We start from the raw sequence: 115,343 nt of genomic DNA, 5'->3' as shown, positions 1-115,343 counted from the left end.
TGTTGGAAGGGCTGCGACTGTATAGGGGTTGTATAGTTTGGTTTGATAATCTGTTACACGAGTCGACAAAAACTTTAGAAAAGGGAGAAAAATAAATGGTAGCGAACAAATTCAAAAGCGGGTCCTTGTATCTCCTCCTCCTCTGTCTGCTAATGGCCGTAGTGGTTCCGGCGCCGCAGTCGGCTTCGGCGGATACGGGTTTGGGCGCCTTGGCTGCGGGAGACGAACCCGGGGCAGTCGCGGTGAATCCGGTGACGAACAAAATATATGTCGCCAATGCCGGCAGCAACAACGTGACGGTCATTGACGGCGCGACTAACGCGACAACGTCGGTAACGACGGGAAACGCACCTACCGCAATTGCGGTGAATGCCGCAACGAACAAAATTTATGTCGCCAATCGGGATAGCGGCAGCGTGACGGTCATTGACGGCGCGACCAACGCGACGGCGATGGTACCGACGGAAAACAGTCCGGTTGCAGTCGCGGTGAACCCGGTGACGAACAAAATTTATGTCGCCAATTGGGGGAGCGACAACGTGACGGTCATTGACGGAGCGACCAACGCGACGAAGACGGTATCTGTGGGAGCCGCTTCCGGTGTAATCGGCGTGAATCCGGTGACGAACAAAATCTATGTCGCCAATCAGATCCACGAGGTGGTGGTCATTAACGGCGTGGACGATACGGTGCTGACGACGCTAGAACCGTTTGGGCCGATCTTCACGGCTACCGTAATCGCGGTGAATCCGGTGACGAACACCATCTACTTAGACAATATGTACGTAGGCAGCGTGGCGGTCATTAACGGCGCGGACGATACCCTGACGACAACGGTAATGCTAGCACCCGGTGTTGACTCTCTATCCGCAATCTCGGTAAATCCGGTGACGAACCAAATTTATATTGCCGATAGGTACGGCAACAATGTGACGGTTATGGACGGCGCGAGCAATACGGTGACGAAGACGATCGGGGTGGGCAGTTACCCGACTGCGATTACCTTGAATTCAGCGACGAACAAAATCTATGTCGCCAACAGGGACAGCGATAACGTGACGGTCATTGACGGCGCGAGTAATACGGCGACTCAGACGTTAGCCGCAGGAGACGGACCTGGCGCAGTCGCGGCGAACCCGGTGACGAACAAAGTTTATGCCGCCAATGCGTACAGCGACAACGTGACGGTCATTGACGGAGCGAGCAACAAGATGACGCAGGTATCAGGGGGAGGAGACCTTGATGATGGCATTGCGGTGAACCCGGTGACGAACAAAATCTATGTCACTAATTCATACAATGAAATCGTGACCGTCATGGACGGCTCGACCAACACGATAACGACAGTACCGTTACCGACAGGAGGCGATCACAATGCAGTCGCGGTGAATGCGGTGACGAACAAAATCTATGTCGCCAATAAAGGGGACGGCAGCAGCAATGGTTCCATAACTGTTATTGACGGCGCGACCAACGCGACGGAGACATTCCCGGCAGGCATAAGTCCCAATGCCATTGCCGTGAATGCTGTGACGAACAAAATTTATGTCGCCAATCAGCAAAGCGACTCCGTGACGGTCATCGACGGTGCGAACAACACGACGATAGAGGTAGGGGTGGGCGATTTTCCCGTTGCGATCGCGGTGAATGCGGTGACGAACAAAATCTATGTCGCCAATAAAAATAACGACAAAGTGACGGTTATTGAAGGAGCGAGCAACACGACGACAGAGGTAGGGGTGGGCGACTTTCCCGTTGCGATCGCGGTGAATGCAGTGACGAACAAAATCTATGTCGCCAATCAGGGTAGCCATAATGTGACGGTCATTGACGGAGCGAGCAACGCGACGGAGCAGATTGCAGCAGATGCGGGTCCGACTGCAGTCGCGGTAAATCCGATGACGAACAAAATCTATGTCTCCACGCAGCCCGGCAACAAAGTGACGGTTATTAACGGCGCGACCAAAGCGACGACGTCAATAGCGGTCGAATTGTCTCCTGCTGCAATCGCGGTGAATCCGGTAGTCAACCGAATCTATGTCGGTAGTAACATAAGTAATGACGTAACGATCATCGACGGCACGACTAACACGACGACGAAGATATCGTCGGCAGGAATGAGCCGTGCGATCGCGGTGAATCCGGTAACGAACAAAGTCTATGTCTCCAATTTTAACAACAGCAAAGTATCGGTTGTCGATGCCGCCGGGCGTACGATGAATCCGGTGAGCGTGCACGTTGCACCGTTGCCAAGAGATATTTCTTACGGTTCGAGCGCAACGTTTTCTTTTCAAGTGTCGAACACGTACAACCCTTATCCATCCGTTGTGCAGAGCGTTTACTATCAACTCGATACAGCGGAAGGAACATGGGTTTCCGCAAATGCTGCCGGCAGCGATTGGACGGGAACCTTGAACTCGTTAACGCCCGGTGAACATGTGATTTATGCGTTAGCGTTGGAAGCCCAAGAGGGTGGAGTTCCGGCGGGAGTAGCGGCAGCTTATTCCTTCACCGTCGTGCCCGACAACGCGATCAACCCGCCGAGCGTGAGCTTCGACAAGTACGACGGATCGGCGTCGAACGCGGACGTGACGACGACGTTGGCGCTGCATTACAATACGCTTAACGGCATATCCAATGGCGGTTCGACACTGGTAGAAAACCAGGACTACACGGTAGCGGGCAATACGGTCACGATTGCAAAAGCGTACTTGGCGACACAGCCGGTGGGTCCGACGCCGACGACGCTGACGCTTGCGTTCAGCGCCGGATCGGCGCAGACGCTGACGATCGCGGTGAGCGATACGACGCCGACGACGTACTCCGTCGCGTACGACGGCAATAATTCCGACGGAGGCACGGCTCCGACGGAGACGAATAAGGCGTCTGGAGTGACCTTTGCGGCGAAATCGAACACGTTCACGAGAACAGGATACACGTTTACGGGATGGAATACGCAGACGGACGGCGGCGGAACGCCGTATGCAGAAGGCGCAACGGTGACGATGCCATCCGGCGCGTTAACGCTGTACGCACAGTGGACGGCGATCCCGACATACGCCGTCACGTACGACGGCAATGATTCCGACGGAGGCACGGCTCCGACGGAGACGAATAAGGCGTCGGGTGTCACCTTTGCGGCGAAAGCGAACACGTTCACGAGAACAGGCTACACGTTTGCGGGATGGAACACGCAGGCGGACGGCGGCGGAACGCCGTATGCAGAAGGCGCAACGGTGACGATGCCATCCGGCGCGTTAACGTTGTACGCACAGTGGACGGCAATCCCGACATACGCCGTCACGTACGACGGCAATGATTCCGACGGAGGTACGGCGCCGACGGAGACGAATAAGGCGTCTGGAATGTCCTTTGCGGCGAAAGCGAACACGTTCACGAGAACAGGCTACACGTTTGCGGAATGGAACACGCAGGCGGACGGCGGAGGAACGCCGTATGCAGAAGGCGCAACGGTGACGATGCCATCCAGTGCGTTAACGCTGTACGCGCAGTGGACGGCAATCCCGACATACGCCGTCACTTACGACGGCAATGATTCCGACGGAGGCACGGCTCCGACGGAGACGAATAAGGCGTCGGGAGCGACCTTTGCGGCGAAAGCGAACACGTTCACGAGAACAGGCTACACGTTTGCGGGATGGAACACGCAGGCGGACGGCGGCGGAACGCCGTATGCAGAAGGCGCAACGGTGACGATGCCATCCGGCGCGTTAACGCTGTACGCACAGTGGACGGCAATCCCGACGTACGCCGTCACGTACGACGGCAATGATTCCGACGGAGGTACGGCGCCGACGGAGACGAATAAGGCGTCGGGTGTCACCTTTGCGGCGAAAGCGAACACGTTCACGAGAACAGGCTACACGTTTGCGGAATGGAACACGCAGGCGGACGGCGGAGGAACGCCGTATGCAGAAGGCGCAACGGTGACGATGCCATCCAGCGCGTTAACGCTGTATGCGCAGTGGACGGCAATCCCGACATACGTCGTCACGTACGACGGCAATGATTCCGACGGAGGCACGGCTCCGACGGAGACGAATAAGGCGTCGGGTGTCACCTTTGCGGCGAAAGCGAACACGTTCACGAGAACAGGCTACACGTTTGCGGGATGGAATACGCAAGAGGACGGCGGCGGTACGGCGTATGCGGTAGGAGATACGGTGACGATGCCATCCGGCGCGTTAACGCTGTATGCGCAGTGGACGCAGGATACGTACGCGATTAGCCCGTTGACGAACGTGACGATGAACATACTGACAGCAGGTTATGCATCGGGAGCGCAGGAAACGAAAACAATGACCGTGACGCGGACGGGCACGGGCGACTTGACGAGCTTGGCGACGACGCTGAGCGGGGCTAATGCGATCAGCTTTACGATTACACAGCCAGCAGCGACGACGCTAAATAGCGGGACGCCGTCCACGACTTTTACGGTAAAACCAAACGACGGACTTGCCGCAGGAACCTATATGGCAACGGTAACGGTATCGGCGACCGGCATGACGCCGGTGACCTTTACGGTGACGCAGGTTGTCAACAGCGCCGGAGGCGGCAGTTCAACCTCTTCGGCTTCTCCGGATACGACGGCCGATTTGTTTATCGACAAGAACGGCGTACCGCGTAACCCGAATACGATCGATACGACGAAACCGTCCGTCACGCTGCAAGTGAATCCGAAAGACGGCGTAGCTTATGTCAGCATCCCGGCCAGCTTGTTAAGCAGATTTGCGGACAAGAACGCAACCTTTTTCATCGAAATACAGACGCCTTACGGCAGCTACCGAGTACCGGTCAATCTGGCTTCCCTCATTCCGGGGCTGCAGGATTTGCTTGCCGCTAACAAATTGAATGCCGAGGAGATCAGCTTCAAGATTACGCTGACCGACAAATCCGGTGACGCGGACATCCGGGCGGCATTCGGAAGCGGCTTGCCGAACGGTAAGGTTATAGGCGCCATTGTGGATTTCGGCATCGAGATCATCAGTACCAAGACAAAGCAACCGATCGGTACGGCGGACAAATTCAGCAAGGCAATGGTAAGAATGATTCCGATGCCTAAGGAAATGACCGAACTGCCGGAGCTTTGGGGCGCGTTCCGCTATAACGAAACGACGAAACAATTCGAGTTTGTCCCTGCGCGCAAGGTGCAAATCGACGGGATCTGGTATACGATGATAAGCTCCTCTTCGAATAGCGTGTACGTCGTGGCCGACAACGCGATCAGCTTTGCCGATATGCAGGAGCATTGGGGTAAACAGTATGTGGACAGGGCTGTTGCGAAAGGGCTTGTCGAGGGAGTCGGCGACGGGCGGTACGTTCCCGGACAAGCCGTGACAAGAGCAGAGTTCGCCGCTATGCTGGTCAGAGCTCTGGGACATGGCACATCGGTTGGCAGCACGGCAATCTATGACGATGTACAGCCCGGGGCGTGGTATTTCGGCGAAGTGGCTGCAGCCAAGGCGCTTGGACTGCTGGATTTTGCCGGCGGTAGCCGATTAAACCCGAATAAGCCGCTGACGCGCGAAGAAATGGCAAGTATGCTTGCGGCGGCGGTTCATCCGGAGAAGCTTACGATCACGGGGGAAGAAATTAGTCTGGACAAGTACAAGGACAGCGGCAGCGTGGACGCGGCCTATCTGGAGGATGTTCGCCTGATGGTCAAGCTTCGCATTATGGAAGGCGTGGGAGCCAATACGTTCAAACCAAAGGATACAACGACACGCGCAGAGGCGGCGGTCGTGTTTATCAGAACGCTGCAAGTCTTAGATATGATAGATTAATTTTCCTCGGCATATGCAACAAAAAAAACGCCCTGTCCCTGCAAGAGGACAAGGCGTTTTACTGTATGACCCGACTAGATCAAATCCGATTTTTGCAGCAAGCGTTTAACGATCAAGGCAACCTCGGCTCTGGTCATATATTCGTTCGGAGCCAGCTTTGTGTCGCTTTTTCCCGATACGATGCCAGACTGTATTGTGTCGGCGATGCCGCTCTGCGCCCAACCGGATGCTATTGCCGCATCTGCATACGGATTTAGAATCTTGTCGATCGATTGATTGGATAGCCTAGCTTTTAATCCAGTGATCGTCATCGCTTTAGCGATGATGACCATGGCTTCTTCGCGAGTAATCTTGGCATTCGGCTGGAAACTGCCGTCCTTCAAGCCGTTGACCAAACGATACGAATAAGCGGCACTAATCGCGCCGTTATACCAGTCGGAAGCTTTTACGTCCTTGAAAGGAGCGGCTTCGTTTTCCGGCTTAATTCCCAATCCGCGAACGAGAATAGCTACGAATTCGGCGCGAGTGATATCCGAATCCGGACTGAAAGAACCGTCCCCTTTGCCGTCGATGACCATGCGGGAACCCAAATCGTTGACTGCGTTTTTAGCCCAATGCTTAACAACATCGCTAAATTCTATTGGATGCCAAATGATCGAGTAGGCGCTATTGCTCAAACTATTCACTTTTGCATAATATTTGCCGTAAATAAAGACGATTTTGGTAGGGACGTGACGAACTGTTCCGTCCGCTTCGACAACAACGCCTGTCGTAATTTTCGTAGGATCAACGCCGTCCGGAATTGCAATCGTGCGTTCAACATAGGCGCTGAACTTGGATACGACAACCGTTTTACCTTCATGTATTGCCTTAATCGTAAATTCAATCGGCGGTACGACAAGGACGAAGCTTCCTTTATCTGCTGTATTCTCCACCGCTTTTACGGCATTGGCGGTCGGTTCGGCAATTTCGATCCGCACCCTGATATCTTTCAGGGGAATCGATCTACCAATCTGATCGGAAATAGAGCTAATGTTAATTTGTTGAACAGGGACTGTGTACGCCGTTTGATTCGTTTTAATTTCCAGGACCGCTTGCTTAGTTTCCATGTTTTGAATCATTTGACCATTCAGTTCGCCTACGACGACATCGGACTCGGCGGTGACCGGAATGATGACAGTCGCTCCCGGACCTTCCGTAGCGAGCTTGTCCTCCAACTTTTTCTGGTCGATGGTTACCGTAATTACGGATTGTCCATTAACTTTGGATGTCGTTGCAGTTCCCGCGCGCTCCGCTTTACCGTTAACGAGCACATCCACGCTGGTTGTCGTGGAACTTGAATTTTCGTTCGAAGTGTTGCTGCTGCCGGGTGGCGATGTCGGGACGGTTGCCGTGACAGCCGAGGTCAATCCGCTCTCCACGGCCGATCCCGTAGTCGTGCCGGTCTTAGCGATCGGCGTCACTTCGAAGCTAATGTGCTTTCCAAGATCTGCGGCACGTAAGGTATAGGAGGTCGACGATGCTCCCGAGATTGCAGTCTTGTTCGTCCCGAGCGCATCGTCGGATCGATACCACTTGAATGAGCTCGTACCTTCCGCATCCGAGTTCGCATCGCTATAGGTGTATCTTCCGGTTAAGGTTGAGCCAACCTGAGCCGTCCCCAAGATTCTTACATGGAGCGCTTTCGGTGCGACCTGTCCGATAGCAATGCCGGACGTGTCTCCAACATTATTAAGCGTCAGATTGGCTTGGATTCCGCCTCCATCTTTACCTATTAAAGTTCCTCCGTTGGGAAGCAAGGAACTTCCTAGGGTGATGTCATCGGTATCTAGGTCAGAAGCTTTCACCACGTATTTGAATGTCAGGACATTGCTACGTGTACCGCCTATGTAAATCGCCTCAACCGCGTTACTGCCGATCATAACTGGCAAAATAGGAGGTTTTGTATATGCCCGCACCACCTCCGAGAAATGAACCTTAAAGAGCAATTCACCGCCCTCATTATAAACCTTTGCCTCAGGCACTTCGACCGACGTGATCGTCGGAGCCGAAGCGTTTAGACTGATCTGGACAAACGGCTTACCGTCAATGCTCGCCTGACTGGCATTGCCTCCAATATCGACAATCGATCCGTTTGTGCTGTCAATCAGCCCTAATGCGTCTATAAAGACGTCTCTATCCGTATCTTGAACGGTATAGCGGAATACGAGATCGGTCGACTCTAAGCCCGACACATCGGACACATATACAGCCTGAACTACGGAACGGGTACCAGACATTAACGACAAACTCGGAGTACCCGTAACCTGCACGGGCTCCGTGAAGCGAAGCCTGTACTCGAAGCTTTCTCCCGTCACGTAGTTCCGATTGGTTGGAGTGAAAAAGAAATGCTGTACTTTGGGAAGGACGGCATCGACCCGCACGTCCGAAAGCGCAAGCTTGTAAACGGCGATAGGCATCGGAGTCGATACACTCGAGTCGTTTATACTTCCGCCTTGGATGGCGTTGCCGACCCTTACACCGTGAAGAGCTTCATCCCCGCTCTGAACAATATACCGGAATGTAACCTCGTTCCCGGATACGTCGGCAACCGTTGCTTGCCGTACTGTCGGTTCTTGTGTCGTTCCGAAAAACAAAGGAAGATAAGGCTCGCCGGTTACAGTCACATTCTGATTATAATGGAATACGAAATCCAAGATCTTGCCTTCATTATAATAGCCGTTAGTAGGAATGATCTCCGTTACGGGGGATGCTCCACCGGCATTTACTTGTACGCCGGTAAGAACTGTAACCATTCCATTCGGGAAAACCGGATTGATCGAATTATGCGCGGCATCCTCAATCACGCCTCCATACATCTTTACTTCATTGTCGATCGTAATCCCGTTGAAATCTTGAAGTCCGGCTTCGACGCTATATTGAAATACAATCTGATTAGGCCCATTTGATACATACTCTGCGCGTACTTCCGTTCCACCGATGTTGAGACTGAGATAGGGCTTACCATATAGGGTGTTAACGACAATATTCTCAGAGAATGATAAAGTGAAGGAGAGAGGTTCGGTTGCAACATACGTATTATCAAGGGGATAACTAACGGATAGAATACTCGGAACGACCGTATCTATTTTAATAGGGGTATTCAGTATCGATGCGCCGCTTGGACCAAAGCCGCTGCCGAGATCGGCGGCCTCTGCAGTAGAATTCGTGATGGAGGCGCCATTTAATTGAATGGGGCCTAAGACCTGAATGCCGTCCGCATCGTTATCGCCCGGTTGAATCCTGTAAGAAAACGACAAATACATCGAAGAGCCAGGCACAGACTTATAAAATGCTTGCCGCATCGTCCCGCCAACATCGAGCATTAAGCTAGGCGTTCCGCCCGTCACGTTCACATTCTCATTGAATACTACGGTGAATTCAAGCACTTCTCCGGCTTTATACGTTTTGACCAGAGGCAAGTTCAGACCTGTAGTCGTTGGTGATGCTGCTTTAACTTGATTCACCGCAAGCGATGTCGTAAAGAGTAAAAACACAAGTAGTGCTGCGGTCATCTTTTTCAGTGCCACGAGGGTGCCTCCTAATATTTCTCATAATTCTGTCTAGAATATATCATTATTCTTTAACAGTAAATAGAAATTTCGGATAAGGAAATCCTCCCGATAGGGTTCGGGCGCAAACAGAAGATCGTACCAAAGCTGCTTATGGAACATAAGAACGGGACGCTTCAATAGCATCACGTTAATCGTAACTATAGTTCTCCATCATTTTATTTATATGATACTCTTTCGACCGTACCTTTCGAATTGATCTTTAATGCTAGGAGCGATCAACGCCCGAATGGCGAATAGCCTCGGCTGATAGCTTGACAGAATCCTTTCAGATACCAGCTCGTTTCGCTGAAATGAAGTTGATCGGTTCGACGATTCTGTTTGTCGCAGTGCCATCTTTATCCATATATTCGAATGAAACCAATCTTCGATTGAGGATGGATTCTTGAAATGTTTTCAAAAGTTGAAGAATCTCGGACCGACCCGCCATAGTCGCCCTCTCTTTTTTACCACTTTATCTCCGAAAGGTGACAATAAGATGTCACCTTTTATAAATTATACTACAGGTATCACAAGAAGGAGGTAGTGCTTTATGCCAGCTATTGCTTATTTAAACTTTGACGGGATTACAGAACAAGCGATTGAATTTTATTCGAAGGCATTGAATGCAACCGAAGTAAAAAAAGTGAAATTTAAAGATTTTCCACAAGATCCGAACTATCTACTGCCGGAAAACGAGTTGAATATGATCATGGAGTCTTCCATCGAATTCGCGGGAGGGAAGATCATGATGTCGGATCTGCTGCCTTCCATGAAGAGCGTAACAGGCGAGCTGGTGAAAGGAAACAACGTATGGATTAGTTTAGTTATCGAAAATAAACAAAAATTGGAGCAATATTTTACTCATTTATCTGTTGGCGGCTACGTGATAATGCCATTATCCGAGACTCCTTGGTCTTCGTGCTTTGGCATGCTGGTGGATAAATTCGGGATATCCTGGAAATTTAATCGCGATGCTTATAAGTTTCTTGATGAAGTGATTTCCAACAAACTTTAAGTCATTCAAGCCCCGTAATTCTGGGGACTATTAGGTTGTTAGATCAAACAGGGGCGGCTATTCATAGTCGTCCTTTGTTGTACGCCTACCTTTCTCGCTATCCAAATAATAAGCTTTAGAAAATGAAGGCAAAATTGCCCCCGTAAAGGATAAGACTGCCTCGTAGGAACTTTATTGCAACACTCGTATGATTAGATAGTCCACAATATATGCGGAGTTTTGTTCTATGAAAGTTTTATAGGGTGTAAAGAAGGGATGAGAATACGTTATTTCCACGTCTGCGTTTCGCTCATTGAATGATGTTGAAAGCGCTAACATATTGTCGATTGTGGACGAATTCGCTTTTAAGAGATTGGACAAATGGAAGAGTAGAGGTGATGCGGAGGCGAGCATAAAGCGGGAAAGCGTTGTGAGGCCACATAGGAGGGGTTCTATAGAGTTATGGGATCTCTTCAAAACCAAAAAAAAGGATATATGGAGGAAATTTAAGAATGATAAAAAGACGGTTATTAGCATTTTTACTTGTGACAGCGATGCTACTTACTTTGTTTTCTCCACCTAGAATTGTCAGCGCGGCATGGGGGGATGACGTAAATCTTCTGACCGTAAATGCAGGTTCGGACGGTAACACGGCAACGTCAACCCTTGCTCCGGACGGACAGGTAGCGTGGAAGTTGAACACGGGAACCTCCAAGAACGGCGGTCCATGGGATAACCTCTTCACGCCGAGCCTGGTGCCTCCGCATAATGTACTAGCTTATAAAGACGGCTACTTCGCCTTCGAGATGTACGTTCCAAATGAAAGCTTTAAAGACATTCAAGGAAATAACTGGCTGGTCATCGTAAGCGACAGTAATCCTCATCCTACCGACAAGTTTAACAACGATTCTCGTCTCCAGCTTAATGTAAGCGGGGTCTCGACCGCGGCTGTCGGCACATGGGCGACGGTCTATACGAAGTTATCGTCGACAAGCACCGTGGCCGGGAATTTCAACGACGCCTGGCTAGACCAAGTAACCAGATTGGCCATGCATCTGCAATGGGGGACGAATGTCCCTAGCACCGACGTATTCATCAAAAACCCGCGTTTCCAGAAAAGCACGTTAGGCGTTCCGGGTTCTCCGTCAACGGTTCCCTCGCTTGACGTAGCAACGAAAACAGTAACCGCGAACGCGCCGGCTAGCGGGCAAGCCGTGGAATTCGCCATAAGCGAAGACGGGATCGCTCCTGGATCCGGTTGGGTGGATGGGATTAACAACGGTAACGTTTATACTCATCAATTTGCCACATTACCTTCAGCAGACACCTTCTATGTTTTCGCGCGCGCGAAAGCAAACGGCAGTTACAACTTCGTCGGCGCCTCATCAAGAATCACCGTAACGTCTATAGATGAACAAACTTTAGTAAGCCAGGCTGCGGCGTCTTTGACCTGGGATACGATCAAAGGCAATAATACTTCTGAAAACGATGTGAAATCGCAACTTAGTCTCCCGACGACAATAGGCACGACGAACGTAGCGTGGTCTTCGGACAATGCGGCCATAAGCAACACCGGAAGCGTAAATGGTCTATTGAATAGGGAAGTAGACAAAACCGTAGTCCTCACGGCGACAATAACCAAGGGGAGCGCAAGCGCTACGAAAACTTTTACTTTGACGGTGAAAGCCATGCCGGCGGAGGTCAACGCTCGGACTGCGGCGTATTTTCCTAATATAGAGGAGGGGACGATCAATACCGTTGCGCCGGATGGCAATAATGCGGTTAAGCTGGGCGCCGGAAAAATAGGCGCCGGCGCCGAACGAATTTGGAATGCCAATAGCGGTAATCAGAATCTATTAGCTTACGCGAATCAATATTTCGTGTTTGATATGTATGTGACTCATACGGACCTATTAAATTCCAGCGGTAATAACTGGATCGCGATTGCATCCGGCGGTAACAATCTGGACACCAATTCGCGTCTTAACCTTAATGTTAGTGATATCAGAAACGGACATGTCAATGAATGGATTACCGTATATGCGCAATTATCGACAGCCAATTCTCCGAATGGCTTCAATCCCGTTACCTTGGACACGGTACAGGAAATGAGACTGCAAATGCAATGGGCTTCCGTGCCTCAAGGCGACATCTATATTAAGAACGCTCGTTTCCAGGGTAACGCGGATTCGCCGAAACCAATTCCGGCAGCCGTTGAGACAAACGGAAACGTAACGTTATCGTCGGCAGCGCCGACGAACGGTCAGGCCGTGCAGTTCGCGATCAACGCGACCGGCAGCGCTCCTGAGGAAGGCGATTGGACGACGGGTACGCTCGATTCGGGCATTTATTCTATGCAAATTCCCAAACCCACAGGCAACACCTATTATACATTCGCACGCACGGCTCAAAATACGCAATATCCTTTCGCAGGAACGCATACAAGAGTTAAGGTCGTGCATCTTGACGACAATCAAGCCGTAGCGGACGCGGACGCACAGCTGACATGGGACACGATCAAAAACGCGAATGCGAACCAATCCGGAGTAAGAACGGCGTTGACTCTTCCGGCAACGGGCGCGAACGATACGGCGATCGCATGGTCGGCCGTACCTACAGGTATCTTGGATACCGCTACCGGCAGCGTTACTCGCGACCCTAACCAAGACAAAGCCGTAACCCTTACGGCGACAATAACGAAAGGGAATGCAACGCCTGTAACTAAAACCTTCAATTTGACGGTAGTCAAGACGGCCAACGAACTTGCCGGAGTGTTCATTGACTTCAACGATACGAACACGTTTGCTCCAATCGGAGATCCGGCGCAAAAACTCCAAGGCAACGGCATAGGTATCAGCCTGAGCGGAGACAACAGCGCTGTGGAAAGAGTCACTCAAAGCGGCGTAAACGCCGTGAAAGTGGGCGACTTTATTTACGTCATCGTAAACGAACCTAATCTTGTACCGGTAAACAAAGTCGAATTGGAAGTAAAATACTGGAGACCGAGCGCGGCCAGCGGGATTTCGTTGCACTATAACACCATCTATCCCGGCAATTTTAACGGGTATGACGCGTATCGGTCGGCGAGCCTTCCGGCGACGGGAAGCGGCAACTCTTGGGTCTCTTCAAAAGTCGTGCTAAACGGAGCTAATTTCGCGGTAGGCGCGCAAAATCAAGGCGCTCACTTCCGTTTCGCTACGGCCGGAACCATCATTCAGAGCATACGAATAACGGAAATTCCTCCGACGGATGCAGAAGCAGTACAACTTGCTTCGGATGCGCTGACTTGGGACGCGATCAAGGGCACGAATACCAGACAAGATCTGGTTGAAACGGATTTGACTCTTGCCGAGTCGGGTTCGGGGAATACGAACATTGCGTGGACATCTACCAATGAGGCGGTAATCAACAGCGACACCGGCGCGGTAGCGCGTCAAGCAGCCAATACAGCCGTAACCCTCACGGCAACAATAAGCAAAGGTACGGCAACGCCGGTCGTTAAAACCTTTACTATTGTCGTTCGCGGAACGGGGATCGGAACCGACGAGGATGCGGTTAATCAGATGTTGAACAAACTCACTTGGGATTTTATCAAAGGCGTGAATGCTTCCGAGGCGACTGTGACGACGAACTTAGTTCTTCCGTCGATGGGCGAGAATATGACGGATATCACATGGGCGACATCGGATGCTACACTCATTACCGCTGCAGGCTTGATCCCGACCAACCGTCCGGACGGCGGCGGTGCCGTAACGCTTACGGCAACGATAAAAAGAGGCACGGTGGCCGCTCCTGCCACCCGGACGAAAACCTTCGCGTTGACGGTTCCGGGCAGGTACGATTACGCCAAACACATGAGAACGGCAATCGATCAGGTATACGACGCGAAAGATTGGGCGATCTCCGACTTTAACGTGCTCGCTTTCGGCGCGAAAACAGATGCGATGGCAGCAGCGGAAGGCTTAGTTGATTTCGATAACAGAGAGGCTTTCCAAGCGGCGATCGACGCGGCTTATAACGACGGCGGCGGCGTAGTCTACGCTCCGGCGGGAACCTATGCGTTCCGTACGGAAACGACCGGCACGATCAGCGTGAAAAGCACGACGGGCAATACAACCTACGAATATAAACAAGTATTGAATTTGCGGGCGGGCGTACAGCTCCGCGGCGAATGGGATAACCCGGACGCGGCCGGTTATGACGGTAAGATCGACGGAACCGTTCTCGCTGTCTATGCCGGACATAACTCCGCCAATTACGACACATATGTGGACTCCGACGAGAGAGAAAATCAGACCGGCGGCAAAAAAGTAGCAAACGTGTCCGATCGCTTCATAGACATGGAACAAGGCACGGGCGTATCCAACCTTTCCGTATGGTATCCGAATCAGGATATTAATGCCGAAACCGTTGTTGAAAAGAGGAACGAAGACGGTCAGAAGACAGGGGAATTCGAGACGATTAACGGAATTCCGTATCCGTGGACGTTCTATCAGAGAACCGGAAACAGCGCAACGCTGGATAACGTGACTCTCGTAAACGCTTGGGGGGGATTCATCTCCCTGCCGAGCGAAATGCATTACGTGGTGAACAGCAAGATGACGGCTCTCTACAAGGGCATCGTGGTTCACACCTGCACGGACATCGGGCGGATCGAGAACGTGAACATGAACCCGAAATACTGGGCGAATTCCGGACTTGACGGCGCACCTACTCTATCGGCGGCGAGAGCTTACACCAGAGGGAACGCTACCGGATTTATGATGCACCGTTCGGATTGGGAGTACGTGTCCGGGTTAAACATTTCCGGGTATAAGACGGGGATGTGGATCGGAAGAGAACCGGGCGGCGACGAAGCTCCGAACGCTCAGTTCTACGGGGTGAAAATCGAAGACAGCCAAACGGGCGCCTATATCGACAACGTGAACGGCTTCGGTCTGCTGATCTCGAATTCGGAATTCGGCGGCGACAACGCGGTATACTTCAACGAACGTTTCGACACTTCCGTTCAATTCAACGGAGTTGCATTTAAGGGTCCGATTGTAAGCAACGCCAGAGGCGGAGTCATCTCCTTCGAGGATAGCACGTTCGACGAATATGACGATTACGCGCTGAGTTTCCTCAATCGGGGCAACGCATTAGTCAGTCAGAGCAATTTCAAGCAAGCGGACAAACATGCGCATCTCGGAATGAACTTCGGAACGTTCAAGTCGGTCAATTCCGGTTATAACCTTAACATCGAGAGCGCTAATCTTGCCGCTCACATCAATAACCTTGAACTTGACGTTAAGGCTGACGGAAACAACACCAAGGTGCAAGTCGTGAATGACGTCGAGTATCTGTTCGAACCCATTCCGAAAGACGTAAAAACGGATATCGACGTACATCCGAGACCGGCATCGAACGCGGTGCTTAGACTGGACTTCCCGCGTTCGTTAACCAACAACGCGCCGACCGTGGATATTTCCGCGAAATTGCAAGAAGCTCTGAACTACATTAGAACCAATCACGGCGGCGGCACGATCTACTTGCCGGGCGGAAGATATCGGCTGGATAATCCCGTTATCGTTCCCGAAGGCGTTGAGATCAGAGGAACCTGGGACGTGCAGCACCATACGCAAGGCGGCGGTACGGCGATCTTCACGACTTATGCCGGCGGCGCCCTGGGAGAAAACGGAGCTTCTCTTATTCAGCTTAAGGCCAACGCTGGTCTCAGAGGACTTAACCTTACGCAAGCGAATATAACCAGCGTCAACCTGAACAATCCCGAACAAACGCTAAAAACACCGTTTTTGGTGCAGGGACAAGGCGCAGGCGTCTATGCCATCAACTTAACGATCCCGATCGGGGATAAAGGCATCGACCTGGCTTCCTATCCGACCAACGGCCACTATGTGGATTACTTAGGCGGCACGCTCTTGAGAGCGGGCATCTGGGTTGGGGGAGGAGCGGAAGGCGGATTCATCCGCAATATGCAATTCAATCCGCATTACGCGTTAAGACTTCCGGGAGGTCAAGGCTATACGGCGCCTTCGGGCGATCTCTACGGATTCGTGCAAAGATACATGAGCGCGCTCAAATTCGCCGATGTGGAAGACCAGACGATTTTCAACAATTTCGTGTTCGGCTCGGTCTACGGCGTACACTTCCTGAAGAGAGACTTGGGGAACGGACAATTCGCCTACCCTGGCAAAATGACGATGATCGGTCACGGTTCCGACGGAACCACGTACGCTCTCTATGTGGAAGATGCGGACGAACACACCAAAATCATTGCTATCAACTCGGAATTGGTGAATACGAACATCCCGACGGAGCCGAACAGAGCGTATGTCAGAATGGGCGATGTCGCGAATACCGCGAAAATCCACCCCGACTCTGAACTTGCCCTGTACAACAGCGCGTTCTGGGGAAGCCCGACCGTGGCGGGAGCGATCGTCAATAACGGTATCGTTCGTTTACAGCAAGCCAACTTCACTCAACTGCCCGGCAACAATCCGGGGATAGACGTCCAAGGCGGCAAGGCGCACGTGTACACTTCTTTCTTCCAACCGTCCAAGGACGGTCAGAATAACAATGTGTATGCCATGTTGCGCGATACCGGCACATCGATCGAGCTTAGCAACAATTATTACGCGTCCGGTTTAAGGAACAGAGCTCCGGCCAACAACCCGTACGGAATATACGGCTCGGATTTATTGGCGGAACCGTTCGTATTTAACCTAACCGACAACGGAGATAAGCATCAAATCAGCTTTAAGTATAATGTCGGAGGGAGAACCTCCGCGCCCGGAACCTTGAGCGTTGTTTCCCCGGCGGCTTACGGCGCGGATTTTACTCCCGTCAAATTCAGCGCGCTGGCGGCAGGCGAATCCGTAACGGTAGATTTACCTTACTACGTTGCAGGCCTGATCACGTTCGAGCTTCGTCTCGAAGACGGAAATCAATACGCCTATACGACCAAATTCGATGCGGCTTACGCCGAGAAGGTAAGCACCGTCGGCTCGGAAAACCCGGCCAAGAGCGCCGCGACTCCGGCATTCGTAATGGATACAAGAGATTACGTAACGATGGGGACGTGGGACGGTCCGCAAGACCTCGGCGCGGAATCGCGCTTCGCATGGGACGACGCAAATCTATACGCATACATTGTCGTCAAGGATGACGTGCACTTCAGCAATCAGAGCGGGGGCAATATATGGAAAGAAGATAATTTGCAGTTAGGCATTGATTTGCGCAATCCCGTAACCGATAGCACGACGCGGAATGAATTCGGATTCACGCTCAACAACGATAACGAAACGGTCGTTTGGGCATGGACGCGTCCTACCGGCGCCAATGCACCGACTGCTCCGATCACGGACATCGTGGCCAATATTACAAGAGATGAAAATACGAAAACGACGGTTTACGATCTGAAAATTCCGTTTAATACCGTCTCTAACAATCCTGCATCGGGGCTCGCGAACGGAATCATCGGAGTATCGGTCATGCTGAATGAATCCGACGGTCCGAGTGAATCCGACGGCACCCGGACCACATTCGAAGTGGTTAGCGGACACTTAAAGAATTCGAGTTTGTTTACGGATCTGCATCTGTTAAGCGCAGGCGGATACAAGGAAAAGCTTGAAGCATCGGCAAGGGCTGCCGTGACAAAGGCTCTCGCGTCCGAATCGGCCGCCGATGTCGCTATGGCTCGCAACTTCGTCGCTATTCTGGCAGACGGAGCGGTTAAGACGGAACTTCTTAACGCAATCAATGCAATCGTCGTGTCGTATACCGTCACGTTCAAGGATTGGAACGGAACGGTCCTGAAGACGGAATCGGTGAATCAGGGCGAGGATGCAACCGCGCCGACGCAGCCGTCGCGGGCCGGGTATACGTTCGCGGGCTGGAGCGTCGCCTTCTCGAACGTACAGTCGGATTTGACCGTCGTGGCCGAGTATACCGCCGTGCCGGGAAATTCAAGCCCTTCAGGGTCCGGTTCGGTACCGCCATCTGCTAAGGTTAATGTAGACAGCAACGGAAACGTAATCGTAAGCTCGACGCCAACGCTGAATAACTCGTCCAAAATTGCCGAAACGCTCCTGTCCCAAAACGAGATTGAAAATGCATTCGGACGGGCTACAGGCGAGTCGAAACGGATTAAGGTGAGTTTATCCGGCATTGAGAACGCGAAAGGTTACGCGTTAGGGCTTCCGACCTCGTGGTTCAAGGTAGACTCGGATAGGTCGGTCGTTATCGAAACGCCTTTCGGCTCGGCTGTCGTGTCGAGCGCGATGTTTACCGCGGCTCAATTGCATGGCGCGGGGCAAACCGTAACCCTCGTTATTCGCGAAGTGGATAAAAGCGGATGGAGTCAACGGCTTATCGATCAGATCGGCAATCATCCGGCATTGGACCTGTCGGTCATGTTTGACGACAAAGTAGTAGAGTGGAGCAATACTGAAGCGCCGGTTACAATCCTCGTGCCGTATACGCCGACAGCCTCGGAGAAACAAAATGCCGATCGGCTTGTTGTCTGGTACGTAGACGGTAAAGGAAAAGCAACTCCTGTTCCTAACGGCAGATATGACGGCGCAACGGGGCAAATGGCGTTCCGAACTTCGCACTTTAGCCAGTATGCAGTCGTATATGCAGCGCTTAAGTTCAACGACTTGTCGCTTGTAGCTTGGGCGGCCAAGGAAATCGAAGCGTTGGCTGCCAGAGGCGTAGTCGAAGGTACGTCGGCAACGACCTTCGATCCGGGGACCGCAATCGGCAGAGGGGAGTTCCTCGCTCAATTGATCAGACTCCTGGAGTTGGACGCTAAATTCACGGACAACTTTGCCGATGTTCCGACAAGCTCGCCCGATTACGAAGAGCTTGGAATCGGCCGCGCGCTTGGTATTGTTGAAGGCGTGGGCGGGAACAAGTTCTTGCCGGATACGGAAATCAGCAGGGAAGATGTTTCCGTAATCCTTAAGCGGGCGCTTGATCAATGGCAGAACAAACTGCCGAAGGTATCGTCCAAGACGGTCGATGATTTCAAGGACGGCGCGAAGGCGGCGACCTATGCAAGAGAAGGCTTGGCTTATCTGCTTAGCGTCGGTTTACTTCAAGGAAAAAGCGACAACAGCTTAAATCCGAAGGGCAACCTAACCCGCGCGGAAGCAGCAGTGATCTTGTATCGTATCTACACGCAATCGCGCTAAGGAATTTAAAGAAGAGGCCAGGGAACGCTCCTGGCTTCTTTTTCGTTTTGCTTGTTTATTCTTCGTTTATCGTGAAAGGTTATGATTGGAATTTGAGAGAACAGCGCAGATAAGGAGAGATGTTGGGTGTTAAACAGCAAAAAAATAATGATCCTGATGTTGATTGCAGCACTTCTTGTTGGTATGGGAGGACTCCCCCGGAAGACGCAAGCGGCGCCGCCGGCACCGTTGGGAGGAGAATACGCATTTGGTGCGCCTACCGGTTTAACCGTCGATGAAGATGGATATTTGTACGTAGCGGATACAGACAAACATGCCGTATTCGTTATCGGCACTAACGGTAAACTCGTCCGTACGATCGGTACGCCGGGAGTGTCGGGAGCGGATGCTACTCATCTCTATATGCCGAAAGGAATAGCCATTAGCGGAAACGGGGCAGCCAAACGGATTTACGTACTGGATGCAGGTAATGTGAGAATACAAATATTCAATGGAGACGGTTCATACTACGCAACTTGGAGTATTCCGCTACCACTTGATTTCGGTGTAAACGATATTGCGATTGGAAACGGGAAGGTCTACGTTACATCGCAAAATTATACGATCCATGTATTTGATATCGCTACTGCGACATATGACGCCAGTCTCAGTAAACGCGATGCGTACATAAGTCCTCTTTTTGAAAGTCGTCGTCCAATGAGCATTACAGTAGGAGCGGACGGGAAGTTGATTGTGGCTGCGACTATGCCACAGGCGGTTGGTGCTCCCGCTTCGACGGTTGAAAGTAAAATCTATGTTTTGAACAGTGATCTAACGATGAACAGTTCTAGCGGTAATCTCATTGTTGGAGTGGCTGGAGTTCAGAGTGATGCCAATGGGACTCTATATACTACGGAGAGCAATGGATATGTTGTGCGAATCTCTGATAGTGCGTTTAGTTTGGGTACGGCAGGTGTGTCAGGAGATGATGCCAGTCATTTCATGTATCCGTACTCTACGGCAGTAGATCTTGCTAATGGAATCCTCTATGTCTCGGATATGACTGCCAAGAAAGTAAAAGTATTTAAAAGATCCGATGGCAGCTATATCAAATCGTATCCATTACCTCCCGTATTTACAGTCGGGGATGGATCGACGGGTAATCCGTATCAAATCACGAATGCGGATCAATTGAATGCCGTGAGCGATTATTCGGACAAGCATTTTATCGTCATGAACGATATCGATCTGAATGTCGCTCCATATAACGCAGGTGCAGGTTGGCAACCGATTGGCTCCTATGATAGCGACCCGCTCAATAGCAAACCTTTTACGGGAACGTTCGATGGTAATGGGAAAACCATTAGCGGACTGACGATCAAGTCCAACAAGCACTATTTGGGTCTATTCGGGTACGTTAAAAATGCGAATATCAAAAACGTGAAGCTGACCGAAGTAGACATCAACGTAGGCTCCGACGCCGGTAATGCCGGCAATGCAGGCGCTGGCGCCCTCGTGGGCGGAGCCGATCATTCTAACATCGATAACGTCAGCGCGAAAGGATTCGTCATTAGCGGCGATCGAACAGGCGGACTCCTTGGATCTCTAACAAACGGTTCTACGCTAACAAGAGCAAGCGCCGAAGTGGCGCTGCCTCTGCCCAGGAACGGAGCCTTCAATCCTGCCGACTATCAGAATCCTCCTCCGATTTTGTTGGATGGGTTCGGGAACGCGGTGAATTATGATTATCGCGGCGGACTCGTCGGCTACGTGGAAGGTACGGCGGCCTCGCCCGTGACGATTAAAGGCGCCAAAGCTACGGGTGCGCCTCATTTGGCTATGGACCCAATCTTGGAAGGGGGCAGTTATCTCGGCGGGCTCGTCGGTTATGGAAGATACGTAGATATCGACATGTTGTCCTTAACCAACGAGGGGCTGACGTATGCCAGCGGGCGCGTCATCGGGTACAACCAAGGCAACCCTGTCCAAAAATTCTCGGTTAACGTAGGCGGTTTTGCCGGGCAGCTTGAAGATTCGACGGTTAAGAGATCGTATGCGGGCGGCGGGGTAGCCAATAGCGGTGTTCTGGTAACTCTATCCGTCGAGGGATTTGACAAGGTAGGCGGCTTTGTCGGCAGCTCGCTAAATTCTTCATTCGAAGATGTCTACGCCGTAAGTTATGTGTATGGCGAGTATGAGGCCGCGGGGTTTGCGTATGAAGCGACGAATACGACGATTGATCGAGCCTATGCCGCAAGTTATGTTAATCAAGGCGAAAACGAATGGTATGGATTTGGACCGGGCGGGATTTCCGGAACGGAGATCTATTATGACAAGACCCGCGTGACGGGCACGGATACCGGTTCGGGCGTAGGGAAACTTACCGCCGATCTGAAGAGCTATAGCACATTCGACGCCAATAACGGTTGGAACGTCAGCACGCTATGGAAGATCGATGCGGATTTTAACGGCGGCTATCCGATGTTCGGTTCTGGTGCGGTACCTGCACCTGTATTCCCGTCTGCTCCAACGGCCCAGCCTGGAACGGCGATAGGGTCGACGAGCTTTACCTTCAATTCTCATGTCACTCCTGCTGCAGGCAATCATCTCGTAGTCAAGGTATCGCCTAGCGCGATCGCTACGCCAAACGTTGGGGATGCCGCGCCTGCCGAAGCAGGCGTGATCGATCCTTATACGAGCGGCAACGATATTACCGGCGTCGATGCGACGACGAACAAATATGTCGGCGTATACGAAGTGAACGGTAGCGGCGGGATCGTAAGGTTTACGCAAATCGTACTAACAAGCAATGACATTAAGCCAGTCACGCCTCCATCCGGGCTCATAGACCCAACGAAAACCTACGAGTGGGAGCAATTGGGCAGCGAATTGCCGGGCGGACAAGCCGGCAACCAAGGCGTCAGCACCTATTTCGATAACGGCGTTCCCTATGTTGCTCTTTTGGAAAGCGTTAATGTAGGCGGTGCCTGGAAACGCGATTTAAACGTTTATAAATACGTAAACAATCAGTGGGAGACAATCGGCAATAAGGAAGATCTCGTACTCAAAGAAAAATCTCCCGGGACTAATGTAATAAAATTAGTCGAATACGTGTCTCTCGTCGTGAAGGACGGAACGCCATATGTAGCCTACGCTCCGCTTGGCGGAGAAATGCTTGCGAAGTACTTTGACGATGCAACGGATGAATGGGTAGAAGCGCCGTTCGGTACGGAGACGTCCACGAACGGAGCTTACATGAATATGATCGTCGGTCCGGATCGGGCGATTTACTTGGCTTATCGCGAGAGCGATCTTGGCAACGGCGTATTACGCGTTAAGAAATACGAGAATGAAACCTGGAGCGATGTAGGAAACGCTCCGCTCGAAGCGAACGGCGGATATTCCCCTACGCTCGCATTCCACGATAATAAGCTGCGGGTCATTTACTCCATGAATGGAGGAGGATTGATATTAGCGACATGGAACGGCACGGCTTGGTCGAAGTCGGATTTGGAATCCAAGATCACGCTCTTCCCTTCTATCGTATGGACGGAGCAGGGAGAGGAAATCTACAATTACATCGGCGAGAATCCTCCCTTTTTATTTGGTCATTTCGTTAGCGGCAGCAGTACGGCATTAGCGGATACCGGATTCGGAGGCTCATTCCTGTTCGCTACATCCGTGGTAAGGCATAACGATGAACTGTTTATCCCCTTGAATGACGGTACGATAAAAAAATCCGACGGAACGAGCGTGTTAGACGGAAATTGGAGCGATCTATCCAACGTTCCCGAATTCGCGGACAATCCGTTAGGACTGAAGAACGGTCTGCATATCGACGGCAATACCCTCTATATCGCTTATACGGAAGGGAATAAGTTCGTTCTTAAAAAGCTCGTCGAGGCGGGCGGTTCCGGTGGTGCGGTCGACGCGGTCGCGCCGACCATTACCGCGCAGCCAAGCGGTAAAACGGCTAGGGTAAACGATACGGTTACCTTAAGCGTAACCGCGAACGCTAGCGACGGAGGAACGCTGTCGTATCAGTGGTTCAAAAGCGAAACGGCAGGCGGTAACGGCATCGCTGTCCCCGGAGCCACAAGCAGTACCTACGACGTACCGACGAGTACGATCGGTACAGCCAACTACTTCGTAGAAGTGACGAATACGAACGACAACGCGACGGGGACGAAAACCGCCAAAGTGCAAAGCGCGAATGCGACGGTAGAGGTAACAGCCACCTCGTCGAACCCAGGCCCCTCGGGGCCAAGCGGACCAAAGAAAGAACAAATCATGGTCGATGTGGCAACGGGCGATGGCGAAGTGATCGCGAAGACGCCGGTCGAACGTACGACGCATCCGGATGGTACCGTGAAGGATAACGTCACCCTTACGCCGGAACGAGCACAAGAAACGATCGATCAATTAGAGAAGAAAGCTAACAAAACGGCACGTATTATCATTCCGGATAAAGAGGACAAGGTATCGCAAACCGATGTTAATGTGCCGGCCAGCGCAGTTAAAAAACTCGCAGACGGGAAGGCGAACCTGGAAATCGATACGAACGGCGTACGCGTGCTCATTCCTTATGAATCGCTCGAAGGCTTTAACGAGGATCTCTACTTCCGCTTCATCCCGGTGAAGAAGGAAGATGAACGTCGCCAGGTCGAGGAACGCGCCAAGAAGGAAGAGATGGTACGCGCCATCGCCAAGACGCTGGATGTCAGCGTACTTGGCAGACCGATGACGATCGAGACGAATATGCAGAGCCGTCCGGTGACGCTCGTCATGCCGTTAACCGGCGCATTGCCGACGAATGCGGCGGATCGTCAAGCGGTACTCGACAATCTCGTGATCTTCGCCGAGCATAGCGACGGTACGAAGGAGCTTATTCGCGGCGAGATTATCACGAACAAGGACGGTACGCTCGGCGTACGATTCAACGTCAACAAATTCAGTACGTTTACGATGGTGACCATGAAGGGCTGGAAGGAACACCTTGCGGCCCTGCAATCCGAAGAAGCTGAGAACAATGGACGGACAGGCACGCACAAGCCGTACATTCTCGGACTTCCCGACGGAAGCTTCGGACCGGAGAAGGAAGTAAGCCGCGCGCAGATGGCGACGATGCTCGTGCGCAACTTAGGCGCGGAGTACAAAGGAAACGGCACGCTGTCTTTTGCCGATGTGGTTGCAAAGCACTGGGCGTTCAAGGAAATCGAGAGCGCGAATACGCTCGGACTTATGACAGGCTATTCGAACGGAAGCTTCGGCGCGGAAGATAGCATCACGCGCGCGCAGATGGCGATGATCGTGGATCGCTGGATGAAGCGACAAGGAAAACCGGCAGCAAGCGATGCGAATGCAGCGAGCTTTACCGACGTTTCCGGCAACCACTGGGCTTACGCGGCTATTAGAAACGCGCAAAGCTACGGGATCATGGAAGGCTACAAGGATCATAGCTTTAGACCGGAGCAAAAGCTCACGCGTGCAGAAGCGGTTAAAGTCTTGAATCGTCTGTTCGAGCGCGGACCTCTTTACGGCGTAGATAAGCCGACCTTCCGCGACGTGCCGCAAACGTATTGGGCTTATAACGAAGTCGAGGAAGCGGCGCAAGAACACCAATGGGCGATCGACGATAAAGGGCAAGAGATGAAGAAATAGAGAAACGAAGTAATTAGAACCGTCAGGGTGAATCCCTGGCGGTTCTTCGCTGTACGCCAAAGTCCGCTTCCTCGTTATTGGAAGTCTGGATAGCCTTTGTTTATTCAGTTGAATATTCGTAATATCAACAAGTCCTTTGGCGCGACGGGGGTTTGTCCGGCGTCAATTGGCACATTAAGCAGGTCGAAAGCATCAATGCATTACTTTATACCAAGGTGTGTTTTTGACGCCATTCCGAGGGACTGACCCCGAATTTTTTTTTGAACATCCGACTGAAATAATGAATACCAGGATAACCGACGGCTTCGGCGATTTTCTGAACCGACATGTTCGTCGTGTATAAGTAAGAAGTCGCCGCGCTCATTCGCAATTCATTCAAGTACTGCTGAGGGGAAAATTCCGTAATTTCCCTAAACAAACGGCTGACATAAGATTGCGTATAGCCCGAGCGTTCTGCAAGCCTATCAAGGGAAATATCCTCTGTGAAGAACATTTCCATATGACGAACCAGCTCATAGATGTCTTGATGGGCAGACCACTTGTCGTTACGAGGATCAGACGTCGAGGATCCGTTGATCTCGGCCTGATATACGTGGATGTACTGATCGATTAACAATAGAAGCTTCTGGATGTCGCAAGCCAACAATTGCTGAAAGGGTACTCTCGCGTTGCGTATACCGTTCGAAGGCAGCATGCTCTCGATTGCTTGCATTACGTTTCTAATCGGAGCCAATCGGGGTTCATTCCAATCTAAAGAAGCTTGAGCCTGATTCCATAAGACAATGGACGCGGCATTCGGGGCGTAATTACTCTGAAGCAGGCGCATCTCGATGAACCAGCATTGCAGGACCGAGGACATCTGGCGAATCCGATGAGGAGAATGGGGCGGGAAGATGAACAAGGCCGGTCCATTCACCGTGTAGGAATGCTCAATCCAATCAATCGTCACTTTACCGGAGGAGATGAATAGAAGCTCGTGAAATGGATGAATGCCGCCGCCGATGATCTGGCTCATGTAGGTTGAATGGAATTGCTCGAATTGTCTGATATACACGGAATCCCCATCCTCCATTAGACTAAGCTGCTATAACTATTAATATATAGGATGCTCTTAGGAGATGTAAACGCATTCAGTCTGTAAGCGTTCAGATTACCGCAATGTAAGTTCGCCGAAGACTGCAAGCTGAAATCATTCTTACGGAACGCGAGTATCGGATATGACAAATACATAAGCACGGCCTTAAATTAAAATGATGGTCAAAACCCTGTATTAAAGCGTTTACAAAATTGGAGGAGGGAATACAATGATGTTCCGGTTACGACTTCGAAGTAGAACGGCCGTATTATTGGTACTTGCCTTGCTGATGCACATCCTTTCCGTGTTCGGTGTGGATGTTCACGCGTCTTCGGCCTCGGCACAGTTCGCCTATCCATCGTCCTTTGTCGAGCCCAATGACGGGACAAGATGGACCTACGTCAATAATAACGGGTGGATTAGCTATCAACCTGCGAACGCATGGACCCGTATAGAGAATAGAGGGGTTGGGGACTATCAGGATGACGTTCATGCGACGCAAAGCAACGGTAGTTATGCGGAGATGTCTTTTTTCGGTACAGGAATCGCCTATATAACGGAGTTGTCGCCTTCGCAAGGAGAAGTGGATATTTATATCGACGATGTCTTCCAGGCGACGGTTGACTGCGCAGGTACTTGGGCAACGCAGCAGACCGTGTTCGAACGCACGGGATTGCCGCAGCAGGAGCATACGATCAAAATTGTCAAACGAAGCGGCACTTATGCCATCGTTGATGCTTTCAAGATTTATTACGATGGTCGTATTCAAGTAGACGACTATAGCAATGAAGTCCGCTACTCCGGAACGGTCAGCCATTCGGACCAGATCCCGAACGCTCTGAATCAGTCCCAGCATTGGACGACGACGGCAGGCGATTACGCGGAATTCACATTCGTAGGAGACTCGATAAGCTATGTTGGTTCGCGTAATACGGATCATGGGCTAGTCGATATTTATATCGACGGGTTGTGGGTCGCTGAAGTAGATACGTATGGACCTATTCGTGAATGGCGTACCGAGTTGTATCATCATTCATGGCCCGAATCGGATGAGCATACGATTCGCATCGTGGCTAAGAACGCGAAGAATAGTGCCTCGACAAGTATCGGATTCGATCTTGATGCTCTGTTCTACACAAGCGATCCTCATGAAACCGCGCTTCGACCTCTATGGCAAGGAGATACGATCTACCAAGAGTCTGCTTTGTTGGTCTCGACGAATGGGTCCCCGGCCATGGCGCCGTTGCTGTTCAGTCCGACGCAAGCCCAGATCTTGTCGGTTCGAGATTCTCGAATGGAGAAGGAATATTTCGAAGGAATCGACTGGATCGTTGTGAACGGCTACATTCAGCGGGTTGCAGGCTCCAGCATCCCCTATATGAACGCTGCCGAGTTTACGACCGGAACCGGCGCGGCTTGTAACGACGTGTTCAAGAGAACGGATGGAACTTGCGTCCTGTATGCAGAGGGGACGATTGCGAACCGGCAGATTCTCGTGTCGTATGAACACTCGGGCAATCCATGGACAAGTCATACACCAGCCTATGCGGGTAACGTATTGACTGGAACAACTGACAAACTCGATAGCCAAGATCCGCTCAAGGTCGTCCTCTATGGCGACAGCATCACGGTGGGAGCGAACGCCAGCGGGTTCATGAACCAGTCGCCGTACTTGCCGAACTGGGGGGATGTTCTCAAGTATGGACTCGAGAAGCATTACGGCAGCGAGGTCTCTATCGTAAATTCCGCAGTCGGCGGCCAGAACTCGGTATGGGGCAGCGATAACATTCCGAATCAAGTGACGAACAACATACAGACAAGAGTCAGTCAGCACGATCCCGATCTCGTTATTCTAGCATTCGGCATGAATGACGGGACGGCCTACTGGAACGGGTCGAGTTGGGTTCCGAATGTATCTGCGGCAAACTTCAAGACGAATATCGAGAAGATGATCGATACGGTGCGAGTATCCAACCCTTCGACGGAATTTATTCTCGTAGGTACGATGTTGCCCAATCCCGAGACACCTAGCTTTTTCCACGAGCAGCCAGCCTATGTCGGCAAGCTGCAGGAGATTGCCGCCGAGAAGCCAGGGGTAGCTGTCGCTTATATGACCAATATTCATCAGAGCTTGCTCTATCGCAAGTGGTATCGTGATATGACAGGCAACAACATCAATCATCCGAACGATTTCTTGTCGCGCTGGTATGCTCAATACGTGCTAGGAATGCTGATTCAATCATGAAGCGGAGGTATATGCGATGAAAAAATGGATATCGAGTCTGCTCGTTCTAAGTATGGCAGCCATCTGCATGGTCGTCATACCTGATCATGCCTCGGCTGGCACGCCAATCCATTATTATGTTTCACCGGATGGGAGTGATTCCAATCCGGGTACGTTAGCGGAGCCGTTCGCCACGATCGAGAAGGCACGGGATGTCGTGCGTACGGTCAACGGCAGCATGACTGGAGATATTAACATCTATTTGCGTGGAGGAACATATACGCTTGCCGCTCCTCTGCAACTGACTTCGCAGGATTCGGGTACGAATGGTTACCGGATCGTATACCGGAACTATTCATCGGAGACACCCGTCATCAGCGGGGGCGTACCGGTAACGGACTGGAGCCTCTTCGATGCTACCAACAATATCTATCGTGCTTACGTAGGAACCGACTTTTATTCCAGGCACCTCTACGTAGACGGTGTCCGCGCCGTACGCGCCAGAAGCGAATCGACTCCTGCCGGCTTCACGCTGGATGCCGCCAACGGCTTCAACTTGCCTGCTACCGGGATGTATGCCAACATGGCTTCCTGGGGCGATCCGTCCGATATCGAAATCAACGAGAAGGTGCAATGGACAATTCAATGGGGCGGGGTTGACCATATTGCGAACGGCAAAATTTATATGAAGCAGCCCTTCTGGAGAACGACGCAATATCATACGCAGTATGCAATCGGGATGACGTATCCGCAAGTGATCGAGAATGCATACGAATTGCTCGATACGAACGGGGAGTGGTATCTCAGCCGCTCGTCAGGTTATCTCTATTACAAGCCTTTGCCAGGTCAGAATATGAATACGTCCAGCTTCATCTTGCCGAAGCTGGAGAGGCTGATTGACGGCAATCATAGCGGATCATTGGATAACCTGCTGGAGAATGTGCAGTTCCAAGGCATTACCTTCTCGTACACCACTTATCTGCAGCCAGGTAGCGACGAAGGGTATGCGGATCACCAGGGAGGCGTCATTCATATCAAGGCAACGGATGAAATGACGGGAGCGGCTAACCGCTTGTCGTCTTCGGCTCTTGATTTCAAATTCTCCGAAGGAATTCGCATCGAGAATTGTACTGTCTCTCACATCGGTACCAGCGGCATTGCCTTCGACCTGGGAAGCCGGAACAATGTCATTCACAATAACCATCTCGAGGATATATCCGTTAATGGGATCAATATTGGCGATGTCAATTACGACGAGACGAAGTCGGGACTGAACGAACTGGGCATGAGCGATCGTAACCCGTCAGATCCAAGGGTAATTGTAAGCAATCATGTCGTGTCTCATAATACGATTACCAAGATCGGCAATGAGATCTATGGAGCGGTCGGTATATTCGGCGGCTTCGTTAAAAATCTGTTGATCGACCACAACACCATCTACGATATCCCGTACAGCGGCATATCCGTCGGCTGGGGATGGGGAGAGGCTGATTATTTGGCCGATTATGACGCCGACGCGATTGGGAGCAACACGATTCAGTACAATCGCATCTATGACTATATGAAGGTCATGTTCGACGGAGGCGGAATCTATACGCTTGGCCAACAGAATGGCTCCAAGATCCAGTACAACTATATAAGCGCTCAGCACAACATGTACACCTATATTTATCTGGATAGCGGCACCGCCCAGTACGCCATAGAAGACAATGTGATGGATGGACAGATCGGCAACACCGATTATTGGTTCATGGCGAATGACTATGGTCCGGCGCATTTCTCGGCGAGAGACAACGATTGCCAATACAACTACTATTCCAGCAACCTGGAAATCTTCAAGACCCCCGTCGTGAATGCTTGCACCAACAATATCTCGGTAAGCGGCGGAAACTGGGATGCGCATGCTCTGAACATTATGTCGAGCGCCGGTGCAGGCAACGGAACCGTATCGACGAAGAACCCATGGAAAGGCGGAGATTTGACCGATGGCCGAACGGCAACGGCCAGCAGTTACTACCAGAATCTTTCGGCGTTCAGTCCGGCTCAAGCGATCGACGGCTTACACTACACGAGATGGGCCTCGGACAGTACTTCCGGAGGCTGGCTTGAAGTCGACTTCGGTACCCCTACCACGTTCAATACGACACGAATGAACGAGTATGTCAACGAGGGCTCGCAGATTAAACAATATCAAATTCAGTATTGGGACGGTTTAGCTTGGGTGAACGTTTACAGCGGAGAAAATCCCCATGTCTATCAGACCGATCTATTCGCGCCAGTGACGGCAACGAAGGTACGACTGAACATCAGCATGACGAATGGCGGAGTTCCTTCTCTCTGGTCGTTCGAGGCTTACAACAATGCCGGTATCGCGCAAGGCAGCTATAAGCTGATGAACCGACCGCAGCATCTGCTCGTAACGCCGTACGCTCATTCCGTAAGTCCCGAGAATCTCATTCAATGGAGCGATGATAAGTCGAACGATCAATATTGGCTATTCGTTCCGACAAGCAACGGGTACTACAAGATCGTCAACAAGGCAAGCGGGCTGCTCGTTACGCCCTCCGGTCATTCCGCAACGTCCGTTCAGTTGATCCAGTGGGCTGATGACGGCAATATGGATCAGCAGTGGCAATTGATCCCAACCGGAGACGGCTATTATAAGATTAAGAATAAAGTCAGCGGACTCGTCATTACGCCGCTTAATCATGCGACCGGTCCGGCGAATTTGATTCAGGCAGCAGATGTCGACGGATTCGACCAGCAGTGGGGATTAGATCTACTTCAATAATACCGTTCAGGAAGTTGCAAACAAGCCCGGTTCATCCCGATGAATCGGGCTTTAATTCATGTATCCGCATAGTAGATATGATAAATACCGGCCACGTGAGGGTTGATAGAATGAAAGAAACCATGGAGAGGAGAATGTGTCCTATGAAAGCCAATTATTCTGTCATTCTATCCAATGTCGGTTCAAGTTCGGATCGCTACGTTCCGTCAGGATACGGTCGTCCATTCAGCATTGCCGAACTGTTCGAGAGGGTAGCCAAGATCGAGGGAGTTACCGGAGTTGAATTGGTTGGCACTTGGCATGTAACGGAGAACAATGTGAAGGAATTGAAGGGATATCTGGACCATTACGGGCTGAAGCTTGTATCGATTATTCCTGATCACTTCGGACAGATCAAGTGGAAGAACGGCAGCTTCTCCGCTAAGGATCAAGCGATCCGCAAGCAGGCTGTCGCGCATACGAAAGAAATGATCGACGCTGCAGTCGAACTTGGAGGCAACCTGGTGTCTTTGTGGCCAGGACAGGACGGGTACGACTATTTGTTCCAGGCTGACTATATTCAGGAGCGGGATTGGTTCTCCGAAGGGATCATGGAAGTTGCGCAGTATCGTCCGGACTTCCGCGTCGCTCTGGAATACAAGGTGAAGGAGCCTCGCACCCACAGTTACTTAAGCACCGCCGCCAATGCATTGCTAATCTGCCAAGAGACGGCGATGCCCAATGTCGGGGTCACGATCGATTTCGGTCATGCGCTGAACGCCTACGAGACGCCGGCGGAGTCGGTCGCGCTGCTTAAGAAATACGGAGACAAGCTATTTCACGTTCATATGAACGACAACTATCGCCATTGGGACGATGATATGATCGTCGGCAGCGTTCATACCATCGAGACGTTGGAGTTCTTCTACTGGTTGAAGCGAACGGAATATACGGGTTGGCTATCAATTGACCAATACCCTTATCGCGAGGACGGATTGGAAGCAGTTCGGGAAGGCGTTTGCGCCATGCAAGCTTTCGTCCGGTTCGTCGACGAACTGCCGACTCAAGAGATCGAAGATTTGATCCGCAGCGGTAACGCGCCGCAGGCGGCTGCATACTTACGCCAATTATTACTGAAGTGAGGGATATCCATAATGAATCAGCAGCAGAAGGCATCTTGGATCTGGTATCCGGGCGACTATGAGCATTGGCTTCACCGCAAAGTATCCGTGTTGCGTCAATTCCGGGGATACATCTCACCGCCCTATTGGCGATTAGATTCGGCCTACAGTAACGTAGCGTTCAGGAAGAAATTCAATCTCCAAGAGCAAGAAGTGCTTACGCTTGCAGTTCAAGGATCGTTCGTCGTGTTGATGGACGATGATATGATTCCGGTTTCTTACGAAAAGAAGCCTATCACCTCCATCGTAATCCCGCCTGGAGAACACGTGATTAAAATTATGGCGTACACGGACGAGGCCGTTCCGGCTATCTATGCCTACGGACAGACCGTCGGAGGAACGGACAGCTCCTGGGAGGTGACCTGTCATGACGGCGACTGGAAGCCGGCTGCATGCTGGGCATTCCAGGATATTCATCAGCCGCCGGGTGAATTTCCCTTCGCCTATGAGACCGTTGAGCCTGTGTCCGTGAAGCGATATGGCGATAAGACGGTCGTCGACTTCGGCCGTGAGACGTTCGGTTATGTTACGTTTACGGGCATGATCGGTACGGGGAAGGTAATCCTCTATTATGGAGAATCGCTGGAGGAGGCTCTGGCTGGAGAGGAAGCCGAAACATTCGACGAACTGGAAGTGGACTGCGTTACTCCTACGGATTACCGAACGCAAGTCACGCGTGCATTCCGGTATATTCAACTGCAATTGGAGCCTGGCTTGAGTTACAAGCACATCCTGCATGAATATGAATACTTGCCAATCGTGCGACGCGGAGCATTTCGTTGCTCCGACGATGGTCTGAATCGAATCTGGGAAATCTCCGCTCAAACGATTCATATGAATACGAGAGAATTTCTATATGACGGAATGAAGCGGGATCGCTGGGTGTGGAGCGGAGACGCGAATCTGGGAGCCTTAATCAATAACTACATCTTCTTCGATGCGGACGTCGTCAAACGCACGATCGTAGCGCTGCGCGGCAAAGACCCCGTGACCAGACACATCAATACGATTATGGATTTTACGTTTCATTGGTTTCATACCCTTGATGACTACTATATGTATACGGGCGATCTTGACTTCGTTCAAGCTTGCTACCCGAAGTTGCTGACGCTCATCGAATTCTGCCTTGGCCGCAGGAACGCGGAAGGCATGATGGAAGGACTGTCTGGAGATTGGGTGTTCATTGACTGGGCGGATATGGAGCGGGAGGGCGAAGTGTGCGCGGAACAGATTCTGTTCTGTCACTGTCTGGACATTAGCTCCAAGTTCGCCGGATTAATGGGCGATGCGGAACATGAGCGGAAATTCGCGGAGCTGGCGACTCGGCTGCGCGAGAAGATATTCGAGCTGTTCTGGAACGAAGACAAAGGCGGACTGATGCACGGCAGATGGAATGGCGAGATCATCGAGCGGCTGCTAAAATATCCGAATATGTTCGCTCTGCGGTTCGGCTATCTCAGCCCGGAGCAACAGGATATCGTCAGGCGGCGCGTGTTGTTGGATGATACCGTTCAAAAGATCAAAACGCCGTTCATGCGCTTCTTCGAGATGGAAGCACTGTGCGAGATCGGAGAGCAGCATTATGTGCTGCAGGAGATGAAGCGGTATTGGGGCGGTATGCTGGATCTGGGCGCCACGTCGTTCTGGGAGGAATTTGATCCGGGGTTACCGGCTAACGAGCAATACGACATGTATGGTGGCAAATTCCGCAAAAGCTTATGCCATGCTTGGGGAGCAGCCCCTATCTATCTGCTGGGCAAGTATTATCTCGGCGTCAGGCCGGAAGCCCCGGGATACGCCCGTTATTGCGTGGAACCGAAGCTTGGCGAATTGGAGTGGATCTCAGGGGAAGTGCCTACTCCGCATGGAGAGGTTTCCGTCTACATGGATGCTTCGAGCATTCGGGTGACCACGGCGCGGTCGGGTATCGGCAGGTTGAGGTTCAATAGCAAGACCTTACCGCGTGCAAGTCATGGAGAACTCCGGCAAGTGGCCGAAGATGAATATGAATTATGCTTGACCCTTCCCGATCATGCTTATACGATAAGCTTGACATGAGTGCGAAAGCAGGGACAGCCGTGGGATGGATGCGCAAGATCGTAAAGGCTCTCGATATCCGGAATCAAATCCGTAAGAAGATTGTATTCACCTGTCTGATGATCTTGATACCGTCTCTTGCTATCCCTGCTATTTCGTTCTATATAACGACGACGAACACGATGGAAGAGATGATGACGCAGAATATGTCAGATCTCACGGAGTCCGTCAGCCAAAATATTGAAAGCTACGTAGACGATGTAGAGAAGCTGACCAATGCGCCGTACTACTCGATGGAAATGCAGCAGACGTTATTGTCATTGAAATATAAAGTCGGCCTTCAACGTACGGAAGCCGAAGCCAAGCTGTTCAACACGATCGATGTGCTGCTCGGCTTGCGCAGAGATATTATCGGTTTATACATCTTCGACGATACCAACAACCGTTATTATAAAACGTCATTGGGAGATGTGACTCCGTTCTACTCCTTCGTTGATCAGCCCTGGTTCGCCAAGATTAAAGCGCTTGGCGGGGAACGATTGATGATTACAACGCGCAAAGCCGATCATTTCGTCTCGCCCGATCCCAAATATGTATTCTCCATTGGCAGAAGCATTATCAGTAAAGAAACGAACGAAGCAATTGGACTTATCCTAGTGGACATGGACTTGCAGGTCATTCGAGATCGCCTGACAGGGCTGAAGAAAAAGCGAAATACGGAATTTTATATCGTCGATATGGACGGACAACTCGTCTACAGCTACGACGAGAGTAGTCTAGGCGAGCCGTTCGGGCGCCCGGAATTGATGCTGAAGGATGGCGAGAATGAAGGAACCCGTGTCATGAATATCGACGGGGACAGACATTTGGTCACCTTCAGCTATTCGCAGCGCGTAGGATGGAAGTACATTACGGTAACGGATCTGGAGCCGTTGCTGCAACCAAATGAAAGCGCAATTATGAACAATATCGTTATATCTACCGTTGTACTGCTCATTCTGCTGGGCGTTGTGTCTCTCTTCGTGTCATCAAGCATGACCAACCCTATCAAGAAGCTTCAGAAGACGATGCTGCAAATGGGAGAAGAGCGATTCTATCAAGTCCAGGGCATAGAGACAAGGGATGAAATCGGTTCTCTCGTTCGTTCCTATAACGAGATGATCGGCAGAATCAATGGTTTGGTCAATACGGTATACAAAGCGGGAATCAAGGAAAAGGAAGCTCAGCTCAACGCGCTGCAGGCGCAGATTAATCCGCATTTTCTCTATAACACGCTGAATTCGATCGGCTGCATGGCGGAAGTCAGGGAGGTTCCCGAGATCAGCGTCGTGTGCAAGGCCGTATCGGACGTGTTCCGTTATAGCATTCAGTCGGGATCCAATCTGGTGACGCTAAGGGAGGAATTGGACATTGTCGTCCAATATATGACGATCCAAAGCTTTCGCTACGACAATCGAATTGAGGCGATCATCAATCGCGATGAGTCCTTATTGGGAGTCAAGGTGATGAAGCTGTCGCTTCAGCCGATCGTCGAGAACGCGGTCTACCATGGTCTGGAGCCGAGTCGGGGCAAAGGTATCGTCATTATTAACATGGAGTTGGATAACGATTCCTTGTTGCTGTCCGTGTTCGATAATGGAGTCGGCATGAGCGAGGATAAGCTTCAGTCGCTGAGGCATTCGTTCGTGCATGGCAGACCGACTGATCCTCGGACAAAGGCTGGCGGAATCGGTCTTCTTAACGTTCACGAGAGGATTAGACTCTATTACGGCGAGCGCTGCGGTGTTGCGATCGACAGCCAAGAGGGGACCGGTACGTCTGTTCAGCTTCGGTTGCCTTACCTTACCGACGACAAGGACACCAAGGAGGCAGGGCTATGAAGATCCTAATCGTAGATGACGAGGTTTGGATGAGACGCGGCATCCGTTCCATGCTGGCGGGAAGCGTCTTGCCAGTAGAGCAAATCGTAGAGGCGGAGGACGGGATCGCCGCGCTGGAGCTGTTGAACAGGTATCGTCCGGATATCGTGATCACCGATATTCGCATGCCCGCCATGGATGGTCTATCCTTCATCGAGCAGGCCGCAAGCCAGGTTGGTACCGCGCAGTTCATCGTAGTTAGCGGCTACTCGGATTTCAAATATGCGCAAGATGCGCTGCGGCTACATGCGTGGGATTATATTCTGAAGCCGATTGTTCGGGAACAGCTGATCGATGCCATCCGGAATGCGTATAATGCCAAGCGGCGACAGGAGCATACGTACACGCAGTTGAAGAGATCGGAGAAATCGACCCGCTACCTACAGGAAGCATGGGTCATCGAATGGTTGCTACGTGAGGATTCCGCGATTCCTAACCCGGAGGAACTGTTCGGTTGGAATCCTCTGACGCGCGCGGCAGTCTGCGTGTCCATCCGAATCGATTATCCTGAAACTGCCGATCAAGAGAGAGTGCGAGCAGATAAAGAACTAGCAGCGTTCTCGATTCGCAATTATTTGACCGACTGGATACCGGCTCAACTTCTATGGGTTGCCTTCGAATACGACGGGGCGCTGAACATTCTGCTATTGGCACCGCATAACCCGACAGACCTCGGGCAGCTTCTGTCCCGCTGCATGGACCAGATAGAGTCTCTTGCGCGGCGATTGAAATTTTACACCATTCAAACCGGTCACGGCATATCCGAACTTTACTGGAATGCGCTGACTCCTGCCGTTCGGCAGTCGCTGCTTGCCCTGAAGAGGAAAGTATTCGTAGATAACGGTCGGCCGATGCCTGCATCTAAATTGGAATGGAAGGATAAGCAACTAGAGGAGTATATTTGGGTCGGCAACGTTGAAGGTATCAGGCAATACATTGATGGGGGACTGCGCAGCGCGTTAAGAGAACGAGATGACGTGAATGAGTTGGAGAAGATGACGGATTATTTGCGCGTGCTGATTGAGAAATGGACCATTGAGTGGGTAGACGAGCAGCAGGAAGAGCACTCTCTCATCAGGATGCCGGAGCCGCTGTTATATTATCGGGATATTTCCTCGTTAGCGGAGGGCTTCTCAAGGCCATTCGTGCAATTAAGCGAGAGGTATCGGAAGAACCGTCAATCAGATGGCAAGAAAGCGGTAGAAAGCCTGATGGATTACATACGTGCGAATTACGGCGATGACTTGTCGCTTACCCAGATGGCCAATAAGGTTCATCTGAACGCGAATCATCTAAGCGATGTGTTCAAGAAGGCAACAGGCACAACGTTCGTGTCTTACGTCCTCAAGGTACGAATGGAAAAAGCGGGTGAATTTCTTAAGATGAACGGTATCCAGATCGGACAAATCGCCCGGCTAGTGGGATACGAGGATGAGCGGTACTTCAGCACGTTGTTCAAAAAAACGTATGGCATGACCCCTTCTGAATATCGCAGATCACACCTGCGTCACGATTAGGGCTGAAAAAACAAACAAAACAACCGTAATTCCTCATCTGTTCGCTTAGCTTCCCCGGATATAAAATGCGATTAGAAACAAAAAAACATCAGGAGGTTCGCAATGAAAAAAATAAAGTGGGGTAAAAGCATTGTGCTCGTCTCTGCCACGTCCATAATGTTAGCGCTTACAGCATGCGGCGGTAATAACGAAAACAACAAGGGAGCCATCGGCACGACAAGCCCGGCAGCCTCGGAAGCGCCCAAAGAGAAAGTCACGCTTCGCGTGGCGACGGCCTACACGCCTGACCACCCGTTCGGTCCGGCAATCGATCAAATCTTAACGGAGTTCACCGCGAAGTATCCCGAAGTCACGATCGAGAAAGAGTTTCTGCCGGTTGCGGAGCTGGACAAGAAGCTCACGGTCGACCGTGCCACGAATAATCTTCCGGAAGTATTCGTCATCTTCCCGGGAGCAAGCACGGCGGATTATGCCAAGGAGAATAAGATTATCGATCTGACGGAGTACTTGAACAGCCATATCGACTGGAAGGATGGCTTCATCTCGGGAGCGCTCGACAGTCTCAGGTTCGATGGCTTCACCGGAATTTACGCCGCGCCCCTCGGCGCATACAGCACGGGTTTCTATTATAACAAAGAGCTGTTCCAAACCGCTGGCGTTGAACCTCCTAAGACTTGGGATGAACTGCTTGCCGTCATAGACAAGCTTAAGGCGGCCGGCGTAACGCCGATGACAATCGGCGCATCCGAGTCATGGCGCGCCGAGCATCTGTACACGGCGTTGTTCTATAAGTGGAACGGTACAGAGAAAGCGAAGCAGATCTTGAGCCGCGAGCTTCCTTATAGCTCGCCGGAGGCCATCGAGCCGTTCCAACGTATGGTCGAGCTTGTCGATGCGGGGGCATTCGACAAAAGATACATCGCATTAAACTATGCGGGCGAGGTTGCCGATTTCAATAACGGGAAGGCCGCAATGCGCTTCTCCGGCTCATGGGCGGTCGGTGAATCGACAGGTCCGAATTCGCCGCAAGGCTTCGGCGACAAAGTAGGCTTCTTCCCGTTCCCTTACTTCACGGAGAAGGAAGAACATAAGGATTCATGGATGGGAGGCGTGTCCGATTCGTTCGCGATCTCAACCAAAGCCGAAGGGCATCAGAAGGACATGGCGATCGAACTGGTTAAGACGCTGACAAGCTCTGCCTCTTCCAAGATCATTATCGAAAAAGCTCAGGATCTGACTGCCGTGAAGGCGGAAGTCGATCCGGAGAAGAGCGGCAAGCTGATTGCCGAAGTATCGAAGGCGATGAGTACGGGCAAGGAATTCGCGGGAGATGTCTCCGCCTTCGAACCCGTGAAGGCAGCGAACACTAAGCTTTACGATCTGACGCAAGCTGTATTGGTGAAAGGCGTTACGCCGGAGGACGCAGCTAAGCAGTTGGATGCGGAAGTGGCGAAAGCGCAATAAGATCAGAAATCGGGAGATAGGCGTAGAAGTCGTTAACGATACGCCTATCTCTTTCAGGTAGGGGATTCGGATGGAAAGACTAAATGCCCGATACGGGCAAATCATGCTGTACTTGCTTCCCGCATTGTTGTTCTACTCTGTTTTGTTAGTGTATCCCGTCATCAAGAGCTTCTATCTTGCGGCGTTCAAGTGGAATGGATTCGCCGGTTCGGCGATGACCTTCGTCGGCTTCGACAACTTCAGGTTTATCTTCGAGGATGCGACCTTCTGGAAATCTCTTCAAAATGTCATGACAATTATGGCAGGAAGTATTCTGATCCAAATTCCAGCAGGGCTATTTCTTGCCTTGCTGCTGAACGGGAAGTGGCGAGGGATCCGGGTCGTCAAAGCGGCCTTCTTCATGCCGGTCATCATGTCGGCTACGTCGATCTCCTTATTATGGAAGTTTATTTTATACCCGGGAGACGGACTTTTGGATGGCTTCCTGACTCAGTTAGGCATGGGAAATCTGATTCAAGCCTGGCTGGCCGATCCCGACATCGCGTTATTCACCGTCATTCTGATTTGCTGCTGGCAAGGAATCGGCGTGGTGATGATTATTTTCCTGTCCGGCCTGGTAGCCATTCCCGATGCCATCAAGGAAGCCGCGCGGATCGACGGGGCTAATCGTAGACAGTTGCTGTGGTATGTAACGTTGCCTTTGATTCGAGAAGTGACGGCAATCAACGTCATTCTGTTGGTTATCGGTACGCTCAAGATCTTCGATAATATCTACGTATTGACAAATGGCGGCCCCCTCAACGCAACGGAGGTACTTGGAACTTATCTATACTCGGAAGCGTTCAGCAACAATCGTTTTGGTATGGCCAGCGCCACTGCCGTGGTGATGTTCGTTATCGGATTCGCGCTTACGTTGATCGCCAATCGGGCTATGAGAAGAGAAGCCTACGAGGGGTAGAGGAGATTGAATGATGTCTACAATAACCCGTTACAATATGACCGGAAAAAAGTGGCGTTTGGCCCCTTTTTATATTGGCATTGCATTGCTGTCGACCCTGTTTATCTATCCACTCATCTATACCCTGTTGACCTCGTTTAAAACAAACGGCGAAATCTTCAGTAATTACTTCGGGCTCCCGGAGAGTTGGCGCTTCGAAAACTATGCCCATGCGTGGGTCAAAGGAAAAATAGGCGCCTACTTCATGAACAGTGTCTTTATATGCACGGTTTATGTGGCGCTTGTCCTGCTATTCTCTTCAATGGCTTCATTCGTTCTGGCGAGACTGCGGGGCAAATGGCTGACCGCGGTATTCTACTTTTTTGTGGCAGGCATGATGATCCCCGTTCATGCCATCCTGATTCCGCTTGCTCAAACCTCTGTATCGCTGGGTTTGTCCGATCAGTATTCGTTCCTGATCGGAATCTATATCGCCAGCGGCGTTCCTTATATGATCTTCATCATGTACGGTTTTATGAAGGGGCTGCCGAGAGAACTGGAAGAAGCCGTAATTATCGACGGCGGCGGATTATGGACAATCTACCGGAATATACTTCTACCCTTAAGCCGTCCGGTATTGGCCACAATGGGTATACTGGGTTTCCTGTCCACTTGGAACGATTTGATCTTGGCGCTGCTCTTCATTAAGAAATCGGCAATGTGGACCTTGTCCCTTGGTCTGTTGAATTTTTCCGGCTTCTATACAACCGATTACGTTGGTCTTTGCTCTGCGATCGTTCTCGTGAATATTCCCACGATCATCGTCTATATCTCGTTGCAGGAGTATGTGGAGAAAGGTTTAACAGCGGGTGCCGTTAAAGGTTAAGGCCGTGACATGAGCGCGGAAAGCCGCCGCCAAAATCGAGCCTATGCAGACAGTCTGTTCATCCAGTAAAGCATGAAACGCGATAGTCCATTCAAGCGACTGTTACAACCGGCTAACCAATCTTCTCCAAGAGATAAAACAACCGATGAGCTTTTTGCATTCCGAGAATAAGATAATTGACAATATGGCCACACCTCAGGGTGTGGTTTTGTTTATGAGAGAAAATGCAGAAAATGATACGCTAATGGGGTGGCGCAAACCATTTGAACCGCTCGAACGTGTTACGTGTGGAAGGGAGGGAAGCCGATGGAAAACTCCTTGTTGCGCGAGAGCAAGGAAAAGACCGACGAGGCATGCGCCGAAAATCCGAAGCGCGCGTTGCCCGAAGCGTACGATCGTCACGTCGACACGGTGTACCGGGTATGCTACTCGCTGATGGGCAACCGGCAGGATGCGGAAGACGCGACGCATTCCGTCTTCGTCAAGCTGCTTGAAAGCGACAAGCCGTTCAACGACGTCGAGCACGAGAAGGCATGGCTCATTACCGCCGCGCAAAACCATTGCCGCGACCTGCACCGCAAATGGTGGAGAAAAAAAATCGTCGATCTCGACGCCGGTGCGCTGAAGCTTGCGTCGATGGACGCCGTCCGCGATCGGGATATGGAGGACAACCTCCGCAAGCTGCCGCCGACGAACCGGCTGGTGCTGTATCTGTACTATTACGAAGGCTACAAGGTGAACGAAATCGCGGAGATGCTGAAGCTGAACCCGAATACGGTCAAAACGCAAATGCGCACCGCCAGGAATCGGCTAAAATTGGAAATGGGAGAGGATCCGCGTGAATAGGGAAGAATTGACGAGGGTATTCGATCGAATGGGGCCGGACGAGGCGCAACGGTCGCGGATGCGACAGCGCTTGCTGAATGACCTTCAAGAGGAAGAGCATGCGCGCGGCGGCGCGAGAGCGACGCGGAGCCGGCCGTTGGTTCGTCGCTCGTGGATGGCTATTCCGGCCATCGCCATCGCTCTGGCGCTGTTCGTCTTCCCCGGCATCCCGTTCGGGGCGGGGAGACTTCGGCCTACGCCATTAACGTCAAGATGGGCGAAGACGATGCCGTGTTCGAGTTGGCGGATCACGGAGACGCGACGGGCGAAGCGCGCACGTACGTCAGCTACGTCGATTCGAGGCCCGGGTTGGAATTTTACGTGGAAGGCGACAACATCGCGAAGATCGAGATGTCGACGGAGAACGAGTACCTGTACGCCGTGGATTGGACGAAGACGCAGCAGGAGAAATATTGGAACCAGGACGTCTACCAGAAGTTCGACGAGGAGCGCCAGGTGTCGATAGCCGATTTCGATTTGCTGTACGACAAAAAGATGACGATGACGTTCGACGAGAACTTCCGCGACTACGACAAAATCTGGTACCGGTGGACGGCGTGGAACATGCACAAATGGGCCGCCGCGGACGATTTCGCGCATTTTCTCGGCGCCGGGCGGAAGCCGTCGCCCGACGCGGGGCCGCAAGAAAAAGCGGAGATGGCGGCCGGCGACAAATCGGGCATCGGACATATGCAACTGGATGACTATCCCGACGAGTTAAAGAAAGATCGGATCACGATCGAGATCACCGACCGCAACGGGCATCGCACGACGAAGGTCATTGCCGTCAACGTCGCGAACAACGAATTAGGGCAAACGGTCGTCACCGCGAGATTGTTGCGTTAGATCGGGAGGTCAGTCCCAAAAGCCAGGTTCTTTTTGTACGTTCAAGTCCAGTGGCCCATACGCGTGGGCGATTATGGGTTATTATTAGCACATATTTTTTCTTGAAAATCAGAAATTACGGAATATGAGTCAAAATTGATACATAACATCCCGTTTCGGGGCAGGGCATAAGAAATATAGGCTAAATTTAACCTATAACTATCCAAATTCCCCCAGAGAGCAATGTTATGTACGAAAAATAACACACATCGGTCAAGTGTGCCGACGTTAATCCGCGTAATGGGGTTGCTGACGACAAAATTAAGGAGCTAAGCGGGAACGGGCCGCTTAGCTCCTTTTGCAACTGAAAGGGTTCAGAGTTTGCTTTCGGGATGCCTCTCCGAGCGAAGATTCCGGAAAGTCGGCTTTTATCTGAGCACATTCGTCATCCCCTACATAGTATTTATAGGCGAACGTCATCGGATGTGGCATGAAGCAGGCTCATATTGCATGAAATCGGAGTTGAAAGCATGAGAAACCCGGGGATCTATCGAGGCAAAGGGATATCCGAAAAACACAACAAAATCTTTCTAAACAGGGAGAAGTATCTTCGGCAAACGGTAGATCGAAACGACCGCAGCCTGCTTGATCAACCGATCGGACCGAGTGCCGACCGCTTAATCGGCCGGAGAACCAAGGTTCATGCCAAAGGGAGCATTACCGACGTTCCGGGCATCCTGGTGGGGCATGCGGAGGATCAAAGCGGTCGTACCGGTTGCACCGTCGTATTGTATCCGAAAGGCGCGGTTCCCGGCGTAGACGTCAGAGGCGGATATCCGGGGACGGAACAGACGGATGCGATTAAGCCCGGAACGGCAACGGACCTCGTACAGGGGGTTCTCCTTACGGGCGGAAGCAATTTCGGTCTTGCCGCGACAGCCGGGGTGGTGAATTGGCTTGCCGGGCATGGATACGGTACCCGGACCGAGGTTGGACCGCTCCCTACCGTGCCTGCGGCCGTTATTTTTGACCTTTATTACGCGAAAGGCTCCCGTAGGCCCGACGCGCGGCTGGGGTATAAGGCAGCGCAAGCCGCTAAGGCCGGTCCCGTGGCGCAAGGCAGCGTGGGCGCAGGAGCGGGTGCGACGGTAGGGAAAATCTACGGAACGCCGATGAAGGGCGGAGTCGGAACCGCCTCTTGGAAAATCCCGGGAGGACCTATCGTGGCCGCAATTGTCGTAGTTAATGCTCTTGGGGATATTTGGGATGAGGATCATATCCTAGCCGGAGCGCTCGGGCCCGATGGTAAATTCGTTAATCAAACTAGGGCGATCCTTAAAGGGATCCCTCCCACCCCAAGCTCGATCCGGAGCGGGAGCACAACCATCGCCGTTATCGCGACCACCGCCAAACTAGACAAAGCCGAGGCAGGAAGGGTAGCGACGCTCGCGCATGACGGCATGGCGCGGGCGGTTTCCCCGGTGCATATTCAAGGCGACGGGGATACCGTATTCTGCATGGCTACAGGAACCGATACTAGCGGGCTTATCGGCAATGCCGCCGTGACTGCCATCGGCACCGTAGCTGCTGTGGTACTCGAGCAGGCCATCGTCAGGGGAGTAAAGGCCGCTCGGGCAGAATTAAAACATCAACCCAAAACGAAGTGAAGACTCCCGGGCTCCGGGCCGTTCTGAAGAGCGGCCCTTTTTGATGTATAATCATGGGGTCGAAAGAATGAATGTGCACGAGGGAGGTTTGTTAGATGATTAGGATGAAACGCAGAATGAACTTGATCACGCTCATTCTTCTCCTTATGTGCATTATCATTATTCCGGTTCTTATCCAAGGTTATATGTTGGGTAAAGGAGCGGTTAAGCAAGTGGAGACGTTGTACGATAAATCGGTATCCAGCAACATGGAGTCGCTCTCCATCAGCTTGGATTTTTACGTGAATCATATCGAGGATTATCTTCGCACTCTGTCGCAGGATCAGGAATTGCAGAGGTTGCTGAATCGAGAAACCAACGCCTCTATCGGCAGCCAAGCCGTTATGGATCGCCTCAAGTCTTTTACCGCGGCCTATCGGTTGAGAGTTCCTTTATACGTACAAATCCTGACCGATCAAGGGGAAGTGTTCAGCAATAGCGCCCTGCACGATACGGAAGTCGAAAGGTTCAAGCAAGTGTTGCGCGGGTTTAATTGGCCCGAAGAAAGGGTTCCTTATGACAATAACATCATGTATCGTAACGTTGGCGCCAATCTCCACGATCTTTCCGGCGATCATAATGCCTTATATTTTACGAAAAATATCGTACAAGGAAATCAGGCTCTTGGCCTCTTGAACGTCATGGTGAACGATAGCTTGTTTCAACGGCTGCTGCACAAAATCCAACTAAACAGTTCTACGCTTGCTTTCATTAGCCAGGATAACGGAGAATTGCTTATTTCGAGCGAAGACAGTAACTCTCCTTTACAGGAATTATCGAAAAACGCGATTTCCAAAGCAAAAAATAACGGGGGAGAATACGAAAGCTTTCATATCAAGTGGAACGGGCGGAGTTACTTCTGTTCCATCCAGAATATCCCCTTTCTTAGATGGTATTTAATCGCCTTAACGCCCGAAGAATCTCTGGCCAGTCCGACTAAACAGTTGTGGAATCATACGCTGACCGTAACGGTAGCCTCCATTGTGTTAATTTCGCTTATCCTGTATATTTTCACAAGAAAAGCGATGGTGCCGATCTTGAATTTATCCAAGACGGTACGCAAAATCCGCTTTAACGACCCCGCGCAAGGGCATAGTATTCATTGGCAATTCCAGTACAAGGGATTGGAAGAAATCGAAATTTTGTTTTCTGGCATTCAACAGATGGTAAGCCGGATCAACGAACAGATCGAGCGGATCCAAACGGATGAACGGGAAAAATCAAACCTGGAATTGAACCTGTTGCTCTCGCAGATCAAGCCCCACTTTTTGCATAATTCGATCAACTCGATCCGCTGGATGGCGGAAATGAAGGGCGAGAAGACGATTGCCCAGACGCTTGTCAATCTGAGCAGCATGCTCAACTATACGTTAAGCAAATCGCTCACGATCTGGAGCACCGTCGGAGAAGAAATGGATTACGTAAAGAGCTATATCGCTTTTCAGGAAAAACGCATTTTCATGAAAATCGAAACGATATGGAACGTGCCGCAAGAAGTCCGGAACGCGAGGATTCTGAAGCTTACGCTGCAGCCGATCGTAGAGAATGCCATCTTGCACGGATTTGCCGATCTCGACGGGATAACGCCGCGATTAACGCTGTCGTGTGTCGAGGAAGAGGGGCAGTTACGGGTGGAAGTCATCGATAACGGAGCCGGTATCGAGGAAGCCGCCCTTGCCGGAATGCTTCTTAACGACCCGGATGGGACAAGCGATGAGGAAAGAATATCGGGTATCGGCTTGAAAAACGTGCACCGTCGCTTGCAATTGGAGTACGGCGCGCATTACGGCATCGAAATTCGAAGCGAGATCGGCAAAGGGACGACCGTCGCGCTGACTTTTCCTTATATCGATCATAATGGAGGAGAATCCGAATGAAAGTAATGATTATAGAAGACGATATGCTCGTTAGAATGGGAATAAAATCGTTGATTCCTTGGTCGGAATTGGGACTTGAGGTGGTCTGCGAAGCAAGGGACGGAGCCGAGGCCGTAGAACTGTACGAGACGTTTCTGCCTGAAATCGCGCTCGTGGATATTCTGCTTCCCAAGATGAACGGGCTGGATTTTATTGAGAAGGTCAAACCGCTCAATCCTGGCGGAGAGTTTATTATTCTGACCTGCAATCAAGATTTCGAAACGGTTCGCCAATCGCTGCGTCTGGGCGTTCATGATTTCATCGTGAAGTCGACGATGGAAATCGAAGAGCTTCAACGGATATTGAAGCAGTTAACGGACAAGATGAAAGCCAAATCGACGTCCCCTCAAGAGGAACCGACATCGGAGGCGGGTTCGAGATTCATTCGCAAAGCGGGTCTGTTGAGAGATTGGTTGCACGGATTGTATAACGGCGCGGAGACGGAAGATTTCGCGGAGAAACTGGGCGAGTTTAAATATTTTCTCGAAGAGGGACAATATCAGGCATGGGCCGTGGCATTGGACGTTTCCCGGAGCGATTCGATTCTGACTTCCCAGGAAGTCGTGAAGATCGGCCATTCGATCGATCATATGGCTGCGGAGCTCTACCGGGGAAAGCTAATCGGGTTCGTGGAGAACATCAAAGACAACCGCTGGCATGTTCTGTTGCGGAGCGGGAACGGCACGGAGATCGACCCGGAGCTGTTGATCGACTCCGTGTCGCAGTATCTCGGTCATTCCCTGTCCATCGCGGTAAGCGATCGATTTACGGATTGGCGGGAATGGATAGAGTATGACCGTATGGCGGGCGAACTGCTCAGCCTTAAATATTATCGCGAAGACGATCATTTGTTCCAAGGGGAACCGCCCGAATCCACGCTTTCCGATGCTATGTTCGTATGGAAAAAGTCGATGATGAACAAGCTTTCGGGTTATCTATTCGAGCAGGCGGAAGATCAACTTGCCGACTTGAAGCGGGTCATCGGTCCGCCGTATCCCAAACCGGCGTTGACGTACAATGTACTTGAGGATGTTTTATTCCAACTGAAACAGATATCCGAAATGACGGGAAGAAGTCTTCCGGAAGGGCAATTCCAAAGAACCGAGCTGCTGAACTGCGTATCGTTATCGCAAGCCGTTCATTTGCTGCGCAGCGCGATCCGGGTGCTGCAGGATCCGATAGCCAGGGAGAAGAGCGGACATGAGAGAAGGAAGTTCGTCGATGCTACGGAGTTATTCATTCAGGAGCATCGCTTCGAGGATATTAGTTTAAATGGGATAGCCGCGCATCTGAAAATAAGTCCGGTTTATCTTAGCCGAATTTATAAGGAAGAGAAGGGAATATCGTTCAGCAACGCCGTATTGACGGCGAAGGTAGAGCAAGCCGAAACGATGATCCGAAGCGGAATGACCTTAACCGAAATTTCCGATAAGCTGGGCTATCTGAATCTCAGCTCGTTTACCCGGATGTTCAAGAAAATCAAAGGTATCGCTCCGTCGCATTACGTAGAAACGGAAACGGAAACGGAATCGGAATCGGAATCGGTATAAAAAATGTCAAATCCGTATTAAAAAATGATAAATCCTTACTGCGCCAGATATAAAGTGGTAAATCAAATGGTTGGCTTAGGAGATTCATTTGATTAAGGAAAGCTTCTACACTAGGTTTCAAGACATCCACTAACGAAAGAAGGAAGCTTTCCATGCAACTGAGCAAAGGGTCGGTTGTAACCGCAACATTGATCATCGTAATGGCACTCATGCTTAACGCGTGTAGCGGTGGCACAAATGAAAGCGCTTCTTCCAACGGCGACAAGAAAGTCGATCTTGTTTTCTGGAATTCGGGGTTCGCCACCATTGACGAAAATAACAAATCCAAGAAAAAGGAAGATTTCTATATTTCCCAGGCGGTGGAACGTTATCAGAAGCTGCATCCGAACGTCAGAATCGACGTGCAGGACGTTCCTTCGGGAGACGAGCTGTTCGCCAAGTTCCAAACGGCCAGCATCGCCAAGAACGGTCCCGATCTGACCGTACTCTGGTCGGGTTCGTACATGCTCCGCTTTAAGCAGTTTTTGGAGCCGATGGACCCGTACTTCACGGCGGAAGAAAGATCGCGAATCGTAGGTTGGAGCGCAACGACGGAAGACTTCACGAACGACGGCAAAGCCTACGGCGTTCCGTTCGGAACGGACGGCACGTTCCTCCTGGCTTACAACAAGAAGATCTTTGCCGACGCGGGGGTCGATCCGGTCGCGCAGCGTCCGAAAAACTTCCAGGAATTCGTGGCCATGCTCGAGAAGATCAAAGCGCAAAACGTGACGCCGCTCGGATTGTTCAAAGACAGCTTTCTCCATGTCCCCGACTACTGGATCGCTCAGACGGTAGATATTCCGGGTCTGGACAGCCTGGTCAAAGGCACGTCGAACTTCTCCGATCCTAAGCTGGTGAACGTCATGAAGGGCTGGCATGAGCTCTTCGACAAAGATTTGGTCATTGCGGACGATTCCATTCGCCAATTGTTCATTCAAGGCCAGCTCGGCATGAGCGTGGGAGCCAATTCGGACATCACGAACTTCAGCGAAGAGATGGGCGATAACGTCGGCTTTATGAAAATTCCGGATTTCAGCGAAGACGTCAAAATCCACGATGGCGGTCCCGGCGGCGTCGGCGCGGCGTTCGTCGTGACGAATTACTCGGAGAACGCGAAAGAAGCGGCCGAGTTCGTCAAGTTCCTGATGAGCAAAGAGGAGCAAATCAACAAGATCAAGTCGGGCGAAGCGCGCATTACCGTAGTCAACGACGTCGACGTGAACGAATACGTATCCGATCCGTTAGTCAAGACGATGCAGGAGATGGCGAACGAACCGAGCACGATTTTCTGGCCGGATAACGTCTATCCTGCCGAGCTGACTAGCGAGATGATGTCGCTCCAGTCCCTGGTGTCCAGCGGGAAAATGACGGCGGAAGAATTCATGAAGAAGATCGATCGGAAACGCGACGAGCTTCTCAAGAGCAAAAGCAACTAAGACAAAATGACCTCCCGCTAAGGGAGGTCATTTTAATAAAACGCAAGGAGGAAGAGGGATGGGGATGACAGCGAATGAATAGGCTCCGAAATTCGTTTTTTTCCAAATTGATCGTGATCCTGCTGCTGGTAAATATACCGGTAGTCATCGGTATGCTCCTCTTTTTTTACCAAAGCATGTCTTCATTAAAAGTCAACGCAATTGAATCCATCCAGCAAAATCAGAGCGAGTTGATGAAGACGGTGGAGAGCGATATCGATTATGTAAAGCAACAATTATTCAAAATATCCAACATGAGCGACTGGAACGAGCTTAATACTAGCCGTCCCGGCGGGATCGACTATAGCGGAATTTCCGCGATCAATCGTTTCCGGGAAAGATTCCAGAACACCATGGATACCAGCCGGCTCTTTTCGGATATTTGGGCGAATATCCCTTCCGTTAATCGGCGCTTTTCGGCTAAAAATGGCTTGGAAGACTTCAATGCGGATGAGGAGAACAAGATCAGGTCTTTCTACCGTGACTACAAGCGCGTCGTGGAGTGGGACGGGAGAAGGTTTATTGCGTCAAAAAGCGGATATTCGGAAGATGAGGCAGTGAATTTAGCAGCGGAAATCGATATGCAAAAATTATGGCGGCTTGTGGAAACCCGGAAGAGCTTCGCGAAGGAGGAAATCATCTTTGCTTTCCATGGCAACGAGGAAACGTACTTGTACGATACGGCGAGCGAGGTTGCAAGGGAGTTGATATCATCCGGCTTTGCTATTCGGAATACGGACGGTCCACAACACTTATTGATTCGAACTTCCTCTTCCCTGGGCGATTTTACCGTTTATAGCTTCGTGCCTACATCTAGCCTGTACTCCTTTTTAGAACGTTTCTATACCCTAATGTTTATCGTGCTCTTTTGTACGGTGGCGTCGATTGCCTCTTACTTTATCGTGGTCGGGAAGCTTATTAAAAAACCGATTCGGATCTTGATAGACGGTTTTAAGCAAGTAGAGAAAGGAGATTTTTCTACTCGGCTGGAACGCAAGAGCAAGGATGAAATTTCTTATCTGTACGGGAACTTCAACACCATGTCCGCGAGGCTAAGCGACTTGATTACCGAGAACTATATCAAAGAAATCTATGCGCAACGCGCGATTTACCGGCAATTGCAATCGCAAATCAACCCGCACTTTTTATACAACAGCTTTTATGTTTTGCATCGCATGATTAAAGAGGGGGACAACGAGAACGCCGAGGAATTCTCGATCGGTTTAAGTCGGTACTATAAATTCCTGACCAAAAATTCGAGCAGCGATGTGCTGTTGGAGGAAGAAGTGCTGCACACGGAAGCGTACATGAACATCATGAAAAAACGTTACGGCTCCAGAGTATCCATTGCCGTGTTTGTTGAAGATCCATCCATTTTGCAAGTAGAGGTGCCGCGGTTGATTCTTCAGCCCTTCGTAGAAAATATCTTTATGTACGGGATCGGGTACAAACGCGAAAGTCTGGAGGTTGCTTTAACGATTAGGCGGGAAGGCCATGAACTTATCATCCGCATCTCCGACAATGGCAAAGGGATAGAGGAGGACCTTCTACGAAAATTCCAGAAAGAACTTTTGCTGCCGGATGCACCATCCGACTCTGCCGTCTTTAACATCAACAAGCGGTTAAAAATCAAGTTCGGAACCGATTATGGCGTGTCCGTAACCAATGGCGCAAGCGGAGGATGCCAAGTAGAGATCAAGATCCCCTATAGCTCGCAGGACGCTGAAACGAGAGGTGTAGCAGCATGTATCGAATGATCGTAGTCGACGATGAAGCGGCCATAACCGATTGGCTTGAACAAGCCATTTCCGAACATTTTGTCGGGAAGGTCGAGGTATACAAAGCTTATTCCGCGGATGAATGCCTCGACTTAATGGCCATGGGGAGTTTTCATATTTTGTTAACGGACATCAGTATGCCCTTAGTATCCGGCCTCGACTTATTGAAAGCGGTTTCAGTTTATTATCCGAAAACGAAAAAACTAGCGTTATCCGCTCATGACAATTTCGAGTATGCCAAAAGAGCCATCGACTTCGAGGTGACGGCGTACGTGCTAAAAAGCGAGGGCGACGAGGTTTTATTCGAAGCTATGGAAAAAGCGATTGCTGAGGCGGAAAGCGACCAAGAGCTGTTTAGCCTGACGGAAAAACTAAAACTGCAGTCTCAAAAGTGGGAGGGGGCTATAAAAAACAGCCATCTGCAGCGTCTGTTGTTTGGTGAAATCGGTTTGGACGAGCTCGCTGCAAGAGTAGACGGTTCATTGGATTTTTCGCGTCCTGTGGAAATGGCGTTGCTGGCCATCGATGTGCGGGATGTCTCGCGGCGAGCCTTTGCGTTGATGGCTCTGGAGGCTTCGCTGGCGGAATTTCTGAAACCTCATTTCACTTATGAAATGGTGGAGACGGGCGTGTCGGAGGTTACATTGCTGGCACAGTTCAAAAATGTTGCCGAAGTCTACGGGGAAGCCGCCATATTCTTAAAATCCCTCTTCGTTATGTACGAAAATACGCAGGAAAGTTATTACCGTTTGACAGACCAGTACGTCAACATCATCTATTCCACGCAGGCCGTGAGCGCGGCGAGTTTACACGCAAAGTATATTCAATTCAAGGAAACGATGCAAAAGTGCCGCGATTTGGATTGTTCTATCCTCTTACCCGAAACGACCGAATATGAAGCCTCCTACTCCTCTCATGCGACCAATGGAATCAGCAGAGAAATCGGAATCTTACTTAAATATATCCATCAAAACATGGACAAGGATTTATCGCTCATCAGGCTTGCGGATGTCGCGTACTTAAATTCCTCTTACCTGTCCCATTTGTTCAAACAGCAGGTGGGAATGAACCTCTCCGATTACGTAAAGGTCGAACGGATTCGGATTTGCAAAGAAATGCTGACGAACCCCAAATATAAGATACACGAGATTGCTCGCAACGTGGGCTATGACAATGCTTCGTATTTCAGCCGTTTCTTCAAGAAAATGACCGGAATTACGCCTCAAGAATACCGAAAACACCTTTCAATCGAGTAAGAGTCCGGCGGAACAGTCCCAATTAACGTCCAACGAAAAGGACATAAATACAAAGTAAACGTAACTATTTCTCAAGTCGAAAACGCTTTACCATTAAGGTAATCCAAAGCGATTGACAAGTACGAGCATACAAGGAGGATATCAATGAAACGTCGGTTTGTAAGCGCGATCATAGCAGCGGCTCTGTTCTCTTTAACGGCTTGCACGGGTTCGCCGGGCAACAGTCAAAGTAAAGGTTTATCCAACTGGAACGAGACGACGGGCAAATACGAGCCCGATATTATCCTAACGGTTGGAACCGCGGAGTCCGACCCTTCTAGCGACAATATCGACGGCCAAACGCAGGAAGACAATGTTTGGATCGATGCCTACCGGGACGAGCTAGGGATCAAATTCGAAGATATGTTCGTCGTAAGCAGCTCGCAACTGGAAGAGAAACTGAACCTGCAAATCGCTTCAGGCCAAATCCCCGACTTGATGTCCGTAAACCGCAAGCAGTTTGAAATGCTGGTTAAATCGGGTTTGGCCGCGGATTTGACCGAGGCTTACGAAGAGTATGCCAGCGAAAAAACGAAGGAGTATCTTGTCGCTGACGGCGGCATTTGCATGGATATGTCCAAAATCAATGGAAGTCTGTATGCGCTGCCCGCTACGCAGGGGTACCTTGAAAGCGCCGGAGTCATCACCTGGCTGCGCAAAGATTGGTTGGATCATTTGAAGTTGGAAGTTCCCCAAACCTTCGACGATCTAGTAAAGATCATGAGAGCCTTTACGAATGACGACCCTGACCGTAACGGATTGAAGGACACTTACGCCTTTACGACAAGCAACACGTTGGATGAGTTGATCGGTTTGTTCGACAGCTTCGGTTCGCATCCCAAGTCTTGGGTGAAAAACGCCGACGGGGAAATCGTGTACGGCGGCACGCAGCCGGAAACGAAAGCCGCGCTTGCATTCCTGAATAAAGCTTTCCAAGAAGGCTTGATCAATCGCGAATTCGGCGCCAATGACTGGAACCAGTTTACCAAGGCAATCGACGGCAACAAAGCAGGCATGGCCTGGTTGCCTTGGTATGCGGTCGATTGGCCGCTAGGGGCTTCTCACCGCGAGATGGGCGCAGAATGGATACCCGTCAAGATCTTCGGTGCTGACGGAGGCGACGCCAAGGTCATGGGAGTTGCAGGTCCGGACACTTACTATGTCGTTCGCAAAGGCTATGAACATCCCGAAGCGCTTGTTAATATGTTCAATCTCTGGTTCGAGAAAGCCTATGGCAGTAAGGAAGATATCCTCAAATATCACAAGAACGCAAAAGGGGAAATGCCAGCCAAGTTTAGTCAAGTCAAACCGTGGCTTGCCCATGAGGACATCGGGTATCACCTTAAAATTCTAGAGAAGCTGGCGGGCAAGGACGTGGGCGAAATGTTCCCCTCCAACGAGATGTATTACGAAGGCGTGTTGCGTTACATGACGAATCCCAACGAAGACGACTATATGACCTACAAAATGTATGGACCCGATAGCGCAAGCGGTATTCTGAACGATTATATGAAAAACGGTCTGGTCCTGCAGGAACAATATTATAGCACCGGTACGGAGACGATGAAAAAGAAATGGGGCGTGCTTGAAACGAAGCAGCTCGAAGCCTATGTAAAGATGATTATGGGCGAAGCGCCAATCGATGCGTTCGATGATTTCGTCAAAGACTGGGAGTCCAGCGGCGGCGGTCAGGTTGTAAAAGAAGTGCGAGAATCCGTACATGGGAATAAGTAGAGAGGTGCAACCGTGAAGCAGAGACAAGCGCAGATCCCGCACAAAAGCTTAAACCGGTATGTGTTGAAAACGCAGCTTACCTATCATGGTCTTATGCTGCCGGCTTGCGTTTTCCTCATCCTATTTTCTTATGTGCCTATGTTCGGCATCATCATGGCTTTTCAAGATTTTACTCCGACCGACGGAATTTTCGGCTCGAGCTTCGTGGGGTTTGACAATTTCGTACGTCTGTTCACGCTGGACAACATTCAGCAGGTCATGTTCAACACGCTTTATATTTCGATCATGAAGATTATTCTCGGTTTGCTGGTGCCGATCCTGTTCGCGCTGCTGCTGAACGAGGTGCGTAACCGATTATTCGTCCGTTCGGTACAAACCATCGTCTATCTTCCTTATTTTCTGAGCTGGGTCATATTGGCGGGCGTCTTTATCGAGATCCTGTCTCCTTCTAACGGGTTGGTCAATCATGCGTTGAAAATTTTCGGTATCGACCCGATTTTCTTCTTGGGGGATAAAAGTTGGTTCCCCAACGTGATCATCATCACCGATACTTGGAAAAGTTTCGGATTCGGGACCATCGTATATTTGGCAGCCCTTACGAGCATAGACCCTTCTTTGTACGAGGCGGCCAAAGTGGATGGAGCCAACTATTATCAGCAGATGCGTCATATCACGCTGCCGGGAATCACCAATATCGTGGTGCTCATGACGGTGCTCTCCATCGGCAGCATCCTGGATGCCGGATTCGATCAAATTTATAACTTGTACAATCCGGTCGTGTATGAAACGGGAGATATCCTGGATACGTTCGTCTACCGATTAGGTATCAAGGATATGTTGTTTTCGATATCGACTGCCGTGAGCCTGATCAAGTCGATCGTCTCCTTCGTATTGATCGTTATCTCCTATAGGCTGGCCTATCGCTTAACCGAATATAAAATTTTTTAGGAGCCGTTATGAAAACAAAAAAGGCGAAGAACGGAATACAAACCAGTTGGCAGAGAAAAGCGTTCATGGCGTGCAACCTCATCTTTCTGAGCTTGATCTCGCTAATATGCATCCTTCCCCTAGTGCATATACTCGCCCTTTCATTTAGCTCCTCTTTCGCTGCTTCCAGCGGAAAAGTCGGGATCTGGCCGGTAGATGCAACATTGGAGTCTTATAAGTACGTGTTACAAAACGCGGCGTTCTGGCACGCATTCGTCGTTACGCTCAAACGTCTGGCTCTCGCCGTGCCGCTCACGTTGTTTATTGTGTTTATCACGGCGTATCCGATGGCGAAAAGCAGCCAAAAGTTCAAGGGGAGGGAGTTTTACACTTACTTCATGCTTATCCCGATGCTTTTTGGAGGCGGACTTATCCCCGAGTATATGACGTTTATGAAATATGGACTTGTCAACAATCTATGGGTTTTGGTGTTGCCCGGTTTGGTACCCATCTTTTCCGTCATTTTGTTGATGAACTTTATTCGCGATTTACCCGCGGAGATGGAAGAGGCGGCAAGCATTGACGGCGCGGGACCCTTAACAAGCTTGTTCAGAGTCGTCCTGCCGTTGGCGACGCCCGCTATCGCAACCATTGCGCTGTTCTGCATCGTGGGACATTGGAACTCGTGGTTCGACGGGATTTTGTACATGAACCATCCCAAGAACTATCCTTTGCAAAGCTTCTTGCAAAAAGCGATTACCGCATACGATGCCAAAACGATTACCTCCAAGGATTTAATGACAATGCGACTGATCTCGGACCAGACCACCCGCGCCGCCCAGATTTTCGTCGCCACCTTACCCGTGTTGATGGTGTATCCCTTTTTGCAGAAGCATTTTACCAAAGGTTTGGTCATGGGAAGCGTTAAGGGATAAAAAGTTAGGATGGAGATGATGAAAGCGGTTTAAAAGATGTCAATGCCTTCTTAAAAAAATGATAAACCAGCTGCTCAACGGATATAAAGTGATAAACCAAATGGTTGGCTCAGGACATTCATCTGCTTAAGGAAAGCTACTATACTTGGCTTCAAGACATCAACTAACGAAAGAGGGAAGCATCCATGAAACTAAGAAGAGGGTCGGTTGTAACCGCAACATTGATCATGGTAATGGCACTCGTGCTTAACGCGTGCAGCAGTGGTACAAATGAAAGCGCTTCTTCCAGCGGCAACGGGGAGAAGCAAATCAAACTTGTTTTCTGGAATTCGGGGTTTGCCACCATTGATGAGAATAACAAATCCAAGAAAAAGGAAGACTTCTATATTTCCCAGGCGGTGGAACGTTATCAGAAGCTGCATCCGAACGTCAAAATCGACGTGCAGGACGTTCCTTCGGGAGACGAGCTGTTCGCCAAGTTCCAAACGGCCAGCATCGCCAAGAACGGTCCCGATCTGACCGTACTCTGGTCCGGTTCGTACATGCTCCGCTTTAAGCAGTTTTTGGAGCCGATGGATCCGTACTTCACGGCGGAAGAAAGAGCCCGAATCGTCGGTTGGAGCGCAACGACGGAAGACTTCACGAACGACGGCAAAGCCTACGGCGTTCCGTTCGGAACGGACGGCACGTTCCTCCTGGCTTACAACAAGAAGATCTTTGCCGACGCGGGGGTCGATCCGGTCGCGCAGCGTCCCAAAAACTTCCAGGAATTCGTGGCCATGCTCGAGAAGATCAAAGCGCAAAACGTGACGCCGCTCGGATTGTTCAAAGACAGCTTCCTCCATGTCCCCGACTACTGGATTGCTCAGACGGTAGATATTCCGGGTCTGGACAGCCTGGTCAAAGGCACGTCGAACTTCTCCGATCCTAAGCTGGTGAACGTCATGAAGGGCTGGCATGAGCTCTTCGACAAAGATTTGGTCATTGCGGACGATTCCATTCGCCAATTGTTCATTCAAGGCCAGCTCGGCATGAGCGTGGGAGCCAATTCGGACATCACGAACTTCAGCGAAGAGATGGGCGATAACGTCGGCTTCATGAAAATTCCGGATTTCAGCGAGGACGTCAAAATCCACGATGGCGGTCCCGGCGGCGTCGGCGCGGCGTTCGTCGTGACGAATTACTCGGAGAACGCGAAAGAAGCGGCCGAGTTCGTCAAGTTCCTGATGAGCAAGGAAGAACAAATCAACAAGATCAAATCCGGCGAAGCGCGCATTACCGTAGTCAACGACGTCGACGTGAACGAATACGTATCCGATCCCTTAGTCAAGACGATGCAGGATATGGCGAACGAACCGAGCACGATTTTCTGGCCGGATAACGTCTATCCCGCAGAGTTGACAAGCGAGATGATGTCGCTGCAGTCCCTGGTGTCCAGCGGGAAAATGACGGCGGAAGAATTCATGAAGAAGATCGATCAGAAACGCGACGATCTTCTGAAAAACAAGAGCAAGTAAGACAAAATGACCTCCCGCTAAGGGAGGTCGCTTTTACAAAAGGCAAGGAGGTAGATGGGAATGAGTCTTAAGCAAGAGCGCTGGGTAGGTTGGTTCTCCTTGCTGCCGGCTTTTCTGCTATTGGCGATATTCGTGGGCTATCCGATGTTTAATACGTTCTTTCATAGCTTTACGGAATGGGACGGGGTCAATTCCGCGTTCATAGGGCTGGATAACTTCAAGAACATCGTAAGCAACGGGGATTTGCCGCTTATGTTGCGCAATAATTTGATCTTTTTATTATCCGTTCCGGGTATCTTGTTGATCTCGCTCACGGTATCGGTACTGTTGCACGAGGAGGTTCGCGGCTGGCGTTTCTTTCGTTCCGTTTATTATCTGCCTGCCATTCTCTCGTCGGTAGTTATCGGCTTCTTGGCGAAATCCATGTTTACCAATAGGGGCGTCGTGAATACCCTTCTTGAAAATATCGGACTCGGTCGTTTTACCGTGGATTGGCTGAATACGGTCCCGACCGAATTTATGATCTTGATCCTTTGCTTTTACTGGCAAACGCTTGGTCAAGGCACGCTTATCTTTCTATCGGGGCTTTCCTCCATTTCCAACGAATTGTTCGATGCCGCGAAAATCGACGGCACGACTTGGCGGCAGCGCCTGTTTTACATCGTCATCCCGTCCCTGTACCCGGCCATCTTTTATTTTACGATCGTTAACGTCATTTACGTGTTCGTGGGACTGTTCGGGTTGGTTTATTCGATTACGGGCGGGGGCCCGGGTTACGAAACGACGCCGATCGATTACATGATTTACATTCAAGCCTTCAGAAGCGGCAATATGGGTTACGCGAGCGCGCTTTCGGTTTTTCTGTTTTTCATCGTCATGTTGATTACCTGGATTCAGTTGAAAATATCCAAGCGCTTGGAGCAGTAGGAGGACAAGATGAAAACGGCCTCGACAAAAATGATTAGATTGCTGATTTTTATCGTTCTCGCCCTCATCGCCATTATGTCCATGTATCCTCTTTTTTACATGGCGTTCAGCAGCATGAAGCCGACGATCGAGTATATCAAACACCCGATCGCGCTTCCCGAAACGTGGTATTTCGATAATTTCAAAGCTTTGTTTTATCGGTTTTCCTTGGTTCGCTTATTCGGCAACACGGTCTTATACGTGGGGCTTAGCATGGTGGCTTGCCTCGTCGTCTCCGTTCCGGCGGCATACGCTTTTGCCAAATTGAAATTCAGGTTCAGAAACGGGTTTTACGTCGCGATGATTGCCACGATGACGATTCCGGGCGTCACCTTTATCATTCCGAACTACTTGTTGATGTCCAGAATCGGCTGGACCGACCATATCGTGTCCGTTGTCGTCATTTGGGCCGTCTCCGCCATTCCGAGCACGGTATTCCTGCTTACCTCCTTGATGAGGGGGATGCCCGACGAAGTGCTTGAAGCGATCAAAATGGACGGCGCGAAATATCACCAGGCGATGATTAAAGTCGTTCTTCCCATGAGTCTTCCCGGCGTAGTCACGGTATCGATCTTTAACGCGACGAATTGGTGGAACGATCTGTTGACCCCGCTGATCTATTTGCAGTCCGATCATCTGAAGACGGTAACCGTGGCCGTAGCGACCGTGCTTAACAGGTTCAGCTCCGATTATCCGTTGTTGCTGTCCGGATTGCTGCTGGCCTCGTTGCCGCCGATCGCCATTTATATTATTTTCCAAGGTTTCATCCGCAAGGGCTTGGTCATCGGAGCCGTCAAATAATCTAAACCGAATGAGGACAAGAAAGGAAGTCATGCTCATGAGTACGAATCAAACGAAGCAAGGTCGCCTTTATTCGAAAGTAGCCATCGTCACGGGGGCGGCAGCGGGAATCGGCAAAGGAACCGCGCTGCTCTTCGCCGAAGAGGGCGCGAAGCTTGTGCTGGTCGACTTGCACGAAGAAAAGCTGAACGAAGTCGCCGCGGAAATCCGCGAAGCGGGCGGAAGCTGCGAAATCGTATGCGGGAACGTCGGCTTGATGGCAACCGCGGAACGCGCGGTGGCCCGCGCGGTCGACGCCTACGGCCAGCTCGATATCTTGTTCAACAATGCAGGCATCATGCCCGTCGGCGATATTCAGGATTATCCCGAAGAAACGTGGGACGAAGTGTTGCAGGTCAACTTGAAATCGATGTTCCTGATGTGCAAAAAAGCGATTCCCGAGATGCTCAAAGGAAACGGCGGCTCCATTATCAATACGTCGTCCGTGATGGCTTCGCTGACGGAGCCGGGTTATACCGCCTACTCCGCTTCTAAAGCGGGCATTATCGGCTTAACGAAGGAAATCGCCGTCTCGTATGCCGAGAAAGGCATTCGCTGCAACGCCATTTCTCCGGGGTGGGTCGAAACGGATATGAACGTCCGGCTCGCCGATAGCATGGGAGGCATGGATAAATTGTATCCGATTATCAAACAGCAGCAGCCGCTCGGAAGAATGGCTACGACGCGCGAAGTGGCCTACGCGGTACTGTTCCTGGCCTCGGATGAATCCGTCGTCGTCAACGGCTCTAATCTGAGCATCGACGGAGCGGCATCGGCCGCGATCTGAGGTCGACGATTTCTTAATAAATAACGATATTGGAGGATTTCTCATGCCTAAAATCAGTATTATCGGAGCCGGCTCGGCTATGTTTTCCCTAAGCCTTATTAAAGATATTTGCCTTACGCCTTCCCTTGAAGGCAGCGTAATCAGCTTCATGGACATCGACGAGCAGCGTCTGAACAGCGCCTATTCGCTTTGCGAGCGGTATGCCAAAGAGGCTAATATTTCTCTGGTTCTGGAAAAAACGACGGATCGGAGAGAATCGCTTCGCGGAGCGGACTTCGTCATGCTCGCGGCGCTGATCGGAGGACATCAACGTCTGAAAGACGGATGGGACATCGCTCGGAAGCACGGGTATCGTTTTGGCGGAAGCCTCCACGTCATGCATGATGAAGGATTCTGGATCAACTTCGATCAGTTGCAATTAATGGAGTCGGTGATGCAAGACATTCTGGAAATCTGTCCGAATGCTTGGTATATGCTCGTATCCAATCCGGTCATGGCCGGCGTGACCTATTTGCAGCGCAAGTATCCGCAAGCCAAGCTCGCGGGCTTCTGTCACGGTTCGAACGGAATACGGGCCGTCGCCGAAGTCATCGGGCTCGACCCGGCACATATTACGTACGAAATTCCGGGCGTCAACCATTTCATCTGGTTGACGGAGTTCCGCTACAAAGGCGAAGACGCGTTCCCCATTCTGGATCGCTGGATCGAAGAAAAATCGGCGGCTTATATCGAGCAATGCGGTACATGCGATTGGTTGGGACCGAAAGCGCTCGATCTATACAAGAAGTTCGGCGTATTCCCGATCGGCGATACGGGAAATCCGGGAGGCGGCGCTTGGCCCGCCTGGCATCACGCGGACGAAGAGACGGAGCGCTTCTATAAGGAAGATCCCGAGGCTTGGTGGCGCGACCTTTACTTCGCGGGCGGAGCCGCGGGCGTAGAGAAAATTCGGAGAGTTTCCGAGAATACGGCCGAGAAAGTGATGGATAGCTTCCCGCCGGTGCATTCGACGGAACCGATGATCCCGTTTATCGAAGCGATCGCGTGCGATGTTCCTAGGGTGATGATCCTCAATATTTTGAACGACAGCAATTACGTGCCTGGCATTCCGCTGGATTTTCAAGTGGAGATTCCTTGTTACGTCAGCGGAATAGGCGTTCAAGGCATTAAAACCAAAGGCTTGACTAAGCCCGTCATTCAATATGCGCTGCGCGATCGCGTCGCCCCCGTCGAGATGGAGCTGCAAGCTTACGAAAGCGGAAGCTATGAAGATCTTGTTCAATTAATTCTAATGGATCCGTGGACCCGTTCCGAACAACAGGCGCGGGCGCTGTTGGACGAGATTCTTCAACTGCCGAGCCTTGCCGCGATGAGACGGCATTTCAACTGAAGGGGCTGGCGATATGGTAATCGAACGGTTTGACCTTTACGGCGAAACCGCGATAAGAGCGCGGAACGAGGAACTGGAAATCGTTTTAGTCCCGTCATGGGGGAGCAATTTATTGTCTTTGCGCTCCCTAAGCAAAAACCTTGATTTGCTGCGATTCCCGCAATGCCGGGAAGAGTACGAAGCGGATCCGTTCATGTACGGATTGCCGATTCTATTCCCTCCGAATCGGATAGCCGACGGCAGGTTCGAATATAACGGCAGGGAGTATCGCTTTAATATCAATGACCCTTCGGAACACAATCATACCCATGGTTTGTTGTTCGACGCGCCGTGGAAGCTCCTGAGAGCCGAAGCCGAGGGAGAACGAATCGTGCTGGAGACGATCATTCACTCGGAGGAACACGAAGGGATTCTAGCGCAATTTCCTCATCTCTTTACCGTTCATATGAAGTACGTTTTGGAGCAGACGTCGCTAACCGTCGAAGCGACGGTTAGCAACCGGGATAGCGCTCCCTTTCCTTGGGGGCTCGGTTATCATACGACTTTTAATTTCCCGTTTAACGGTTCAGGGGATTTGGCGTCGTGCCGGTTCGCGCTTAATGCGGACAAACAATGGGTGTTGGACGAACGGTTTCTGCCGACCGGAGGGCTCGTAGATATCCCGTATTCGGAACAATTGCGCGAGGGGAAAAGCCTTGTCGGGCACGCGCTGGACGATGCTTTCCTTACGGCCGACGCCGGAGCGAACGAAGCGGTGTTGACGGATTCGGGCTCCGGAATTCGCGTCGTATACGGCGCCGACGAGCAGTTCAAACATTGGGTGGTTTACAATCACGATTCCAAACAAGGTTATCTTTGTCCGGAGCCGTATACTTGGATCACGAACGCGCCCAATTTGCGGCAGCTTCCGGAGGAATTGACCGGTTTCCGCGTTCTTCGGCCCGGCGAACAAGCCCAGACGATAACGCGGATTCGGATTGAAGAGGTGATCTAGACATGTCTTTGCGCAGCGATCGGTGGTTCAAACATCCGTCCAAGGAAACGCGATTCCAGCATTTGTCCGCCATGAGGGCGAATGGACATGTTCCGGAATCCTTCGTAGGCAAACCCATTATCGGCATATTCAACTCGTGGAGCGATTTGAATAGCTGCAATGCGCCTCATAAAGAGTTAGTCGAATTCGTCAAACGCGGGGTGCTGCTCGCCGGAGGTTATCCGCTGGAGATGCATACGATTACGGCTCCCGCGGATTTTATGAAACCTTCGGATCTGCCTTATCGCAACTTGATGGCGATGGACTTCGAGGAATCCATACGGGCATTGCCGATCGACGGCGCGGTCATGCTCTGCGAATGCGACAAGACGACTCCCGCCCAGCTTATGGGCGCGGCCAGCAGCAATATCCCGTCGCTTCAGCTTGCCGCCGGGCATCGGGCGTCGGGAACTTTTCGCGGGAAGAAAGTGAATTACGGTACCGATCTATGGCGGTTAATGGATGATTACAATGCCGGACTGTTAACCGAAGAGGAATGGACGGAGCTGGAAAAATGCATTTCGTGCACGCAGGGAGGGTGCCCCGTTATGGGGACCTCCTCCAGCATGAAATGCTTGTCCGAGATGCTCGGCATGATGCTTCCGGGCACGTCCACGATTCCGGCTACGCATGCAAGCCGCAAATGGGCGGCGGAAGAGACGGGGAAACGAATCGTAGCGATGGTCAAGGAGGGATTGACTCCGTCCAGCCTGATGACGGAAGCCGCATTCGATAACGCCATCAAGCTGCTCGCGGCGATCGGGGGCTCCACCAATGCGGTTATCCACTTGACCGCGATCGCGGGGCGCCTGGGCATTCGCATTCCCTTGAAGCGTTATGAAGAACTGTCCGCGGGCATTCCGTTGATGGTTAATCTTCAGCCGAGCGGCGAGCACAGCATGGACGATTTTTTCGAAGCGGGCGGGCTTGGCGCCGTGATCGGCAGGTTGCTTCCTCAATTGGACGCGACCCGTCTTACCGCTATGGGAACTACGCTTGAAGAAGCCTATCGCGATGCGCCCTCTTACCGCGACGATATCATTTCCACATTAGGCGAACCCTTCAAAACGGATGTCGGCCTTGCCGTGCTCACGGGTAATTTGGCGCCTTCCGGCGCGATCCTGAAACGCTCCGCGAGTTCGTTTATCAACGGGAAGCACAGGGGTCAAGCGATCGTATTCGATAGTTATGAAGACATGCATGAACGAATAGATAGCGAAGAACTGGAAGTAGACGAGACGTCGGTGCTCGTTCTGCGAAATTGCGGTCCGGTCGGCGCCGGGATGCCCGAATGGGGAGCGCTGCCGATTCCGAAAAAGCTGTTGAAGCAGGGCGTGCGGGATATGGTCAGAATTAGCGATGCGCGAATGAGCGGAACAAGCTTCGGAACCAATATCCTTCACGTTTCTCCGGAAGCTCAGCTCGGAGGACCGCTCGCGGCGATCCACAGCGGGGATTGGATCGAGGTCGATTTGGAACGGGGAACGCTTCATGTCGAGCTTACAGACGCGGAAATAAGCGAGCGAATGAAAGCTTGGTCGCCTGCTCGCTTGCACAAACGCGGATATATGCGGATGTACGCGGATCATGTCTTGCAAGCCGACGAAGGCTGCGATCTCGACAACCTGCGTCCGGCTTCCGAAGATGAAGTTCCATTCGTCGAACCGACCGTAGGAAGAGGATAGTTAAATCAGTCAGCCGTTCTAATCGGATGATGACTTTGGAGGAAATAGCGATGAATAGAGCACAAGCATTCGCGGCCAGTCTTGGCCTGCCGGACAAAGATCAGTACCAACTCCCGACAAGCGAAAAGAGATTCGAAGACGGTGCGCATTACCGGGTGGAGATTCCTTCCGTGGAAGGACCCGCAATATTGGAAAGCGTCATCGCCGAGTCCAGGAAATTCGGGATAACGGTGAATCGGGTATCCCAGGGCAGCGGCATTATGCTGTTAAGCGACTCCGAGATCCGCGACATGGCTCAGATGGGGAATACGGAAGGGATGGAAGTGTGCCTCTTCGTCGGTCCTCGAATGAGCTTCGATATCGGCGGGATGGCTCTTAGCGCCAGCGGTAAGGTGCTTGGGGGAAGACATGCGGGGATGGATCAACTGCTCTACGCGTTGGAAGATGTATTTCGCGCGACGGATCTAGGCATTCGCAGCGTACTTGTCGCTGACGAAGGCTTAGTATCGCTGATCGATCAAGCCAAAAACAAAGGACAATTGCCGACCGACTTGGTCGTCAAGATCTCCGCGATGATGAGTCCGACTAACCCGGTAAGCGCAAAAATCATAACGGAGCTTGGCGGCAATACGTTGAATTTGACCGGAGATATTACGCTTCCGCAATTGTCTTCGATTCGTACGGTCGTTGACGCGCCCGTTGATCTCTATATCGAGTCGCCGGACGATATGGGCGGGTTTATTCGGAATTACGAGATTCCGGAAATCGTAAGAATCGCCTCGCCGGTTTACTTGAAATTCGGTCTGCGCAACGCGACTAGCGTTTACCCTGCAGGGGCTCATAACAAAGAGGTGGCCAGAATCCAATGCATGGAAAAAGTGAACAGAGCCCATCTGGGTCTGCAATTGCTGGAACGGCATAATTCCGTTGCCGTTCAATCCGGCAAGTTCGCTAAAGGCTTGGGAATTCCTGCCGTCGACTAATGCTTTAACCAAGCTTTATGGAGGGAATAGAAAAAATGACGATAGAGCAAACTTATCTGAACTATATCGACGGGAAATGGAGCCCATCCGTAACGGGAAGGGTGACCGCGAGCCTTAATCCGGCCGATACGAAAGACATCGTCGGCTATGTGCAAGATTCCGGCGAAGCGGATCTCGAGCTTGCGGTGAGCGCGGCCAATCGTGCCAAGGGGGCATGGCGTAAGCTCTCTGGCGCGGCGCGGGGCGATTATCTATTCAAGGCGGCCAATCTGTTGGAGGCGAGGTTAGCCGATATCGCCGAAACGATGATGCGCGAGATGGGCAAAACCTTAGCCGAATGCAAGGGCGAAACGGCTCGCGGCGTCGCGATTCTCCGTTATTATGCCGGGGAAGGCATGCGGAAGATCGGCGACGTTATTCCATCGACAGACAATGAAGCCATGATGTTCACCACTCGGGTGCCTCTTGGGGTCGTAGGCGTCATAACGCCGTGGAATTTCCCGGTCGCGATCCCGATGTGGAAAATGGCGCCGGCGCTTATCTACGGGAATACGGTCGTGATAAAACCGGCTATCGAAACGTCCATTACGGCTGCCAAGCTTCTGGCTTGTTTTGAAGAAGCGGGTCTTCCGCCGGGCGTTGTCAATATGGTTACCGGCGACGGAGCAACGATCGGCGGCGGCATTGCGCGGCATCCCGATATTCAAGGCATCACCTTTACGGGTTCCAACAAGGTAGGAAAACAGATCGGACAAACCGCTCTATCCCGCGGCGCGAAGTATCAATTGGAAATGGGCGGGAAAAATCCGCTTATCGTCGCGGAAGACGCGAACCTCGATCTGGCGGTAGAAGCGGCGATCAGCGGCGGATTGAAATCAACCGGACAGAAGTGTACCGCAACGAGCAGAATTCTCGTACAGGCTTCGGTCTATGAAATTTTCCGTGCCAAGCTGGTGGATCAAGTGAAGCGGCTGAAGCTGGGGAACGGAAACGATTCCGCGACGTGGATGGGACCTTGCGCGAACGAAAGACAGCGCGATACCGTTCTCTCTTACATCGACAAGGGGATCGCGGAAGGCGCGAGCTTGCTTTGCGGGGGAGGCGTCCCTGCCGACGAGGAATTAAAGAGCGGTTATTACGTGCAACCGACCGTATTCGACGGGGTGACTTCGAAGATGACGATCGCTCAAGAGGAAATCTTCGGGCCGGTGCTGGCGCTTATCCCTTTCAATGATTTGGAGGAAGCGATCTCGCTTGCAAACGACGTGGAATACGGACTAAGCGCCTCCATTTTCACGCAAAATATCGGGAACATTCTCGCTTTTATCGCCGATATGGATGCAGGCTTAGTCCGCATTAATGCTGAAACGGCAGGCGTCGAGCTGCAAGCTCCGTTCGGCGGAATGAAGCAATCCAGCTCTCACTCGAGAGAGCAAGGGCAGGCGGCCATCGAGTTCTTCACTTCGATTAAAACGGTTTTCCTGAAGGCTTAGCAGGAATTTAATAAGATATGACAGGAGAAGACAACCTTGATGGTTGTCTTTTTCTTCTAACCTTATCATTCTTAAACCGGACTTTGCTTGAGCGAAAAGGGACTAATCAGTTACGTCCACTCAGCAACGGAGCAGGCAAAGTCTCGCTTCTTTTTTGAAGCGTGCCCAGAGGCACGCATTCATTTTGTAGCCCCCGTTACAGAAAAAAACAGTAAAATGTAATATGATATAAAAAGCGAATAACTTTCAAAAGGAGTACGACATGAACAAAAAAATGATTTTATCCTCATTAGGCACTTTTGTAGTAGGCATATTGGTGGGGGGAGCACTGTTGTATAACGACGATGTGTACAGTGCGGTGAAGAAAACAATCACGGGAGAGGACTTGCAAAACACGGTAGGGGCAATTACTACAGCGGATTTACAAACAATGGATATTGTATCAGCCATGGCGGCGGTACAATCGCAACGCGCAAAGCTACTAGAAGATCAACTGAAATCGCAAATATCTGCTGTACAATCGAATAATGAAAAGGTAGCAAAATTGAATTATGTGCTGGCGGGATTGTATCAAGTAAAAGGCAGGTTCGGCGCGAGTGCGCCAGCTAATGCAGCGGTCACTAGCAAAGAACAGAGTGATTTAAGTCAATTGTATTCGGCTGCCGGATTAAAGGAAATACCGAAGACGAAGAGCGAGGTAGATGCGCATATTAGCTCTGTAAAACAATCGATTGATGCGCTTTCTAATAGTCAACAAATGGAAATGCTTAGGTTACAGTCATTGTCGAACAAACGTAACGAAGCTTTTGATGTCATGACTAATTTCGTTAAAAAGATGCAGGATTCTCGCAGCTCGATTATTGGGAATATGCGCTAATCTGGTTTGCACGAGTGAAGAGAATAGGATTGTAGGTCTTGTATCTAGTATACATGCCCTGCAATCCTATTTACGTTGTATACACTCTAACATCGATACATAGTAAAATAGGCATATAAGTAGGGTAGGGAGAGGGAATGAGTGGACTTAGACGCTATAGAGAAATGGCTTCGACAACATCCTTTGTTACAAGGGATTCCGGACAATGAGATCGAGATGGTTGCACGTTCAATCGAAGTCCACACCTTCGAGCCAGAATCGTATTTATTTGTAGAGAATGACCCCTCTTCGGATTGTTATATACTTGTGCAAGGACGTGTGAGCGTTACCAGTCGGAATCTTGTCGGACAGACTCTAACTCTAGCGGAGCTGGGAGCGGGTGAAATCGTTGGCGAGATGGGACTCCTTCGACGAGCACCTCGCTCGGCTTCGATTGAAGCTATGGAGCAGGTGGTAGCAATTCGGCTTGATTATAGCTTATTTGAACGGTTAGCTGATCAAAGTCCGTTGTTCTATCAAAGTATGCTAGTTAATGTGCGATTGCGCTATATCCATAGCTTATTAAGAAAAGCGACGATTTGGTCGACGATTCCTGATTCGGAATTAAGAGGAATTGCTGAGATCACGCAATTAGAATCGCTCAAGCAAGGACACACGATCGTGCGTAAAGGTGAAACGATAACCTCCCTGTATATGATTAGTAGCGGAAGCGTAGAAATACGAAGTAAAGGGAAACATGCGGTCCTTCGGGAAGGCGATTTTTTCGGGGAAACGGAATTGCTGACCGATTTACCGGCATTTTATGAAGTGAAAGTGCTTGAAGATTGTGAACTATTAACGCTGGACCAGTCGTTCTTTCATTCGATATTAACTTATTATAAGCCTGTGAAGCATCAATTATTGACCATGTTAAGCATTCGGAATCCAGCATTATTGAAGTCCGTCGTTGTACCCTATAATCCGGAAGAATTGCAACCTGCAGAACTAGATAAGCAAAATCAGCTGCCGCAAGCCAAAGACAAGTGGATTACATACTTACTGTTGTTAGGCTGTGGATTTGTCGGATTATCAATTCTAGCCTTTTTTGTTTCGAATCTTGGGATACGAATCGCAGTGTTGCTCATGGGTGGCTTGTTTGGACCTGTTACGTTCGTGGCATATGTAAGAAATCAACAAATTCTCGGGTTTCGCGGTTATCGCTTAGCGATGATATTTCTATTGACTGGACTTGTGGCGATTCCGGCTGCTTTTGCTTTGGAACGATTATGGATGGTCGCTCCATCTGTTGCTCCGCCGTTTCTAGGTTCTTTCTATAACCCGATAATCGTAGCGATTGTGGAGGAATGCTGTAAGCTGCTCGTTTTTTTCATTCTTTTGCGTAGACATCAGGTTCGATTTTTGATGGATGCTATTGTGTTTGGCGCTGCGGCAGGTATGGGGTTTGCAGCGATCGAGAGTATATTATATGGCTGGACAAATTTACAATCCGATTCTTCATTATCGATGCTCGTTGTCTTGTGGGTGCGTACGTTGCTTTCTCCATTCGGACACGGTACGTGGACAGCGATTGCCGCGGTTGGATTATGGATGGGTTTAGCGAAACATACGACACTACAAATTCAGCCACGTAATCAATGGGCAAAAATAGGGATGTTTTCTGGTTTATTCGCTGTCTCTTTAGGCCTGCATACGTTATGGAATTATTCGTACCCATCAGGAAGTTTTAGACTGCTTGCAATGGGAGCTATTGGGGCTATCGGTATTGGTTTATTATTGGGGCTTATTCGACGAGGACGCCAGCTTGAATTTGGCACATTACGTGCTTTGAATCCAGAAGATACGCGAGTCGGAGGCTCATCGAGTCGTGCAGATTTGGTTTGTAATGGGTGTGGCACGTATTCTCCGCCGAATAGCAGATATTGCACACGATGCGGGCAAGCTTTGCGTATTCGAGCCGTAGGGAAATGATAATCAAACTGCGCCAAACATAGTTCTAAGGGCATCAATGTTACACACGAGTATTTTCTTCTGATCAATACGAATGAATTGCTCTTGTTGTAATTCAAGCAATGATTTGGTCACTGTCTCCCTCGCGGTTCCCGTCATATCTGCCATCTGCTGATGCGTTAGTTTCACATCAATTAAAATACCATCAGAAGATGGGAGGCCATATTGTTCAGATAGTCGTATCAACATGTGAGCAATGCGCGTTCGTACATCGATTATGGTCAATTCCGTTATTAATTTATTGGCATCACGTAGACGATCCAAGGTTGTTTCCAATATGCCGATCATGATTTCAGGCTTGCTTTTTAATAAGGGAATGAAATCGCGTTTTTTTAATACGCATAAGGTGGATTTCTCGATCGTTCTTGCAGAAGCAGAGCGAACTCTTTCATTTTGCAACAAAGCCATCTCTCCAAAGAAATCGCCTTCTCTAAAAATAGAAAAGATCACGTCCCTAGAGCTGTTATTTTGATAGATTTGAATAACCCCTGATATAACCAGAAAGAGCTCATCCCCTTCATCGCCTTCAAAGAAGATGGACTCCCCTTTTTTATAAATACGCGTACTACATAACTTAGAAATCTCAGCGATATGCTCATCATCAAGATGCTCGAAGAATGGAAAATCTCGTAAGAAATGTATGTTCATCCGTAGAACTCCTCTAGTATGACATTCAATATTAGCCTAGCAGAACAGTGAACAACACTCAAGTTAAGTGGAGACTGTAAGAGGAGTTCTGAAAGGAACTAATCGTTTTCGAATACTAAATTTGCTCCGGAAAGCAGCATTACCCGCGCTGAATTCGTGACGATGCTGGTTCATGCGCTTAATTGTTGGCTTTTTTCGACTTTTTTTTGCGAAATACTAACTTTCGTTAGGTTTTTTTTAATAGTTTGTCAGAAATCATTTAGATGCAGACAAGTATTTCATATTGACAGCTGATATTGATCTAGATGTAAGTCCCTATAATCAGGAAGAGGGTTGGGTGCGGATAGGCGACGTCGATTATCATTTTTTAGGAAACATAGACGGTAACGGTTATACAATAACGGGGCTAACGAGTAATAGGCCAGGAGATGCGGTCACGGTCTCTATTCCGACAGGTGCGACAGACAAAGAGCTGAAATTAACGATAACCAAATTACTAGATACTCAAAGTCTTGTAACGAATAAACAAGTTCTAGCAACCTCAATCTATGAGATTCTGAAGAACTTCCCGGAGAACTTCGGTAAGCCGGTCACGCTGACCTTCGTGTTCGATCCAGCAAGCGTGAAGAAAGATCAAAGGCCAGCCATATTCTACTATGATGAAGTGAAGAAGGTATGGGTGGAAGTTAAGGGCGGCAAGATTAACGGAAATCGAATTAGCGTAGATGTTGATCATTTTACGAAGTTTGCGGTAATCGTAGTAGATCCAACGGTAGTTGTACCTGAACCGGAGCAACCAAAGGAACCAACGGGCATCGATGCAGAAGTTAAATTCGGCGATATCGCGGGACATTGGGGTACGCGTGCCGAGATGGCGGCGATGATCGCTAACGCATTGCGACAACCGATCGAAGCCAATGCCGTAACCGGCTTCGCGGATGATAAGGACATTCGGGCTTGGGCAAAAGGCAGCGTTGCGATCGTGAAGCAAGCAGGTATCATACAAGGGAAAAGCGGCCCTCAAGACAATGCGACAAGGGCAGAGGCTGTAACGGTACTGATGAAAATGCTGGCGCTACAGAGCAAGTAATAATATTTAAGCCGGGTGCCAATAGACATGAAAGCAAAGAGCTCAAGCTGGCTGCTTGAGCTCTTTGCCGTTTCGGTTATGACTTCCATTGAGAGCTTATTGAGGACAGTGGATCTTTTGTTTGCGACAAATTTCGCGGCTTTCTCTGTTTATTCTGCGTTTATCCCACTCTTCTATAATGAAGGGCGGAAGAATCGTAGAATCGAATGGGAGGCTATATGATGTTGATAAGCAAAGAGAAACGGATCGGCAATTGGTTCGGGCAGAGAAGCAAGATGGCGATTTGCTTTGTTCTTGCATTTCTATTGGCGTTGCCGGTACTGGCGGGAGGGAATGTCGCTCAAGCGGCATCCGACACGAGTAGTTGGATGCTTGTGGACGACGGCGGACTTGCCAAAAATACGACACAAGCTTCTTATAAAGCCGACCTTATCGAGTATAAGGGGAACCTATATGTCTTATGGTCGGAAGAAGCCAGCGGCACTTCGCAAATGCACGCGATGAAATACGATGGAACGGGTTGGCTCTCCGTGGACGAACCTCAATCGGGATGCATCCCTTCCGGTTGCTTGAATGCGCACGGAGCCGAAAATAAACTAGGCAATCGAGCGGATTCTCCGTCGCTTGCCGTTTATAAGGAAAAATTATATGCCGCTTGGCACGAAGGATATTTGGGGATCAACTTGCAAGCCAGAGTCAGACAGTTTGACGGGGATAATTGGACGACCGTAGACGGCGGTACGCTTAATGTGGCGGATGAACTGACGTATGATCCGCGAATAACGATTTTTAACGATGAGCTGTATGCGATATGGCAAGAAAACTCCAAAATTCAGGTAAAAAAGCACGATGGTACAGGAACGGAATGGCAAATCGTCTCTCCGAGCTCGAGTCTGAGCGTAAATGGGGCAGCGCAACCTCAATTGGCCGCATACGACGGTTCTTTGTATGCCGTGTGGCGTGAAGAAACGGGCACTCCGGGCGTGCAAGAGATCAAGGTGAGCCGCTATGCCGGAGGAACAGACTGGGTACCGATAGACGAAGGAGGCTTTGGCGTCGATGGGGGTACGAATATCCAACGTCCGAACGTGGCTGTATTCGAGAACAAAATGTACGTCGCTTGGTCGGATAACAATCGGGCTATCCGGGTCAAGTCCTATGACGAACAGAGCGGGTGGCAATGGGCGGATAACAACGCCGGATTAAATTACACCGCTAGCAATAGCATTGACTTACCGAAATTAATCGCGTACGACGGCTATTTGTATGCCGTTTGGGTCGAGTCCGGTACCATCAGGGCGAAGAAGTACGATGGCAACAACTGGACGACCGCCGACAGCGACCATGGGCTCAACGCCCGAATTGGCTCGGTCGCCAATAATCCTTCGCTCGCCGTATATAATGGCAAATTGTTTGCGGTATGGACGGAGAAGTACGACGGCAAGAACCAGGTGCGTGTCGCGCGGATGCCTGTGTTCCAAGCTCCCGACGCCCCGCAGAACGTGAAGGCTGATGCAGGTGATGGAGGAGCGATGATTAAGTTCGATCCGCCGGCGAGCAACGGAGGCAGCCCGATAACGGAATATACCGTAACGTCGAGTCCGGAAGGAATCACGAAGACGGGCAGCGCTAGCCCAATCAAGGTAACAGGTCTGACGAACGGACAAAGCTACACGTTCACCGTGACGGCGAAGAATGCGTCGGGAACTTCGGTAGCATCGACTCCAACAAGCGGCGTAACGCCTAAGGCGGGTTTTAAAAACTTCGTGTCCGGCGAGTTTAACTTCGCGGTAGGGGTGGCGGTGGATCGCGACGGGAATGTCTATGTCGAGAATGCTGAAGACGGGGCTGGATACAGTAGCAAAAGTGAAATTCTCAAATTCGATAAGCACGGCGCGTTTGTGACTGAATTGGGACAATTCGACACTGGGTTTCCGTTATTTAGCACCGGAAAACCTTCGGGCATTGCCGTTACAGTAACTGGAACAGTCTATGCGGTCGATAACAAAAATCACCGAGTGTCTTATTATGATTCCAACGGGAGCTTGTTGGGCGTGCTGGGCGATCGTTCTCAGTTCAACACTCCGCTCGCAATAGCCGTAGACGAGACAAGAGGTAGATTATATGTCGCGGAACAAACTTCAAGAATTAAGGTGCTCGATGACAGCGGTAACGTTCTACAAACGTGGGGAAGTTCTCCAGGCAACGGGTCCGAACAATTTTACAATCCTTCAAGTTTGGGGGTTGACGGCGAAGGCAATGTCTACGTTCTCAACACCGGTAACAGTAAAATAAAGAAATTAAATAGTGATGGGGAATTAATTGGAGAATGGGGAGGGCCTGGCACTTCGGAAGGTCAATTTATTGATCCGGCCGGGATCGCCGTGGACGTAGCCGGCAACGTCTATGTAGCCGATACGTATAAATCTCGGATTCAGAAGTTTGATTCCGAAGGGCGACATCTGGAGACTTGGGCAGCGTGGGGAACGTGGGGCAGCGATGAAGGACAATTCCGCCTTCCATATGGTATAGCGGTAGACATTAACGGTAATGTCTATGTCGCGGATACCGGGAACAACCGTATCCAAGTTTTGCGTAGTGAATCGATAGCGCCATCCATCACGACACACCCATCGGACACAACGGTGACAGCGAATGGCAGCGCCAGCTTCAGCGTGACGGCGACGGGAACGGGATTGACGTACCAGTGGCAAGTGAATAGAGGGGCAGGGTTCGAAAATATAAACGGAGCGACGAACTCGACGCTTACGCTTTCCAATGTCACGACTTCTATGAGCGGTTACCAGTATCGGGTCGTAATCGCCAGCGGTACGCAATCGACGACGTCGAATGCGGCACTGCTGACGGTGAACTCCGAATCGGGCAGTGGATCAGGGCCATCGGGTTCGGGACCGACGCCCCCTGCTGTGAACAATGGGGAGAGCGATGCAGAGATTCTCGTAAACGGTAAAGCGGAGAGCGCAGGCAAAGCAACGACGACTACGGTGAACAACCGGAAGGTAACAACGATAACGGTTGACGCTGCCAAACTGGACAAGCGTCTAGCGGCGGAAGGAGATCGTGCGGTCGTTACGATCCCGGTTAGCGGAGACTCCGACGTCGTTATCGGCGAATTGAACGGTCAAATGATCAAAAACATGGAGAACCGGCAGGCGGTTCTGGAAATTCGCACGAATCGAGGCACTTATACCGTGCCTGCTCTACAAATCGATATTGACGCCATCTCCAAGCAAATCGGCGCTGCAGTCGCATTAAGCGACATTATAATTCGCATCGAAATTTCCGCATCTGCGGCAAATATTGCACAACTGGTGAAAGACGCAGCAGCCAAAGGGGAATTTACGATAGTCGCTCCGCCTGTTGATTTCAAGATCACAAGCTTGCATGGCGACAAAACCGTCGAGATAACGAAGTTTAACGCGTTCGTACAAAGGACGATTGCGATACCGGCAGGCGTAGATCCGAGCCGAATTACAACGGGAATCGTCGTGGACTCGGATGGCAAGGTGCGTCACGTTCCGACTAAGATCATCGTCGTGGACGGCAAGCATTATGCGCAAATCAACAGCTTGACGAACAGCACGTATTCGGTCGTATGGCATCCGATCTCATACAGCGATATGACGAAACATTGGGCGCAAGCCGAGGTGAACGATATGGGTTCGCGCATGGTGATCGAGGGAACGGGCAGCGGCAAGTTCAGCCCGGATCGTGACATCACGCGAGCCGAGTTTGCGGCGATTGTCGTTCGCGGACTGGGACTCAAGCTGGCAAAAGGCGCGACGCCATTCGCGGACGTAGCGGCATCCGACTGGTACGCCGGCGCGGTGAATGCGGCGTACAAATACGGTTTGATCGACGGGGTGGAAAGTGGCAAGTTCCATCCGAATGACCAAATTACGCGGGAACAAGCAATGCTGATCATCGCGAAAGCGATGGCGATAACCGGATTAAAGGAGAAGCTTCCTGCGAAGTCCGAAGATGCCCTTCTAAAAGGATACTCGGACATTTCCGCCCTGTCCGGTTGGGCAAGAAGCGGAGCGGCGGACACCGTGCAGGCTGGCATCCTGACAGGAAGAAACGAAACGACTCTTGCGCCGAAGGCCTACATGACCCGGGCGGAGGTAGCGGTCGTCATCAGCCGATTGTTGAAGCAATCGGGTCTAATCTAGCATTTAGAATCAATAGAAAGCCGCTTTCGACCAACGTTTTTCAGACGATGGCGGAAGCGGCTTTTTTCAAGATCATGTTTCAGAGTCTATTTCTGTTGCTCTTTTTTGTTTATAGTAAATATATGAATACATGTTCTCCGTGCAGCAAGGGATACAGGCAATAAGCGTTAAGGAGACGAGAGCCTATGATTCGTGTAATGCTCATTGATGATGAGGAAGATGCGCTGGATTTATTGGAAATTTTGCTTGGACAAATTGGGAATGTCAAAGTAGTAGGCAGGTATATCAATCCGGTTCAAGCGATTGAAGCTTTAGGTAATTCCGCAGTAGATGCAGTGTTCATGGATAACCAGATGCCGGGAATGAAGGGCACGGAAGCTGCCAGAGTAATCAGAAGCATGATTCCGCGAATACCTATCGTATTCACGACGGCATATGCGGAATACGCGGTCGAAGCGTTTGAAATTCAATCTACCGATTACCTGCTGAAACCGTTAACGATAGATAGATTGCAGAACACGGTTGCGCGCATTCAACAATCGTTACCCGAGTCTGTCAATCAAGCGCGTCAGAACGATAGCATTACCCCGACGGTCTATTGTCTGGGCGGCTTCCATATTGGATTGCCGGGTGATGCGAGCAAGACGCTAACATGGAAGACAAAGAAGGAAAAGGAGCTTTGCGCGTTTCTGATCCATTATGCGGGAAAATCCGTGAATACGGCATCGATCATCGAAGCGATATGGCCGGGATACGATCTGAACAAGGCGAAAACCTATTTATATACGTGCTTGTCCTATTTAAGGAAAAGCTTGGCCGAGCACCATATTGCGATACATATACGCAAAGCAGATCAAGGTTTCGTAGCTGTAATGGATGGGCCGACCGTCGATGTAACCGAATTTGAGCTGCTACTGAGCAACATCATGGCCGAAGAGGAAATGGATGAGAAGTCTTACGTCAAAATGAATCAGAAGTATACAGGCGAATATATGGAAGGCTGCGATTTCGGTTGGGCTACCGCCAAACAGTTGGAGATTAAAGCCTCTTTTGTCCGAGTGCTTCGTAAATGGTGCGCGTATTTTCGAAGTCAGGGCAATTTTGCGCTAGCGGTAGACAGCATGCAAAACCTATTGTCGCTTGCCCCTGATTCCGAGATTGACGGTCGCGAGTTAATCAAGCTGCATCTTAGCATAGGTAATCGTAACGAGGCTTATCGGGCCTGTTTGCAATTGGAACAAGCGGTTCGCTTTCAATTAGGAGCAGGGCTGGAGGAAGAGACATTGCGGCTATTCGAACAAACGAAAGACAAGACAGAGCGGCGAGTCCGATGAGAAAAAAAGTTGCGGCGGCGCTGATCACGTTCTCTCTATTGTTTGCAACCTATGGAATTTTATTGTCCTACGTCAATTTTCATAAGAAGCCCCTGCCTTTAGCGGTGAACGGATTAATGGACTTAACGGCGTGGAAGTTCGAAGAAGCTGGAGTCATCCGATTGGACGGGCAGTGGGAGTTATATCCGAATCAGCTGTTATCCCATCAGTCTTCCCTTTCCTCTCCTGTTGCAAGGGGAGCGCATGCGATAATTCAAGTTCCCGGAACGTGGTCAACGCAGATGGATACGATCGGCATGGCAACCTACCGATTGCAGCTCCGAGTCGATAATGCAAGCGCGGTGTATGGATTAAAAACAGCTGCCGTGCTGATTTCCAATCGACTTATCGTCAATGGTCAAATCGTCGGATCAAGCGGGAATCCGGCCGAGAAGCAACATTACAAAGCGCTTAACAAACCGTATGTTAGCTACTTTACGCTGCAACCGGGCTGGAATGAAATTTTGGTAGAGGTAGCCAATTATGAATTTCACGTAGGCAGCGGGATCAGAGAATCCCTCCTCTTGGGCAAGGCCGACCAAATTGCCGGAGTTCGCGATCGAGCGACGGCTCATGATTGGATCGGGTTAACCGCCTTCCTGATCATGGGATTATATTTCATCGGATTATTTGCTCAACGTAGAAACGATTATTCGCTTGCGGTATTCGGCTTCGTTTGCATATGTATCGCTTTATTTACAAGCGTTAGCGGCGAAAGAGTGCTATTCGATGCGGTGGGCCCGTTTCCGTTCTGGCTTTATTTCCGCATTCAGATGGCTGCGACGGTTGGCGTAGGCGTTGGCTTTTTACTTTATGTGTATACCGCTTTCCGGCCCTATTGCTTTAAGTGGTTCACGCGAGGCGGGTTGGCTTTAGGGGTCATACTTGCCGTGCTGAATATCGGCTTCGCTTCCCAGCTTTCAACAGGACCGTTTCGTCAATTGACGTCGTTATACGTTACGGTCTCGTTGCTGTACGCAACGTATGTATTCGTGTATACGGTCCTGCACAAAGTAGCGGGCAGCGGGTATTTGGCCGTGGCTGCCATGGCTTTGAATGCGCTGGCGCTGAACCAGAATATGAACGTTTACTTCGGCGTGCCGATCTATGAACTGCCCCCGATCGAACCTTTTCTTGTTCTGCTGATGCTTGGCTTGCTGATGTCGCTCCGTTTCTCGAACGCTTTCCGGAAAATCGAAGAGCTGTCCGGGCAATTGTTGCAGGCAGATAAGCTAAAAGATGATTTTCTAGCCCGAACCTCGCACGAGTTCAAAACGCCGCTGCACGGCGTGATGAATATTTCCCGGTCGTTGCTGGATGATGCCTCGCAACCGCCATCAGCCGAACAAAGGGAAAAGCTTCAGTTGATTACCGACATTATGAGGAAGCTTTCACAGCTCGTTTACGATATTTTGGACTTATCGAAGCTGAAGCAAGGCGAACTGAGAATCGTTCCGAAGCCAATCGACGTTCGTTCTGTCGTAGAGGTGCAAGTGCGCTTCTATTCGTATCTGTGCACGGAAAATCATATTCAACTGGTGAATAATGTGCCTGCGGAGTTGCCCTCCGCTTTAGCCGATGAAATCCGCCTGAGCCAGGTGATCGGAAATTTGCTGGACAATGCGATTAAGCATACGGAGAACGGAAGGATTGTCATTACCGGCAGGGAGTATGGCGGTAGGCTCGAAATTGCCGTGCAGGATACAGGAGAAGGCATCGAACCCCAAGACATTCCTTTTATTTTTGAACCGTTTAAGTCGCTTGAGGGAGATAATCGCCGCGGCTTCGGATTAGGGCTGCCGATTGCCAAACAATTGGTCGAGCTGCAAAACGGCACGCTTTCGGTTGCTTCCACGCCGGGCGTCGGCTCCACATTTACGATTACGCTTCCCATCGCAAATCAAGTAAAAGATGAGTTGTCATCCGTGTCCGGGAGCGCGTTCGTACCCAAAGAGGCGGAATATTCTTTCGCTACGCCACTTCATTCGAATCAGAGCGGTAAGCATACGATACTGATCGTTGACGATCAATATATTAACCTCAAGGTGTTGCTGGATGCGCTTCAGACTCCGGAATATCACGTCATCGCGGTCAAGAACGGGTATGAGGCGCTGGAGCAGATCAATCAGTGGGGCAGAATCGATCTTGTTATTCTCGATCTAATGATGCCTGGCATGTCGGGTTATGAGGTGTGTCAGGAAATTCGCAAAAGGTATTCGTTATTGGAGCTGCCCGTCTTGATGGTAACGGCAGCTATTCAGCCGCAGGATAAGGTGGCGGCCTTCCAAGCGGGAGCGAACGATTACTTGCCTAAGCCGTTCGATCTGGAAGAGCTGAAGGCCAGAATCGGCAGCCTGCTCGCGATGAAGGAATCGCTCGGTCGGGCGGTCCACATGGAAGTGGCGTTTCTGCAATCGCAGATCAAGCCGCATTTTCTGTACAACGTGCTGAACAGTATTGTGGCATCAAGCTATACGGATGCGGAGCGCGCGCGGAAAATGATTGCCGATCTAGCCGATTACTTGCGTGGGAGCTTCCGGTTCAGCAATACGGAGGAACGCATCGGGTTTGCAGAAGAGTTTAGCCTCATTCGAACTTATGTGGAGATCGAGCGAGCTCGATTCAAAGATCGTATTCGCTTCGAGTACGATCTCCCCGAGGCTGTTAATAGCTTGCGTATGCCGCCGCTTTTGTTGCAGCCTCTTGTCGAGAATGCGATTCGTCATGGCATCGGCAATCGTATGGAAGGCGGCACGGTGACGATTACGGCGGAGCAAACGGTTGGGCACTGGCGGTTTATTGTCGCCGATGATGGCGTGGGGATCGCGCCCGATCGGTTGAAGACGTTGCTTGAACGAACCGATGGGGACGAAGTTCAAGGGGTAGGCTTGCGGAATATTAACAAACGGCTGAAATACGAATACGGGACTTCGCTGGAACTGGAAAGCGAGCCGGGGCTCGGCACGAAAGTTGTCATACGCATTCCGGAATCACGGGTTTGACGCGTTGTACCAAGCAATGGAACAGGCCCTCATCGATTTGATGGGGGCTTGTTCGGCTATAGGGAAAATTGTCGATTTTTAAGGTTTTTTTAAGGTGCGATCGGATATGATGGGTGGAAAATGCGGGACCTAGGAAGTACGACTACGACCACGAGAGGAAGATGACAATTGATCCCGGAATTGAGATTAAGCAAAACCTACGATAGTATCCGAAAAACGGTACATCTATTGCTCGCCTTTGTGTTGACGATGCCTTTATTATTCCAAGGGGGAAGTATGGCTTCGGCATCGGTAGGAGGCTTTACTTTTGTAGATGGCGGCGGAGCAAACGGGGTGAATGTGATTCCAACCAGAGCAGCCAACGATCCTTCCATAGTTGCGTTTAATAATGAGATCTATGCAGCATGGCAGGAAACGAACAATGTTGACGGAAGAAATGTTAATCAAATTCACGTCAGGAAGTATAAAGATGCGACTTGGACGACTATTAGTGGTCCTAATGGTATTAACATAAATGCATCTAAAATGGCAGGCAACCCTACTCTTGCCGTCTTTAATGGGGCTGTATATGCTGCATGGAAAGAACTGGGTACTTATAATGGTAACGATGCGGATAAAATCCGGATCAGTAGATATACCAACGCAGGCTCGGCCTGGGAGAATGTCACTGGAAATGTAGACGGATTAAACGTAGATCCTGCCAAAGCAGCCTTTGCTCCTAGTCTAGCCGTTCTCGGCAATGCTTTGTATGCGTCATGGTCAGAAAACGGGCAGATTCGAGTCAAGAAGTTTGATGGAACCAATTGGACGAGCGCCGAGGAGGAGGGTTCAACAGGATTGAACTCCAAAGGCGCCACCTCCCCTAGCATGATTGCATCTAATAATGCTTTGTATGTGATGTGGTCTGAATTGGATTCGGACGCTTATCATCTTCGAGGCAAGAAGTATGACGGGGTAAGTTGGACGAGTTTAGACAATGGAGTCCCAGGCGGTCTGAATATCAAACCTTCAAGTATTGCAGTTGAACCTTCACTGGCAATATATAACGATAAACTATATGTGGCATGGGAAGAAAATAATGTTGATAGACTAGATTATCAAATCCGAGTTAAGAGGTATGACGAACCCGGTTGGACAAGCGTTGACGGCGGCGATCAGTATGGATTAAATATAAATTCTGGGTTCAGGGCAGCTAACGTTGAATTAGCTGAATTCAACAATCATTTATATGCGATATGGCAAGAAGTAAAAGCTTTGACTATTATCCAACATATCCGAGTTAAAAAATATGATGGTACAAAGTGGACAAGCGCTGATGGAGGCGGTCCTAACGGCCTGAACAAAAATGCTGAAGTCGCTGCACTTAATCCAGATGCAGCAGTAATGAACAACCAACTGTTCGTAGCATGGCAAGAGAAAAGCGGAAATGCAAATCAAATTAGAGTTGCGAAACAGTTGCCGCCTGCCGTTATTAGCGTAACCTTCAATATTTCCAACATAGGCATTTTCCAGGGGAAATCCGATCAGCTTATCGCGACCGTAAATACGGTAGGAGACGCAGCGAATACGGTAATGTGGACGAGTAACGACGCTAACAATAAAGTGACAGTAGATCAGACAGGGACAATAAAGATTGCGGCGGATGCTACCCCGGGAGAATATGAGATCAGGGCAACATCGACGGTAGATAGCAGTAAGTTCGCAATTGCCACGATTAGGGTTGTTGCTGTTTCAATAACTCGCGTAACGGTAAGCCCGAGCGCAGCAAACTTAGTTCAAGGAGAAGAAAGACAACTTACTGCCAACGTCAGTGAAAATGGAGGAGCAACGAAGACGGTAACATGGAAGAGCAACGACGTTAACAACAAGGTAACGGTTAGCTCCGCAGGGAAAGTTCTCGTTGACGGGGATGCCGCTCCGGGCCCATATACGATCACGGCAACGTCAACTTTTGATAATAGTAAATTCGGTACCTCTATTATTACGGTTACGGCAGCGCCGCCTGCTATTAACAGCGTAACCGTTAACCCGCCTACGGCAAGCGTGGAGCAGGGAGGGAGCGAACAATTTACGGCGACTGTAGCTGCGGTTGGGGGAGCGGCGAAGACGGTCGAATGGACAAGCAATGACGGCAAGGTAACAGTAAGCGAAACAGGGAAAGTAACCGTAGCAGAGGATACTGCTCCGGGACAATATACGATTACGGCAACGTCGACGGTAAACGGGAGTAAATATGGAACTGCCACGATTACGGTTACGGCAGTACCGCCGGGAGTTAACAGTGTGACAGTTACTCCTGGCAGTGTAAGCATGGTTAGAGGAGGAGAAAAGCAACTCGAAGTCAAGGTAAATGCCGTGGGCGGAGCGGATAAGACTGTCACTTGGTCAACAAGCGACGGAGACGTAGCGGTGGACAACACAGGGAAAGTAACCGTTGCTCCGGGTGCGGATTTGGGCAATTATACGATTAAAGCCACCTCGGTTTTCGATAGCAATAAAGTCGGAATAGCTACGATCACGGTCGTCGAAACGCCGGCAATTAACAGCGTCACCGTCAATCCAAGCGCGGAGAATGTGGCGCAAGGAAATAGCTTACAACTGGAAGCCACGGTAGATGCTGTAGGAGACGCGGATGAGACGGTAAAGTGGACAAGCAGCGACCCCGATCAAGTTGCAGTGGACAGCACCGGTAACGTAACTGTCGAAGCAGAGGCTACGCTGAAGGAGTATACGATTACCGCTACTTCGAATTTCGATAGCAGCAAGACGGGAGAGGCGGTCATTACGGTTACGCAAGCTCCGGAAATTAGGAGTGTTACAGTCACCCCAAGTACGGAAAACGTGATGCAAGGAACAAGCAAGCAATTAGATGTCGCGGTTGATGCGGTCGGAGACGCGGATGAGACGGTAACGTGGACAAGCAGCGATCCCGAACAAGTTGCAGTGGACAACACCGGCAATATAACTGTCGCAGCGGACGCAACGCCGAAGAACTATACGATTACCGCTACTTCGAATTTTGATAATAGCAAGACGGGAGAAGCCGTCATTACGGTTACCGAAGCTCCGGCGATTAGAAGCGTCATCGTCTCCCCGAGCAGCAAAAATGTTGCGCGAGGCGGAGAGACGCAACTTACCGCTCAGGTAGATGCGGCAGGCGGAGCGGATGAGACTGTCACATGGTCACCGAGCGACGGAGACGTAGCGGTGGACAACTATGGGAAAGTAACCGTTGCGGCGGGTGCGGATTTGGGCAATTATATGATTAAAGCCACCTCGGTTTTCGATAGCAGTAAAGTCGGAATAGCTACGATCACGGTCGTCGAAACGCCGGTAATTAACAGCGTCATCGTCACCCCAAGTACGGAAAACGTAATGCAAGGAACAAGCAAGCAATTAGATGTCGCGGTTGATGCGGTCGGAGACGCGGATGAGACGGTAACGTGGACAAGCAGCGATCCCGAACAAGTTGCAGTGGACAACACCGGTAATGTAACTGTCGCAGCGGACGCAATGCCGAAGAACTATACGATTACCGCTACTTCGAATTTCGATAGCAGCAAGACGGGAACAGCCGTCATTATGGTTACCGAGGCCCCTATCTATTCAATCGCTGCAATCGGGAATCAGACGTTAACGGCGCTTACTCAGGGTTATATTTCAGGTGCGCAGGAGAATAAATCCATCACGATTTTGAATTCGGGTACCGTAAGCTTGAACAACCTGTCCGTAAATCTTAGCGGTATGAATGCCAATGATTTTGTAATGACGCAGCTAGACTCTACCTCTTTAACAAGGGGCGGATCGACAAGCTTTGACATTCACGCCAAAGACGGATTGCCTGCGGGAACTTATACGACAACGGTCAATGTATCCGCGGATCAATTGATGCCTGTAAAGTTTACCGTAACGCAAGCGGTGAACTTGCCGAATGCTCCCGCGAATCCGCAAAATCTTGTGGCCGCGGGCGGAGACCGTCAAGTTTCTCTGAGCTGGAATACAGTATCGGATGCGACGAATTATCGTATTTACATGGCAACGGATGCGAGCCAAGCCAGCATGGTCGAGGTTGCTACCGTAACTTCTGCTACCTATAGCGTACCGAACTTGGTTAACGGCATTACCTATTACTTTATCGTTAAAGCAGAAAACCCGGGGGGCTTGAGCGCGGCTTCGAATCAAATCGGCGCGACTCCGTCAACCTTACCGGGAACGCCGACTAATGTGACGGCAGAAGCAGGTAATGGACAAGCTGTTATTACGTTTACGCCTCCGATCGATAACGGCGGAAGTCCGATTACGGGATATGAAGTGACCGCTTCGCCGGGAAATGCGGTCGTGATCGGAGGAGCAAGTCCGATTACGCTCACAGGATTGACGAATGGAACAAGCTATACCTTTACCGTAAAAGCGATCAATAGCGCGGGGAAAAGCACGGCTTCCGCACAGTCTAACGCAATTGTTCCGAAAGCACCGCCATCCGGCGATAACGGCAACTCTACGCCGTCTCAGCCTTCGACTCCAACGGCACCGTCGGCAACGAACGAAGGCGTGGATATCCTTGTTAACGGGAAAGTCGAAAATGCCGGAATTGCAACGATCTCTAAGCGAGACAATCACACCGTAATGACCGTCGCAGTGGATCAGAAAAAGCTGGATGAGAGACTCGCGGCGGAAGGGCAGCATGCCATAGTCACGATTCCGATCAACCAAAGATTCGATATTACCGTTGGTGAACTGAACGGTCAAATGGTGAAGAACATGGAGGACAAGCAAGCCGTTCTGGAGTTCAAAACCGACCATGCGACGTACACGCTACCAGCTCAACAGATCAATATCCGCGCGATATCCGAACAAGTCGGCGAATTAATTCATTTACAAGACATTAAGGTGCGGATTGAAATTGCCATACCGACGGCGGATACGTTGAAGGTTGTGGAGAACGCCGCAGTCAAAGATCGGCTCACGCTTGTCGCTCAGCCGCTGAGCTTTACGGTGAGAGCCATTTATGGAGATAAGATCGTAGACGTAACGAATTTCGCCTCCTATGTGGAGAGAACGATTACGATCCCGGATGAGGCCGATTCAAGCAAGATTACGACGGGAGTCGTCGTTGAGCAGGACGGATCGGTACGACATGTACCGACAAAGGTCCGAAATATTAACGGGAAGTACGAGGCCCAAATCAACAGCTTAACCAATAGCGCATATGCGGTCGTATGGCATCCAATCGAATTCAGCGATGCGGAGAAACATTGGGCGAAAAATGCCGTTAACGACATGGGGTCCCGGATGGTCGTCTACGGAACGGGTAACAGGATTTTCAGTCCTAACTTAGAAATTACCCGCGCCGAATTTGCCGCCATCCTCGTACGCGGATTAGGACTTAAGCTGGAGAGTGGAGTAACGCCATACTCGGATGTGAAGTCGGAGATTTGGTATAGCAGCGCTATCAGTACGGCTTATTCGCATCGGCTTATCAGCGGCTTGGAAGACGGTACGTTCCGACCGAATGACAAAATTACGAGAGAACAGGCAATGGTTATTCTGTCGAAGGCGATGGCGATAACCGATCTGAAAGATAAGCTGATCGAACAATCGGCAGACGCTACGCTTCACCCGTTCGAAGATGCGAGCGGAGTGTCCTCATGGGCGCGAAGCAGCGTTGCGGACATTGTGCAGGCTGGCATTGTCATTGGGAGAGAAGGGGATTTACTAGTACCGAAGGGTTATATGACCCGCGCCGAAGTTGCAACCATGGTACAGAGATTGTTGCAAAAATCGAATCTGATATAGCGAAATAGAGGGGCGGAAGCCCCTCTATTTCTTTTGGTGTAGCTCGCGGAAGAGGCGGAGTGTCGCTTAATATTCGGTCGAATCGAATTTGTAGCCAAAACCTCTGACCGTGTGGATGAATTTCGGTGTCATCGGATCGACTTCTATTTTTTTGCGCAACCTATTGATGTGAACTTTGATAATATCGGACGAATACCCAGCCGGATCGATCCAAATTAACTCGTAGAGCTGCCTCGGATGATAAACCCTGTGCTGGTTTTGCGCGAGCGTCAGCAGCAGATGCATCTCTTTAGCCAGCAAAATGACGGGTTTCCCGTTCGCTGTAACCATCAATCGCTCCATATCGATTTCGAGTCCGGGAAAGACCAGCTTGCGGCCGGGTTCCTTCGTTTCTGCAAGAAGCATCCCCCAGCGCAAATGGGATTTGACTCTGGCGATCAATTCCAGAGGATCGAACGGTTTGGTCATATAATCGTCACCCCCGGACTGCAGGGAGTTTAATTTATCTTCAATCTGCAGTTTTCCCGTCAGAAACAAGATCGGAAGCTGAAACAGGCTTCTGATGCGGCGGCATAACGTGATGCCATCCATATCCGGCATTTGAATGTCCAGCAGAATAAGATCCGGTTGTTTACTTCGAAGATGAGCAAGGCATTGTTCGCCGTTATAAGCTTGCAGCACATGGAAGCCTGCGTTCGTCAGAAATAAATGTAGCATTTCTTGCATTTGAATATCGTCGTCAACGGTTAAAATGGTTGCCGTCATGAATGCTAACATCCTCTTCTATAAAATGAGAATATTGTTTTGCTTCTTATTTTATCAATTTTGTCGGAATAAAAGAAGGACGCGCGTTAAGGGGTTGTAAATCTACGAATTATTGCTAGAATTCAAAGTAACTAGGAAGCTTTCGGAGGGGAAAATGATCATGCGAATCCTGTATATCATGATCATGTTATATGTTTTCTGCTCGGTAGCGTTCTCTCCCGCCATTAACGCTATGGGAACTACGGGAGGATCCGAACTTTCGTTAGCGGATAACGAATCCGGTTATTCGATCAACGCGCGAATGGACGTATTGGAAGACGCTCAGCGACAATGGACCATGGACGATTTGCAATCTCCCGAGTTGCAGAATCAGTTTCAACCGGCGAGAGGTAAATCCTCCTTTGGTTATACTTCATCCGCGTATTGGGTCCGCGTCACGATTAACAATGAATCCTCTAACGATAGATGGGAACTCTCCGTAATCAATTCGATAATGGACAAAATCGATATCTATCCTACGAAAACGCTAATCACGAAAAACCGGCTTTATCCTTCCTATGAGATCACCTTGCCGCAAGGACAAAAAACGACGATTTACATGCGCTTCGAGACGTATGGTTCGATGATCATTCCGCTTCGTTTAATGGCGCAGTCGTCTATGTACGACAAGATGTCCAATGAATTGCTGTTTTATGGATTCTACTATGGGATGATTACGGTTATTGCGGTGTTCCAGATCGTGCTTTTCTTGTATACGCGCAATAGAGCTTACTTGTACTATATGCTTAATGTGGCGGTCTTTTGTACGGTCATGTTAACCTGGAACGGGTTTATGCTGCCTTTATTCGGCACCGGTCGATTGATAGGACAGGAGATGGGAGAGGGAATATGGCACAGTCCGTCCGCCGTATATGATTTCTTCTACGTGCTGGGTCGCTGGTTCGGTACCTTATTTTTAGCGAAAATTTTGTTTCCCCGCACCGACTCTCCAACGGCTAAGTGGATTTGCCGTTTCTTGAACGTAATCTGCCCGATTATTTGTATAAGCATCCTATTTTTCTATCCGCTGGGCATGGCGCAATTTTTATTTTGGTTCAAGTATGGCAGTTTATTCTTGGCGATAGTTATTGTCGTTCTATGCGCGAGAAAAGGGGACCGTATCGCCTTCTATCTGGCGATTCCCAAAATACCGGTTATTCTATTCGCTATCGTGCCTAAAGCGTTGCTGCTTTACGGCCTGCTGCCCAATAATACGTTCACTCGTTTCGCTTCGCAATTCGGTTTGCTCGGCGACTTTATATTTATCGCGATTTTGATGTACGCGCTCATGAATCAAATGCGCAAGAAGGAAGAAAACGCGCAGCAAGAGCTGGTACAAACGCTCTCCGATTGGAACGTAAATTTGAAGAAAACGGTGGATGAACGAACGGAAAGCTTGAAACGCGCTAACGATGAGCTGATCGTATCGGAAACCTTCCGCTCGCAAATGCTGCAAAATATTTCGCACGACGTTCGCAGTCCTCTCTCTTATGTACAGAGCGGCATTGGAGCGCTGATCCATAAGTTCGAAACGAGGCCGGAGCATCAGGAACGAATCTTGCGAAACGTTCATGATAAGGTTCTCGATATCAATCGGTTTATCGACGATTTTTTGGCCTTAAGCCGCAGCGAGGTCGCTTCGGGAAGCGCTGATTTGCGGATGGTCATTTTCTATGATTGGTTCGAGGAGATAGGCAAGGAATTGGCGGCAGACATCGAATATACCGGTCGGCGATGCGTGCTTGCGATTCCGCCATTCGAAACGGATGCGGATGTCTGGATGGATCCCTTCTTAATCAAGCGCGTGTTATCCAATCTGGTCGACAACGCTTGCAAGTTTACCCTGCCGAACGGCACGATTACTTTGCAGGCTTCGTTAGAGAAGCATTCCGTCTGCATCATGGTAGGAGATACGGGTCATGGAATCGGGGCGGAGCAAGTGACGCACATCTTCCAGCGACACTACAAGGAAGGCGAAGCGCAAGGCAGCGGACTCGGTCTCGCGATTGCCAAGGAAATCGTCGAGACGCATGGCGGCGAGATTTGGGCAGAGAGCGAGCCGGGGAAAGGAAGTCGATTTTATTTCACGTTGCCGGTAGTGGGCGCAGGGAAATAAACTTATCATGCGAGATCCGAAAGTCCTTAGGGCTTTCGGTCTTTTTTTGTTGAAATATGTTGTCGTTTTACCGCCATTTTACCTTAGGCATTTAGTATTTAGTGGAGCATGTCGTCCAAAATAATAGAATAAAAAGGAAGTGCCCAGTTGAAAAAATCTCTAAAGGGTATCATCGTTTTATTTTTGTCCGTTGTATACCTGTTCGGTTCATCATCGGGGTTCGCCCTTGCCAAGACTTCATCGGATATCGAGAATAGCTGGGCAAAGGATACGATTTCTTCATGGATAGCTAGAGGGCTAGTAAAAGGGTATGCGGATGGGAGCTTTAAACCGAATCAAACGATTTCCAGAGCGGAGGTCGTGGCGTTAATTAATCGTGCTTTCGGCATTACTGGCGATTCTTCGTCTACATTTAAGGATGTTCGAACGAGCGATTGGTTTTACAAAGACGCAATAACCGCAACGGCAGCGGGCTATATGTCGGGTTATCCTGACGGAACCTTCAAGCCGAACGAGAAGATCAGCCGACAAGAGTTGGCGGCGATTACGGCCAAATTGTTAAAACTATCCTCTTCGGAGTCTTATCAGAATTACGAGGATACGAGGAATAGCCCGGAATGGAGCAAGGGGGCAATCGGTGCGGTCATCGACGCGAAGGTGATGGGCGGATTCGCCGATCGGACGTTCAAGCCTCTGAAACTCGCAACCCGGGCAGAGGTTATCGTCATTCTGGACAAGGCCTTAAAGCTGAAAGGGAATATCGTTACCATCTACGATAAGCCTGGGACTTACGGTCCCACTCAAGGCAATCAGGCGATTGACGGCAGTGTGATGATTAAGGCCGCGGGCGTCACCTTGCAGAACCTCGCGATCAAGGGGGATTTGCGGCTTGGCGCCGATATAGGCGAGGGAGAAGCTCGTCTCAAAGGGGTAACCGTAAAGGGTAACACTACCGTAGAAGGCGGGGGCGTGAACAGCGTCCACTTCGAGAATTCGGTTTTGGCCAAGGTTATCGTTAATAAAAAAGACGGCAGCGTTCGTATCGTTGTAGAGGGAACGTCTACGATCCAAGAGATCGTTCTGCAATCCGGTGCGATACTGGAATATAAGGAGGCTAGCGGCAGAGGAATCGATACGGTCGTGCTTTCGGAGTTGTTGCCCGAGAATAGCAACGTCGTTCTGGCAGGCACATTCGAAACGGTTGATGTTTTATCCCAAAGGATTCGCATCTCGATTCCGGAAGGATCGGTGCGGAATTTGCATGTTGCGCCGTCGGCCGTGGATACGAATATCGAAATCGGCAAAGAAGCTGGCATTGTCGCGTTGGTGTTAGACGCTGTTACGAAAGTAGCGGGAGCAGGTCAAGTTGATAAAGCAACAATCAACGTTAACGGATCTGCTCTCGAGAAAAAGCCGACGACATTGGAAGTAAAAGACGGAGTGGTTGCGAACGTAGGCGGGGAGAAGGTAGGGAGCGCTCCAAGCGGCGGCGGAGCTTCGGGACCGTCAGGTCCATCCGCGCCTTCGGGGCCTTCCGCCCAGGAAGTAGCGGCAACGGCGGCGGTAGTCGCCGCCGAGACGATGGCGGGCGGACTTGCCGGAGACGGAACCGACGCGCAGAGCGCCATCGATGCAGCTCTATCGAAGAAGGAGGCCGCCTCCGAATTGATAACGGCTTTGCCGAGCGGCACGTCGAAGACGGCATTGGCAGCCAGATTGACCGTTGTACAAACAAAGATAGACGACGCGCAGGCCGATCTGGATGCGGTAAGCAACGCGACGGAATCGGTCGGGGTGGCAGAGACGACCGCAGCCGTGCTTGCGGGGGACGGCACCGACGAGCAAGAGACCATCGATGCGGTTCAAACGGATCATGATACGGCATCGGGTTTGGTGACGGCATTGCCGAACAGCACTGCGAAGACGGCGTTGGCGGCCAGATTAACAGTTGTACAAGCACTGATAGGTGATACTCAGTCTGTTTTGGATGCCGTAATCGCGGCGACGGCATCGGTCGTCGCCGCGATTACGGCGGCAGGCGGATTAATGGGCGATGGAAGTGACACGCAAGGGGCCATCGACGCGGCCCAAACGAACCATGATACCGCATCGGGATTAGTCGAGGCCTTGCCGGACAGTACGGTGAAGACAGCGTTGCAAGTAAGGCTGGCAGCGGTACAACCTGTTATCGACGATGTCCAGGAAATCGTGGACACCGTCGTTGCCGCGGCGGCATCGGTTGTTGTCGCCGAGACGACGGCGAACGGACTGACGGGCGACGGCACCGACGCGCAGGGGGCTATCGATATGGCCCAAGCGGATCACGATGAGGCAGTGGATGCGGTGACGGGCTTGCCGAGCAGCACGGCGAAGACGGCATTGGAAGCGAGATTGACCGTCGTACAGGCAACGATCGACAATGCGCAATCGGATCTGGATGCCGTAATCGCGGCGACGGCTTCGGTAGCGGCTGCCGAGGCGGCTGCTAACGAGTTAGCGGGCGACGGAACCGACGAGCAGAGCGCGATCGATACGGCCGTAACGGGTTACGATGAGGCATTGGAGCTGGTAGAGGCATTGCCGAGCAGCACGGCGAAGACGGCGTTGGGAGTCAGACTGGCAACGGTGCAATCGGCTATCGGAGATGCGAAATCCGATATGGATGCCGTCCTTGCGGCAACGATTTCGGTAGAGGTTGCCGAGACGGCGGCAGACGGGCTCGCGGGCGACGGCACCGACGGGCAAGGCGCTGTCGATGCGGCGCAAGCGAAACGGGATACGGCATCGGGCTTGGTGATGGCTCTGCCGGACAGCACGGCGAAGACGGCGTTGGAAGCCAGACTTGCCGCCGTGCAAGCGATGATCGACGATGTGCAGGATGTCGTGGACGCGGTAGCTGTGGTAACGGAATCGGTTGTCTTAGCGGAGACCGCTGCAGACGAACTGGCGGGCGACGGAACCGATACGCAAGGCGCGATCGATGCGGCGCAGACAAAGAAGGATGCGGCATCGGCTTCGGTGACGGATCTGCCGGACAGCGTGTCGAAGACGGCGCTGGAAGCCAGACTTGCTGCGGTGCAATCGGCAATCGACGGCGCCCAGGATGTCGGGGATGCCCTTATCGCGGCAACGACGTCGGTCGCGACGGCCGAGGCGGGTGCGGACGAGTTAGCGGGCGACGGAACCGACACGCAAGATGCGATCGATACGGCGCAAACGGATCATGATATTGCATCGGTCTTGGTTACGGCGTTGCCGAGCAGCACGTCGAAGACCGCATTGGCAGCCAGATTAACAACTGTACAAGCAACGATAGATGATGCTCAGTCTGTTTTGGATGCCGTAATCGCGGCGACGGCATCGGTAGTCACGGCGGAGGCGGCGGCAGACGGATTAATGAGCGATGGAAGCGACACGCAAGGTGCCATCGACGGGGCCCAAACGAACCATGATACGGCATCGGGCATGGTGACGGCCTTGCCAAGCAGCACGGCGAAGACGGCATTGGCCGCGAGACTTGCCGCCGTGCAAGCGACGATCGACGATGCTCAGGATGTAGTGGATACCGTCGTTACCGCAGCGGAATCGGTAGTCGTCGCCGAGACGACAGCGGACGGACTGGCAGGCGATGGAACCGATGTGCAAAGCGTCATCGATACGGCCCAGACGAAGCACGATACGGCATCGGGCTTGGTGACGGCGTTGCCAAGCAGCACGGCGAAGACGGTATTGGCCGCGAGACTTGCCGCCGTGCAAGTGAATATCGACGATGCGCAGAGCAGTCTGGATGCGGTCATGGCAGCGACGGCATCGGTCGTCGCTGCCGAGACGGCAGCGAACGGCTTGCTGGGCGACGGCAGCGATACGCAAGGCGTCATCGATGCGGCCCAATCGAACCATAATACCGCATCGGCACTAGTGACGGCCTTGCCGGATAGTACGGTGAAGATAGCGCTGGGAGCAAGACTAGTCACAGTACAAACCGCAATCGACGATGCCCAGGATATAGTGAATATCGTAGTCACCGCAACGGCATCGGTAGCCGTCGCCGAGACGACGGCAGACGGACTAGCAGGCGATGGAACCGACGCGCAAGACGTTATCGATACGGTCCAAACGAACCATGATACGTCATCGGTCTTGGTGACGGCCTTGCCGAACAGCACGGCGAAGACGGCGTTGGTTACTAGATTAGCGAACGTGCAAGCGAAAATCGACGAAGCGCAGTCGAATCTGGATGATGTCATCGCGGCGACGGCGTCCGTCGTGACCGCCGAAGGGGTGGCGGCGGATTTGCTCGGCGATGGTACCGATACGCAGAGCGTTATAGATACGGCCCAAACGAACCGCGATACCGCATCGGTTTTGGTGACTGCCTTGCCGAGCAGCATGGCGAAGACGGCATTAGAAGCCAGATTAACAGTTGTACAAGCAACGATAGATGATGCGCAGTCCGATCTGGATGCGGTCATCGCGGCGACGGCATCGGTCGTGACGGCTGAGACGGCGGCAGACGGATTAATGGGCGATGGAAGCGATACGCAAGGTGCTATCGACGCGGCGCAAACGAACCATGAAACCGCATCGGTTTTGGCGACGGCCTTGCCGGATAGTACGGTGAAGACAGCGCTGGGAGCAAGACTAGTCACTGTACAAATCACAATCGACGATGCCCAGGCAGTAGTGAATATCGTAGTCACCGCAACGGGATCGGTAGCGGTCGCCGAGACGACGGCGGACGGACTAGCGGGCGATGGAACCGACGCGCAAGACGCTATCGATACGGCCCAAACGGATCATGATTCCGCATCGGCTTTGGTGACGGCCTTGCCAAACAGTACGTCGAAGACGGCGTTGGAAGCTAGACTATCGGCTGTACAAGCCGCGATAGATGACGCGCAATCCGATCTGGATGATGTAATCGCGGCAACGGCGTCGGTAGGCGCAGCCGAGACGACGACAGCAGGATTAATCGGCGATGGAACCGACACGCAAGGAGCCATCGATACCGCCCAAACAAATCATGATACCGCATCGGGATTGGTGTCGACCTTGCCAAGCAGTACGGCGAAGACGGCATTAGAAGCCAGATTAACAGTTGTTCAAGCCACGATAGATGATGTTCAGTCAGTCTTGGATGCGGTAATCGCAGCGACGGTATCGGTCATTGCGGCGGAGACGGCGGCAGACGGATTAATGGGCGATGGAAGCGACACGCAAGGGGCCGTCGATGCGGCGCAAACGAGCCATGATACAGCGTCGGGCTTGGTGACGGTATTGCCAAACAGCACGGCGAAGACAGGACTGGAAACAAGACTAGTCACTGTACAAACCACCATAGACGATGCTCAGGATGTAGTGGATATCGTCGTTATCGCAACGGCATCGGTACTGGCTGCAGAGACGACCGCTGGTGGACTAGCGGGCGATGGAACCGATACGCAAGGTGCCATCGACACGGCTCAAACGGATTATGATACAGCCTCGGGCTTAGTAACGGCATTGCCAAGCAGCACGTCGAAGACGGCATTGGAAGCCAGACTGATCGCTGCGCAAGCAACGATAGACGACGCGCAGTCCGATTTGGATGCCGTAATCGCAGCGACGGCATCGGTAGTCGCGGTCGAGACGACGGCAGCAGGATTAATCGGGGATGGATCCGACGCGCAAAACGCTATCGATACGGCGCAAACGGATCAGGATACCGCATCGGGTTTGGTAACGGCCTTGCCAAGCAGCACGGCGAAGATCGCGTTGGAAGCCAGGCTGACCGCTGTACAAGCTACGATAGACGATGCTCAGGATGCGCTCAATATCGTTATAGCGCTACAAGAAGCCATCGATGAAGCGAGTTCGTTAACCGGAAGCACGTACACGTCTTCGACTTGGGCCACCCTGCAAGGTGCGTTGGCCCTTCCTCAAACGACTCTGGAAGAGAAGGCCATTAAAGCCGTCGCCATTAACGATGCACTTCATTCCTTGATAGTTAGGATAGTCACAAGTATTGTTATAAACCTAATCTCGGGAAGCAACCCGTACTTCCTGTTTCCGCAATACGCGGGGGAGACTTCTCATGTCACGCTTATGGCCCAGGTTCGGGACCAATTCGGAGAGGTAATGGGATCGGAAAGACTGACTTGGAGTCACGATAGTACCGGCGTTAACGATTACTTAGTCGACTCCTCCTTCGGGGGAACTCGTCCCAACACTTTTGATTTCAAGATCTATAATGACCGCACTGCTCGAACAGTTACGATTACCGCTACCTCTTTAACGGATCCGAGCGTGAAAGGAAATATTATCATGAGTATAATAAAGTAGTTATCTACATAAAACGGTTCATCCACTTCGGTGGGCGAGCCGTTTTTTGGCGTTCACGCGCAGAGCGGGAGCAATCGGTGGAAGGTGCCGTTCAGTTTTCAGTGTTTGTTAAGCGGTATCTTGTAAAATGGTGTCGATCTGCGAAGAAATTGGTAATTTGTGGTAAATACGAACTTTGGGAGCCATCATATCAGGTTGACCGGGTTTCGTTCAATATGAAAGGGGATTACATGCATGATGAACAACAGGAAAAGTCTCACATTCAAACGAGCGTTTCTAATTATGATGGCGATGCTGCTTATGATCCCGGCATGGGGGCCATCGCAAGCTTCGGCGGCGGATACGGGAACGGACTGGAGGTACATCGGTCCAAACAGCGCGTTTCGCACGACTTCCGGGTTTGCATCCGCGATGGACAACGGCGTGCTTTACGCTGCTTCATTCGCCACGATCAGCAGCTCTAATGAAGAGTTGTCCATCCAATCGTATGATGGACAAAAATGGAAAAGTATTACTTCGAAAAAGTTGTTATCCGGTATTGGGAAAATCGGAAAAATGGCGATGAAGGTTCACAATGGCATCGTATATGTGGCCTTTACGAATTATCCGAGTGGTACATTCCCTAACGAGTTTACGCTGGTGAAGTGCGTTCCGGACTCAACGGACTATAATTGTTCCTACTACTCTCCAGGCGCCAAAGCTGACTATCTGAACTTTGATATGAATATAAGCGACGACGGCACTCCTTACTTTGGAGCCGTCAAATACCCGACCAATGAAGCTTGGGCGTTCAAGTTCCAGAACGATTCTTTTTCTCCGGTAAATCTTGATTTGGGAAAGAACATCCTGCCGAATAACGGGCTTAAATACGCAACCAACTACATTTCGGTCGCATCTGGATCAGGCAAAACGTATGCGGCGATGGTAGACAGCAAGCCGTTCGGCGGCGTCGGCGTCGTCGTGCAAAACGAAGGAAGCACGATGGCGAACAGTATCGGCATCGCGCCCAACACGGTGAAGCAGATCGCCTTATCCGTTTACGGTGGTCAACCCTATCTCGCTTATTACGACGATGGCATCCAATCCAATAATGAAGACAATAAAATCGTACTTAAGCGGTATGAGGGCTCCCAATGGATATCGCAAGGGGAATACACGTTGCCAAGCGGTGGTTCCATTTGGGGAGCCGTAGAAGGAAAGTATCTCGATGTGTTTGTCGATAGTTCGGGGGCATATGTCACAATTCCGGGCATCGTCATGAAAAGCACGGGAACGGCGCTGGAGCCGCTGGGTAGCAACTTGCAAGGCGGCTATAACTTCGTTTCCGTGTATCGCGATTCGGTCAGCGGCTTACTGTATTCCGGTTATTTGAACAGCAGTGGGTATATCGAGAAGTACGGAGCTGACACAGTCGCACCGCTTGCGACGCAATTTACACCGGCAACCGGTACCGTGGACGTATCGATCGATACAGGTCTGGAAGTGACGTTTAATGAAATTGTCTTACCAGGCAGCGGGAAAATTAACCTGAAGAGAGTCGGAGACGACGCGCTGCTCGGCAGCATTTCGGCTTCTGATGTGAGTCAGGTTACCGTATCGTATAAGAAAGCGGTCATTAAGCCCTCTACAAAGCTAAAATACGGCACGGAGTATTATGTTGAAATCGAACCTGGCGCGTTCAAGGATTTGGACGGAAATCTTTATGCGGGTACGAACGATTCTCCGGTAAAGGAATGGAGCTTCAAAACCGTAGCGGACGTCACGGCGCCTTCTCTGATTACCCTGTCGCCGTCAGACAATGCAACGGAAGTGGCACTCGATACGAAACTGACACTGACGTTCAACGAGCCGATCGTCGCATCGGATGCGTTCATCGATTTGTACAAATCAAATGGGGATTTGGTCGAGTCGATCAAAGCAAGCAATAAGACGAGGGTAGCCGTTTCGGGCAACAAGGCGACGATTACGCCAGCGGCCGCCCTGCTGAACGATACGAGCTATTACGTCATCGTTCCGAAGGGTGCGTTCGAGGACGAAAGCGGTAACGATTACGCCGGATTGTTGACGTCGGCGGATTGGAACTTTAAGACGCTCAAGGACATGATTCCGCCGAAGATCGTGTCGCTGAGTCCGGCGCATCAGGCGGTGGACGTGCCGCGGGACACGAAGCTGACGCTCAAGTTCAGCGAGCCCGTGCTCCCGGTCGCCGGCAAGAAGGTGATGATACATTACAACTATCAGGATCAGGAAATATTAGACCTTGGAGGTCCAGGCGTTGAGGTGAACGGGGATACGGTGACGGTGACGCTAGCGAAAACGTTGCCTTACAATTTCAATGTTCAAGTTAACGTTGATGCAGGCGCCCTGGTCGACCAGGCCGGCAATCCGTCCGCATTGATCCAGTATATGAGCTGGACGTTCACAACGGTCAAAGACACGCTGCCTCCATTCGTGACTCAGTATTCGCCGGCGAACGGAGCTGCGGACGTATCGATAACCCCGGTGCTGAGAATGGACTTTAGCGAGCTGGTTCATGCGGCTAATGTGGATAAGTATTACTCGATTTACAAAAAAGACGGAACGCTTGTCGAGAGAATTCATCGACAGAACCAGTTCGGTCTCATTGCTTTCAAGGACTATGCCGACGAAGGCTTCGGTCGCGCCGGTTACGTCGCCATTGAATTCAAGCTGAATTATCCGCTTGAATACGATACCGATTACTACTTCAATATCGATAGCGGGTTTGTGCAGGATGGCGCCGATATTGGCAATCGTCAAGGGAATGATTATGCGGGCATATCCGACGGCACGACGTGGGCGTTCCGCACCGGGCCGGATCGCGATCCGCCGAAGCTGGTCGGCCTGACGCCTGCTAACGGCTCTGCAGGAGTTCCGGTTAAGACGCTGATGGCGCTTGAATTCAACGAACCGATCAAAGCCGGAGTAGGCCATGTGAGCCTGTACAAAAAAGGAACGAACGAGCTTGTCGATACGATTCCGGTGAAGGGCAACCGGGTTGTGGTGAGTGACGTCAATGCGATATTGACGCCGTCGGTGTCGCTCGAGTCGTTAACCGACTATTATATGAAGGTGGATGCCGGGGCTTTCCAGGATTTGAAGGGCAACAGCTACGCCGGCTTCGCGGACAGCGCGACGTGGGCGTTCACGACGGCCCCGGATACGACGGCTCCGGAGCTTGTGACGCTGACGCCAGCCAACGGCGCCAAGCAAGTGGCCGTGAATACCGACAGCCTGGTCCTCACCTTTGACGAGAAAGTGACGGCCGTTGCCGGAAAAACGATCAAGCTGTTCAAGAGCGGCGGCGGAACGCCGATTGCGACTCTTCCGGTCGACGAAATGACGGTAGCGGGCCGGACGGTGACGGCGGGGCTGAAGAACAAGTTGCCTTCAGGTCTTGATTACGGCACAGAATATATCGTTGCCCTGGATTACGGAGCGTTCAAGGATTTGGCAGGCAATGAGCATAGAGGAATGAGCTCCGCCTGGAAATTCACGACGGAATATTTGCTCAGCGATGTCGAATCGACAGTCGTCGCCTCGCCAACGCAAGTTATCGCGGACGGTACGACCACTTCCACGATTACGGTGACGTTGCGGGACGATCAGAAGCGGACGATCGCGGGACGGACAGTAACGCTGTCGGCGAGCGGCGGCAGCTCCGTTATCGCGCCGGCTCAAGCGATAACGGATGCTGCGGGACAAGCGATTTTCAAAGTGAAGGACAGAGAAGTTGAAAAAGTCGTCTACAGCGCCAAAGCGGGAACGACGACGATCAAGCAAACGGCAGCCGTCAATTTCGTCGCGGGACCGATCAACGGTGCGGTATCGACGGTTAAGGCTGCTCCGGCCAGCGTTCCGGCTGACGGAAAAACGACGTCGGTCATTGCGGTAACGCTGAAGGATGCTTATGGTCACGGCAATCCGGGACAGACGGTCAGCTTGACTCCGGGGGCAGGCAGCTCCTCCATCGATGCGGTGCAACCGGTGACGGATATGTCCGGCAAAGCAGTGTTCCTAGTTAAAAACCAGGTTGCCGAGCAAGTCGTTTACACTGCGCGAACAGGCAGTCTGATTTTGCAGCAGCAAGCGACGGTTAACTTCGAGACACCTGTGCCGGGTAGCGGCGATGGGCCGAAGGCGAGCGTGCTCCAATCGCGGATCATTGCTTCCCCGACGGTCGTGACGGCCAACGGAACCGACTTCTCGACGGTTACGGTGATGCTGCGCGATGCCGACGGTACGGCAGTAACAGGCAAGAAAGTCAATTTGACGGCTGACGGCGGCAGCAGCGTTATCGCCATCGTACGTGACATCAGCGACGATGAAGGTAAAGCGGTGTTCACCGTCAAGAACGCCAAGGCGGAGAGAGTAACGTTCACAGCCAAGGTCGTCAACGACAACGTGACGGTGGCGGATAAGGCGTCCGTAACGTTCGAATCGCCGCGTTCGTCCGATCCGGCAGCGCCTTCGGTCAGCGTGGTGAAGTCGTCCATTGAGGCGTCGCCGGTTGTCGTGACAGCGGATGGCAAATCGTTCGCAGTACTGACAGTGACGCTGCGAGACGAGGGCGGCAAGCCGATCTTCGGCAAAAAAGTCGCGCTGGCGAAAGATGGCGGCAGTTCCACCGTGACGACGATACGCGAGACGACCGATACGGACGGTGAAGCGGTATTCAAAGTAACGAATACGAAAGCGGAACCGGTATCGTACTCCGCCAGCCTGGAGGCGGGTGGAGTAACGCTATCGCAGCGTGCGAAGGTGACATTCGAGTCCGAGAACAGCGATGGTCCGAGCGGAACGAACGTCAGCGTGCTGCGTTCCAGCGTAACGTCCAACCCGACGGTTGTGACGGCTAACGGAACGTCGTCGGCAGAAATTGTAGTGAGGTTGCGGGACGAGAACGGAATTCCGGTGTCCGGCAAGAAAGTCGGTCTGACGCAAAGAGGCAGCTCCCACATCGTGTTCGGCAACGATGTCAGCGACAGCTTGGGCGTCGTGCGGTTTACGGTAACGAGCGAGACGGCGGAGCAGGTCACGTACACGGCGCATTTGACGGAGTCAGGCGCGACGTTGTCGCAGCAAGCGATCGTCACGTTCGAGAGCGCGCCGATAAAAGCGGGAGGCAGCAAGACAAGCGTGCTCGATTCCACAGTTGTCGCTTCCCCGGAGGTCGTGACGGCTAATGGAACGGACGTCTCGACGATTACGGTAACGTTGAAGGACGTCGATGGATTGCCTGTGTCCGGCAAGACGGTCAGCTTGACGGCGAACGTCGGCAGCTCGGTCATCGAAGCCGAGGCAGGCATTGTCGTTACCGATGCGTCCGGCCAGGTTAAGTTCAAGGTTAAAAACGCGAAAGCCGAACAAATTGTATACACGGCTAAGGATGAAACAGACGGCGTGACGTTGGCGCAGCGGGCGACGGTAACGTTCGAGACGGCGGCGAGCGACGGGGCGGGAGCGCCGGTCAGCGTGCTGGAGTCGATGGTCGTTGCTTCGCCGGATACAGTGGCGGCGGACGGTTCGTCGTTCTCGACGGTGACGGTAACGCTTAGAAGTAAGGACAAGCAGCCGATTGCCAACAAACAAGTTACTCTGACGACGAATGACGGCAGTTCGGTGATCGAGGTGGTCGACGGAGGCACCAGTAATGCCGCAGGCCAAGTGACATTCAGAGTGAGAAACGCACATGCAGAACAAGTGGAGTACACGGCGGCGATTGAAGCCGACGGCGTAACGCTGGCGCAGCGGGCCATAGTTACGTTCGAATCTTCCGGAAGCGGAGCTGGCGGACCGATCGTCAGCGTGCTGGATTCCATGGTGATCGCTTCGCCTGAGCAGGTGACAGCGAATGGGTTCGATTCCTCGTTGATTACGGTCACGCTGAAAGACGCAAGCGGCGCAGCGGTTAGCGGCAAGCGAGTGACGCTTGTTGCGGACGGCGGCAGTTCGGAAATCGTACCGGATGGCACAGATGCTAGCGACGCGAACGGTCAAGTGAAATTCCGGGTGACCAATGTTCACGGCGAACAACTGACCTACACCGCCAAACTGACGACGGACAATGTCACGCTGGCACAGCGGGCGACAGTTACGTTCGAGACGGCGGGTGCGGACAGCGGCTCTTCCGACGTCAGCGTTGTCCATTCCAAGGTCGTTGCTTCTCCGGTGACGGTGGCGGCGAATGGCAAGTCGTTCTCGATCATCACAGTCACGCTGAATAACGCTAAAGGTGATCCGGTTCTCGGCAAAAAGATAACGTTGTACGCGGATGGCGGAAGCTCGGTTATTGAGCCGATCGGTATAGGCGAGAGCGATGATGCAGGCCAAGCGACGTTCAAGGTAACGGATGCTGTAGCGGAACGGGTAACGTATACGGCCCAAGTACCGAGCGATGGAGTTACATTGGCGCAGCGCGCGTCGGTCGTGTTCGAAGCAGACTTGTCTGGGGCGGAAACGCCACGTGCGAGCGTGCTGAAGTCGACGGTTACGGCAGCGCCCGATAATGTGAAAGCGGACGGGATCGATTTCTCGACGATAACCGTTGTGATCAAGAAAGCGGACGGCAATCCGTTGTCCGGCAAGACGGTCAGTCTTGCTGCCGATTCGCCTCGCGTCGTGCTGACGACGCTCGCAGGCGTAACGAATGAGCGGGGCGAAGCGACGTTCAAGGTGAGAAACTATTATGCGGAAAAAGTGTCGTTTACCGCGAAGGTGGCGGCTGACCAAGTAACGGTCGCGCAGCGGGCGGCAGTTACGTTCGACTATGCGAGCAGCGGAAGCCCAGATGAGAAAGTAATCAGCGTAACGAAATCGACGGTAGTCGCGAATCCGGATGTCGTGACGGCGGATGGAACGACGAAGTCGACAGTTACGGTGAAGTTGGTTGATGCGAGCGGCTCCCCGATTGCCGACAAGACGGTCAAGCTGACCGCGGGCACTGGGAGCTCGATAATCGCCGCGCTTGGCGGCGGTAAGAGCGGATCCGACGGCACAGTAAATTTCGAAGTTACGAATACGAAAGCCGAGCAAGTGACTTATTCCGCTCAGGTGATCGGTGAAGGCGTGATGCTGGCGGAGCGTGCGACGGTAACGTTCGAATCGCCGGCGAACGGCGGATCGGGAGAACCGGGTATCAGTGTGCAGAACTCTCGCGTCGTAGCAAACCCGATTGTCGTGACGGCGAACGGCTCTTCGTTCTCGACGATTACGGTGACGTTGAAGGACGTAAGTGGTACGGCGGCAGTCGGCAAAAAGGTTAAGCTATCCGCCGACGGCGGCAGTTCCGTTATCGCGGCGGTGAACGCCGTCACGAACGGTCAAGGCCAAGCCGTGTTTACAGTCAAAAATAAAACCGCCGAGCAGGTGGCATATACGGCCAGCATCGAGGCTGAGGGTGTGACGCTGGCACAGCGTGCCACCGTCACGTTCGAATCGTCGACAGGCGGAGCAATTGCAGATACCGTCGTCAGCGTAGTCGACTCGACCGTAAAGGCATCGCCCGAGCAAGTGAGGGCCGACGGTGCTGAGGCTTCAACCCTTACGGTTACTTTGCTCAACGCCAGCGGTCAGCCGATCACCGGCAAGAAGGTGACGTTAACGGCCAACGTCGGCGGCAGCTCGGTCATTGCGCCGGCCGACGGAGTCATTAGCGGAGCGGATGGCGTGGCGAAATTCACGGTAACCGACAGCAAATCTGAACAAGCAACCTACACGGCGCATGTGACTGAGGATGGCGTAGCGCTGGCGCAACGCGCTACCGTCACGTTCGAATCCGATGCTTCAGGAGGGGCGGGAACACCTACCGTCAGCATTGTGAAATCGACGGTTACGGCATCGCCTACAATTGTCGCCGCTAACGGCAGGGCAACAGCGACAATTGCCGTCACGCTGGAAGATGCGAGCGGCAATCCGATTGCAGGCAGATCGGTAACGCTGGAAGCGAACGCCGGTAGCCGTTCGGTCATCTCCCCTGCGGGAAGCGTCATAAGCGGATCTGATGGCGTGGCTACGTTCACAGTGACGGATGTCAAGGCGGAACAGGTGACGTACACGGCGAAGGCTGACGATGCGACGTTGGTGCAGCGAGCGAAGGTGACATTCGAGACGTCGCAGACGTCCCTAGCGACGAGCGTGTCTCAATCGACCGTAACCGCGTCTCCGATTACAGTGGCGGCGGACGGAACAGCATTCTCGACGATTACCGTTGTATTGATAGATACGTCCGGCAAGCCGGTTGTCGGAAAGACAGTCAGCGTAACGGGAAGTAGCGCTAGCTCGCTCGTCACGGCAGTGAATGCGAAAACCGACGCGAATGGCATTGCGACGTTCCAAGTAACCGGTACGAAAGCGGAATCTGTTGCCTATACGGCTGCGGTCGCAGAGGATAAAGCTACGATCGCCCAGCGCGCAACGGTAACGTTCGAATCGACGGGTACGGGCAACACGGCAATTGCGGACATTAGCGTAATTCGCTCGACGGTAACGGCGACTCCGGAAGTAGTTGATGCCGACGGCGTTCAAGCTTCAACTGTAAAAGTGCAGCTGCTTAATGCAATCGGCGAGCCGATCAAAGGGTTAAACGTGAGTTTGACTGCTAGCAGCGGTTTCTCGGTCATTGATGCCGTGTACGGCACGGCAAGCGTTGCAACCAGCAACGATAATGGCGAAGCATTATTCCTCGTTAAGAATGCTCAGGCCGAGCGAGTGACGTATACGGCGCATGTAGCGCCGAACGTGACGATCGCGCAAACGGCGATAGTAATCTTCGAAACGCCGCCGGGCGGTGGTTCGGGAGGAACGGGAGCGCCGGGCATCAGCGTGGTGAAATCGACGGTTACGGCGACGCCGGCACAAGTAACGGCGGATGGCGTACAATCGTCGCTGATTACGGTAACTCTCAAAGATACAGATGGTAATGCGATGGTTGGCAAGACGGTCAGCCTGACAGCAGTCAGCGGCAGCTCGGTGATTGTCGATATTCAAGCGATAACCGACGTCAATGGCCAAGCAATATTCTCCGTAACGAATACGAAGGCGGAGCAAGTGACTTACACGGCTGCTGTTGTATCGGACAATGCTAGGTTGGTGCAAACAGCAACGGTAACGTTCGAAACGATTGCTAGCGGCGGCGGTTCGACAGGATCAAACGTCAGCGTGCTTAACTCCAATGTAAAAGCGACTCCGCAGACGGTATTGGCGAACGGCGTTTCGGCGTCGACGGTTACCGTCACGCTTAATGACGTAAACGGCGTTCCTGTTGCGGGTCAAACGGTAACATTGACTGCGGATGGCGGCAATTCGACGATCACTCCGGTCAATGCGGTAACGAATGAGCAAGGCATAGCCGAATTCAAAGTAACGAGTCTATTGGCCGGACAAGTGACCTATCGCGCCGAAACGAGTGATACGGTTATCGCGCAGACGGCGACGGTGACCTTCCAGACGGTACCGACGTCGGGTACGCCGACAACTAGCGTTGCGCGCTCCACCGTGACGGCGACGCCGGATCGGGTTAACGCCGACGGCACGGCAACCGCAACGGTTACGGTAACGCTTCTCAATGCGGTTGGCCAGCCGGTCGCCGGCAAAGAAGTGAAGCTGACCGCCGCTAACGGCCACTCCGTCATCACTTCGGCGGGTGAAGTCGTCAGCGACGAGCAAGGGCAGGTTATGTTCAAGGTCACGAATGTGTATGCAGAGCAAGTGATCTACAGCGCTAAAGATATGACAGATAATGTAAGTATTGCGCAAACGGCGAAGGTAACGTTCTTGGCCAACGCAGGTACGGGCAGCGGCAAGTCAAGCGTTACGCGCTCGACGGTGACGGTTTCGCCGGGTCGTATAACGGCCGATGGAGAAACTTACGCGACAGTGACGGTTACGCTTCTCAACACCAACGGCCAGTCGGTCGTCGGCAAGAAGGTTACGCTTACTGCGAATGGCGGACGTTCGACGATCGCGAAGGTAGGCACGGATGTTAGCGATGCGCAAGGAAAAGTTCTTTTCCGCGTTAGCGACGCGTATGCGGAGCAAGTGACTTACAGTGCCAAAGATACGACGGATAACGTAAGCATCGCGCAAAAAGTAAACGTTACGTTCCTTGCGAACACCGTAACGGGCGAGCAAAAAACGAGCGTGGCACGTTCAACGGTGACAGCTTCACCGGCTGATATCATCGGTAATGGCATTGAAACGTCAACGGTAACGGTTACGCTGCGCAACGCCAACGGCCAGCCGGTCGTCGGCAAGAAGGTGAAACTTATTGCAAGCGGCGGCAACTCGATTATCGCGCCGGCGGGCGAAGTGGTCAGCGATGCGCAAGGACAGGCGATTTTCACGGTCAAAAACAATGTTGAAGAACAAGTGACATACAGTGCCAAGGATATGACTGACAACGTTAATATCGCTCAGACGGCAACGGTTAAGTTCAAGCCTATGGAGCCTAGCCGGAAGTTGAAGCCGGAGGACGTCGAGCCTGAAGCAGACAAGAAACAGGTAACGGTGAAGGACGTGCCTCCTGGAGGCAAAGTCATTATCTATGATGACAAGGGCGGCGTTATTGGCGAAGGAGTAAATCCGGGACCGAATGCTGGACCGATCGTGATCAACATCATCGAGCCGCATGTCATCAAGGAAGGCGAAGTGATTCACGTCACGTTGACCGAACCTGGCAAGAAGGAAGGCGATCCGGAAGACAAGACGGTGCGGAAGGACAAGGATACAAGCTTACCTGTTCCTCCACCGAAAGTGTTGGCCGACCCGGACAGCAATGAAGTGAAAATCCTCGACGTATTGCCGGGTGCGACGATCAAGATCTACGACAAAGACGGCAACGTCATCGGCACCGGAACGAATCCTGGCCCAGGCACCGGCACGATTGTAATTAAGGTAATTGCGCCATATGTGATCAAGGAAGGCGACGTTATTCATTTGACTGCTACCGAGCCAGGGCTCAAGGAAAGCAGCAAGACGAGCAAAACCGTCACAAGGGACGACCTTGTCAGCAATAAGTTGAAGCCGGAGCAGATCGAGCCTGAGTCCGACAAGAAGACGGTAACGGTGAAGGATGTTCCTCCGGGCGGCAAGGTGAAGATTTACGACAAGGACGGCAAGGTCATCGGAGAAGGCACTAATCCCGGACCAGGGCCTGGGCCGGTCGTGATCTCCGCGCCTGATCTGAAGGAAGGCGACGTCATTCACGCTACGCTCACAGAGCCGGGAAAACGCGAGAGCGATAAGACCGAAAAGACAGCGACGAAAGACAAAGATACGAGCTTGCCGCCGAAAGGCGCGTTCGTGCGCCAGGCGAGCGACGAAGTCGAGGTGCCGAACGTTCCCGCTGGAACGACCGTCAACGTCTACGACGAAGAAGGCAACCTGATCGGTACGGCATCCAATCCGGGCAGCGTGCCTGCGAAGGTCGTCGTTCCACTGAAGCCGAAGAAGCCGTTGCTGCCAGGAGATATCGTCCAAGTGACGCAGACGGAGCCCGGCAAAAAAGAGAGCGGCAAAGTGCCTGCAACCGTACCAAGCCGTAAGTTGTATGACGTAGAGACGGAAGTTAAGGACAAGACGATCAAGGTGACAGTCAAGCCGAAGCCAGGCACTAATCCGGACGTCGAGACCGCATACCTGATCATCCAAGGTATCCGCGGAGATACACCGGTATACGTCAAGAGCTACAAAATCGATTTGAAAAACATTCCGGCGGAATTCCCGTTTGAACTCGACAAGGCGATCGCCGGAGACAAGCTGCACATTGTCATCGCAAGCAAACCGGCTAACACCCGCAGCGACGTCGGCTACAGCTTGTCGGACGAAGCGACGGTAACCTTATGACAAACAGAGAAACACGCAATCGGGAGGTTATGCCTATGAAATCATCTTTCAATATTAGAACATTCATTACGTTACTCGTCACGGCAGCGCTGCTGTTCGCTTTGGCCGGCCCTGTACAGGCCGGTCAGACCGGTACGACGGTGGCGTCCGTCGCTGATAAGTATCAGGGCGATCACGTCGTCATTACAGGTACGTCGGCGGCACCTGACGTCATCGTCAAAGTTTTCGGACCGACCGATGACGTCTATTATGTCCGCTCCGTTCAGGTCGCGGGCGGTCAATATAAGACGGAATTTACGTTGGCTGCAGACGCCGAGTTGGGTCGGTATAAGGTCATCTCTGGTTACGGCAGCGATGTTGCCCGAACGACGTTTCTAGTTCTGAAGCGGGGAGCGTCCAACGAAGAATATGAAGTAGAGGACGCCTTAAACAGCTTAACCATCGGATTCAGCAATGGGGATACGTGGGAAAGCGTCACCTCGGATTTGTTCATGCTGTCCGTCGGGAAGCATGACACGCAAGTTTCCTGGGTTTCGAGTCATCCGGACGTCATTGCGATCGGAGAGCCGCAGGGAACGAACATCAAAGGCCAGGTCAAACGGCAGGACGATGAGCGGAGCGTTGTCATTACCGCCACTGTATCCAAGGGCGATAAGAAAGCTCAGCGACCGTTCCTGCTCATCGTCAAAAGCAAAACGGCAAGTAAATTGTCGGTTACGGACAACGTCCGTACGGTGAATGTCGTAGGGGAAACGGGCGGCTATTCCAAGCCGCTCGGTATTACCCGCATTGTGATGTCCGACGGCACAAAAATCGATAAAACGATTGTGGACGTATTATCGGTGGATCAGATCGTCGATCGGGGGCAGGAAACTGGACAGAAGTATTCCCGGCTTCTCATGGAACAATTGCCAGGCGACGTGTCGGATGAGCTGGCGGTAGAAGTTCAGGCGGGCAGCGTCTCGACGTTGGCGAACTACGGCATGACATTCCAACTGGAAAGCGAGACTGCGGTGCTTACGATCGCGAACGACGTGTTGAAGGAAATGCGCAAGCAGGCGATGGATTTGTACTTCCGCATCGTACCGGTACGGAGCGCACCCCAGCGGGAAGCGCTCGCGAGCCAGATCGTCGGGGACCCGGTCGTGCGGCAGACGGCGGGCGGTACGAACGCAGAAGTGGTCGGCACCCCGCAGAAGATCGAGACAAACTATACAAGCTACAGAACGAAGCTGCTTATTCCATTTAACGGTATCGTGCCTGCTCGTGATTCGGCGTCGTTCTTGAACGCGCTTCGCGTCTACATCGAGCACCACGACGGCGAGAAGGAACTCGTCGCCGGTACGATTGTGAATCGGGACGGATCGCCCTACGGGATCGAGATCGAAATCGGCAAGTTCAGTACGTTTGCGCTAGTTCTGCTAGGCTCGTCAGGCAACGGAAACGGAAACGGAAACGGGAATGGCAACGGCAATGGTAATGGCAACGGCAATGGTAATGGCAACGGCAACGGCGGAAACGGCTCCGATAGCCAAACCGGAGCCAAGGACAAGCATACGGCCTACGTGAAGGGCTACCCGGACGGAACGTTCAAGCCAGACAACAATATCAGGCGAGCCGAAATGGCCTCCTTGCTCGTCCGTGTGCACGAAGCGGGACAGAGCAGCGCATCTGTGTTTCCAGACGTGCCCGGCAAATACTGGGCATACCAGAGCGTTATGGACGTACAGCGCATGGGCCTGATGAACGGCTATCCGAACGGAACGTTCAAGCCGGATAACCAAATCACGCGAGCCGAAATGGCTGTCATTGTCATGAAATGGCTGAAGTTGAATGACGCGGCGGCGCCGAAGGCAAAGGATACGAAGGGCCACTGGGCGGAGCAGACGATTGCCCGCGTTATGAAAGCCGGCGCCATGACCGGTTATCCGAATGGCAACTTCAAGCCGAATCAGCCGCTGACGCGTGCGGAAGCGGTCACGATCCTCAATCGGCTGCTGAAGCGCGGTCCGCTGTACGGAGTAACGGTACCAAGCTGGCCTGACGTTCCGAAGAAACATTGGGCATTCGGTGCTATCGAGGAAGCTTCCAAGAACCATGTCTTTGAGCCTCGCGCCGAAGGCGGAGAAACGAAAATCGAATAGCGTACGCCAAACGCCTTCCGATGCGATGGGATTACCACCGCGCCGAAGGCGTTTTGGCATGCATCTGAATTGAATTCTGGCGCTTGAGATTGCGTACTTCCGTTACCCTTGATCCGGACGGACATTTGTGGGAAGTAGCCTGGAATCCGGAGTGGGAGTTCGAAGATTGAGATAGACTCGGCACAACGCAAAACACGCCAAACAAATGGCGTGTTTTTTGCGTTGGCGTTAGGTATTACGGGCTCATGGAACATGTCATGCGTGTTATGGATTTACCAGCTCTTTGGCATGCTGCTTGCCTGCCGAGAGAAGGTTGTCGCTCAGTTCGGGATCAACGACGGACCGTGCTAGAACAAGGGAGCCGACCATATTACTGAACAGCGCGCCAGCTCTGGACGCGTCAATGTCCGCCAGGTTGGAGATAAAAGCGATCATCCGCTCCAGTTCACGGGTGAACACCTGCCGAACCTCGTCCGAAGAACGGGATATTTCGGCGGAAAGGGCAGGAAGAATGCAGCCCATCTCCGTTTTGTCGCGGTGATAAGCGCTTAGATAATAATCGATGACGGCATAGATTTTGGGATTCTGCCGTTCCTCGTCAGCGACTTTCTGAAGAAGTTCGATCGTATCGCCGATAGCATACCGGCAGGCTTCGGCGATCAGCTGATCTTTGTTGTCGAAGTGCGCATAAAAACCGCCATGGGTCAATCCGGCCCCCTTCATAATGAACGGAACGCTTACATCGTGGATACCATTCGCGCGAAAAGCTTGCGCAGCGCTTTCAACGATCTTATTCCGCACTTTCAGCTTATGACCTTTGGGGTACGGTATTGTAATCACTCCATAGCTTCGTAATTCTATCTTTAAAATATTATAGTCGTCATAATAAAACCTGTCAATTTAGCGATCCGATAACCGTTAGCTCAAGAGAGGCCAAATCCGGCTGTTGACGTTTCTTAAATATGATGGTTATAATATATTTCGATCATCATATTTTACGACAAACGGAATGGGAGAGATTGAAGAATGAAAACAAAAGCAGGTTTTTATATCGGAATTGCGTTAGCGCTGATCGTTGGAGGTTCGCTTCTTGCCGTGAAAGGGAAGGATGCCGTCAGTCAGGCCGAGAACAGGAAACAAGGAATGCTCGAGGCGGAGCAATCGACGATTTTTTATCAGAAGGGATCAGGGTCCATTGTAGAGGTTGGCGCGGCTGTAGGCGATTCTATGAAACAGGGGGATGTGTTATTCAAAGTTAAGTCTGCCGAGGAGGGAGAAACGGAAGTACTCGCTCCGCACGACGGATTGATTAACAGAATTGTCGTAAAGCCGGGGGATCAAGTACGGCAAGGTGCGCCGATGGCGGTTCTGCAGAAGAATAACTATTATGCAGACCTCTACATACAGGAAAGCGAAATCCAGAAACTCGAGGTTAATCAAAGCATTGGCGTTCATTTTCCATACCTGGATCACCCAACGCAGGTGACCGGCGTCGTTACTTCGATCTCGGCCGCCCCTCAATTTGCGAACTTGCGCATGACGCGCGAAAAAGGACAAGCGGATTTAAGCATGTTTCTTGTCCGGGTATCCATGGATTCGAGTGCGGATTTGCTTCCGGGTATGACGGCGGAGGTGAAACTTGATGAAATCGCTGATTGACGAGTGGAAGTACGTATCGGGCAGTAAATATTCGCGCCTGATCTTCATTGGCCCGCTTATTGCGGCCTTATTCTTTGGATTAATGTTCTCGCACAATCAAATCAGCGAATCGCCTGTCGTTGTCATAGATGAGGATCACAGCTCTTATTCACGGCAGCTAATCTCTAAGATTAACGCATCGCAGTACATGAACGTCACCAACGTATATTCCAGCCGCATGAACCCGGAAATCTTACTGGCAAACGAGCGGGCTGTAGCGGTCATCATGCTTCCCAATGAGTTGGAGCTGCGTCAGCAGCAGGGGATATCGACGAATATCGGCATCTTAATGGACAACGCGATGCCTTCGGGGCTAACCGGCATCCGAACCGCGATTCAGGAAATCGTCCAAACGGAAAATATGACCTTTTCCATGACCCGTCTGGTTCAAAAAGGGATGGATGCGGAAACGGCTAAAGGGATTGTTTCTCCGTTGTCGCTTCAACAGCGGATGCTGTTTAATCCGACCACGAGTTATGTCGGCTTTATGGTGCTTGGATTCGTGAATATTGTGGTTTTGATGATCACGACAAGCGCGGCGGGCTCGATCGTACCTCGTTTGCGTCGGGAAGGGAAGCTCTTCGCGAACGGAAGGTCGCCTTTGCAGCTCTGGATTCGTAGCGTACCTTACGCTGTCCTGACCACCCTTTCGCTGTTCCTAAGCTACGGATTACTTAAGCAGGTCGGGGGAATGCGGTTTGAAGTGGAGCCTTATCTTTTTATCGTCCCGCTGGTTGTTTATTCCATGGCCTTGTCGCTTATGGGCCTGTTGATCGGCTATTCGGCCAAAGACCTGTCCAAAGTCAATTTGCGAACCAATTTCGTATTGTATCCGTCGTTTCTTGCTACCGGAATTCAACTGACTCCGCTTGCGTTTCCCGAGCCTTTTCAAATTATTGCATGGGCTTTGCCAATGAATTGGCTTAACCGGCTCATACGCGGGATGGCTTTTCGGGATGGCGCGCTAACGGCTTACGGTCAGGAGTTGGGGGCGCTGCTGATCATTATCGGCGTGGTCTCCTTGTTAATCGGATTACTGCTGCTAAGGGAAGCGGGTAAAGATTATCCAAGTCGGCAACCGCTTGTTAATCCGGACGTTCTGCAGAGTAGCGGTTAGTTAAGCGATCAGCGCGGAACTCAAAGCAGGCGTTCCCGATACTCCTGTGGCGTCAGGCCGTAATGTTTTTTGAACATTTTGATAAAATGCTGCGTCTGGTTATAACCGAGTTCACCGGAAATATCATACACTTTAATCCCTTTATTCTTAAGCAGAGCGACGGCTTTCTCCATTCGGACGCGCAGCACGAAGTCGCTGAAGCTCTCGCCCGATTCCGATTTGTAGATCCGGGATAAGTAGGAGGGATGCAGAAAGACGCGGTTGGCGACCGTTTGGATCGATACATCTTTGCCGAGGTTATCCATGACGTATTCCTTCACCTGTTTGACGATGACGGCGCGGGAGTGCTGGCGTTCCCGGTCGACGAGCTCGAAAAGCCGATCGAGAATGCGGAACGTCCATTCCCGCAGCGGCTTAACTGTCTTGAACGGCAAACCTCCGGCTACTTTCTCGTATTCGTCCCCGATCAATTCCGCCAGCCTGCGGCGATTTTTGTGCGCGATATACGCAAGCATCCCGCATATTTCGAGGTAAACTTCCAGAATGTGCTCCTCGAACTGGAATTCGTCCTGCAGCAGCTCCTCGAAGATCCGATCCAGTTTCCCGCGCAGTTCGTTCCACTGTCCGGCTTCGATGGTCATCTTCAGCGTCGGAGGTTCGTACAGGCTGGACAGGAACGCCGTCTTCTGGACCTCCTCCGTTTTGCCGATCGTCATGAAGAACGACCGCTCGCTCCCGATCCGCTGACGGAACGCAAACAAGCATTGCTGATAGCGGTCCGCGACGGTCTCGGGGAACTCGAACCAATCGCTAACGAGCGCGGAAATGCTTCCTTTGAGATAGATGCCGACATAATGCTGGAGATGCGCCGCGCACTGTTCCAGCATCCGCTGTCGCTCCGGCTCGGACAAGTCCGTCGTTCCTGAGCCGGGACATACGAGGAAGGTTAAATAGCCGTAGTCGTCGAGGCAACTCCATATCCGGAAATCGCCGCGGAACAGCTCTTCGGCGATGTTGGCGATCGCGTATTCCAGCAGCGATACGCTCCGCTGGTCGTACCCGGCAAGCGGCTCCTCCAGCCGAACGAGCACGAGCGCCGCTTTCTCCCGGACCGAGAAGGGAAGCTCGTACAGGTCGAGTTTTTCCTGCAGCAGATCGTCCGGCAACCGGCGGCCTCGCAGCAGCTCCAGCAGGAAACCCGTCTTCAGCGCGGGAAGATGCTCCCGGAACGTGTTCAGCACCCGTTGGCTGGAAATAACGGCTTGCCATTCGGCCGCTTTTTTGTCGAGAACGCCGCGGATCGACCGGATCAGTTCGTCGTTCGGCACCGGTTTCAGCAAGTAGTCCTCGACATCTTGCCGCAACGCCTCTTTGGCATATTCGAAATCGGCGTACCCGGACATCAGAATGATTTTAATGTCCTTCCATCGTCTGCGGATTTCCCGAATCAGTTCCAGTCCGGACATGACTGGCATCCGAATGTCCGTAATGACTAGATCGACGGGAACGATGTCCAGCGTCTGAAGCGCTTCGTGGGCGGAATAGGCCTTGTGAACGCCGATCACGCCCATTTCCTCCCAGGGGAGCGTATGGGCCATACTGTCTACCAGATGGGGATGGTCGTCGACGATCAGTACCTGATGCATCATGAGGGGCCTCCCTTGTTTACATGATCCGTCCAATGCAAGACGGTGCGCAATCCGCCGCTCGGGGAGGGGGATATTTGAACCCCCGACTCCGGGCCGAAACGGAATTTCAGCCGTTGATGCACGTTCCACAATCCGCAGCCCGATTCGTTGTCGAGCGGCGTATCCAACTTGATCCGCAGCTTCTCCAACTCGTCTTCGGGAAGACCGACTCCGTTGTCCTCGACGATCAGACGGTTGCCCGCGCAGTCCCGTTCGCCGGCGATCCGCAGCAATCCCCATTCCATCCGAGGCTCGAGCCCATGCAGGATCGCGTTCTCCGCGATCGGCTGCAGAATCAGCCGCGGTATCCGGATATCCAGCATGTCGACCGGGACGTCCAGCTCGAAATCGAAACGCTGCATTTGCAGGCTCTGGATCGTCAAATAATTGCGTACCAGCTCAAGCTCCTCGCCCAACGTCGCTTCCTGATTTTCCACGCGCGTCGTATACCGGTAATACTGGCTCAAGTTCAGCGTCATCGCGATAACGGCTTCTTTCTCTTCCAGCTCCGTCATGCTCTTGATGAAAGCCAGAGAATTGTACAGAAAGTGCGGGTTGATCTGGGATTGCAATTGCTTCAGCGTCGCTTCCTTCGAACGAAGCCGCTCGGCGAACACGTTCTCGATCAATTGCTCGATCTGGGACGCCATCTGGTTGAAGCGGTGGAACAAATAGCTGAATTCGTTCTTCTGCTTGTTAGTCAAACGAACGGAGAACTGGCCGCGTTCCATATTGCGCACGCCGTGAAGCAATTGAGACACCGGCATCTGCACGTTGCGATACAGCAGCAGGGCGAAGGCGATGCTCATGGCGAGCAGCATGCCGATGCAAGCGTAGAAGAGCAAGGAACTGTTCTTGATCGGGCTTAGCCGGTATTCCGTCGGGACGTAGTCGACGAGCACCCAGTTGAGCGTTTCCGACTTGACGTAGTTGATCATGTATTGACGGCCTTGCAGCCGGACGTATTCGGTGCCGCTTTCCGCGCCGCCCGCGTCCACCTTGCGTCCGTTCAAATAGTCGACGACGCCTTCGATCAACGTTCCGTTTGCCGTTCGGTTCAAAATCGGCAGATCGCCCGGATGGTAAAAAAACGGATCGTTTTTCCCCTTCATCTTGATCTGATCGAGCATGTTTCGGATGTTGTCCGCCGTGAAGCTGACTTCTACGATGATCCGCGAACCGGGGTATACGGTATGCCTGACGAATTGTTTGACCGGCATGCCGTTCTCGGACGTCTCCCGGTATTTCCATTCTTTCGTGATCGCGTCCTTAGCGAACATGGCGCCGTAGTCCGCAGAGTTCAAAGTGGTGACCCCGGTGCCGGCCGACGGGGCATAGACGGTGAATTGGTTCGTCCAGTTGCTGGAAGCGCCGGATAATCTCAGCTTCTCGATAATGTCCTGCTTGATCACGACTTTCTCGTAGTTGCTCCGTTTCTCGTCGATATGGATCAGATCGTCGACGACTTGGAAACGTCCGATCGTGTTGGCGGCGAGGGTTAACTGCTCTACCGTCATTTCCGCTTGCCGCAACAGAAAGGACAGATGCTGCAGGTTCGACTCCTTGACCTCGTTGCGCACGACGCCCACGCTCACTTGATTGGAATACAT

Annotated in this window: 53 protein-coding genes and 1 pseudogene (1 of these 54 only partly in view); 46 read left to right on the top strand and 8 right to left on the bottom strand. The window is 51.6% G+C overall.

Annotated features, from left to right (window positions below; all coding sequences use genetic code 11):
* Positions 1 to 95: 95 nt before the first annotated feature.
* A complete protein-coding gene (locus tag HH215_RS16975) occupies positions 96 to 5,804 on the top strand; it encodes an InlB B-repeat-containing protein (protein WP_169280990.1) in 5,709 nt (1,902 codons plus the stop codon).
* Between the two features lie 74 nt (positions 5,805 to 5,878).
* On the opposite strand, the gene HH215_RS16970 is transcribed toward HH215_RS16975, so the two are convergent.
* The gene (locus tag HH215_RS16970; protein WP_169280989.1) at positions 5,879 to 9,373 is read right to left on the bottom strand and encodes an S-layer homology domain-containing protein; all 3,495 of its coding nucleotides are present in this window, start codon (positions 9,371 to 9,373) and stop codon (positions 5,879 to 5,881) included.
* Positions 9,374 to 9,583: 210 nt separating this feature from the next.
* Positions 9,584 to 9,839, bottom strand: a pseudogene (locus HH215_RS36415) (WYL domain-containing protein); the annotation flags it as partial.
* 108 nt (positions 9,840 to 9,947) lie between these two features.
* On the opposite strand from HH215_RS36415, the gene HH215_RS16960 reads away from it, so the two are divergent.
* From HH215_RS16960 to HH215_RS16950, 3 genes are all read left to right on the top strand, one after another.
* The gene (locus HH215_RS16960; protein WP_169280988.1) at positions 9,948 to 10,412 is read left to right on the top strand and encodes a VOC family protein; all 465 of its coding nucleotides are present in this window, start codon (positions 9,948 to 9,950) and stop codon (positions 10,410 to 10,412) included.
* 491 nt (positions 10,413 to 10,903) lie between these two features.
* Positions 10,904 to 19,585: an immunoglobulin-like domain-containing protein gene (locus HH215_RS16955; RefSeq protein ID WP_169280987.1), complete on the top strand. Its 8,682-nt coding sequence runs from the start codon at positions 10,904 to 10,906 to the stop codon at positions 19,583 to 19,585.
* A 126-nt stretch (positions 19,586 to 19,711) separates the two neighbouring features.
* A complete protein-coding gene (locus HH215_RS16950; protein WP_169280986.1) occupies positions 19,712 to 25,225 on the top strand; it encodes an S-layer homology domain-containing protein in 5,514 nt (1,837 codons plus the stop codon).
* Between the two features lie 205 nt (positions 25,226 to 25,430).
* Here HH215_RS16950 and HH215_RS16945 read toward each other — a convergent pair whose 3' ends face one another.
* Entirely contained in the window at positions 25,431 to 26,279 is an 849-nt protein-coding gene (locus HH215_RS16945; RefSeq protein WP_169280985.1) for an AraC family transcriptional regulator, read from the bottom strand.
* Between the two features lie 250 nt (positions 26,280 to 26,529).
* On the opposite strand from HH215_RS16945, the gene HH215_RS16940 reads away from it, so the two are divergent.
* From HH215_RS16940 to HH215_RS16790, 31 genes are all read left to right on the top strand, one after another.
* Positions 26,530 to 28,545, top strand: a complete 2,016-nt coding sequence (locus tag HH215_RS16940) for an SGNH/GDSL hydrolase family protein (protein WP_169280984.1) — start codon at positions 26,530 to 26,532, stop codon at positions 28,543 to 28,545.
* Positions 28,546 to 28,561: 16 nt separating this feature from the next.
* On the top strand, positions 28,562 to 31,315 hold the full coding sequence (locus HH215_RS16935) for an RICIN domain-containing protein (RefSeq protein WP_169280983.1): 2,754 nt from the start codon (positions 28,562 to 28,564) through the stop codon (positions 31,313 to 31,315).
* 143 nt (positions 31,316 to 31,458) lie between these two features.
* Entirely contained in the window at positions 31,459 to 32,436 is a 978-nt protein-coding gene (locus HH215_RS16930; protein WP_169280982.1) for a sugar phosphate isomerase/epimerase family protein, read from the top strand.
* A 12-nt stretch (positions 32,437 to 32,448) separates the two neighbouring features.
* Positions 32,449 to 34,533 (top strand): alpha-L-rhamnosidase-related protein, encoded by a 2,085-nt coding sequence (locus HH215_RS16925; protein ID WP_169280981.1) that lies wholly within the window; start codon positions 32,449 to 32,451, stop codon positions 34,531 to 34,533.
* Complete coding sequence (locus HH215_RS16920; protein WP_169280980.1) at positions 34,530 to 36,392, top strand: cache domain-containing sensor histidine kinase; 1,863 nt, start codon at positions 34,530 to 34,532, stop codon at positions 36,390 to 36,392. The genes HH215_RS16925 and HH215_RS16920 overlap by 4 nt, the downstream gene beginning before the upstream one ends.
* On the top strand, positions 36,389 to 37,948 hold the full coding sequence (locus HH215_RS16915) for a response regulator transcription factor (RefSeq protein ID WP_169280979.1): 1,560 nt from the start codon (positions 36,389 to 36,391) through the stop codon (positions 37,946 to 37,948). The genes HH215_RS16920 and HH215_RS16915 overlap by 4 nt, the downstream gene beginning before the upstream one ends.
* A 102-nt stretch (positions 37,949 to 38,050) precedes the next feature.
* Positions 38,051 to 39,412 carry an ABC transporter substrate-binding protein gene (locus HH215_RS16910; RefSeq protein ID WP_169280978.1) on the top strand — a complete coding sequence of 454 codons (1,362 nt, stop codon included), beginning with the start codon at positions 38,051 to 38,053 and terminating at the stop codon, positions 39,410 to 39,412.
* A 70-nt stretch (positions 39,413 to 39,482) separates the two neighbouring features.
* A complete protein-coding gene (locus tag HH215_RS16905; protein WP_169280977.1) occupies positions 39,483 to 40,370 on the top strand; it encodes a carbohydrate ABC transporter permease in 888 nt (295 codons plus the stop codon).
* Between the two features lie 10 nt (positions 40,371 to 40,380).
* The gene (locus HH215_RS16900; RefSeq protein WP_169280976.1) at positions 40,381 to 41,235 is read left to right on the top strand and encodes a carbohydrate ABC transporter permease; all 855 of its coding nucleotides are present in this window, start codon (positions 40,381 to 40,383) and stop codon (positions 41,233 to 41,235) included.
* Between the two features lie 306 nt (positions 41,236 to 41,541).
* Entirely contained in the window at positions 41,542 to 42,081 is a 540-nt protein-coding gene (locus HH215_RS16895) for an RNA polymerase sigma factor (RefSeq protein WP_169280975.1), read from the top strand.
* Positions 42,082 to 42,231: 150 nt separating this feature from the next.
* A complete protein-coding gene (locus HH215_RS16890) occupies positions 42,232 to 42,966 on the top strand; it encodes a hypothetical protein (RefSeq protein WP_169280974.1) in 735 nt (244 codons plus the stop codon).
* 509 nt (positions 42,967 to 43,475) lie between these two features.
* Positions 43,476 to 44,612, top strand: a complete 1,137-nt coding sequence (locus tag HH215_RS16885; protein WP_169280973.1) for a P1 family peptidase — start codon at positions 43,476 to 43,478, stop codon at positions 44,610 to 44,612.
* A 95-nt stretch (positions 44,613 to 44,707) separates the two neighbouring features.
* Entirely contained in the window at positions 44,708 to 46,528 is a 1,821-nt protein-coding gene (locus HH215_RS16880) for a sensor histidine kinase (protein WP_169280972.1), read from the top strand.
* The gene (locus HH215_RS16875) at positions 46,525 to 48,117 is read left to right on the top strand and encodes a response regulator transcription factor (RefSeq protein WP_169280971.1); all 1,593 of its coding nucleotides are present in this window, start codon (positions 46,525 to 46,527) and stop codon (positions 48,115 to 48,117) included. Before HH215_RS16880 ends, HH215_RS16875 begins: the two co-directional genes overlap by 4 nt.
* 152 nt (positions 48,118 to 48,269) lie before the next feature.
* A complete protein-coding gene (locus HH215_RS16870) occupies positions 48,270 to 49,595 on the top strand; it encodes an ABC transporter substrate-binding protein (RefSeq protein WP_169280970.1) in 1,326 nt (441 codons plus the stop codon).
* Positions 49,596 to 49,669: 74 nt separating this feature from the next.
* Positions 49,670 to 51,391, top strand: coding sequence for a sensor histidine kinase (locus HH215_RS16865; RefSeq protein WP_169280969.1), 1,722 nt, complete (start codon positions 49,670 to 49,672; stop codon positions 51,389 to 51,391).
* Positions 51,379 to 52,668, top strand: coding sequence for a response regulator transcription factor (locus tag HH215_RS16860; protein ID WP_169280968.1), 1,290 nt, complete (start codon positions 51,379 to 51,381; stop codon positions 52,666 to 52,668). The genes HH215_RS16865 and HH215_RS16860 overlap by 13 nt, the downstream gene beginning before the upstream one ends.
* Before the next feature lie 144 nt (positions 52,669 to 52,812).
* A complete protein-coding gene (locus HH215_RS16855) occupies positions 52,813 to 54,441 on the top strand; it encodes a type 2 periplasmic-binding domain-containing protein (RefSeq protein ID WP_169280967.1) in 1,629 nt (542 codons plus the stop codon).
* 93 nt (positions 54,442 to 54,534) lie between these two features.
* Positions 54,535 to 55,389, top strand: a complete 855-nt coding sequence (locus tag HH215_RS16850) for an ABC transporter permease (protein ID WP_169284434.1) — start codon at positions 54,535 to 54,537, stop codon at positions 55,387 to 55,389.
* Positions 55,390 to 55,397: 8 nt separating this feature from the next.
* Positions 55,398 to 56,303, top strand: a complete 906-nt coding sequence (locus tag HH215_RS16845; RefSeq protein ID WP_174887624.1) for a carbohydrate ABC transporter permease — start codon at positions 55,398 to 55,400, stop codon at positions 56,301 to 56,303.
* Between the two features lie 185 nt (positions 56,304 to 56,488).
* Positions 56,489 to 57,820 carry an ABC transporter substrate-binding protein gene (locus HH215_RS16840; RefSeq protein ID WP_169280966.1) on the top strand — a complete coding sequence of 444 codons (1,332 nt, stop codon included), beginning with the start codon at positions 56,489 to 56,491 and terminating at the stop codon, positions 57,818 to 57,820.
* 60 nt (positions 57,821 to 57,880) lie between these two features.
* Positions 57,881 to 58,747: a carbohydrate ABC transporter permease gene (locus HH215_RS16835; protein WP_217362299.1), complete on the top strand. Its 867-nt coding sequence runs from the start codon at positions 57,881 to 57,883 to the stop codon at positions 58,745 to 58,747.
* Positions 58,748 to 58,756: 9 nt separating this feature from the next.
* Complete coding sequence (locus tag HH215_RS16830) at positions 58,757 to 59,587, top strand: carbohydrate ABC transporter permease (protein WP_169280964.1); 831 nt, start codon at positions 58,757 to 58,759, stop codon at positions 59,585 to 59,587.
* 37 nt (positions 59,588 to 59,624) lie between these two features.
* Positions 59,625 to 60,413, top strand: coding sequence for an SDR family NAD(P)-dependent oxidoreductase (locus HH215_RS16825; RefSeq protein WP_169280963.1), 789 nt, complete (start codon positions 59,625 to 59,627; stop codon positions 60,411 to 60,413).
* Between the two features lie 43 nt (positions 60,414 to 60,456).
* Positions 60,457 to 61,803, top strand: coding sequence for a family 4 glycosyl hydrolase (locus HH215_RS16820; RefSeq protein ID WP_169280962.1), 1,347 nt, complete (start codon positions 60,457 to 60,459; stop codon positions 61,801 to 61,803).
* Between the two features lie 13 nt (positions 61,804 to 61,816).
* A complete protein-coding gene (locus tag HH215_RS16815; protein ID WP_169280961.1) occupies positions 61,817 to 62,797 on the top strand; it encodes an aldose 1-epimerase in 981 nt (326 codons plus the stop codon).
* 2 nt (positions 62,798 to 62,799) lie between these two features.
* Positions 62,800 to 64,521 (top strand): dihydroxy-acid dehydratase, encoded by a 1,722-nt coding sequence (locus tag HH215_RS16810; RefSeq protein ID WP_169280960.1) that lies wholly within the window; start codon positions 62,800 to 62,802, stop codon positions 64,519 to 64,521.
* Between the two features lie 50 nt (positions 64,522 to 64,571).
* Positions 64,572 to 65,504 carry a hypothetical protein gene (locus HH215_RS16805; RefSeq protein WP_169280959.1) on the top strand — a complete coding sequence of 311 codons (933 nt, stop codon included), beginning with the start codon at positions 64,572 to 64,574 and terminating at the stop codon, positions 65,502 to 65,504.
* Between the two features lie 35 nt (positions 65,505 to 65,539).
* Complete coding sequence (gene gucD / locus HH215_RS16800; RefSeq protein WP_169280958.1) at positions 65,540 to 66,997, top strand: alpha-ketoglutaric semialdehyde dehydrogenase GucD; 1,458 nt, start codon at positions 65,540 to 65,542, stop codon at positions 66,995 to 66,997.
* 262 nt (positions 66,998 to 67,259) lie between these two features.
* The gene (locus HH215_RS16795) at positions 67,260 to 67,874 is read left to right on the top strand and encodes a hypothetical protein (RefSeq protein ID WP_169278025.1); all 615 of its coding nucleotides are present in this window, start codon (positions 67,260 to 67,262) and stop codon (positions 67,872 to 67,874) included.
* A 141-nt stretch (positions 67,875 to 68,015) separates the two neighbouring features.
* Positions 68,016 to 69,842, top strand: coding sequence for a cyclic nucleotide-binding domain-containing protein (locus tag HH215_RS16790; protein WP_169280957.1), 1,827 nt, complete (start codon positions 68,016 to 68,018; stop codon positions 69,840 to 69,842).
* A gap of 3 nt (positions 69,843 to 69,845) precedes the next feature.
* Here the strand turns inward: HH215_RS16790 and HH215_RS16785 are convergent, their stop codons facing one another.
* A complete protein-coding gene (locus HH215_RS16785) occupies positions 69,846 to 70,529 on the bottom strand; it encodes a Crp/Fnr family transcriptional regulator (protein ID WP_169280956.1) in 684 nt (227 codons plus the stop codon).
* A 337-nt stretch (positions 70,530 to 70,866) separates the two neighbouring features.
* Between HH215_RS16785 and HH215_RS16780 the strand changes: the two genes are divergently transcribed.
* The 5 genes from HH215_RS16780 to HH215_RS16760 all read left to right on the top strand — a co-directional run bounded on the left by HH215_RS16780 (position 70,867) and on the right by HH215_RS16760 (position 85,983).
* On the top strand, positions 70,867 to 71,619 hold the full coding sequence (locus HH215_RS16780) for an S-layer homology domain-containing protein (protein WP_169280955.1): 753 nt from the start codon (positions 70,867 to 70,869) through the stop codon (positions 71,617 to 71,619).
* Positions 71,620 to 71,837: 218 nt separating this feature from the next.
* Positions 71,838 to 75,812: an S-layer homology domain-containing protein gene (locus HH215_RS16775; RefSeq protein WP_169280954.1), complete on the top strand. Its 3,975-nt coding sequence runs from the start codon at positions 71,838 to 71,840 to the stop codon at positions 75,810 to 75,812.
* A gap of 185 nt (positions 75,813 to 75,997) precedes the next feature.
* Positions 75,998 to 77,146: a response regulator gene (locus tag HH215_RS16770; protein ID WP_169280953.1), complete on the top strand. Its 1,149-nt coding sequence runs from the start codon at positions 75,998 to 76,000 to the stop codon at positions 77,144 to 77,146.
* The gene (locus HH215_RS16765) at positions 77,143 to 80,187 is read left to right on the top strand and encodes an ATP-binding protein (protein ID WP_169280952.1); all 3,045 of its coding nucleotides are present in this window, start codon (positions 77,143 to 77,145) and stop codon (positions 80,185 to 80,187) included. Before HH215_RS16770 ends, HH215_RS16765 begins: the two co-directional genes overlap by 4 nt.
* 168 nt (positions 80,188 to 80,355) lie before the next feature.
* Positions 80,356 to 85,983, top strand: a complete 5,628-nt coding sequence (locus HH215_RS16760) for an Ig-like domain-containing protein (RefSeq protein WP_169280951.1) — start codon at positions 80,356 to 80,358, stop codon at positions 85,981 to 85,983.
* Positions 85,984 to 86,049: 66 nt separating this feature from the next.
* On the opposite strand, the gene HH215_RS16755 is transcribed toward HH215_RS16760, so the two are convergent.
* Entirely contained in the window at positions 86,050 to 86,748 is a 699-nt protein-coding gene (locus HH215_RS16755) for a response regulator transcription factor (protein ID WP_169280950.1), read from the bottom strand.
* A gap of 160 nt (positions 86,749 to 86,908) precedes the next feature.
* Between HH215_RS16755 and HH215_RS16750 the strand changes: the two genes are divergently transcribed.
* The 4 genes from HH215_RS16750 to HH215_RS16735 all read left to right on the top strand — a co-directional run bounded on the left by HH215_RS16750 (position 86,909) and on the right by HH215_RS16735 (position 109,230).
* Positions 86,909 to 88,903, top strand: coding sequence for a sensor histidine kinase (locus tag HH215_RS16750; protein WP_169280949.1), 1,995 nt, complete (start codon positions 86,909 to 86,911; stop codon positions 88,901 to 88,903).
* Positions 88,904 to 89,050: 147 nt separating this feature from the next.
* Positions 89,051 to 95,224, top strand: a complete 6,174-nt coding sequence (locus HH215_RS16745) for an S-layer homology domain-containing protein (protein ID WP_169280948.1) — start codon at positions 89,051 to 89,053, stop codon at positions 95,222 to 95,224.
* 234 nt (positions 95,225 to 95,458) lie between these two features.
* On the top strand, positions 95,459 to 107,086 hold the full coding sequence (locus HH215_RS16740) for an Ig-like domain-containing protein (RefSeq protein ID WP_169280947.1): 11,628 nt from the start codon (positions 95,459 to 95,461) through the stop codon (positions 107,084 to 107,086).
* A 35-nt stretch (positions 107,087 to 107,121) separates the two neighbouring features.
* Positions 107,122 to 109,230, top strand: a complete 2,109-nt coding sequence (locus HH215_RS16735) for an S-layer homology domain-containing protein (protein WP_169280946.1) — start codon at positions 107,122 to 107,124, stop codon at positions 109,228 to 109,230.
* 264 nt (positions 109,231 to 109,494) lie between these two features.
* Here the strand turns inward: HH215_RS16735 and HH215_RS16730 are convergent, their stop codons facing one another.
* Entirely contained in the window at positions 109,495 to 110,061 is a 567-nt protein-coding gene (locus tag HH215_RS16730; protein WP_169284432.1) for a TetR/AcrR family transcriptional regulator, read from the bottom strand.
* Between the two features lie 195 nt (positions 110,062 to 110,256).
* Here HH215_RS16730 and HH215_RS16725 point away from each other — a divergent pair, with 195 nt between their 5' ends.
* Complete coding sequence (locus HH215_RS16725) at positions 110,257 to 110,889, top strand: biotin/lipoyl-containing protein (protein WP_169280945.1); 633 nt, start codon at positions 110,257 to 110,259, stop codon at positions 110,887 to 110,889.
* Entirely contained in the window at positions 110,873 to 112,045 is a 1,173-nt protein-coding gene (locus HH215_RS16720; RefSeq protein WP_169280944.1) for an ABC transporter permease, read from the top strand. The genes HH215_RS16725 and HH215_RS16720 overlap by 17 nt, the downstream gene beginning before the upstream one ends.
* 20 nt (positions 112,046 to 112,065) lie before the next feature.
* On the opposite strand, the gene HH215_RS16715 is transcribed toward HH215_RS16720, so the two are convergent.
* Positions 112,066 to 113,694, bottom strand: a complete 1,629-nt coding sequence (locus HH215_RS16715) for a response regulator (RefSeq protein WP_169280943.1) — start codon at positions 113,692 to 113,694, stop codon at positions 112,066 to 112,068.
* Positions 113,691 to 115,343: the 3' portion of a sensor histidine kinase gene (locus HH215_RS16710; RefSeq protein ID WP_169280942.1), read on the bottom strand. Its footprint extends 78 nt past the window's final position; the window shows 1,653 of its 1,731 coding nt (coding positions 79–1,731); its start codon lies off the right edge, out of view — the gene reads right to left on this strand; it ends in the stop codon at positions 113,691 to 113,693. Before HH215_RS16710 ends, HH215_RS16715 begins: the two co-directional genes overlap by 4 nt.

Source organism: Cohnella herbarum, from assembly GCF_012849095.1.
GTDB lineage: Bacteria > Bacillota > Bacilli > Paenibacillales > Paenibacillaceae > Cohnella > Cohnella herbarum.
This window is presented reverse-complemented; position numbering and strand designations above follow the sequence as displayed.

Coding starts and splice junctions, on each gene's coding strand:
- HH215_RS16975 (WP_169280990.1), top strand. CDS start 96: ATGGTAGCGAACAAATTCAAAAGCGGGTCCTTGTATCTCCTCCTCCTC.
- HH215_RS16960 (WP_169280988.1), top strand. CDS start 9,948: ATGCCAGCTATTGCTTATTTAAACTTTGACGGGATTACAGAACAAGCG.
- HH215_RS16955 (WP_169280987.1), top strand. CDS start 10,904: ATGATAAAAAGACGGTTATTAGCATTTTTACTTGTGACAGCGATGCTA.
- HH215_RS16940 (WP_169280984.1), top strand. CDS start 26,530: ATGATGTTCCGGTTACGACTTCGAAGTAGAACGGCCGTATTATTGGTA.
- HH215_RS16935 (WP_169280983.1), top strand. CDS start 28,562: ATGAAAAAATGGATATCGAGTCTGCTCGTTCTAAGTATGGCAGCCATC.
- HH215_RS16930 (WP_169280982.1), top strand. CDS start 31,459: ATGAAAGCCAATTATTCTGTCATTCTATCCAATGTCGGTTCAAGTTCG.
- HH215_RS16925 (WP_169280981.1), top strand. CDS start 32,449: ATGAATCAGCAGCAGAAGGCATCTTGGATCTGGTATCCGGGCGACTAT.
- HH215_RS16920 (WP_169280980.1), top strand. CDS start 34,530: ATGAGTGCGAAAGCAGGGACAGCCGTGGGATGGATGCGCAAGATCGTA.
- HH215_RS16915 (WP_169280979.1), top strand. CDS start 36,389: ATGAAGATCCTAATCGTAGATGACGAGGTTTGGATGAGACGCGGCATC.
- HH215_RS16910 (WP_169280978.1), top strand. CDS start 38,051: ATGAAAAAAATAAAGTGGGGTAAAAGCATTGTGCTCGTCTCTGCCACG.
- HH215_RS16905 (WP_169280977.1), top strand. CDS start 39,483: ATGGAAAGACTAAATGCCCGATACGGGCAAATCATGCTGTACTTGCTT.
- HH215_RS16900 (WP_169280976.1), top strand. CDS start 40,381: ATGATGTCTACAATAACCCGTTACAATATGACCGGAAAAAAGTGGCGT.
- HH215_RS16895 (WP_169280975.1), top strand. CDS start 41,542: ATGGAAAACTCCTTGTTGCGCGAGAGCAAGGAAAAGACCGACGAGGCA.
- HH215_RS16885 (WP_169280973.1), top strand. CDS start 43,476: ATGAGAAACCCGGGGATCTATCGAGGCAAAGGGATATCCGAAAAACAC.
- HH215_RS16880 (WP_169280972.1), top strand. CDS start 44,708: ATGATTAGGATGAAACGCAGAATGAACTTGATCACGCTCATTCTTCTC.
- HH215_RS16875 (WP_169280971.1), top strand. CDS start 46,525: ATGAAAGTAATGATTATAGAAGACGATATGCTCGTTAGAATGGGAATA.
- HH215_RS16870 (WP_169280970.1), top strand. CDS start 48,270: ATGCAACTGAGCAAAGGGTCGGTTGTAACCGCAACATTGATCATCGTA.
- HH215_RS16865 (WP_169280969.1), top strand. CDS start 49,670: ATGAATAGGCTCCGAAATTCGTTTTTTTCCAAATTGATCGTGATCCTG.
- HH215_RS16860 (WP_169280968.1), top strand. CDS start 51,379: ATGTATCGAATGATCGTAGTCGACGATGAAGCGGCCATAACCGATTGG.
- HH215_RS16855 (WP_169280967.1), top strand. CDS start 52,813: ATGAAACGTCGGTTTGTAAGCGCGATCATAGCAGCGGCTCTGTTCTCT.
- HH215_RS16850 (WP_169284434.1), top strand. CDS start 54,535: ATGCTGCCGGCTTGCGTTTTCCTCATCCTATTTTCTTATGTGCCTATG.
- HH215_RS16845 (WP_174887624.1), top strand. CDS start 55,398: ATGAAAACAAAAAAGGCGAAGAACGGAATACAAACCAGTTGGCAGAGA.
- HH215_RS16840 (WP_169280966.1), top strand. CDS start 56,489: ATGAAACTAAGAAGAGGGTCGGTTGTAACCGCAACATTGATCATGGTA.
- HH215_RS16835 (WP_217362299.1), top strand. CDS start 57,881: ATGAGTCTTAAGCAAGAGCGCTGGGTAGGTTGGTTCTCCTTGCTGCCG.
- HH215_RS16830 (WP_169280964.1), top strand. CDS start 58,757: ATGAAAACGGCCTCGACAAAAATGATTAGATTGCTGATTTTTATCGTT.
- HH215_RS16825 (WP_169280963.1), top strand. CDS start 59,625: ATGAGTACGAATCAAACGAAGCAAGGTCGCCTTTATTCGAAAGTAGCC.
- HH215_RS16820 (WP_169280962.1), top strand. CDS start 60,457: ATGCCTAAAATCAGTATTATCGGAGCCGGCTCGGCTATGTTTTCCCTA.
- HH215_RS16815 (WP_169280961.1), top strand. CDS start 61,817: ATGGTAATCGAACGGTTTGACCTTTACGGCGAAACCGCGATAAGAGCG.
- HH215_RS16810 (WP_169280960.1), top strand. CDS start 62,800: ATGTCTTTGCGCAGCGATCGGTGGTTCAAACATCCGTCCAAGGAAACG.
- HH215_RS16805 (WP_169280959.1), top strand. CDS start 64,572: ATGAATAGAGCACAAGCATTCGCGGCCAGTCTTGGCCTGCCGGACAAA.
- gucD (WP_169280958.1), top strand. CDS start 65,540: ATGACGATAGAGCAAACTTATCTGAACTATATCGACGGGAAATGGAGC.
- HH215_RS16795 (WP_169278025.1), top strand. CDS start 67,260: ATGAACAAAAAAATGATTTTATCCTCATTAGGCACTTTTGTAGTAGGC.
- HH215_RS16785 (WP_169280956.1), bottom strand. CDS start 70,529: ATGAACATACATTTCTTACGAGATTTTCCATTCTTCGAGCATCTTGAT.
- HH215_RS16775 (WP_169280954.1), top strand. CDS start 71,838: ATGATGTTGATAAGCAAAGAGAAACGGATCGGCAATTGGTTCGGGCAG.
- HH215_RS16770 (WP_169280953.1), top strand. CDS start 75,998: ATGATTCGTGTAATGCTCATTGATGATGAGGAAGATGCGCTGGATTTA.
- HH215_RS16765 (WP_169280952.1), top strand. CDS start 77,143: ATGAGAAAAAAAGTTGCGGCGGCGCTGATCACGTTCTCTCTATTGTTT.
- HH215_RS16755 (WP_169280950.1), bottom strand. CDS start 86,748: ATGACGGCAACCATTTTAACCGTTGACGACGATATTCAAATGCAAGAA.
- HH215_RS16750 (WP_169280949.1), top strand. CDS start 86,909: ATGCGAATCCTGTATATCATGATCATGTTATATGTTTTCTGCTCGGTA.
- HH215_RS16740 (WP_169280947.1), top strand. CDS start 95,459: ATGATGAACAACAGGAAAAGTCTCACATTCAAACGAGCGTTTCTAATT.
- HH215_RS16735 (WP_169280946.1), top strand. CDS start 107,122: ATGAAATCATCTTTCAATATTAGAACATTCATTACGTTACTCGTCACG.
- HH215_RS16725 (WP_169280945.1), top strand. CDS start 110,257: ATGAAAACAAAAGCAGGTTTTTATATCGGAATTGCGTTAGCGCTGATC.
- HH215_RS16720 (WP_169280944.1), top strand. CDS start 110,873: ATGAAATCGCTGATTGACGAGTGGAAGTACGTATCGGGCAGTAAATAT.
- HH215_RS16715 (WP_169280943.1), bottom strand. CDS start 113,694: ATGATGCATCAGGTACTGATCGTCGACGACCATCCCCATCTGGTAGAC.